The organism is Metabacillus herbersteinensis, assembly GCF_042433335.1.
GTDB classification, from domain to species: Bacteria; Bacillota; Bacilli; order Bacillales; family Bacillaceae; genus Metabacillus; species Metabacillus herbersteinensis.
The window spans coordinates 1-115,343 of sequence record NZ_JBHLVO010000001.1 but is presented as its reverse complement, the minus strand read 5'-3'; the positions used below and the strand labels follow the sequence as shown (position 1 = coordinate 115,343).

Genomic DNA, 115,343 nt, shown 5'->3' with positions numbered 1-115,343 from the left:
GAATAGAAACTATAAAAGTGTATACTTCTGGATCCAAGATTCTAAAGATCTCAAATATTTAAATACCTTAAGCAATATTCAGAATATTAATATTGTTCCTCCAACAGTAGATGAGTATGAAAAAATCTTAAATACAGATATTGACTATATTGGAACTCGCCTACATGGTGGGATATTTGCAATGCGGCATAAAAAGCGTTCAATTATTATATCAATAGATGAAAGAGCTAGTGGAATGAATGAAACGTATAATCTTAATATTATAAATAGAAGCGAACTTAGCAAGCTTGAAAAAATGATCAATTCAGAAATTATAACAGATGTAAATGTTAATTTTGATTTGGTAGATAAATGGTTAAATCAATTCAAAATCTAAAATATGCAACGAAATTTGGAGGGTAAAATGAACAGTATTATTCTTGATCAAGTCGTCGTAAATAATAACAGAGTTGACTATTTTTTTAGTATTAAAGGTAACTTGCAAAAATACTTTAAAAAAGAAAACCATATGTTTCTTGAGTATAACTATAATATTTCAGGTATTCCCAAAAGTGTATTATCTATTCCGTTTGTTTCGAATGTAATTCCACTTATTTGGATTACAGACTCAACAATACAAATTGACCAATTGGATAAATCGTTTCATGATTGCCTAAATAATATAAAAATGGCATACCAAGATATGTTCTCTAAAATTGAGTTTAAAGGTTCGATAGTTGTAAATAAAATAGTTACAAATACCTTTATACCTGAACGTGAGGCAGCATCTTTATTTAGTGGGGGACTTGATGCACTTACTACTTTTATAAGAATAAAAGATAAAAATCCATTGTTAATAACGGAGTATGGTTGGCATGAGAACGACATTAAATATAGTGATGTTTGGGAAGCAGATAAAGAAAACGCAGTTATCTTTGGTAAAATTTATGGGTTAGAAAACAGTTTAATACAATCAAATTATGGCACTTTTATAATTGCTACGGAAATTAATCGTGAATATAGTAATAAATTAGGAGATTCATGGTGGCATGGGTTACATCATGGCTTAGCTATTATTTCAGCTGCAATACCAATAGCTTACATGTTAAAAGTAAAGTGTATTTATATAGCAAGTTCAAACTCCCCTTTATATAAAGTCACTTGTGCATCCGATCCTACAGTAGATAACGAAATAAAGTTTGCCTCTGGGATGATATTTCACGATGCATACGAACTTACTAGACAAGACAAGGTCAAGGTTGTAGTTGACTATTATTCTGGTAGTAAGGAATCTGTAGATATTAGAGTTTGCTTTAAAAATGAAGAAAACTGTTGCAAATGCGAGAAGTGCTTAAGAACGATCTTTGGCATTGTTGCAGAAGGAGAGAATCCTAATGATTACGGTTTTGCTCTCCCTAATAATATTTCAGAACATATTAAAACAAGTTTAAATGATGAAGTAAAATTTTTTACTGATACATTTATTATTATGTATTGGATTAGAATTCAACATAGAATGAAAGAGAATTATAATAATGTAATGTATAGAGATATTCTCGACTGGTTTATAGATTATGATTTCGCAACAGAGCGTAAAAAGGCATTACTAAAATATAGAGTTACAAATTTATTTCCAATTCTTAAAAGAAAAATTACCAATAAAGTGAATAGAATGTTTGCTTAAAAATAAGTAAAAATAGAAGGTAATTGTGATGAGAATACAAAATTCGTTGAAAAATATTTTATTTGGTGTGTCTGTGCAAGTTGTCAGTGCATTTATGGGTTTCATTGTTAGGACAGTTTTTATTTATACTCTTGGCATAGAATACCTTGGTTTAGAGGGGCTATTTACAAGCATATTAATTATGCTATCACTTGCAAATCTTGGTTTTGACACTGCTATGATTTACAGTTTATATAAACCCATAGCCGAAAAGGATACTTATAAAATACAGGCACTTATGAATTTATACCAAAAGGCTTATAAACTTATAGGTATAATTATTTTATTGATTGGATTATCGTTATTCCCCTTTCTCCCATACCTAATGAATGGTAAAACTACAATTGAAAATATAAATATTATTTATATTTTGTTTTTACTTAACTCAGTAGCATCATATTATTTTGTCTATAAACACTCTATTATTATTGCAGATCAGCGTAATCATATTATATCTAAAATACACTGTGTTTTTATCATTATATCTAACTTGATTCAAATTATTTTACTATTGAGTATAGGGAATTATATTGTAGTACTCATAACCCAAATAATATTTAGAATTATTGAAAATGGATATATTGCAAATAAAGCAAACATTTTATACCCGTACATAAAAGAAAAAAATAATGCGAAGTTAACTAATAAAGAGAGGAAATTATTTTTTGAAAATTTATATGCACTAATGTTATACAAAATTAGTGGTGTCGTAATTAATGGAACTGACAATATAATAATTTCCATATTTGTTGGGATAACTTCTGTAGGAATTTACTCAAATTATTTTTTAATCTTAGCAACACTATCTACTTTTTTAGGCTATATGTTCTATTCAATTACAGCTAGCGTTGGAAACTTAATTGTAAAAGAGGATAATGAAAAGAAATATTTCATCTTTCGTGTGCTGAACTTTGCGAATTTTTGGATATATGGTTTTTGCGCAGTCTGTCTCTGGAATTTAATTAATCCTTTTATAACAATATGGCTAGGAGAGCAGTATGTATTTAATAAGTATATAGTATTTGCAATAATATTGAATTTCTTTACTGCTGGAATGCAAGATGCTTCTACCACATTTAGAGAGACGACTGGTTTATTTAAAAGAGGAAAATATAGACCAATTTTTGCAGCTGTAATCAATATAGGAGCCTCTATAATTCTTGCAATAGAAATAGGAATAGCGGGTGTATTTTTAGGAACTGTTGTTAGTAGGTTGTGTATATATTTTTGGTATGACCCTTATGTTATATATAAATTTGTTTTTAATAAGTCGGTTAAAACATATTTCTATAGATATATGTGGTATGGAGTGCTAGTTTTCCTTTCTATTATAATAACTGATAGTCTTGGTAATGTACTTTACGCGGATTCATTTATTAACATAGTGATACGAGGAATTTTATGTTTGCTAATTCCTAATATGATTTTCTTATTTACGTTCAGAAATACAGAAGAATTCAAATATTTATTGAGTATTGTAAGTTCATTAACTAAAAAATTGACTTCTAAGAAGTTCGCTAATAATGATTAATAAAATTCTCCACAATATCTATTTTCGGAAGATTAATGTCAAAAACTATAGAAATTGCGCAAAAAAATCCTTTAATGGAATTAATATGGATATTAAATAGTAAATCCTAATACGAAGGACTCTACTATGGACTTAATCCATGATTATCTTCATTTGACAATGTGTTAGCCAAATGAATTTTGAAAAAGTTATGAGCATTAATGGACTGATATAAAAGGGCCTATAGATGATAGCATTATAGTATTATTAATAGGATAGACATTATACATTTCTTTCATAATCAATGAAAATGAAACCACCATCAATACAATATAAATTCATGCAGAAAATTTTCCGCTATAATTAAACCACAAAATGATTAGGATTCTGAAATCCATGTTCGTTTTGTGGTTTTGCTTTTTCATTTTCCCCGGATTAAAATGGTGCTAATTTAAGGTTTTCCTTGCCCTGTTTTTGCTTTTCAGCTGATTGATAGATTCCATCTGTACTCAAGTATTGAATTGAACTTAACCAATTCTCGGTGAGATATTGCTTCACCTTTTCTAAAGTAGAATCGTTAGTTTTTAAATAAAAAGGGGTTAGAACTTAAGTTTGTATCATTCCAAATTTATTAAATAATGATAATAATCCTATTTCTCTCCAAGTTACAGTGTTATCATTTACTGTTTGTCCGGAAGAAGTCGGAAATGAAGGGGGTGTTGGATTTGAAGAACCACTGTTTTGTGCTTGATAAACGTGGTCACCGAAGTAAATTATAGTTCCCTTTGTATAAGGCGTAGATGGTGTCCAAGTTCTATTATTAGCGTAGCCAGTGGTTGTACATATCCATCCTATAAATCCTCCTGGAGTAGGGTTAGTATTATATATTAAATCGCCTATAACATAATATCCAGATATAGGTTCAGTATTCATGTGGTAATATGGATCGAGTACACCATTTATAAAATTATTCATAAATGTTTCTTTATTACGTATGACATTAATTTTAGTCATAATATTATTTACAATTAAGACCTGGGGATTATTAGTTGTCTCATTAGAAAAAAGCTGTTTGTCTAAAGATGAATTTAATATATTATTTTCAATTGCAATTAAAGTGCCTGTAAAAGGTGATTTTATATCAAATAAGACCCTATTACTAAATACAGCATTAGGATATCTGAAAGTATTATTTCTGATGATCACTTGATCTGTGATGTTTTGGATGACTAAAAAGGAACTATCTTTTTTTTCAATAAAACAGCTCTCCATTTTAAAACTTTTTATATTATTAAGTGTGATTAACGGATTGTTTTGATCTGTATTTTTTATCCAACAATTAATAAATTCAACATCTGCATCAATAATGGATGGTGAACTATTAATTCCAAGTGTTGCAATATCTATAAACTTGCAATCGCGAATGGTAGATGGAGGAAAGCTAAAATGTTTACTGATATTTTTAAATATTAAATTATCAAAAAGCCACCCACTTTTAGGGTTGTTTAAATTATATATTGTATAATTACTATCATTTCCATCAAATGAGCAATTCATTATTATTTGCGGTTCAGATTTCAATACTAAAGTACTACTGAGAGAGCTAAATGTACTTAGTTTTACATGATCATTTAAAAATTTACAGCCATCTATTCTGACCGTGTATGGAACAATTTGATCTATAGTTAAGACAGAATTATGAAAAATAGAATCTTTTACTTCTATATTTCGACCATACCTTTTTATATTGTCGTTGTTTCCGAAAAAACAAGCTGTTCCATAGAAATGATTTTCTGAAATGATGACCTCACCTGAAATGGTAACGTTACATTGATGAAGGATATTGTTAATGAAAAATGACTTATCTGTAGGGGCATTTATCGCGACTGAAACATATTTAGCTACCTTATTGAAACGATTACCCGCGATATACATATACTTACCATTCGTAATTACAAGATCGTAACCCCAATTATCATGAAAGTTATTACGTTCTATATAAAAATGTTGGTTAAGATCATATCCATCTTCAATATCAATTCCGCCTTGTGGATCTGTTCCAGTATAAAATGTATCCCCACCAATGTGATGAATTTCATTATCTCTAATATAAATATGTTTTCCTCCAAGACTCATACCTTGTCTTCGACAATGATGGACATTTAATTTTTCAAAAAATATTTTTTCAGGATGTCTGTTAACTCTTACCAATAAATTATTCTTACTATCTGTAGGAATAGTATTTTGATACAGAACTACTTTAGCGTAACTAGCATCTTTTGGTTTAGGAACTTCATCAAAGAATTGAACTTTTTCAATTGAAGAATGAAAGGAATCATCTGAATTATAAAAAATAACATCATAAAATTCTGCAAAAATGTCAGAACCTAAATCACCATAACCACCACCATATATCCCCCAATGGCCTGCCTCAACAATATATGGATTGTTCATTAAAACTTTTGTTGTAAATCTAATTTTTTTTGAATCTGTTATTGAAGAGCCATCTCCTAAACTAAATGCACCCTGTTGTGCACTTGATTGTCTCAAGTAATAGGGGAGAGATGGAAATGTGCCTCCAGCAATAATAGCATCTCCTGTGAAGTTATAAATATCTAAATTGTCTACAGATATAAACCTACAATCTCTGTATACATTAATTCCTACTCCACCTTCATGAGTATCTGAGTCTACACCATCTATTACATATATATGTGTATCTCTATCACCTTTAATTACACCATTAGTAATGCGAGAGAAAATTACATTATCAAATTTAACAACCTGGTATTTTTCTAAACTATTGTCTTGTATTTTTAGAATAGCACCATTTAAATTTAATGTCATAAAGCTTTTAAGTGTGATGGAACTAGTTTCATCGATTAAATACGTTCCTTTAGGAAGCATAACTTCACCATAACCATTTGTTGATGCCCAATCTAATGCATTGTTGATTCCAAGAGTTGAATGAAACGCATCTGTCCCATCATTTTTTATTCCCCATCTTTCTAACTCAATCAGATAAGAAGAAAAGTTTATATTTTCTGGAATCCATTTTGCATTATTACTATTATAACTTAGAACATTACCACTTAAAGGAGGGCTAGTCGTTAAATCTACATCTTCCAAATCGTCAAGATTCATTTACTATTCTCACCGCTTTCTTGTATATACTTTATATTATGTTGGATAAAAAGTTTTGATAAAGCGAATGAACTATTATATAGAAACAATTATTTATAAATTAAGTTTGTCTATGAGATACACTTTATAGCTAAAATGCTGAGCTTTGTTATTCAAAGACTTTTAAGATTATTAGCATAATCATATTTGAATGCATTATTTAGCATCTATTCCGTATTCCCCAACGATGAGAACAATCTCTAAAGACATAGTAAAGCATTAGATCTTTCGATATTATTTTTCCAACCTACTATATAGATTTCGATCTAAAAAATCTGACTATATAAAGTAGTGAAAATAGGAATGTATATCTTTCACCTAGAATAGCCCGTTTTTTGATTAAATTAGTTGATAAAAAATCATCTGGAGTGTAAAATAAAATTAGTTCTTTATAAAGAACAAAAATAACTTTGATCTGAAAGTATATTTTATTCTTTAGGGTAAAAATAGTAGATCTCAATATTTAAATTCTAGTCAGTAAAAATGCTATGCGACGTTGAAACTAATCGTTCTTTATTAAGAATTTATATTTTAGATTTTTCCCAAAATGGGTTATAAAGATTGATTTAAAACTGAGCTTATGGAGGTTGAAATTTATGACAATCTTAATCACAGGTGGGGCTGGTTATATTGGCTCTCACACTTGCGTAGAATTATTGAACGCAGGATATGAAATTGTAGTACTTGATAATTTATCAAATAGTAAGATAGATTCGCTTGATCGCATAAGAGAGATTACCAAAAAGAATCTTAAATTTTATCAAACAGATTTGCTGAACAAAGGGCAACTAAAAACCATTTTTTCTGAAAACGATATAGAAGCTGTCATCCATTTCGCGGGATTAAAAGCAGTGGGTGAGTCAGTTTTGATACCTCTACATTATTATCACAACAATATCACTGGAACCCTAATCCTTTGTGAAGTTATGGAGGAATTCGGAGTCAATAAAATGGTTTTTAGTTCATCAGCAACAGTTTATGGTATACAAGAACAGGTGCCACTCTCTGAAAATTTACCTCTACAAGCAACAAACCCATATGGAAGAACAAAACTAATGATTGAAGAAATATTACATGATGTATATATTTCCAATAAAAATTGGTGTATAGCTATGTTACGTTATTTTAATCCAGTAGGAGCTCATTCTAGTGGACGGATCGGTGAAGATCCTAATGGTATTCCAAATAACCTTGTCCCCTATATCACTCAAGTCGCAGTAGGGAAATTATCTGAACTTAACGTTTTTGGTAATGACTATACCACTCATGATGGAACAGGGGTAAGGGATTATATTCATGTCTTAGATCTTGCTGCTGGCCATTTAAAAGCCCTTGAAAAGGTCATGACAACATCAGGTGTTAGTGCGTATAATCTTGGGACTGGTAGAGGATACAGTGTAATGGACATGATTCATGCATTTGAAAAGGTGACAGATCGAAAAATCCCCTATCGAATAATTGATAGGAGACCTGGAGATATTGGTATAAGCTATGCTGATCCGACAAAAGCCCAAAGAGAATTAAATTGGATTGCACAAAAGGGACTCGAAGAAATGTGTTCAGATTCTTGGCGATGGCAGTCTAACTATCCAAACGGATATGAGATAGATAATAAAGAACAAAAGGAACAAAAGGAACTAAATGTTATAAGATAATAAGAAATAAACATCGAAATTTAATTATTATTTGGTGTTCATGATCTCTTATTGCTTATTAGTTATGTTTTATTCATTAGGAATTTCATACAGTCCTTAAAAGGAATCTAGAGGCTAATTAAAGAAAAAAATTTTTGTGAAATATTCTCAAAAAACATTGTGTTCGTTAAAAAAATATAGTAATGTTCTTTATATAGAATTTAAATAGTGATAAAGTATTACATAAAAAGAAGATAAAATAGATGTCTGCCTAAATTAAAGGTGTTAATTAAGAGAAGAACATATATGTTGAAGTGATACTTTAAGGATTTCTCATAACCAATAGTTCTTTAATGAGAACAACGGTAGATTGTAAGTTTGAGAACATATCTAATCTTATAACACTTATTCATGCGCGGGAGAGGGAAATATGAGTGCAATAGCCGGAATTTATCATTTAAACGATGAACCAATAGATATACAGCAAGGAAGAAATGTAATGAATGCTTTGCAGAAGTTTCCCGCTGATGATGTTCAAGCATGGCATAAAGAGAATATTTTTCTTGGCTGCCATGCACAATGGATTACCCCAGAATCAGTGGGTGAACAATTGCCTTTTTATGATAATGAAAGACAAATGGCGATAACTGCTGATGCGATCATTGACAACCGTAATGAACTATTTGAGAGACTACAAGTAGAACGGTCAATTAGAAATAACATGTCTGATAGCATGTTAATTTTACTTGCTTATCAAAAATGGGGAGAGGAAGCACCAAAGTACCTAGTAGGTGATTTTGCCTTTATGATTTGGGATGAAAGACAGCGTCACTTTTTTGGTGCAAGGGACTTTTCGGGAACTAGAACGCTATATTTTTATAAAAATGAATCCAAATTTGCTTTTAGTACAATTATCGAACCACTTTTTACCTTACCTTATATTGAAAGAACACTAAATCAGCAGTGGCTTGCCGAGTTCATAGTTATACCAGTAACATCTGACTCTGTCTCGACAGATGCAACAGTATATAAATATATTAAGCAGATTCCTCCTTCTCATACAATTAAGGTCTCAAATGGTAGAGTTGAGTTTTCTAGGTATTCTAACTTGGTTACAGGAGAGAAGTTAAAGTTAAAATCAAATCTAGAATATGAAGAGGCATTCCAGGAAGTATTTCAAAAAGCGGTAAATTCAAGGTTGCGTACCCATCGACAAGTTGGGGCTCATTTAAGCGGAGGTTTGGATTCAGGTTCAGTGGTTAGTTTTGCCGCAAAAGCTCTAAAAGAGAAGAATAAAAAATTACATACATACAGCTATGTCCCTGTTGATGATTTTGTTGATTGGACACACCGGTATAGGGTTGCTAATGAGAGACCGTTAATCGAATCAACTGTTAAATACGTTGGGAATATTTCTGAACAGTATTTAAGTTTTCCAGAAAAAAGTCCATTTTCAGAAGTAGACGATTGGCTAGAAACGATGGAAATGCCATATAAATTTTTTGAAAATTCTTTCTGGGTCAAAGGAATTTATGAGCAAGCTAATCAACAGGGAGTTGGAATACTTTTAAATGGGCAAAGAGGTAATTGGACTGTATCTTGGGGACATGCACTAGATTATTATGCGGTACTTTTGAAAAGGTTAAATTTCATTCGCTTATATAAAGAGGTAAATTTATACAGTCAGAATATAGGTGTCAAAAAATCACGAATTATGAAATTCATTGGAAAAAAAGCATTTCCAACTACTTCAGGTATGCTTTCATCTCAAAAACAAGCCCAATTTCCAGAATGGATTAATCCTGATTTTGCCATAAGAACAAATGTTTACACGAAGCTTGAAAAACATGAGATAGATATAAAAGGTACATCTGTTTCTGATGTCTATAAAATTAGAAATAATCAGTTTAATCAACTACATTTCTACGGTCTAAGCGGTACGATGGGGACAAAATTATCTCTTCGTCATTCCTTATGGGAACGTGATCCAACAAACGATATAAGAGTGATTAAATTTTGTTTATCTGTTCCAGAAAATCAATATGTTCAAAAGGGTATAGACCGTTCTCTTATACGGCGTTCGACGAAAGGGTATTTACCCGATAACATTAGACTTAACCAACGATCTAGAGGAATTCAAGGTGCAGATGGTGTTCATCGTATGAAGCATTCTTGGTACTCATTTATTGAGGAGCTTCAACAGCTTTCAACTGACTCTATGATGACGGATCTTGTAAACAGAAAGGTTATTGAAGTTGCAATAGAAAAGATTAAGCATGAACCAAATCCTAACCTTGTTTATGAGTTCGAATTTAAGATCTTAATGCGCTCTTTAATTCTTTATCGATTTTTTAAAAAAATTGAAGGGAGGTGATTTTATGAAAAAGAAATGGGAAACTCCAGAATTAGAAGTACTTAATATCAATATGACAATGGCAGGACCAGGAATTAAAACTCCAGATCTAGTACAGGATGACATTGATGAAATGGTACATTATAGTTAATTATTAAAATTTAAAGATGTATTTCGAACGCCCTTATACATTTTTTGTGTAGGGGCTTTAAAGTTAATAACTACTATTGCGAAAAGTGTTTGCGGAATACTCCCTTTGTAAAGACTGTCTTAATAAATGATAACTAGATGCTCTAATTAAATTATAAATTGGTCCATAAATTATTACATCCACTTACAAAAACTATTTCTTCATTTCTTCTTCTACTTATAGTCCACTAAAAATGGTTGGAATAATAAAAAAGTTATGTTACTTATTCTAAGTCGTCAGCATTTTTTTATAGATTGACACTATTTCAGAAAGATGGTATTTTTGTCTTACGGGTGTTCTTTATAAAGAATAAAATGTCACATATAGTTGTTCTTTATAAAGAATAGTCAGTATGGACTGTTTATCATTTATACTACCATCAGTAAGTAGCTTGAGGCTCAGGGGAATTGGGTTTTAAATTTATTTTAAAAATGATTTGTATAATATGGGGGAACTTTGATTGACGACAGATCTTACAAATAAGATGTTCTACAAAGCTTTTGGATTGAATGTTTCGAGCGAAATTTCTCTACCGGAATTACCTCAGATTATAGAACAAGGTTTAGTTGAAGTTGTTATTAAGAAGGCAGATCTTACTTTGTTATGGGAAGAATTAGCTGGTGAAAGCAAATATTTTGTTATTAAAGAAGATTTAATTCTGTTTCATCTTCCTGACAACGCTATTTATATGATTCAAAAGGGAAAAGAAATTTATTATTCTCCTATGGATAATGCACATGAAGATCAAATCCGACTCTATCTCCTTGGAACTTGCATGGGTGCTCTGTTGATGCAGAGAAAGATACTTCCATTACACGGAAGTGCAATAGAAATAGACGGTAAAGCATATGCAATTGTAGGTGATTCGGGTGCAGGCAAATCAACTTTAGCTTCTGCATTCTTAAAGTTAGGGTATCAACTCATTAGTGATGATGTGATACCGGTTACTCTTAGTGAACAAAATATTCCGATGGTGACACCAGCTTATCCACAACAAAAATTATGGTTAGAGAGCCTTAATCAATTTGGGATGGAATCGAATCACTATCGTCCAATCATTGAAAGAGAAACCAAGTATGCCATTCCCGTCTCTGAGCAATTTGCTTCAAGGTCACTGCCACTCGCAGGTGTATTTGAATTAATTAAATCAGAGTGTGATGAGATTGAACTTAATCCTATTCAAAACCTCTCCCGATTACACACATTATTCAATCATACATATCGTAACTTTTTCATTGCCCCTTCAGGCTTAATGGACTGGCACTTCAGCACAACTGCAAAAATGTGTGAACATATCGATGTCTATCAATTACGACGTCCGACATCTCGATTTACTGTAAGTGATTTAACAAGTTTAATCTTAAATTCATTAACTAAGGAGGAAAAAGTATATGGTTAAAACTCAACCACTTTCAACCACTCATATTGTTAGCCAAGGGGAAGGGAATATTGTAAGCGATATGGATGGTGAAAAAGTAATGTTAAGCATTCAGAATGGAAGGTATTACAACTTAGGTGAAATAGGTGGAGTGATATGGGACCAAATTAAAACACCAACCTCAATTGATCAATTGGTGAATTCTTTACTCACACAATATGAAGTAGATCAAAGTGGATGTGAGGAACAGGTTACGTCCTTTATAAAATTACTAAATGACGAAGGTTTAATTAAGGTAGAAGAAGCAACCACTTGATAGATTGCTAGTTTGATTTTTTCTAGAAAGGGACAATGAGATCTTGAATAAATTAAAGATTTTTATATCAATGGATTGGAAAACAAAGGGATTTCTATTAGAATCTCTTTTCTATTTAGGGCTGGGGCGATATCTTAAAAGTATTCCTTTTTCAAAAGTTGCCCCTTCGTTAGGCCAGCACATGGAAGAAACGACTTTTGATCCATTTGTGTCGAATAAAAAGGTTTTATCTCGTGTATCTCAAGCCATTCATATTATGAGTCGTTATACGATCTGGGAAAGCCAATGTCTTGTTAAAGCAATCGCAGCAATGAAAATGCTTGAGAAACGTCAAATCGAAAGCACGCTTTATCTAGGAACTGCTCGAGATGAGTCTGGTGAATTAATAGCACATGCATGGTTGCGCAGTGGTCCTTATTATATTACTGGCTCTGAAGAAATGGAGAAATTTACAGTTGTGGGTAAATTCGCCAAAAAAGTTGGAGGCAACCGAAATGTCTAACCTGTTCAATCTCAATACAGCAAATGTACCTAAGGAATTAAAGTTAATTCTTGAGTTACTAAAGAACAGCAATCATGACCATCTTAGAGAAAATCGTTTAGAGCTATTTTCAGGTATTGATTGGGACCTCTTTATTAAACAGTCCATGCACCACCGTTTATTCCCAGTCCTATATTCAAAGTTAAAAAAAGTGGACGAACATTTAATTCCAACTTATGTTATTCAACACCTATCCCAAGAATACAAACGAAATACATTCAAGATGCTCCACTTAAGTGCAGAAATGGAGAAGGTTAGTAGAATTTTCACGGAGAATACGATCCGTCTGCTTTTCTTAAAAGGACCAGTGATTGCTCATGACTTATATGGTGACATTTCTCTACGTACATCAAGTGATTTAGATTTTTTGATTCCAATTGGAGAACTGGAGAAAGCGGAGTCGATCTTAGTAAATCTTGGTTATGAAAAAGATGATTATATTAAAACAGTCTTAAATGATTGGACTTGGCGACATCATCATACTACCTATTTTCACCCTCAAAAACGAATGAAACTTGAGATTCATTGGAGGTTAAATCCAGGTCCAGGACTTGAACCAAGTTTCAATGACTTGTGGAAACGAAAAAGGAAAAGTAAGCTTACAACCTATCCAGTTTATTTGCTAGGGAAAGAAGACTTATTCTTATTCCTCGTCTCACACGGTGCTCGTCATGGTTGGTCAAGACTTCGTTGGTTGTTAGATATTCACCAAATGACAGAACAAGACATCAATTGGAAAAAGATGAACAGGTTATTAAAAACCTTTCATTTTCACAATGTAGGGGCGCAGGCACTAGTTTTAACTACAGAACTTTTAAGTTCTAAAAAAGTAGATGCTATGAAGCCTTTACTAGAAAATAAGCGTTCTTGCAATTTGGCACAAGAGGCGATATTTTACCTTGAAAGAATGGTTAATTTACATACTGATCCCGTTCCTGAACCTGTATCTAGGTATCATACACGCCATCTATTTTCATTAATGACCGCAAGACAAAAGGTATTGTTTGTTTTGAGCTTTCTGCATCCATATCCTGAGGATGCGGAGACTTTGCCATTGCCAAAGCAGCTGCACTTTTTATACTTTCCTTTACGTCCCTTTATTTGGGCATGGGGAAGACGAGGAAGAAGGCATTACCCTAGGGGGAACTAATCTTGACACATGTTTTTTACTTTTTAAAGCAGATCCATTCATATGCAGGAAAAATTCTTTATATAAATTTACTAGCAATGGTGTTTATTAGTTTGCTAGATGGCATTGGGATTTTATTATTAATTCCTATGATTAGTATGAGTGGGATTGTGAACCTAGATGCAGGTAATACGCAGGTTTCTGAAATATTTACATTTTTGCAAGACATTCCAATTACATTAGGTTTGCCTACCATACTAGCAATTTATGTATTAATAGTTATTGGACAAAATTTATTACAACGCCATATTACAATTCAAAATACAAAAATTCAACATGGCTTTTCTCGTCACTTACGTGTAGAAACGTATGGATCTTTGTTACATGCTAATTGGGATTTTTTCATTAGAAATCGAAAATCGGATCTTATTAATTTACTAACAGCAGAAATTGCTCGTTCGAGTGCAGGAACACACTCATTTTTGCAATTTATAGCCTCACTTATTTTTACATTCATTCAAATTGGTCTTGCTTTTTTGCTTTCTCCGAATTTAACGATTTTTGTATTATTGTGTGGTTTAGTCCTAGTTTTTTTAAATCGTAAATTCCTAAAAAGTTCCCTAGCGTTAGGGAACAGAAATTACATATTAGGTAAAGATTATCTTGCAGGTATAACCGATCAGATTAACGGAATAAAAGATATAAAAAGTAATACTTTAGAAAAGTCAAGGATGGACTGGTTTCGTACGATTACCAGTGGGATGCAGGATGAACAAATTGAATATTCCAAGATGAAAACAACTTCACAAATGTACTATAAGATTGCTTCGGCAGTGTTAATTGCTACGTTTATTTTAATTGCCGTAAACATGTTTAATGCTCAGGCTGGTCAGTTAATGCTAATCATCATCATTTTTTCAAGATTATGGCCGAGAGTTGCTGGTATCCAAGGTTCGCTGGAGCAAATTGCAACAACAATTCCCGCATTTAAAGCTGTTAAGGCTTTGCAAGACGAATGTAAAAATGCGAAAGAATTCACTCCTAAAGAAACCAAAGATATTAAGCCAATTCAAATTAACCAGAAAATTGAATGCCGCAATGTGTGGTTCTGTTATCATCAAAACGGTTCAACTTCATATGCTCTGGAGGACATTAATGTGGTGATACCTACTAATAAAATGACTGCCTTTGTTGGTCGATCTGGAGCTGGAAAAAGCACGTTGATTGATTTACTAATGGGTCTAAACCAACCAGAAAAAGGGCAAGTATTAATAGATGGTAAACCTTTAACAAGTGAAAATCTGCTATCACTAAGACGGGCAATCAGTTATGTCCCACAAGATCCTTTTCTCTTTAATGCAAGTATAAGGGAGAATTTGCAAATGGTCGTTCCAGATGCAACTGAAGAACAGATGTGGGATGCTTTGGATTTTTCTTCTGCTGCTGAATTTGTTAGTACGCTTCCACAAGGTCTAAATACTCTTATTGGAGATAGAGGGATACGACTTTCAGGAGGAGAAAGACAGCGCATTGTTTTAGCTAGAGCAATCTTACGAAACCCTTCAATACTTGTGTTAGATGAGGCAACAAGCGCACTTGATACAGAAAATGAGGAGAAAATTCAACAAGCGTTAGATAGGCTAAAGGGAAGGATGACAATTGTTGTTATTGCCCATCGCTTATCAACGATCCGTAACGCTGATCAAGTTGTAGTATTGGATCGGGGCTCCATTATTCAAAAAGGGGAATTTGGTCAGCTTGCAAAAGATAAGAGAAGTGTGTTTGGCCATTTATTAAGTAACCAAATGGAAGCAAGTTTATAACACTCACTAAGGTACTAGTGGGTATTTTCTTTTAAAACTTTATTAAATAAGTTGTTTGGTACTAAATTACTGGAGAGATGTGAATGAGAAAGTCAGGAGTAAAGGTTTTGTTATTTATTTTGTTAGTATTTGTTGTTCTAGCTATATATACCGTTTGGGACAATAACCGCATAAAAGTATTAGAACAAGAAATTGTAATCGATGATCTAACAGAAGAGTTAGAGGGTTTTACTATTCTTCAAGTAACAGATTTACATGAAAAGGAATTTGGTAAAAACCAAGAAAAACTGATAAAGGAAATTAACAGCCTTAGATATGATGCAATCGTTTTTACTGGAGATATGTTGGTGAGTGGTTTAAGTGAGAATTATCACCCTTATTATACACTAATAGAAGGCATTAATAATAAGGAAAATGCCTTGTATATTCCGGGTAATTCAGATCCTAACAATTACGAAATGCCCTCTGAACAGACTTTTCAAAATCATGATTTCATAAAAGGAATGGAAAAGCGAGGTGTGAACCTTTTAGAGTCTATTCATAGTATTAAGGTTGGTTCAGCAAACGTCCATTTTGTTGATTTTGAACTATCCATAATAAATCCTAAAAGGGGTTTTGTCATCAGAGGTGCAAATGCTAACAATGCATCATTTGCGAAGCACCAACAGAATTTGCTCAATGAAATTTCATTCTTAAATCCCTCAGAAGATTCAAATGCCTTAATAGCACTAAACCACTATCCAATTGTTGATGCACGAATCAATACAATTAAAAATGATCCGCTATATGTTTTTCGCGATTACGATTTAATTATGGCAGGTCATTATCACGGGGGACAATATCGTTTACCTTTTATAGGAGCTTTCTTCGTTCCTGAACCGTATTACGAAAATAGCGGGTTATTTCCGCCAAAAGATCGAGTAAAGGGACTGTGGGAGTATGAAGGAACTAAACAATATGTAAGTGCAGGATTGGGGAGCAGTAAGACGATTTCCTTTTTGAAGTTTCGATTATTTAATACTCCTGAAATTAACGTTTTGACACTAAAAAAAGCTTCAGAATGAAGCACAAGTTTAACAATACTAGGAGTTATCCATAAAGGGATTTTTAAATTTGCACGAAAGTATTAAGAAGAAAAAAATGTTTGTTTCTTCCTCATTCATTCTTTCATAGATTTAACAACTCCTAGGAATCTTCTTTTATATAACCTACTATACTCAATGAGTAGGTTCTTTGATTTAATTTCAAAACCTAATTCTGTCATTAAGTCATTTCTAGTAGGGGATATCCATTGACTAAACGCAAGAAACCGATGCCTTACTGTATCAAAACTAAAAAACTGATAATCAAAAAAATCAGCGTATACCTTTACATTTCTATAGGTAGAAGATTTAATTGCTTCGTACTGCCACCACAAACCCGTTCTTTTATTTATTGGTAGCTTCTTGATTTCCTCTAAATGTGGAAATACATGATAAACAATTGATAGGGTACGTTCCATTCTTTTTAGGGTTTTATGAGATGTTGCATCCCTGAATAGTGAATCAAGATCCAGACTATCCCCTAACACATGTACCATTTGGACAATATCTATAAAATGCTTCATCGAATCTAAGTTATGTCTCCAGGCATGAAGACAGATAAAATAGAAAGTATGATAATCTGATAGTTCTTTAATATGTGAATACTGACTCATAGGTATTGCTTCGTTCCAAAATTCCTCTATGTTAAGATTCGAAGTATCTTCTTTTAGTATATTCCAGTGAATTTCAACTGAAAGGGGAATGGCTGACCCCGGTAATTCTTTACTAAAGCTACAATGAAAATGATTAGGAGAACATTCTTCTTCCACTATATACCCCAACTTCTTTACACTCTCAATGGCATTTCTTAAATCGCTTGGCATGATTAAAAGATCAATATCCGATGTTCCTCTAGCAGCTAAATCCCCAAAGTATTTTTCAGAAAAAAAGACACCCTTTAGTGGAATTGCTTCTATGGCTAAGTCATCAAAAGCATTGAGTATTTCTTTTGTCTGATTTTTAATAAAAAGATTTTGTAAGAGAACTTGGTTGTATGATTCCTTTAATTGATTCTGAAAGAGTAGAGGAGTTTTATCAAGTTGATTTTGTTGTTTTAATTGTGAATATACTTGAGGGGATATGGAGAAGTACTCTATATCCCCTTTTAACTGATGATAAATTTCAGTATCACTAGGTAATGGGGTATTGTTATCATAGATGGCTTGTAGAAAGTTTATAAGCATATTACCTTCTCCTTTTAGTTGGATATAACGGATAAGTGTGATTCTGAGTTAGTTTGATTGGTTAAAAACTGTGTTTGAGTAAGCTTGCGGTATAGTCCATCTTGAGACATTAGTTCTTCATGCGCTCCTTGTTGAACAATCCTTCCTTCATCCATAACAATAATCAAATCAGCATGCTGGATCGTTGACAGCCGGTGGGCAATCACGAGTGTTGTCTTGTTTTTCATTAGTCGATTCAAGGCTTCTTTTACTTGAAATTCTGACTCACTGTCTAGGGCAGAAGTGGCCTCATCAAGTAAAAGGATAGGTGCATCCTTTAATATTGCCCTGGCAATAGCGATACGCTGCTTTTGTCCACCTGATAAACGAACACCTCGTTCACCTATTTCTGTGTCATATTGGTTCGGAAGAGACATGATAAAGTTGTGAATGTTGGCATTGATTGCAGCGTTAGTTATTTCTAAATCTGTTAGATTAGGACGGGCTAATAGGAGGTTTTCTTTTATTGTTCCACTGAATAAGAAGGTTTCTTGTGCAACATAAGCAAAGGAGCTTCTTAATACGGATGGCGATATTTCGTTTATTGAGACATCATCCATTAAAATTTGACCGGATTGTGGTTTGTAAAAGCCTTGAATCAAATTAAAAAGCGTTGTTTTTCCGGCTCCACTAGGACCTACAAAGGCAACTAATTTTCCTATCGGGATATTTAGATTAAAATTACTAAATATTGCTTTTTGATCATCATAGCTAAAATGAATATTATATATATCAATGGTTTTGGGTAGAGTCTGCGCTTTATAGTATGATGGCAATTCATTTGTTTCTATGTTTTGATCTAACACCTTTGATATTCTTTCGACAGCAGATGCAGAACTTTGAAAACTTCCCCATTGGCTTGCAATTCCAGTTAATGGCCCCGTCGTATATTGCATTAGTGTCACAAATGATAACAAAGAACCTACTGAGATAGTTTCATTCAATACAAAATAGGCACCTAAGCATAGACTGAGAATATATGTAAATGAATTGATTCCTTGTGCACCAAAATTGAAAAAACCGTGAAGTTTTGCATTTTTTATTTCTAAATCGTATTGATCTTTTGTTTGCCTGTGGAACTTTTTTAATAATATTTTTTCAAGTAGAAATGAACGTAACAACGATATACCGTGAAACACTTCATTTAAATTACTATTTATATTTCCTACTTGATCGAAAAGAGCACGGCTATTATTTCGGATTAAGATACCAAAAAATGCACCTCCTAATATTCCAATAGGGGTAACTAGAAGGGTCAAAATTGATAATTGCCAATTAATATTTACCATATAAATAAATGCAGCAATCAAAGTTAAAGGGATATGAATTAACCCAAGCAAATTACTTCCGATAACTCCATTGATACAATTTATATCATTAGTGAAATGTGTTAATAGGTCGCCAGTTCGTGTGTTTGAAATGTTTTTCATAGGTAATAACATAATATGTTTAAGTAGTGTATTTTTTAGTTCTAGTTTTATTTTGTTTGTTACCATAGATTCTATGTATGTATCAAAATAGCTTACGATCAAATTTACGATTATAATTGAAAATCCAATTGGGACTAACCATCTCATTTGATTAAAATCACCTTGAACAGCTGCATCGGTTATTTTCCCTATGAACCAAGCGAAAGCTACTGTCATAGAAACACTAAATAGTAAAAGTAAGAGTAGCACTGAATAAAGCTTCCGATTTTTAACAATATATGGGCCTAGTAATGAGAAAGTTCGTTCAATATCTTTAAAATTAAAAAGATGTTTTATTCTACTATGCATCATGAGGAAACTCCATACTTAATTTTTTTAATACTTTATTAGTTAGAAAACGTCTTAAAACTTTCGTTAATATTGGGAATTTAATAATTACCCAACCCCAATAGGTTACGGAAAAGTCAGTAAGATAAAGTTTCGATGTTTTTTTCTGAATCATTACAAGCTTTCCAATAATTTGTTCATGGAATATGGGGTCGTCTAAATGTAAATTTGTGTCGCCTTTTAAAATGTAATGTACTTTATCATTTGTTTTTAGTTCCTTATAAAAACGATGAGCAACTAATTGTCCAGATGAGGAGTGGTATAAGATAATATCTCCACGTTTTAATGAATCTATTTCAAATGAGACAAATCTACAAATTTCCCCTTTCTTTATTAATGGAAACATACTAGTGCCATGTGCTGGTAAATCAATCCATCCATATTTTTTCATTGTATTTATTAAAAGAAGGATGGTTTCGTTATTAAACTTCACGCTGAATCAACCCACAATCAATCAATTCTAATAAGAATGCATTTACATATTTAGAAGCTTCCTTATCATCAATATCATACTTTTCATGTATAGATGCCAAAAGAGAGTTAATTGTTTGAGGCTTTTCAAGTAAAGACCAGCAAAAACCTCCAGCTTCATTTAGCTTTGTAACTGTGTATTCATTAGTATTTAAAATAATCCATTCTCCTTCCATTTGAACGGTCTCATAAGAGTTCTTTTGAACATAAGTATTCATTAGGAATCATCTCCCAGAAGGTATTGTTTTTTTGAAAGTAAAATTCATATACTGGTATGTTGTCAACTAAATTCTTTAAAAGGTAAAAGATACTTTTTGCTTCTTCTGAATCATGGGTCCAGAAAAAAACCTTATCCATTAAATTGAGAATCCCGTTCGATTTCTTCATTTCAATTTTTTCATTTATTAGTGACTGATGTAAAAGGTGTACACTTGAAAGCGGAATAGGTTTCTCAATTTCAATTCCCTCTATTTCACTACGAAATGGTGAATGAAATACTGTTACTTTTTCCTGTGTTATTTTCACTATGGTTGCTTCGTCTGAAAGTAATGGTCTAGGATAGGATAATTTTGCAACAGTTGATTTGCCTGCACCTGACTGACCAGAAAAAATGTAAGCCTTCTGTTGTTCAATAACACATGATGAATGAATTAAAAGACCCCAGTTCATATGTACAATATAAGAGCTATATAAATTCATTAAAGCATGCTTCAATGCAAGTTCATTATGAATAAACATTTTGGCCTTGGTATAATCAGAATTCACTTCGATAAAATAATCCGCACGGAAAAAAGAAATATTATTCTCTTTCTTTTCTATCTTTACTTCATAATCAACAAAAGGAACCCCGAATCCGAATTCAATTGTTACTTCCATATTCTGTTTAGCAACTAAATTCGTATTATTAATCAAAATGAAACTTTTTCTGAAGAATGCTTTAACTTCTGTTGACTCACTAATAATCTGAAAAATATGTTCGCCAATTTTTATATCTTGTTTATGCATTTATTCGACTCCTAGAAATATTAAGAAATCTAACTCTAATTAAGGTCAATAGTGTTAAAACTATTGACCCCTGAATTAAATAGTAGCTACATCAACCTTGCCCGGTTGCTTTACCACAACCTGGTGATTTTCCGTTGTTGGTTTGATGATTATTAGGTGGGATTATCCCTTTGCCAGGATTACAACTCTGAGCCGTCTCAAATCGAATCGGCTGATGACTTAACACCATAGGCCGTGCATAATTTTCTTCAACATATAATTTCACATTTTCACCTCCTTAATTCATAGCAAAGTAACTATACTTTATAAAGAACAAAGAGATCAAAAAAAAGACTATGTACTTCAAGGTTTACTGCTAAATAAGAATTTATCGTTCTTTATAACATTATAAATATAATTTCTGTTTATTAAAAGAGTTAAATTTCGACAAATTTATATTATCGAATAGACGTAGGTCGATACTGTCAGAAGGGGGATAGAATAAACGGATTATTTGCTAGTGTTCAAAAACAAAAAACTAAGAAAATCAAAGGATAAGAGAGAAAAATAAAGAAAAGTACTTATTTTAAAGGAAAAGTAAGGGATTTTAGTGTTCTCAATAAATGGATAACTATTATATACTGAAACTAGGTCGTTCATTAAAAAGAACGTAAAGTAAAAAGGAAACCAATTGAGGAAAAGGAATTCGCTCATCCTCTATAGTCAAATACAAAAATTAAATTTTTTTGCTCTAGATGTTCTTTATTGAGAATTGATAGTGCTCTATTTGAAAGAAGTGAAATGATGAAAAAACTACTTAAAGGTCTATCTACAATTCTCCTTGGTTTATTGGTCCTAACAGCTGGACTTTTATTGTTCTTAGAACTCCAACCAAGAGGTGAAGGAGAAAAGGGTCAGGGAGATCAAGCTCTCGAAAATACAAAAGTTGATCCACAGGAAGAAATAGAAACATACGGTAAAACCTATATAAGTATAAACAATGCACAAAGATCGCTCATAACAGTGGTTGTCTAAAAGGAGATCCCATGAAATACTCTTTTCTCTCATTAGCACTACTCAACATCATCGACCTAGACCTTACATTCATAGGCTTACATTTCGACCTTATTGAAGAAAATAACCCACTTATGAAATTCCTTTATCATCAAAGTCCATCTTTATTTCTAGGTGTGAAATTATCCTTTTCAATTTTTTTATTACTTCTTGTGATGACGCAAAGATTGCCGAGTACCTTTCTACTTAAATCGCTGACTTTAATTGCAATAAGCATTTATCTAGTTGTTTTATCCTTACATAGTATCTGGATTTATTCTTTCCTTTTTTTAACAGGGGGTCTTTTCAGTAGGTAGTTATGAATAGGCTTTCATAACGTGATTGTTCAATGATGGTAGGGGAGTGGATGAGGTATGTATAAAAAACACTGTAACCGATGTTTTCAGCCTTCTTTCAGTAGCTATGCTGGAGGAGAGTGGATTTGTCCTATCTGTACTAATGATCTCACAACTAGAAAAGCAGTAATTGCAAGCAATCGTACAGATTTGACTAGTAACTATGCAAAGTATCAAGATCAGAAGGAAGTATCTTGTAAAAAGAATTCATCTGTCTCTTACCAAGCATAATAAAAAGTGAGTCGGATCGGATCCAACTCACTTTGTTTTGTTTTCTTGGTTAACTTTCCATTTGTTGAATTCTAAGAATTCCTTAAATTGATCTTTTGTCACTCCGGAATTCATTGCTTCTCGTACAAGTGAAGACCATTCGTTGTCGAGGTTACTTTCATATGTTGTTTCATATTCTTCGTTTAATAATGTGTTTACCGAAATGCCTAGAACAGAAGAAATCTTTTCTAAAAATTGAACAGAAGGGTTTGATTGTAGATTACGTTCGATTGAACTTAAGTAAGATTTTGCGACTCCTGCTCGTTCTGCTAGTTCAGATAGAGATAGATTTTTTTGATTGCGGTATTTTTTTATGTGCTGTCCAATCATTTGATCACCTTCCTATTATCGCCATTCTATTATAGCATATAACGAAGGGAGTGTATGATATTTAGAACACTTTTTCATATTATTTTGTAAGCTCCGGAAATTTTGTTGAGACGTTTGGATAATTTGATAGAAATTGACGTATTTCTTCTGGATTAATACCTAGTTCTAAAGCAGACAGAATTAATTCTTTCCACTCTTGATCTAACGTGCCGTAATCGATTGTGCTACTCTCCATGTTTCCCCCCCCTAAAATACCTTCCCTGTATTTCAGGCAGCCCAGCCGTCATGGTTACTATGTAACGGAAGACCTGTGACTTTGCGTCCCTATTTTTCAATAGGTTTGCCTTTAACTGATCAAGCAGTTAATGCCTATTAAACAACGTATTACGAAAGTCCTTACTTTATGTATCACTTACTTCCTAAATCTATTATAAAAAGGAATTTCTAGGAAGTGTGTTGAAACCTGTCGACACACAATATTTTTTGAATTGTAAGAATATTTTACAATACTGTAACACTACAAAGGTTATAATACCTATGTTACATATAGTTATATTGGTTTAGTAAATATAGTTCAGTAAGTAAAGGGTACTTTTACCTATTTTTTATACAGTTTTACAAAATTTAATTTTGTCGAATAGAAGAAGAAAATAATGTAAATTTAAGCATTAAAAGACTTTGGAGTTAAATAAAAGATGCCACCGTTTTGAACAGACACATTAATTTGTGGTTCATAGAGATCTTTTAGTGCTTCCTTTTCGATATGATAGCAGTCTGGTTTTTCTTCAATGTCTTCGTAGAAGTGGTTTAATAGCATTAGATCCTCGTTCTGGCGTTGTCTCGCATCGTCAGCCCAGTTGTGATTATCTTGCTCAATAATTTGCTGAATATATTGCTGGATTCGTATTAAGCCACTTTGAGGTTTGATGAGTGGGGACATCGTAAAGCTATAATCAGGGATTCTTGGTGTTAGTTCTAGCTGTTCAAGTTTTTCTTGAAAGTTCTCCACTAAACTCCCGCTAATTAGGTGAAGGCCAATCGAGAATAATTGATCTTTTTTCATATCGCATTGATAAGAAACCATTAAATTGACTGCTAGCCACGGGTGTAGGGGAATACTCCCGCCTGATGATTGGGCGTTTTCATAGAGTCGAATATAGCTGCCTAAATTTTTAGTCGAACGAAAAATTTGGTGCAGACGAGGAGCACCAAAATGCATGACTTCCCCTTTTAAATCTTCTGGTGCTTTTAACCGGTCCGTAATTAGTGTTAATTTCATTGGATTTGGTACACCGTTGGTTTTTTCTAGGTAATGCCAATAGAAGGGACGGTTCATTAGTTCTTTATCAAGATCAATCGTTAATTGAACAGTTAGATGACTTTGTTCGTTTTCAACGATTTCACATGAATTAGCTGTGAAAAAATTTTCTAAGTATGTGTGGATTTGCTGCTGTTGCATTTAAACCGCTCCTATCTATTAGTTGTGACAGATACTTAAGTCTATTAATCGCCACTTGCCGCTTTGCGATTGTCTTGGGCTTGTTCAGCATAATGAAGAATTGATGTTAAGTTTTCCATCTTTATTTTCATTTCACCGTCTGATCTTGAATGGAACATAATATCTTGTAGATGTTCTTCGAAATTGTTGATTTCTAAACGTGTTAGAATTTCGTCCAGTTCACCGATTACTTTTTCAAATAAATTTATTTTTTCATATAGTAGTTTTAAAATATGTTCTTCGATTGTATTCCTTGTTGCCATGTTGTAAATGTGAACGTCTCGTTCTTGGCCGAGACGGTGAATTCGACCGATTCGTTGTTCGAGCTTCATTGGGTTCCAAGGTAAATCATAGTTAATAATGTGGTTGCAGAATTGCAAATTGATTCCTTCGCCACCAGCTTCTGTTGCAATTAATACTTGAACTCGATTTTTAAATAGTTCTTTCATCCAGTCTTTTTTACCTCGTTTAAAGCCTCCACGAAATGGGACGGAAGTAATACCTGCCTGTTTCAAATACCATTGTAAACAAAACTGTGTTGCCCGATATTCAGTAAAAATGATGACCTTATCGTTAATAGATTGAATGAGTTCAACGACTTTTTTAGCTTTTGTATTTTGTGTAACCTGATCGATGAGTGTCATTAATCCTTTGATTACATGTTCAGGCAGTGGTTGTCCTTCTTCTTCAGGACGATCGGACATTTTCTTTAACGTCATGTAGACAGCTTCACGGCTACTACAAGCTTCTCGTTGTAGGGTCATAATTGAAAATGAGTTGGCCGTATAATCAGATGCGGATTTTAGTTCGGAAATTCCATCATATAAAGCTTGTTCAGTTTCGGAAAAATCAATTGCGACCGTTTCAACATGACGTTTTGGCCAGTCAATTCCGGTGTCACCACGACGATTACGAATCATCACTTTATTAATGAGTTCACGTAATTGCTCATGATCGTCTAATGATCGATCTTTTGCAGAGAAAACTTCAGTAAAGTAGGCTTCATTGCCAAGATGCCCTGGCTTTAACAATGACACCAAGTTGAAAATTTCTTCAACTCGGTTTTGAACCGGTGTTGCTGTGAGTAGTAAACAATATTTTTTCTTTAAATTTTGAACAAATTCATAGTTTTTCGTTTTGTTGTTTTTAAGTTTATGAGCTTCGTCGATAATCACTAAATCATAGGATTGATTATAGACAATCTCGCGGTGGGGACTTCTTTTTGCCGTATCAATAGAAGAAACGACGATATCATAAGCTTCCCACACATAGCTTTTCTTCTGCTCGATTGCTGGAATATGAAATTTTTCGTTTAGTTCTTTTGCCCACTGAGAAACTAGCGAGGCAGGGACTAAAATTAACACTTTCTTCACGAGACCACGAATCATGTATTCTTTTAAAACTAGTCCAGCTTCGATCGTTTTACCTAAACCAACCTCGTCAGCTAATATTGCTTTTCCGTTCATTTTTTCGACTACATTTTTTGCAACTTCTAGTTGATGGGGCAGTGGAGTAAAGTTGGGCAGGTGCTTAGGAGCTTGCAAGCCTTCAAAGTCAGGGATCGCCAAGTAATTTTGTACCTCTGAGGCCAGTTTATACAATTCCCAATTTGCCCAAGGACCATCTGTTTCCATTCTTTCAAAAAAACCTTCCTGCCAGGACGAATCAAAATTTATTTTCACATTCATTAGTGATGACAGCCCTTTCATACTTTCAAATTCTTAACTTCTATTGTTCACTTTCTAGGATTGTAAGAAAGTATTTTCGTTTGTTAATGGTTGTTTACTTGCAAAAGACGAACGATTAGTTGTATGTAAACTATAATTATTAAGATAAAATAGCATTGCCGAAATAGTCGGTTAATGGTAGGATGTAATAAGTAATCATGTTTAAAGTAGTTTCAATTCGAACTTTTTTTCTTCTGGTTTTCTAAAAAGAGTCGAATGTCTTGGTAACTGTTGTACTAGTATGTCCAACAAAAAATTAAATATGAGCGGATGAGAATAAGGGGAGAGACTACAGGTTCTAGGACTATGTAGCGCCGAAGGAGCAAACTGCTGTGAATCTCTCAGGCAAAAAGACTCTTATTTGACGCAACTCTGGAGAGTGTTTGCTTAACGGGTGATTTTTTTTACCCAATAGGACAAACTACCAAAGGGGAAAGCCTTATTTGTGAACGTTCATGTGACGAATACATAGGGTAAACTTTCAGGTCCAAGGACAGAGACTTCTATATTGTGTATAGGAGTACTCTGTCCTTTTTTGTGTGCTTATCTGTGGTTGCCAAATCAAGAGGAGGAGATAGGATGTCAGGTTTAAAGAGAACGCCTTTATTTGATGTGTACAAGGAATATGGTGGCAAAACCATTGATTTTGGTGGATGGGAGCTTCCGGTTCAATTTTCTTCTATTAAAGAAGAGCATGAAGCTGTTCGAACAAAAGCTGGTCTTTTTGATGTTTCACATATGGGTGAAGTTGATGTGAAGGGACCTGATAGCTTAGCATACCTTCAAAAACTAATGACAAATGATGTTTCAACACTTAAGGATGGGGCTGCACAGTACACCGCGATGTGTTATGAAGATGGCGGTACTGTTGATGATCTTCTTGTTTACAAAAAATCTGACAATCACTATTTGCTCGTCATAAACGCTGGGAATATTGACAAGGATTTTGATTGGCTTCAGTCTCATTTAGAAGGGAACGTTGAAATCACTAATATATCTGAGAAGACGGGGCAACTAGCTCTTCAAGGTCCTTTAGCTGAACAGATTCTACAACAACTAACTTCTACTGATTTACAAGAAATTAAGTTTTTTAAATTTAAAGATGAAGTCGATGTGGCTGGTTACAAAGCACTTGTGTCAAGAACTGGTTATACAGGGGAAGACGGTTTTGAAGTTTATTGCAATTCTGAAGATGCATCTGCACTTTGGAAGGCGATGTTAGATGCTGGTAAGGAATTCGGTGCAGTGCCTTGTGGCTTAGGGGCACGTGATACATTACGTTTTGAAGCCAATCTGGCCTTATATGGTCAGGAGCTGTCAAAAAATATCACACCGATTGAAGCTGGCATTGGTTTTGCCGTTAAAACGAATAAAGAAGCTGATTTCTTCGGAAAAGCAGTTCTTAAAGAGCAAAAAGAAAAGGGCGCGTCTCGTAAGCTCGTTGGAATTGAAATGATTGATAAAGGCATTCCTCGACATGGCTATGAAGTTTTTAATGGAGAAGATCTGATTGGTGAGGTTACGACTGGAACACAATCTCCGACTCTTAAGAAAAACATCGGATTGGCTCTAGTGAAAGCAGAATTTGCTGAGCTTGGAACGGAAGTAAATGTTCAAATTCGTAAAAAACGCTTAAAAGCGGTTGTCGTTGCTACACCTTTTTATAAACGTCCTAAAAAATAAGCAAGCTTTTAATACGAAAGGGGTTAAGAGGATGAAACATCGTTATTTACCAATGACAGATCAAGATAAACAAGAAATGCTAGATACAATTGGTGTTAGTGCGGTTGATGAACTGTTTGAGGATATTCCTGAGAGTGTACGTTTTCAAGGGGAATACAACATTAAAAAGGCAAAATCTGAAACAGAGTTAATGAAGGAACTTTCTGCAATTGCTGCGAAAAATAAGGATTTACGCAGTCATGCTTCCTTTTTAGGTGCCGGTGTTTATGATCATTACATGCCGATCATTGTTGATCACGTGATTTCGCGTTCAGAGTTTTATACAGCTTACACTCCCTATCAACCGGAAATTTCGCAAGGGGAATTACAAGCGATCTTTGAATTCCAGACGATGATTTGCGAGTTAACGGGTATGGATGTTGCGAATTCGTCAATGTATGACGGTGGTACGTCACTTGCTGAAGCAGCGATGCTTGCGGCAGGTCAGACGAAAAAGAAAAAGGTGTTAGTGTCAAAATCAGTTCATCCAGAGTCACGTGATGTGCTTAGAACGTATGCTACCGGGCAGTATATTGAAGTCGTTGAAATCCCGGTGAAAGACGGAGTAACTGATTTAGATGCACTTGCAAGTGAAATGTCAGATGAGGTTGCAGCAGTTGTTGTACAATACCCAAACTTTTTTGGTATAGTGGAGCCTTTAAAAGACATTGAACCAATTGCACATACAGGTAAAAGCATGTTCATCGTATCATCTAATCCACTTGCACTAGGTGCTTTAACACCTCCAGGAGAGTTTGGGGCCGATATCGTTGCAGGTGATGCACAGCCATTTGGTATTCCAACTGCATTTGGTGGGCCGCACTGTGGGTATTTTGCTGTAACAACGAAATTATTGCGCAAAGTTCCAGGACGTCTGGTTGGTCAAACAAAAGATGAAGACGGCAAACGTGGTTTTGTGTTAACTCTGCAAGCTCGTGAACAACATATCCGTCGTGACAAAGCGACATCTAATATTTGCTCAAATCAAGCGTTAAATGCTCTAGCAGCAAGTGTTGCGATGACTGCTCTAGGTAAAAAGGGTGTCAGAGAAATGGCCACTCAAAACATTCAAAAAGCAAATTATGCGAAAAAAATGGTAACAGCAGCTGGTGTGGAAGTTCCTTTTGAGGGACCAATTTTCAACGAGTTTGTTGTAAAGCTTCCTAAATCAGTTAAAGAAGTGAATGAAAACTTGCTTAAAAAGGGAATTATTGGCGGTTTTGATCTGGGACGAGTGGATTCTGAGCTAGAAAATCATATGCTCATTGCTGTCACTGAGCTTCGTACAAAAGAAGAAATTGATACTCTTGTGAGAGAATTGGGGGAAGTTCAATGATAAATCAAGATCAAGCCTTAATTTTTGAACTTAGCAAGCCTGGCCGCATCGGTTATAGCTTACCAGAACTTGAAATTGAGGAAACACCAATTGATGAGCTAATCCCAAGTGAATATATTCGTACCGACGAACCTAAGCTTCCAGAAGTTTCAGAGCTAGATATTATGAGACATTATACGGCTCTTTCAAAACGAAATCATGGTGTTGATTCAGGATTCTATCCACTTGGTTCTTGTACAATGAAATACAACCCAAAAATCAACGAAAATGTTGCGAGAATTGCAGGTTTTGCACATGTTCATCCGCTTCAAGATGAAAGTACTGTACAAGGTGCAATGGAATTATTATTTGATCTTCAGGAACATTTAAAGGAAATTACCGGAATGGATGAAGTAACCCTTCAGCCTGCAGCTGGTGCACATGGTGAATGGACTGGGCTAATGATGATTCGTGCCTATCATGAAGCAAATAAGGATACGAAACGTACAAAAGTAATCGTCCCTGACTCTGCACACGGTACAAATCCTGCTTCAGCAACTGTGGCTGGTTTTGAAACAGTAACGGTTAAGTCGAACGAACATGGATTAGTAGATTTAGAAGATTTACGACGTGTAGTTGGAGAAGATACGGCTGCATTAATGTTAACAAACCCTAACACACTTGGTCTTTTTGAAGAGAATATTCTAGAAATGGCGGCAATTGTCCATGAAGCTGGTGGTAAGCTTTATTATGATGGTGCCAACTTAAACGCTGTTCTAAGCAAAGCACGTCCTGGGGATATGGGCTTTGATGTTGTTCATTTAAATTTGCATAAAACATTTACAGGTCCACACGGTGGAGGCGGCCCAGGTTCAGGTCCTGTGGGAGTAAAAGCAGATCTGATCCAATACCTGCCTAAACCAGTCCTAGAAAAACGTGAAGATGGCTACCACTTCAACTATGATCGCCCACAATCAATTGGCCGTGTTAAACCTTATTACGGAAACTTTGGGATCAACGTTCGTGCTTATACGTACATTCGTTCAATGGGTCCTGATGGATTAAAAGCTGTCACGGAATATGCTGTACTGAATGCAAACTACATGATGCGTCGTTTAGAACCGCATTTTGATCTTCCGTTTGATCGTCATTGTAAGCATGAATTCGTTCTATCAGGAAAACGCCAAAAGAAGCTTGGTGTGAGAACACTAGATATCGCCAAACGCTTGCTTGACTTTGGCTATCACCCACCGACAATTTACTTCCCACTCAATGTGGAAGAGTGTATTATGATCGAACCAACCGAAACAGAATCAAAAGAAACACTAGATTCTTTCATCGAGGCAATGATCCAAATTGCCAAAGAAGCAGAAGAGACACCAGAAGTTGTTCAAGAGGCACCACATACAACGGTTGTAAAACGTCTTGACGAAACAACCGCTGCTCGTAAACCGATATTAAGATATCAAGCATAAACCAAGAGGATTCGCTTTTAAGCGGATCCTTTTTAGTTGAACTTATCAGGTTCTTAGTGTTAGTCCGACCGAAGGGAGCTACTGACATTTAGGAACGTGATTTGTAGATTGCTGTCATTCCATCGTTGCTACTCTAATATTCTGCCGAAATAACCGCCATTTCTAAAGATTATGACTAGTTTTTAGAACCTTTGTCGACATGCAGGAATAATGCGTCCGCCTTAACGAATACAACAGATACAAAAAAATAATAAAGGATGGTGTCATAAATGGCGAATGGCTTGCATAGCTCAAAGGTTGCTTCGTTACTTGGTGAATCTACTTATATGATCAAATCGTGGGAATCGGAATTTCCCGAATTTCTAAGCATTCAAAGAGATTCTAAAAATTCCCGAAAATACAGTCCTGAAAATATTGAAACCCTGCGTAAAATTAAAGCAATGAAAAACAACGGCTTTGACACAGTAACGATTACCCAATTACTGCATTCACAAAGTGGAAACCAAGTTATCCCTAGATCACCTAATATTGAAACATCAGAGGAACTCAAGGCATCATTGGAAAAACTAGTATCGTTCATTGAATCAGATGAGGTGAAAAATCTTTTAAAAGTAGATACACGCTTAACTAAACTTGAGGATGATTTAGTAGAAAAGATAGAGGGGAGCTTCCAAAGTCATATAGCCTCTTCAACACAAACTCATATCAAAATAAATCAAGCGGAATTTGCAAGCATCAAGGAAAAAATTTCCTCTCTCTCTATTGTATCTCACCAAGAACGTGAATTGTATCAAGACGAAATCAAACAGGAGCGTGAACTAGCCAAAAAACACATTGATTCCCGCGAACAGAGATTTTTAGCTTTTGTAAAGGAACATCAACGAAAACAAGGAGAACAACCAATTGAGCCAAAATCGGGCATTGGGTTGTTAAAGCAGTTCATGGGATTTGCGAGGTAGGTAGATGTTGAGGACAAAAAACAGACTCTATTTCATTTTCGGAAATAGAGTCTGTTTTTATATTATTTCTTTGTCTTAATCTTACCTGACCACTGTTTAAAGCCACCCTTTAGACAACTTAGGTCACCATAGCCTTTTCTCTTCAACATCTGAGCAGCACGACCACTTCGAACTGTGTTTTGACAATAAAGATAAACAGGCTGATCTGTACGAATTTCTTTATGACGCTGACGCATTTGAGAAAGAGGAATGTTTCGAGCACCAAGGATGTGTCCGCCTTCATATTCATTTGGTTCGCGAACGTCAATCAGTTGCGCTTTGCGGTACCCAGCACGAAATTCATCTTCTTTTAGCGTTTTCATGATCCGACGTTGATAAATAAATGAAAAAGCAGAGTAAGCAATGATTGCCGATAGTACAATTAGTAGAAAAATCCAAGACAACGTAATCCGACTCCTTTTATGATATCTATAATTGGTCAGTTCATTTGAACTTATAATTCGACATCTATAATTATATAAGAGCTTGTTCTAAATGTCATTAGCTCTCATGCAAAATTATTTTCTTCTTGTCTTTCTTTTGATAGACTAAGTAGGGATTAAATACGGAAGAAGAGGGTCACATAATGACGAAAGATGTATGGCGTTTTATTGATTCAGGCAATTGTTCTCCAGCCTTTAACATGGCAATGGACGAAGCTTTATTAGAGTGGCATAGTGCCGGGAAAATTCCTCCAACGATTCGATTTTATGGATGGGATCCACCAACACTTTCTGTTGGTTACTTTCAAAAGGTTGAAAAAGAAATAAATATGGATGCAGTAAAAAGATATGGCCTTGGATTTGTTAGAAGGCCGACTGGTGGAAGAGGAGTTCTTCATGACAAAGAACTTACATATAGTGTGATCGTTTCAGAAGACCACCCAGAAATGCCGAAAACAGTAACCGAAGCCTATCGAGTTATTTCTGAAGGTGTTTTGGAAGGATTTAAAAACTTAGGTTTGGATGCTTATTTTTCAATTCCGCGATCAGAGGAAGAAAAGCAAGGTCTAAAAGATCCTCGTTCAGCAGTTTGTTTTGACGCACCATCTTGGTATGAATTGGTTGTAGAAGGCCGAAAAGTCGCGGGAAGTGCGCAAACACGCCAAAAAGGAGTGATTCTCCAACACGGTTCAATTCTTCTCGATATCAATGAGGATATGTTGTTTGATCTATTTAACTATTCAAACGATCGAGTCCGGGAAAGAATGCAACGTGCCTTTAAAAATAAAGCAGTTGCAACAAATGCACTTCGGGAAATTCCTGTAACTATAGAAGAAGCAAGAATTGCTTTTAAAAAAGGTTTTGAAAAGGGTTTAAATATTGAATTAGAAGCTTACACACTTAACGAAGAAGAATTTCAATATGTAGAGAGAATTGCAAAAGAAAAATACAGTTCTGATGAATGGAATTACAAAAGATAAGACGGCATACTGTGTCGTCTTTTTTCTATTAAATGATTTGTCAAAAAACGCAATATAAAAATATTTTTTTTAATAATTTAATAAACCTACATTTAACAACGTTTTCCGGCAAATTATTGGATGCAAGTAACAAATTCCTTCAAAAATCTACATTTTTACAATGAAATCTTATTTATCCTCTTGAATTCGTTTATTATTGGTAAGTTTCACATTTGACAAAAAGATAAAAAATAGATCGAAAATCTATATGTGGTATTGAAGTATTTAGTCTAGGCCTATATATTGTATTGATTTGCGTAATATGATAAATTAAATCAAGTGAATAAAGTAATACTAGAGAGATTAGGAGTTGTTTTAATGTCAGTTGCGTTAGAGAAAAAAATGATGATTAACGTAGAAAAACTCAACAAGGATATATCTGCTTTCCCACAAGTCCATCCTGTGACTGCGGACATGAAGCTTACCCATAAGGGTGTATCTAGACTTGTTATGCTTGATCGATACACATTTAAGGATACAGAGAAAATTACCTTGTCAGCAGGGGATTTTGTTGTCTTAACCATAAAAGAAGATCCTAAATTCCCAGCACGAGGACTTGGGTATATTCAAGAAATTGACTGGCAAGAAAAAACAGCAAAAGTATTAATAGATCAGGACTATCGTCATTCTTTAGACAAGCCTGAGGAGATTGAAACAGGGATTGTCAAACGTTCGCTTGATGTAATTGAAAAGCCACTTGAAGTTTTCTACGAACAAATCGCAAAACGAAATGCAACAGGCTTAGCCTCGGTTGAAAAAACAGAAGAAAAACGTCAAGAATGGTTTCAAAAGTTTTACGAGGAGCTTGTGAATCTTAATTTTGTACCAGCTGGTCGTGTACTATACGGTGCTGGAGCAGGGACAGACGTCACTTATTTCAACTGTTACGTAATGCCTTATGTTCAAGATTCACGCGAAGGCATCTCAGAACACCGCAAACAAGTCATGGAAATCATGAGCCGAGGCGGTGGAGTCGGAACAAACGGCTCAACACTCCGACCACGCAACACACTAGCTCGAGGTGTTAATGGAAAATCATCCGGATCGGTGTCTTGGTTGGATGATATTGCTAAGTTGACCCATCTTGTTGAGCAAGGTGGTTCAAGACGAGGTAGATCATAATTATGTGCTTCGTCTTAAAATAACCTCGTGAATTGCTGGGAACTCTTTTGGTACATCATGTGTATAACTGCCTAGATGGAAAATATCTTGGAGGAGTATCACTATGAAACCATATGATGCAAAATGTATTCAATTATGTTTAATTTGTGGTTTTAGAGCATCTCATAATAAAAATGGTCAGTTCTCATCTCATTTACTAAACAATCACAACATTAAAATCAATGACTACCTATACAAATATTACTATTCAACCAAAGATTTAAAGTGTAGTTACGAATTATGTCAAAAGAGTGTGGATCTTAGAAGAGGCAAACCAAAGAAACATTGTAGTAGATCCTGTGCAAACAAGCATGATCCATTAAAATGTATTCATTGTGGTAAAAAGTTTTATGCGATGAACAGAAGCACAAAAACCTGTGGACCTTCTTGTGCAAAGTCGATTAAATCGAGGAAAATTAAAGAATGGCACGCTAATATGCCAAAAATAGAAAAAGAATTGCACTTTAAAAGAATAATCGCCAAAACTGCCTCAACTAGAATTAAAAATAAGACACCTTCTTGGAATAGTGGTAAAACAGGTATCTATACCCAAGAAACGATAGAAAAAATTCGTTCTGCTACTTTAAAACAAATGGAACATCAAACATTTAGAAAAACCAATATAGAAAAATTAGTAGAGTCATACTTGATAATGATTGATGTTAACTATAGGTATTCTTATATTTTAGAGAAAAGACAATATGATTTTCTGTTGGTTGATTATAAAATATTGATTGAGTGTGATGGAGACTATTGGCATGCTAATCCAAAATTTTATCCTAAACCTGCTGAGTGGCAGTTGGAAAGGATAATTATTGACCAAGAAAAAAATGAGATTGCTACTAAGAATGGATATATCATCATTAGATTTTGGGAAGATGATATTCTAAACAACTTTAAATATGTTGAAAGTAAGATTGCATCATATATGACCTATTAGCTAAAACATGGCTGGAAACGGCGAGTGTGAATGCTTAAAAATAATAGGTGGAAAAAGACAATCAGCAGCCAAGCTCCTAAACTGGAGAAGGTTCAACGACCATCGAAAGCGCACCGATAAGGTGAAAGCGAGTAGAGTAGGAATCAAGCGATTTCGAAGTGCGAGGGCACCTAATTGAATTGGTGTAAGATATGGTCTGAACTCTAAGGTGACTTAGAGAGTTGATCTAGCGAATCAACGTAACAAAATGGCACAAATGATCATGCTTTCCGACTGGCACCCTGACATCATTGAATTCATCATCTCAAAAATGCAAAACCCAAGAATTCTTAGATATTTAATTGAAAATACAAATGATGAAAGCATAAAAAAATATGCTGAAGAAAAATTGAAATTTACACCACTTACAGAACAAGAAGTGGCAATGTATCAAGGAATTATTAACTATAAAACGATTCCAGGTTTAGGCGGCTTTAGTGAGAGAATTATTAAAGATGCAGAGTTAAAGCTGAGTATCGGTGGAACCTATAGTGTTCATAATTCTGAGTTTTTAACAGGTGCAAACATCTCTGTCTGCTTAACAAAAGACTTTATGGATGCTGTTGAAAACGATGCAGAGTATGAACTTCGATTCCCAGATGTTGAAAGCTATGATGCTGATAAGATGGCAACATACAATGAAGAGTGGCATAAAGTTGGGGATGTACGTGAGTGGGAGAAAATGGGCTACAAAGTTCGCACTTATCGTAAAATCAAAGCGAAAGAGCTTTGGAATCTTATCAACGTTTGCGCAACGTATTCAGCAGAGCCAGGTATCTTCTTCATTGACAATGCAAACGACATGACAAATGCAAAAGCCTATGGTCAAAAGGTTGTTGCAACGAATCCGTGTGGAGAACAACCACTCGCACCATACTCTGTCTGTAACTTAGCTGCAGTAAACCTAGCAGAAATGGCAGACAAAGAAACGAAAACAGTTAATTTCGAAAAGCTTAGAAAAACGGTAGAAGTTGGCGTGAGAATGCAGGACAACGTGATCGACGCTACTCCTTACTTCTTAGCAGAAAACAAAAAACAAGCTCTTGGTGAGCGCCGCGTAGGTCTCGGTGTAATGGGTTTACACGATCTACTGATCTACTGTGAAACAGAGTACGGCTCTGAAGAAGGAAATATACTTGTAGATAAGGTGTTTGAAACGATTGCTACAACAGCGTATCGTGCGTCAGTAGGTCTTGCGAAAGAAAAGGGTAGCTTTCCTTTCTTAACAGGAGAAAATGCTGAGCAAACAAATTCTTTAAGAGAAGCCTTTACTAAAACAGGTTTTATGGAAAAAATGCCTGCTGATATAAACGACGATATTAAGAAGTACGGAATTCGAAATTCACATTTACTAACTGTTGCACCGACAGGCAGCACAGGGACAATGGTTGGAGTTTCAACAGGCCTAGAGCCTTACTTCTCTTTCTCCTATTTCCGCAGCGGAAGATTAGGGAAATTCATTGAAGTAAAAGCGGATATTGTTCAAGAGTATCTTGACGGACATCCTGAAGCCGATGCAAATAATTTACCTTCATGGTTTATTTCATCAATGGAATTATCACCACAAGCTCATGTAGATGTTCAATGCATGATTCAACGTTGGATTGATAGCTCAATTAGTAAAACAGTTAACGCACCAAAGGGTTATACGGTTGATCAGGTACAAAAAGTATATGAGCGTCTATACAAAGGTGGGGCAAAAGGTGGCACTGTCTATGTAGATGGAAGCCGTGACACTCAAGTATTAACGTTAAAAGCAGAAGAAAATTCATTCGATGAGTCGGAAGAAAAAAGTGTTGATACAAGAGAAAAAGGAAGAGTTGTTCTTGTTGATACCATTAATGCTTTACGTTCAACAGACGTAACGGTTGGAAATGAAGTAGGTAATAAGTGCCCAGTATGTCGCGAAGGTACTGTAGAAGATCTGGGTGGATGTAACACATGTACAAGCTGTGGAGCACAATTAAAGTGCGGTTTGTAAATTCATAAAAGAGTGAGGCGTGGGACCGACTACAAGGTCCTGCGCTTTTTTCTAGTTGAACATTAATATCATGTGTTAGATTTATATTAAGCTCTAACCAAATTTTCTCGTTGAATCCCTTCATTGCTTGTCATCCACTTTAAACTAATGTAAACTTATAATGATTTCCATATTTCATATAAAAGCACCGGCAGCACTATTGGAGGGGACTACATGCCAACACCTAGCATGGAAGACTACATAGAACAAATTTACATACTCATTGATGAAAAAGGATATGCACGAGTTTCAGATATAGCAGAAGCACTCGCCGTCCATCCCTCCTCAGTAACGAAGATGGTTCAGAAGTTGGACAAAGATGAATACTTAATATATGAAAAATATAGAGGACTAATTTTAACACCAAAAGGTAAGAAGATCGGTAAACGACTTGTGTACCGCCACGAACTCCTTGAACAATTTATGAGAATCATTGGGGTAGATGAAGATAAGGTTTACAATGATGTCGAAGGAATTGAACATCATCTAAGCTGGAATGCCATCGATCGCATTGGAGATTTAGTTCAATTTTTTGAAGAAAATAAAGAACGCGTAGAATCGTTAAGAGGTATTCAAAAGCAAAATGAAGAACAACAATAACAGGGAAGGCGTCCGCTTGCGGGCGTCTTTTTCTTCTAGAAATACTTGCTAAGAGATCGCAAATGCCCAAAACAATCACTGAAGACGAACTAACTATAACATTTTTAATGTAAACAGCCTTAGAATCGGCCACTTCGCCCGGTATATCGGCCACTCAGCCGGGAACCTCCACTCTAATCTCGCAAAAATTCACCTTCCATCTCAACCCGTCCAAAAAAACTCCTCCCTCACAAAAAGGTCTATTTTCCACACCTCCCTCTTAAACTATAATGATGACGCAAGGGGGGAGCATTGTGCGAATTGATGGTGTTTTTTCTGGAGGAGGCATTAAGGGATTTGCTTTAATAGGAGCTTACCAGGCTATAGAGCAAAGGGGATATGAATTTGAACGTTTAGCTGGTACGAGTGCAGGGTCAATTCTTTCTGCATTTATAGCGGCTGGGTATACAAGTGCGGAAATTCTCAAAATGATGGAAGATGTAAATTTGAAGAGACTGCTTGATGAAAGACCTTCATTTCTTCCTTTTAAATTCATGAAGTGGATTGCAATTTATTGGCGTCTGGGCTTGTACAAGGGGGCTAATTTAGAGCTGTGGCTTGAAAAAAAACTGAGTGCAAAAGGTGTAACAACTTTTGGTGATTTAAAAAAGGGCGCATTAAGAGTCATTGCATCAGATCTTACTAATGGAAGAATGATCGTCATTCCAGATGACCTGCCTAAGTATGGCTTGAATCCAGAGGGCTTTTCAGTTGCCCGCGCGGTTCGAATGAGCTGTAGCTTACCTTACTTTTTTGAGCCAGTGAAGTTGACGAGTTCAACTGGAGTTAGTGTCGTAGTGGATGGTGGAGTATTAAGTAATTTTCCGATTTGGTTATTTCAACAAAAAGATCCCAATCAAAATAAACGACCTGTCCTCGGAGTGAAACTGAGTCCAAAAGATGAGGAGAGACCAAAAAATAGAATTGGGAATGCGTTTGAAATGTATGAGGCCTTATTCGAAACGATGAAAGACGCGCATGATGCCAGACATATTTCGTCTCGACATGAAAAAAGTATCATCTTCATTCCTGTTGAAAACATCATAACGACGGAATTTAAGTTAACAGAACAAAAAAAACTAGCCCTTATTGAGCTAGGTCGTGAACGAGCAGATTCTTTTTTGAAAAATTGGCCCCATTAACTTAAAAAGAAGCACGATTTTTCTTTTTACCTTTTTTACCCTCAATCACAGTTAAATGTGTTTGTTTTGTTTTCTTTAGAGCCGAAGCCTTTTTGCTTTTTCTCGCTTGAGATATACTTTTTACCTGTGGATTACTTTTCAAAGGTGAGGGAGCACGGTCATCGAAACGTCTTTTGGATTGTTTTGCAGCCTTCTTATAGCTAGAGTATTCTTGACCCATTCTCTTTTTCATATAAACACGATAAATAAGATAGATGATCGTGGCAATTCCACCATAAATGGCAACTTGCTTCACTAACCACAATGGATCTTTACCTATATTAGAAAGCAATCCTACCACACCTAAGGCTAAAACAATAAAAATGACACTTTGTATAATACGACGATTCATATGATCACCTCACGACTATTCTATTGAATCTTAAGAATACTTTATTGTGGATATGCTATTATATCCAGTTCTAGAGTAATTGATTCTAGACAATTTGCTCAAATGTTGTTGCCGTTTCTGTTTCTTTCTCCATACGTACTAACTCATTAAAGCTTGCGATAGCAACTTCGACTTGATCATTAGCAGGCTCTTTTGTTGTGAGCAACTGCAACCATAATCCTGGGTAGCCAAGTGCACGTAACACCGGAATATCACGAAGCTTATTAGAGAATTGTAATACTTCAAATGAGATTCCTAGAACAACAGGTATAAGTGCGAGTCGGTTCAAGATACGTGCCCATAGTGGATCTGTTGGGACAAGTGTGTAGACAAAAACACCTACGATTACGGTGAAAATAATAAAACTACTTCCACAACGGTAATGAAGTCTTGATTGATTTTGAACATTTTCTACGGTTAGAGGTAAATTGTTTTCATAGGCATTAATGACCTTATGTTCGGCACCATGATATTGAAAAACTCGTCTAATCAAAGGTGTAAATGATATAGCATATATATATGCAATAAGCAGGATAAGTTTGAAAGCACCTTCAATCAATATTTGCGAAAAATCTGATTGAAAAATAAATCGCAAAGATTCAGCTAGGAAAACGGGTATTAATGTAAAAATAACTTTTCCAAAAAAGAAAGAAATAATACCCACAGCTGCAACACCTAGCCACATCGAAAGCTTGGATTCACTTTTACTTTTTTCCTTTTGAACACTTTCATCGTCCTCAGGATTAACCTCATATCGATCAGTAGAGAAGTTTAAATGTTTCGACCCGTTTGCACTTGCCTCAATAATCGCGACAATGCCACGTAGGAAAGGAATTTTCTTTAATTTTGTTAAAAATGAATTCTTTTTTCTAGGTAATCGATAATAATCAATGGATTCGTCTGTTCTGCGGATTGCAGTAACATAATGGTGCTTTCCACCGAACATTACACCTTCAATAACTGCTTGCCCACCATATGCGGGCTTTGTTTGATTTGACATGTGACACCAACCTACCTATCTATTTACGTTTCAGTATACTTATCTTGACAGTAAACAAGGGAAAAAACAATGTTTAGCCATTAATTTTGTGTCCAATTTTATGAACAATATATAAGTATATTCTACAAAAATATGTGAGAAACCTCTAGGTCGATGTGACAGATTCTTAATAATTAAATTGGAAATAATTCCTTAATTATAGTATACCCAAGCTTTTTATCGCTAGACATGTATTTTTCTATGTAACATGCAAAACACTAACCATAATAAAAAATCATATTCAGAACAATAATTACATATGGAGGTGCTTTTGAAATGTCTGAAGAAAAAGATGAAAAAGACGATAAAGATGAAAAAGATACGGGTAAGGACGATCCAAACCTAGAGCAGAATAAAACCGAACCACCTGTATCATTAATGGGGAAAGTGGTTGTTACTGGATTTGTAGGTGGGGTGTTTTGGAGCTTACTTGCTTATTTGGCCTATATTTTTAATTTTACAGAAGTAAGTCCGAACATGGTTTTACAGCCCTTTGCAGTTGGTGAGTGGAAAAATAGTACACTTGGAAACATAATTGGAATTGTCGTAATCGGAGTGTTGTCAATTGGTGTCGCATTAGTCTATTATGCAGTCCTAAAAAGATTTAAGCCGATGTGGGTAGGGATGATTTATGGTATAGCTTTATGGGGTCTTGTGTTTTTTTTATTAAATCCGATTTTTCCTAATCTAAAAACAGTGTTTGAATTACAACGAGATACGATCATAACGACGGTTTGTTTTTATATACTATATGGTACCTTTGTCGGGTATTCGATCTCTTTTGAATACAATGAGTTAAATGTAAAAACAGAAAGCTAATAATGAATGAGGGAATTTATAAATTGTGATAGAATGTTCTGTAAATGAACATTCTTTTTTTAGTGACAGTTCGACCGAAGGAGTTACTGCCACTTAAGAACGTGATTAGAGAAACTTCTATAAGTGGTCATCTGATGGTTAGTAGAACTTATCAGGTTTTTAGAGACAGTTCGACCGAAGGAGTTACTGCCACTTAAGAACGTGATTAGAGAAACTTCTATAAGTGGTCATCTGATGGTTAGTAGAACTTATCAGGTTTTTAGAGACAGTTCGACCGAAGGAGTTACTGCCACTTAAGAACGTGATTAGTGAAACTTCCATAAGTGGTCATCTGATGGTTAGTAGAACTTATCAGGTTTTTAGAGACAGTTCGACCAAGGGGAGTTACTGCCACTTAAGAACGTGATAGTTAGGGGAGAAAAAAATGAAAATTCTTGTAATAAATGGCCCGAATTTAAATCGATTAGGCTTACGTGAACCTGAAGTTTATGGCACGAAGTCATTAACAGAGTTGGAACAAGAGCTAATAAATTTTGCGGAAACACAAAAAGTAGAACTGACATGTTTTCAGTCAAATCATGAAGGAGACATTATCGATGCGATTCATGAATCTGAGAACCAATTTCATGGAATTGTAATGAATCCAGGGGCTTTTACTCATTATAGCTATGCGATTCGAGATGCAATTGTTAGCGTTACCACTCCAGTCATTGAAGTACATATTTCAAATGTTCATAAAAGAGAAAGCTTTCGAAGTGAATCCGTAACAGCGGCTGCAACGGTTGGGCAAATTGTTGGATTAGGATTTCAAGGCTATAGATTGGCCATTCTAGCACTAAAGGAACTAAGAGGGGGAACTCAAAAATGAAATTAGATAAAATGCGCGACAGATTTAAAGAGTTAGATATTGATGGGATTTTAATTACAAGCGAGTACAATCGTCGTTACATAACAGGATTCACTGGCTCAGCAGGTGTTGTGGTTATTTCAGAATCGCAAGCAGTTTTTATTACAGATTTCCGTTACATGGAACAGGCTGCAAAACAGGTAGATGGATTTGAAATTGTTCAGCATACTGGTCCGATCGTCGAAGAAGTTGCAAATCAAGTTTCAAAATTAGGTATTAAAAAGTTAGGGTTTGAACAAGACCACCTTACATATGGCACGTACTCAAGCTATCAGAATGTGTTGAAAGACGCTGAATTCGTTCCCGTATCTGGTGCGGTGGAAAAGTTACGCTTGATTAAGTCACCTTCAGAGATTAAGATATTAAAGGAAGCAACGGAGATTGCTGACGCTGCATTTAAGCACATCTTAACCTATGTAAAGCCGGGATTAAAAGAAATCGAAGTTGCTAATGAGCTTGAGTTTTTCATGCGTAAAAATGGTGCTGCATCTTCATCATTCGATATCATCGTTGCATCAGGCTATCGTTCTGCATTGCCTCATGGTGTGGCAAGTGACAAGGAAATTGAAAAAGGCGACTTTGTAACGCTCGATTTTGGCGCATACTATAAAGGATATTGTTCAGATATAACCAGAACATTTGCTGTTGGAGAACCAAAGGATGAATTAAAGAATATTTATTCAATTGTTCTTGAAGCACAGCTTCGTGGTATGGCTGGGATTAGACCTGGCATGACTGGTAAAGAAGCAGACGCACTAACCAGAGACTACATTTCTGAACACGGATATGGTGAACAGTTTGGACACTCAACAGGGCATGGCTTAGGAATGGAAGTTCATGAGGGGCCAGCTTTATCCTTCAAATCGGATACCATTTTGCAGCCAGGTATGGTTGTTACAGTTGAACCTGGTATTTACGTTGCAGGACTGGGTGGTGTGAGAATTGAAGATGACACAGTCATTACATCTGATGGAAATGAATCCCTTTCTCACTCATCGAAAGAACTCATTATCTTATGAGAGTGAGTCTCTAAAGCGTACTACATAAAATTCATGAAATGCTTAAAGATTGTAGGGGGATTTAAGTCCTGCAATCATCTATAGGAGGAAATTTTAAATGGTTTCAGTAAATGATTTTCGCACAGGACTTACAATTGAAGTAGATAACGGCATTTGGCGTGTAATGGATTTCCAACATGTTAAGCCTGGAAAAGGAGCAGCTTTCGTTCGCTCTAAATTGCGTAACCTTCGTACAGGAGCTATTCAAGAAAAAACATTTCGTGCTGGAGAAAAAGTAGGAAAAGCACAAATCGAAACGCGCAAAATGCAATATTTATATGCAAGCGGCGATCAGCATGTATTTATGGATACATCTTCTTACGATCAAATCGAGCTTAACGAAAATTCAATTGAATACGAATTGAAATTTTTAAAAGAAAATATGGAAGTAACGATCATGATGTATCAAACCGAAACATTAGGAGTAGAACTACCTAACTCCGTTGTTTTAGAAGTTGCTGAAACAGAGCCTGGTATTAAAGGTGACACTTCTTCAGGTGGAACAAAAACAGCTAAATTAGAGACTGGATTAATTGTCAATGTTCCATTCTTTATTAACCAAGGTGATAAATTAATCATTAACACGACGGACTCTAGTTATGTTTCTCGCGCATAATACGTTTTAAAAACCTCTCATAATTGGGAGGTTTTTTTTCGGAAAGTGAGAGTGGGTTAGTCTAAATTTGTCGTTAAATGTCGATTGGCTTATAGAAAGGCCGAATTGGCTTATAGAACCAGTAAACTGACTTATAGAACTTGAGTTTTCGCTTATAGAAAAGTTTAACTGTATCCTAAGTTTAACTTGCAGGCTTCGTTTTAAGAATTTGATGAAGTAATTTTTTAAAAAGTCGGCAATATCATCCTAAAATCCTCGCAATATTACAAAACGATCAAAAAAACTACTTTATAATTTGCAGCAAGTCGAGCAATTAGCCTTTTTTCGACCAGCAAAGATCCTCTTCTTTTTATTGATAGAGAAAAGACTTGTCCCTAACTAAAGACAAGTCTTTTCTCTATTTTTCTGACTAAATCCCTACTCTCCCGCATAAAGTGTACAAACCCACTTCACGAGGAGAGAGCAAAATGAGACGATTTTTTTCTGGTATTGATTCTACAGTTATGACAATGGCAGGTTTGCGTTTTTTTTCGGCATCAATTGAGCTGACAGCGGCAATCTTAATGCTTGTTTTTAATGATGTCAAAAAGGCTGTGATGATTAATTCACTGCTAGCCATTGTTGGGCCGATTATTTTTATTTTGACGATGACGATTGGCATTTTTCAGATTGCTGATCAATTATCGTATGCCAAGTTACTCTTTATTGGACTCGGAGTGTTTTTTATTTTGTTGGGTATTTACAAATAGCTCTCTATTTCTTAAGGAAGATCCTCTGAATACGGCATATTTTTAAGTCATAATGTGTCCAAGCATGCATACACTTCTAGAGTAACCAAAGAGCTAAATAGGAGGAAGCGAATGTGAATGAAATTATTGATATGCTTCCGGAATCTATTAAAGAGCACCTTATGAATCTTCATCCTGCCAGCATTGAACGAATTGAGGAAATTCGGATTCGTATTTTAAAAAGGGTCGAAGTGATCATCATGGGAAAACCAATATTTCTTCCATATATTACGACGTATGAAGATAGCATGACTTTGCTTAACGAGGTGAGTCATTACTCCATTTATACAATGGAAGAAGAGTTGAAAAGAGGATTTATCACGATAAATGGAGGACATCGCGTCGGCTTATCCGGTCGAGTTATTACCGAAAATGGACAAGTGAAGGCAATTCGTGATGTTACGTCCTTTAATATTCGGGTGGCAAGAGAAAAAATTGGAATTGCCGAAGCTTATGTACCATATTTATACAACAAAAAGTGGTTGAACACGTTACTTGTTGGCCCACCACAAACAGGTAAAACGACATTACTTCGTGATTTTGCTAGATTAATTAGCACGGGTTATCGAACAATTGAATCAAAAAAGGTAGGGATTGTGGACGAGCGCTCAGAGATTGCTGGATGTGTGAGAGGAGTGGCTCAGCATCAGCTTGGAGAGCGAGTGGATGTATTAGATGCCTGTCCGAAAGCAGAGGGTATGATGATGATGATTCGTTCGATGAGTCCGGATGTACTTATCGTGGATGAGATCGGTAGGATAGATGATACGGAAGCAATTCTTGAGGCTGTTCATGCGGGAGTTCAGCTATTTGTTACCGTACACGGCTATACCGCTGAAGAATTAATAAAAAGGCCGTCCTTACAACCCTTAATAAAACTAAAGGTTTTTGATCGGTTTATTGAGCTTTCTAGAAAAAATGGCCCAGGTACTGTTCACCAAATCATCGATCGTGAGGGCAACACTTTACTAAATGAAAGAAGCGTGACCACATGATTAAATTATTTGGTGCGGTATTTATTTTAGTTGCCACAACATGGGCAGGCTTTGAAGCCGCGAAGCATTTGAGTGAACGAACGCGACAGCTTCGGCAGCTTAAGGTTGCATTGCAATCACTAGAAGCAGAAATTATGTATGCACATACTCCTCTTACTCTAGCAGCGGAGAATATTGCAAAACAAATGCCAAAGCCACTATCTTGTTTTTTCGATTCGTTTGCCAAAAGACTTGTTAAAGGACATACAAGTGTCAAAGTTGCTTGGGATGAAAGTTTACAAGAGGTCTGGAAGTTAACTGCGTTTAAACAAGGCGAACTCGAAGTGCTCAAGCAGTTTGGTGAAACATTGGGTCAGCATGATCGCGTTTCACAACAAAAACATATCAAACTAACACTCACACATCTAGAAAGAGAAGAAACAGATGCAGTTGATCGCCAAAATCGATATGAACGAATGGTTAAAAGCCTTGGATTTCTATCTGGATTATTACTAGTCATTTTATTGATGTAGCGGGCAGGGGGAGTAAGAGCAATGGGTGTTGATATAAACACGATATTCCAAATTGCTGGAATTGGAATTGTGGTTGCATTTCTTCATACAATTTTAGATCAAATGGGAAAAAAAGAATACGCACAATGGGTGACACTGCTTGGGTTTATTTATATTTTGTTTATGGTCGCTTCAATTGTCGATGATTTGTTCAAGAAAATAAAGGCCGTTTTCCTTTTCCAAGGTTAACGAAGTAAATTTTACAAACCCGCCAATAGGTATAGTAGATCTCGTATTTAAAAAGGGGGTGGGCTAAAAGCGATGGAAATCATTCAAATTGTCGGTCTCGGACTTATCGCAACGTTTCTAGCACTCATCGTTAAAGAGCAAAAGCCAACCTTTGCCTTTATGTTAGTCGTGTTTGTAGGTTGCGTGATCTTTCTATTTTTAGTTGATCAAGTTTATGAAATTATCCATATGGTAGAAAAAATCGCCTTGAATGCCAATGTTAATGCGATTTACGTCGAAACCATTTTAAAGATTATTGGAATTGCTTACATTGCAGAGTTTGGCGCACAAATTACCAAAGATGCTGGTCAAGGAGCAATTGCTTCTAAAATTGAATTGGGTGGGAAAATCCTTATTTTGACCATGGCTATTCCGATCTTAACTGTCATTATTGAAACGGTTCTCGGAATGATACCAGGATCCTAAACGAAAGTAGCTCATAAAGGGGTGAGTGAATGCGGACGCTACTGATTACACTATTTCTCGTCCTATTTTTTTCTTTTCCAAGCATTGTACAAGCTACTCCACCTCCCGCTCCTCCTGATCAAAGCGAGTTTGCCAGCGAACAAGTTGAACGGTTGGGAGTCGAAGAAATTAAACAATATTGGGAAAATTTAACGACTGAATACGGCGGTTTTTTGCCAGAAAGTCAAAAAGGAAGCCTAGTCGAATTTTTAAACGGTGAAAAAGAGCTCTCTTTTAGCGAATGGATGAAGGCGTTGCTTAAATTTTTGTTTCATGAATTGCTTGCAAACGGTAAATTACTTGGAACACTTATTTTATTGACTATTTTTAGTATGTTGTTGCAGACATTACAAAATGCATTTAGTCAAAGTACCGTAAGTAAAGTGGCGTATGCACTCGTTTATATGGTGTTGATTATTATTGCATTGAATAGCTTTCATGTCGCGATCCAATATACAAATGAAGCGATCCATAACATGACCAATTTCATCCTTGCGTTAGTTCCTCTTCTTTTGGCTTTAATGGCATCCTCAGGTGGACTCGTTTCAGCAGCATTTTTCCATCCAGTGATACTCTTCTTAATGAACACAAGTGGATTACTAATTCAAAATATCGTCTTGCCTCTACTCTTTTTAGCGGCTCTCTTAAACATTGTCAGCACGTTAACAGATCAATACAAGGTGACGCAGCTTGCTCAGTTGCTAAGAAACATTAGCATCGGACTGCTTGGAGCATTCTTAACAATCTTTTTAGGCGTTATTTCAGTACAAGGTGCTGCAGCTGCTGTCTCGGATGGAATAGCAATTCGAACTGCAAAGTTTGTGACTGGAAACTTTATTCCCGTGCTAGGAAGAATGTTTACAGATGCCGCTGACACCGTGATCAGCGCATCAATGCTTTTGAAAAACACGGTTGGTGTACTAGGAGTTGCCATACTCCTTGTCATCGCAGCTTTTCCGGCTATTAAGATATTATCGATAGCGCTCATCTATAAATTAGCGGCCGCGATTCTCCAACCACTAGGCGGCGGTCCAGTCATCACATGTTTAGATATTATCAGTAAAAGTGTGATATACATCTTTGCCGCGCTAGCAATCGTCTCACTGATGTTCTTTCTAAGCTTGACGGTCATTATCGCAGCAGGAAATCTGACCATGATGGTGCGTTAAGGGGGAGTCACAATGTCTATTTTGACCGATTGGATCACCAATATCATCTTGTTTATTTTACTAGCAGTTGTCATCGATTTATTATTGCCTAACTCTACAATGCAAAAATACGCAAAAGTGGTGATTAGCTTACTACTCATTGTTGTCATCATCAATCCAATCTTTAAACTTTTTTCAACAGATATGGATCAATTGCTAGCAGAAATCCAGCTAGAATCCTCTTACAATGAAGATGAAGGAAAAAATTTAATCGATTTGCAAAAAAAAGAAATACAAGCCTCACAGCGTGCATATATTTTAAACTACATGGCTGTCCAAATGGAAAAGCAAGCAGAAAAGGAGCTGGTGCAAAACTACGATGTAACAATAAGTCAAATCCTCCCAACATTTTCAGAGCAGGATACTCAAATTAACTCTCAAAGTCAACCAGATCACATAGAAGTTACCCTGCAGCATAAACCAGAGGAAGCAGCATTGGAAACGGTTCAAATGGTAGAAATCGACGCATCAAAGAACCCTGTACCAAAAAAAGATACACAAAAAACAGAAGCAGAAGAGATTGCGGCCTATCTAGCAAACATTTGGGAGGTAGAGGCAGAAACAATTACTGTTCATTTGGAAGGGGGGAGGGAGTGATTAGATGAGTAATAAACAATCTCTCATTCAAAAACTAAAAGACTTGTTGAGCCAAGGAGATTCCAAGAAACCATCAAAATATCATTATTTTCTCATTGTGCTTGTCCTAGGAGTTGCTTTTATGTTGATTAGCAATCTCTTTTACCCTGAGGAGGGTGCGAATTCGGTACTTCCTACAACAGCAACCACAGAAGCTGAAAAGGAAACAGAGGTATTCAAGTCAACAGCCGCAGACGGTGAAAAAGGCTCAATCTCTGATTACGAAGCCGAATACGAGAAGCAGCTTAAAGAAGCTTTAGAGGCCATCCTTGGAGTAGATGATGTAACCGTCGTTGTAAATGTTGACGCGACTTCGCTTAAGGTACTTGAAAAGAATCGTGTCTCCCAAACTCAAGGCACAGAAGAAACGGACCGTGAAGGTGGTAAACGGAAAGTGGACGATACATCAACAGACGAACAAGTTGTCGTCATCCGTGAAGGTGAAAAAGAAACACCAATTATTCTTCAGGTGAAAAAACCGGAAGTAAGAGGAGTTTTAGTAGTAGCCAAGGGTGCAGACAACATTCATATAAAGAAAACCATTGTGGAATCAGTTACAAGAGTACTAGGTGTTGCGAGTCATAGAGTGCAAGTTGCACCTAAAAAATAAGGAGGATTATAGATGATGTTAAAAAAACAAACGGTTTGGTTATTAACGATGTTAAGTTTAGTTGTTGTATTATCGGTCTACTATGTTACATCCCCAGACGGTGGATCTAGTAATGGAATTGTGATGACAGAAAATGAGGAAGCAACAAATGAAGAAAATGTAGATACAACGCCAACAGGTGAGGGTGGCGAGGAGAAACCTGTTGAAGAAGAAAAACCTGTAGAGGACGATAAAGCAGTAGAAGATGAGAAAGACGCAAAGCAGCCTGAAGAAGACGCAAAAGAAGGCGAAGAAAAAGCTAAGGAATTTGAAGATGGCAGCACGGTAATCTCTAGTGTATCAAGCGATGAGCTTTTTGCAACACTTCGTATGGAATTAGAGGATGCACGTAGTGAAAGAACAGATCAATTAGAGACAATTGTCGCAAATAGTGAAATTGCTGCAACTGAAAAAAATGAAGCATACGATGAGATGAAAGATTTATCTATAGCAGCAAAAAGAGAGAGAATACTAGAAACCTTGATTAAGGCTGAAGGCTATGATGATGCGCTAGTTCGTGCAGACGGTGATAATGTAAAAATTACTGTGAAATCTTCACAGGAACATACCGCAGAATCTGCAAACAAAATCATTTCCATCGTAAGAAACGAGATCAACACAATGGAAGACATTGCAGTATCATTTCAACCAGCAGAATAATACAAACAAAAAACTTCGCTGACATTGCTCAGCGGAGTTTTTTTGTTTGTTTAGTAAATAATAAAATTCTTGTAATGTGGATAACGTTTCTGCATCCGGCTCCAGCGCTTTTGTTCTTAGAACAGATTTGAAAGCGTTTTATTATTCTTCGTATTTATTCTATAATGGACGTAACTAGAATTTTACTAAAAGAACTCAAACGTATACCAATTAAGATTAATGTTGAATTCAACCTAACAAATGTCGTAAGATATAAGAATAGGACTAAGTTTTAGTACTAGATTATAAAGATTTCTTATTCAATTAGAAGCAATGACTAAGGGGTGCGAAGTAGATGTTGAAGATACAAGAAATTAGAGAAATCATTAAATTAGTTGACCAATCAAGTATTGATGAATTTTCCTTCGAGCACGATGGCTCGAAAATAAAAATGAAAAAACACTCAGGTGAATCTGAAACAGTGGTGAGAAATGTTGGATCATCATCTGTGCCAGTTGCACCCGTTTTACAGCAGGCAGTTTCTGGGGCCCCACAAGCACCAGCTGCAATAGAAACAGATCAGGCTGTAAAAGAAGAAGTGAAATCAGAACTAAATACAGACAATTTACATAAAATCACCTCCCCAATGGTTGGTACATTTTATTCAGCATCATCACCTGAAGCTGAAGCATTTGTAAAAGAAGGAACAAAGGTTAATGATGATTCGGTTGTGTGCATCGTAGAAGCGATGAAGCTTTTCAACGAAATTGAAGCCGAAATAAAAGGCGAAATCGTTGAGGTTTTAGCTCAAGATGGACAGTTAGTTGAATATGGTCAGCCATTATTCCTTGTAAAAGCTTAGGTTAGGAGCAAAAACATGATAAAGAAATTACTAATCGCAAATCGCGGAGAAATCGCGGTACGTATTATTCGTGCTTGTAAAGAGCTTAACATTGAAACAGTTGCGGTTTTTTCAGAAGCCGATCGTGACGCACTCCATGTACAACTTGCTGATGAAGCGCTATGTATCGGACCAACTGCTTCAAAAGACAGTTATTTAAACATGACGAATATTATTAGTGTCGCTAAATTAACTGGCAGTGAAGCAATTCATCCAGGTTATGGATTTTTAGCTGAAAACGCTGATTTCGCTGAACTATGTAAAGAATGCAACATCATATTCGTAGGTCCAAGTCCGGAAGCGATCTCGAAGATGGGAACAAAGGATGTTGCTCGTGAAACAATGAGACTAGCTGGAGTTCCTATTGTACCGGGATCTAGAGGGATTATCGCTGATACAGAAGAAGGAAGAACCCTTGCTAATGAAATGGGCTATCCGGTCATCATAAAAGCGACTGCTGGCGGTGGTGGAAAAGGGATTCGAGTTGCAAAAGATGAGCAAGAACTCATCAAAGGCATTCAAATTACCCAACAAGAAGCGGCTACAGCATTTGGAAATCCAGGTGTGTATATTGAAAAATACATTGAAGATTTCCGCCACGTTGAAATTCAAGTCATGGCAGATTCACACGGCAATGTTATCCATTTGGGCGAGCGTGACTGTACAATCCAACGTCGTCTTCAAAAGTTACTTGAAGAAACACCTTCACCTGCTCTTGACGAAAAAATTCGTGAGCAAATGGGTGATGCAGCCGTGAAAGCGGCTCAAGCTGTCAACTACACGGGTGCAGGAACGGTTGAGTTCATCTATGATTATCGACAGAAGAAATTCTACTTTATGGAAATGAATACACGGATTCAAGTTGAGCATCCAGTAACGGAAATGGTCACAGGGATTGATTTAATCAAAGAACAGATCAAAGTAGCTTCAGGCGAAAAGTTATCCGTTAGTCAAGATGATGTCGTTTTTAATGGCTGGGCGATTGAATGTCGTATTAATGCGGAAAATCCTGAGAAGAATTTTATGCCTTCACCTGGTAAGATCCAAATGTACTTGCCGCCTGGTGGTCTAGGTGTTAGAGTAGACTCAGCGGTATATCCCGGTTACTCGATCCCACCATATTATGATTCAATGATCGCAAAGCTCATTACATACGGAGCGACAAGAGAAGAAGCGATCGCTAGAATGAAACGTGCTTTAAGTGAATTTGTTATTGAAGGAATTTCAACAACGATTCCATTCCATCTTAAACTTTTGAACCACGAACAATTCGTAAGCGGTGAGTTTAACACGAAGTTTTTAGAATTGTATAAGGTTATGGAATAAGTACGTTTAACTAATAATTGGAGGTGCTAAAACCTTGAAAGATATTAAAGTATTAGAAATGAATCACGATGAAAACGGTCTAGGTAAAGTTGAAATTGCACCAGAAGTAATTGAAGTGATTGCAGGTATTGCAGCTTCTGAAATCGAAGGTGTTTCGTCCATGCGTGGTAACTTCGCAGCAGGTGTTGTTGAGCGTCTTGGAAAGAAAAATCACGGAAAAGGCGTTAAAGTCGAATTATCAGAAGACGGAATCATTATTGACGTTTACTGTGTGATGATTTTTGGAGTTTCTATTCCGAAAGTTGCCCATAAAATTCAAGACAACATCCGTCAAGCACTACTGAACATGACTGCCTTGGATATTAATGAAGTAAATATCCACGTTGTTGGCATTCAATTCGATACAAAAACGAACGAAGTAGAAATTGACCAAGAAATGTAAGGTTTAGAAGATAGTTGACCAGAGGGAACTCCCTTTGGTTTTTTTCTTTTATTCGAATAAACCTATTATTCACTCCACCTTTGTATAGCAAATCAGCGAATAGCTACACTAGTAAAAGGAACTAAATTGAAAATTGTATTAAATACGAATGTTCCTCAATGTTTGTTATTCTTTATTCGGTAATTACGAAAAAAACTACATTTTCAGCATGAATCTACTATTAGTTTATGATATGATCTTTTTAAGACATTCGACAATAATATTTTCGTACCTCCATAGATAATTGGTACAAGAAGGAGTAAGAAAGAATGAAACGAAGAACAGCGAGAGAAACAGCATTACAGGCACTATTTCAAGTGGATGTGAGTGAAATCGAACCGAATGAGGCAATCCAGCATGCACTAGATGGGAAGGACTCAGATGAGTTCATGGAAAAGCTTGTTTACGGTACCATACAATATCAAGAAGAGCTAGATATGTTGATTATTCCACATCTAGTAAATTGGACCATAGATCGACTTGCAAATGTTGACCGAGGAATTTTACGTATGTCAGCATATGAACTGAAATATGAACAAGAAATTCCATCAAGTGTGACATTAGATGAAGCAATTGAATTGGCAAAAAAATTCGGAGACGACCAATCTAGCAAATTTGTTAATGGTGTCCTATCCAACATAAAAAATGATTTAGAAAAATAACCACGCCCCCGAGGAGGAGTCTTAAATGACAGCTACGATTATCGATGGAAAACAGATTGCAAAACAAAAAAGAGAGGCACTTGCTAAAGAAGTGGAACAATTAAAACTTGAAGGGTTGACTCCAAAGCTAGTTGTCATTTTAGTTGGGGATAGTCCTGCATCACTTTCTTATATTAAAGGGAAGCGAAAAGCTGCTGAGGAAATAGGGATTGGATTTAAACTAGAACACTTTTCAGGAGATTATTCTGAAAAGGAACTTCTCCAACTAATTAATTCCTATAACAACAATTCTGAATTTCATGGAATACTCGTTCAACTTCCTTTACCTAAACATATCAGTGAAAAAGCTGTCATTGAAGAAATCTCTCCACTTAAAGATGTAGACGGATTTCACCCGTTAAATGTTGGGAAAATGATGATAGGGCAAGAAAGCTTCTTACCTTGCACACCTGCAGGAATTGTAGAAATGATTAAATCTGTTGGTGCTGAAATAAAGGGCAAACACGTTGTTGTTGTTGGAAGAAGTAATATTGTAGGTAAGCCGGTTGGACAACTACTTTTAAATGAAGATGCAACCGTTACTTACTGTCATTCTAAAACAGCTAATTTGTCTGAGTTTACAAAGGTAGCGGATATTTTGATTGCTGCTGTTGGACGAGCTGATTTCATTAAAGCCGACGACATTAAGAATGGCGCCGTTGTTATTGATGTGGGAGTTAACCGCCTCGATAACGGTAAGCTATGTGGTGACGTTGAATTTGAAAAAGCGAAAGAAGTAGCTAGCTTCATAACACCTGTTCCAGGTGGAGTAGGACCTATGACGATAACTATGCTAGCACATAATACCGTTCAATCAGCTAAAAATCAGTTGAAAAATTTGCAAGGGTCTAAGTAATTATTACGGAAGATTACGTCCCGAATTTTCTCCGAAAGGAGCCTTAAAGATGAGCGCTAACGAAATTAAGCATGTAACGGTCACTGCATTAACAAAATATATTAAACGAAAATTTGATGTTGATCCCCATTTATCAGATATTTGGGTAAAAGGTGAACTTTCGAATTTCAATATGCATAGCCGTGGACATATGTATTTTACCTTAAAGGATGAAAACGCAAGAATTCAAGGAGTTATGTTTGCTGGAGCAAATAAAGCTCTTAAGTTTAGGCCGGAAAACGGAATGAAGGTTCTTTTGCGTGGAGAGATTTCAGTTTACGAACAAAATGGTGGCTATCAAATCTATGCAAAAGAAATGCAACCCGACGGAATCGGAAGCCTATATTTAGCTTATGAAGAATTGAAGAAAAAGCTTGAAAAGGAAGGGCTCTTTAACTCTGTCCATAAAAAGGAAATTCCAAAATTCCCTCAAACTGTAGGAGTGATTACGTCTCCTACTGGTGCGGCAATCCGAGATATAATAACGACAATTAACCGTAGGTATCCAATAGTAAAAGTCATTCTATTTCCAGCTCTTGTTCAAGGTATTCAAGCGGGTGCTTCTGTTGCAAGTGCGATTAAAACAGCGAATAATCTTGGCTATTTAGACGTCCTAATTGTCGGTCGTGGTGGTGGCTCAATTGAAGAACTGTGGGCTTTTAATGAAGAAATCGTTGCAAGAGAAATTTTTGCTTCAAAAGTACCGATTATCTCTGCGGTTGGACATGAAACAGACTTTACTATTGCCGATTTTGTAGCAGATCTTCGAGCCCCAACGCCGACTGCTGCAGCTGAATTGTCAGTTCCACATTTTACCGAATTAATCGAAAGAATTTCATCGCGAAAAACTCGTCTAATACGCGCAATGCAAGAAAAAACAACAAGTGAAAGAGAACGGTTAACACACTACCAGAAATCCTATGCATTTCGTTATCCCAAGCAGTTGTATGAACAAAAAGAACAGCAACTTGATTTTTTAGTTGATTCCTTAAACAAGTTGGGTAAGCGTACACTTTCTTCACAAAATGATCGCTTTACTCACCTGAAAAGTCGATTGCTTCAAGTGCATCCGAAAGATCAGCTTAAAAGATCAAGACAATTACAGGAGCAGCTTCAAAGCAAAATGAATCGAGAAATGAGTGTACTTTTAGCACACAAACACTCGCACTTTAAGGAGATAGTTGCTAAACTAAATGCATTAAGTCCATTAAAGGTGATGGATCGGGGCTATAGCCTCGTTTATCAGGATGAAAAATTAATTAAAAGTATTAAGCAAGTTGAGCCAGGAGGTTCACTAAAGGTTCAACTGCAGGATGGACATCTAGACTGCCAAGTACGGGGAATAGAGGAGCGAGTAAAATGAGTAAGGAAAAACAAGTAACTTTTGAAGAAGCCATGCAAAACTTAGAAGAAATTGTTGCAAAGCTTGAAGAAGGGGATGTACCTCTTGAAAAAGCAATTGATTACTTTCAAGAAGGCATGAAACTCTCAAAATTATGTCATGATAAATTACAAAATGTAGAAAAGCAAATGGATTATATCTTGCGTGAAGACGGAGTGTTAAAGCCGTTTACCATTCAAGAGGAAGAAAAATCGTGAAAGATATGTTGATCGATTTTTTACTTTCTAGAAAAAAAATTATTGAAGAACAATTGCTTTCGTACATACATGAACTAAAAGCACCTGAGACCTTAAAAAAATCGATGTTGTATTCCCTTGAAGCGGGTGGAAAAAGGTTACGTCCAATTTTAGTGCTTGCTACAATGAATGATTATAATAAAAACGAAAACATCGGGGTTGCAGTTGCCTGTGCAATTGAGATGGTACATACATATTCCTTAATTCACGATGATCTTCCTTGTATGGATGATGATGATTTAAGACGGGGGAAGCCGACAAATCACAAGGTCTACGGAGAAGCAACGGCCGTTTTAGCAGGGGATGGCTTGCTTACCCAAAGTTTTCAACTAATTGCAAATACACCTACCATTGATTCAAATACTAAGGTCAGATTAATGACTGAGCTAGTAAAAGCGGCAGGACCAGAAGGCATGGTTGGCGGCCAAGTCGCCGACATGGAGGGAGAAGCTAAGCAACTATCCCTTAAAGAGCTAGAATATATTCATGAAAACAAAACGGCTAAGCTTCTTGGATATAGCGTTGTTTCGGGTGCAATTTTAGCAAACGCCCCTGAAGATGATCTTGAGAAACTTCAACTATTTTCTTATCATCTTGGGATTGCTTTTCAAATTCGTGATGATATTTTAGATATTGAAGGCAACGAAGAGGTCATTGGCAAGCCAGTGGGCTCAGATACGTACAATGAAAAAACAACCTACCCTGCAATTTTGTCACTGGATGGTGCAAAGCAAAAGCTAGTCCAACATATTGAAGCTGCGAAATCAGAACTTCATAACCTCTCAATTAAGGCACATTTATTAGAGGAATTATGTGACTTAGTTGCCCAAAGAGACCACTAAAGCCCCGTTATCTACTGATAGCGGTTTTTTAGTTTGAATTCTATTTTTTCAGGGTTACGAGCAACTCATTGTTATCTGAAATAATTAAGAATCCCCTAAAACATTGTAAAACATCTGCGTTTATGTTAAATTTTTGCATGACTAATCTGTCGTAAACAAGTATAGAAAAGGCTGTAGCCTAATAAAAGTTTTCAAAAATAGTAATTTTACGTTAAAATAGAAAGAACAAATTAAAAAGGGAATATATAGTGAATTAAACTGAATTGAAAGTGAGTGATCCATTTGGATCTTCTATCCATTAAAGACCCAGCGTTTTTAAAAACTTTATCTAATAATGAACTAGAAAAATTAAGTGTCGATATCCGTGAATTTTTAATTGAAAAGCTATCTGTGACGGGTGGTCATATTGGGCCAAACTTAGGTGTTGTTGAGTTAACAGTTGCACTTCACAAAGTATTTGACAGTCCAAAAGACAAATTAATTTGGGATGTAGGGCATCAATCGTATGTTCATAAAATATTAACTGGCAGAGCATGTGAATTTGATACACTTAGACAATATCAAGGCCTTTGCGGGTTTCCTAAAAGAAATGAAAGTGAGCATGATGTTTGGGAAACAGGTCATAGCTCAACATCATTATCAGCTGCAATGGGAATGGTCGTTGCGCGCGACCTCAAAAAAACAAAAGAACACATCCTTCCGATCATTGGTGATGGTGCACTAACAGGCGGTATGGCTCTTGAAGCATTAAATCATATTGGTCACGAACAAAAAGATATGATTATCATTTTAAATGATAACGAGATGTCTATTGCCCCGAATGTTGGAGCTCTTCATAATGTATTAGGTCGTTTACGAACAGCTGGTAAGTATCATTGGGTTAAAGACGAGCTTGAGTACTTACTTAAAAAAGTTCCAGCAGTCGGTGGTAAACTAGCGGCTACTGCTGAACGATTAAAAGATAGCTTAAAGTATATGCTTGTTTCAGGTATTTTCTTTGAAGAGCTAGGCTTTACGTATTTAGGACCTGTTGATGGTCACAACTATGACGACCTTTTTGAAAATTTACAATACGCTAAGAAAACAAAAGGCCCTGTTCTTCTGCACGTGATTACGAAAAAAGGAAAAGGTTATTCCCCTGCAGAAACAGATACAATTGGCACATGGCATGGAACAGGACCTTATAAAATTGAAACAGGTGACTTTTTCAAACCATCTGAAGTTGCTCCAGCTTGGAGTAAGTTGGTAAGTGAAACGGTTCGACGATTAGCACGTACCGATGAACGGATTGTAGCGATTACACCGGCAATGCCAGTTGGTTCAAAGCTAGAGGGCTTTGCAAGTGAGTTTCCAGAGCGGATGTATGATGTTGGAATTGCTGAACAGCATGCGACAACAATGGCGGCAGGTCTAGCAACTCAAGATATGAAGCCATTTTTAGCGATCTATTCAACATTCCTACAAAGAGCATATGATCAAGTCGTACATGACGTTTGTCGTCAAAACCTGAATGTGTTTTTTGGGATTGATCGTGCTGGCTTAGTTGGAGCTGACGGTGAAACACATCAAGGTGTATTCGATATCGCTTTCTTACGCAATCTTCCAAACATGGTCTTAATGATGCCGAAAGATGAAAACGAAGGACAACATATGGTGAACACGGCGATTTCTTATGATGATGGGCCAATCGCGATGCGTTATCCACGAGGCAATGGTTTAGGTGTGGCGATGGATAAGGAGTTAAAAATCATTCCAATTGGCACATGGGAAGTATTAAAAGAAGGAAAAGATGCAGTAATCCTCACATTTGGTACAACGATTGAAATGGCACTAGAAGCGGCTGAACAATTGGCTAGTAAAGGTTTAACAATAAGAGTTGTAAACGCTCGATTTATTAAGCCATTAGACGAAGTGATGCTTGCAGAGATTTTCGAGCATAACCTCCCTGTATTAACAATAGAAGAAGCAGTGCTACAAGGTGGTTTCGGAAGTGCAGTGATTGAATATGCACATGACCATCGTTACCATCACGCGACCGTTGAGAGAATGGGTATTCCTGATCGATTCATTGAGCATGGTAGCGTATCAAAACTACTTAATGAGATTGAACTAACAACAGAACATGTATGCGGACGTATTTTATCAATGCTTCCTGCGAAAAAGAAAAAGGTTCTAGGTTCATGAGTGGAAAAAAAGAAAGATTAGATGTATTACTTGTTGAGCATGGTTTGTTTGAAACAAGAGAAAAAGCAAAACGTGCAATCATGGCAGGTTTAGTTTATTCAAACGAAATGAGATTAGACAAGCCAGGTGAAAAGATAGTCCGAGATAGTGTTTTAACTGTAAAGGGCAAAGTGCTTCCATATGTAAGTCGAGGTGGATTAAAGCTTGAAAAGGCTTTAAAAAGCTTTGATCTAGATGTAAAAAACAAATTAATGATTGACATCGGATCCTCTACAGGTGGTTTTACAGATTGCGCTCTACAAAATGGCGCAAAACTTTCCTATGCAGTTGATGTTGGCTATAATCAACTTGCTTGGAAATTGCGTCAAGATGAGCGTGTAGTCGTGATGGAACGAACAAACTTTAGATATTCAACACCTGCGGACTTCCATGAAGGTATGCCAGAATTTGCTTCCATTGATGTATCCTTTATATCATTAAAGTTAATTCTCCCTGTTCTTAAAACTTTATTAGTTCCTAACAGTCACTGTGTTGCACTTGTTAAACCACAGTTTGAAGCGGGAAAAGGATTGGTTGGGAAAAAGGGGATTGTTCGAGAATCAAAAGTCCATCAAATGGTATTAGATGAAATGCTTACATTTGCCTTAAAAGAAGGATACGACTGCAAAAATCTTTCATATTCTCCAATCACAGGTGGGGATGGAAACATAGAGTTTCTTCTTCATCTCTTTTGGGAGGGACCAAAAGAATCCGGTGAAAACCAGTTACCTAAAACAGTAAAGCAAATTGTAGATGAAGCACACAGTCAATTAAAAGAAAACAAGCTAAAAGAGAATGGGATTTGACACGTTACAGCGTGTTAAGTCTCTATTTTTTTGTTCAACTATCAGAATTTATATAATTCTAAGACACAGTAAGCATTTCGCAAGTCCACCTCCAGCGCCTAGCCCCGACGCACAGGACGTGCTAGTGCAGTCAATGCGACAGGACGTCGCGTTCTTGACTGCCTCGAGGTCATAAGTCAATTCTAAATTGAAGGCAAAGACCACCTTCTATTTAGAATCGCCTTATGCTATGCCTAAGGCTGACCAAGGCGCTTGCGCTTTTTTTATATAGTTGAGACTGTCACAAACTCTAGAAAATCTGTACATTTTATTGCTTTTCATTTAACATGTAAGGTGTATGGGAAATCAATTAGATCTAGCTTGGTGAGGGCTTATCATTTGATATGAACGGTGTATTTATTTTTCTCCTTAAGGGGGTAAAGATACATATAGATCATGCAGTTTCAAATTCTGAGGGGTGCGAAATGAACAAAGGGCAAAGACATATAAAAATTCGTGAAATGATTACGAATAATGAAATTGAAACACAGGACGAGCTTGTCGATCTATTAAAAGACATTGGTTATAATGTTACACAAGCGACAGTTTCTAGAGATATTAAAGAACTACATCTTGTCAAAGTCCCTATGATGGACGGACGTTATAAATATAGCTTACCAGCCGATCAGCGCTTTAATCCTCTTCAAAAATTAAAACGTTCATTGATGGATGCATTCGTGAAAATTGATTCAGCAGGGAATATGTTAGTCATGAAAACATTACCTGGAAATGCCAATGCCATTGGTGCTCTGATCGACAATTTAGATTGGGATGAAATTTTAGGAACGATTTGTGGAGATGACACAATCCTTATTATTTGTCGGACCCCAGAAGAAACAGGTACGATTACCGATCGATTTTTAAACATGCTTTAACACAAAAAGCGCGGGGCGCCCCGTTGAGCGACGTATGGACTGGAGGAGGAAGAAAGGCTAAGTTCGCGACGTCCTGTCGCAACGCTTTTCTGACCTACTTCCTGTAGGCCGGAGATAAAGGAAACACGAAGAGCGATAGCGATTCGATGTTGACTTATCGTAGGGAAGTCCACTAGTCGTTGGGGCGCGGGAGCTGGATTCAGAAACGCAAACGAAGTTAAGAAAATATATAAATTCTGGTTGTATAAAAAAACGAAAACAAGTAGAGGTGGTTCTGTTTGTTAGCGGAATTATCAATTAAAAATTTTGCAATTATTGAAGCTCTAACGGTTTCTTTTGAAAAAGGGTTAACGGTTTTAACTGGAGAGACAGGAGCAGGAAAATCAATTATTATTGATGCGATTCATCTTTTAGCAGGTGGAAGAGGTTCTTCAGAATTTGTTCGTTATGGAGAAAAACGCGCTGAACTTGAAGGGCTTTTTTTACTGGATGATTCAAAGCATCCTGTTTATAGAAAGTGCACAGAGTTTGGGATTGATATAAGTGATGGAATGATCGTGTTAAGAAGAGATATTTCGATGAATGGCAAGAGTATATGCCGTATTAATGGCAAGCTTGTCACAATCGCAATTCTCCGCGAAGTGGGTCAAAGCATTGTTGACATTCATGGACAGCATGATAATCAAGAATTAATGAACGAAGAAAACCACATAACATTACTTGATCAATATGGTGGGCAAAAGGTGCAAGCTGCACACCATGCGTATAAGGAAATTTATCATCAATATGAAATCAAAAAAAAGAAGATTAAGCAGCTTTCTGAAAATGAACAAGAAATGGCGCATCGCTTAGATCTTATCCAATTTCAACTTGACGAAATTGAGTCGGCAAATCTTCAACCAAAAGAAGATGAAATCCTTCAAGAAGAAAAGAATCAAATCTCTAATTATGAAAAGGTGTATGAGGCTCTTCAAAATGGGTACAATTCATTACATGGTGAACAAAAAGGATTAGACTGGGTTGCACATGCGATGAATGCTTTAGAAGATGTATCGCAGATTAATGACACGTTAAAAGGAATGTCTGAAGGCATTTCAAATTGTTATTATCTGCTTGAGGACTTATCTTATCAGCTACGAAATGAATTGGATTCATTAGAATTTGATCCGGAACGACTAAACTTTATTGAAAGTCGTTTGAATGAAATGAATCAATTAAAACGAAAATATGGGCACACCGTAGAAGACATAATAACGTATTCTGCAAAAATCGAAGAAGAAATTGATACGATTCAAAACCGTGATAGTCATTTAGACAAAATGAAAAGCGAGCTTGATTCCATCACAAAAGACCTTGCACTTGAAGCTAAGAACTTATCAAGTGTTAGAAAAAATAGCTCAAAACAGCTGATCAAAGAAATACACCGCGAATTAAAAGAACTTTATATGGAAAAAACCACATTTGATGTGAATTTTTCTGTTAAACAGCAACAATCATTCAATGGACAAGACATTAAATATCAACTAAATGGTATTGATACGGTTGAATTTTTCTTATCAACTAATCCTGGAGAGCCGTTAAAATCACTTTCCAAGACCGCTTCTGGTGGGGAATTATCCAGAATAATGTTAGCGATGAAAAGTATCTTTTCCCAACACCAGGGCATCACATCGATCATTTTTGATGAGGTCGATACAGGTGTAAGTGGACGAGTCGCACAAGCGATCGCAGAGAAAATTTACCGAGTTTCGATGGGATCACAAGTTTTATGTATTACTCATCTTCCTCAAGTAGCAGCAATGGCTGACACCCATTTGTACATTGCTAAAGATACGAGAGCTGACCGAACGACAACAGCTGTACGTGTACTAAAGGAAGAAGAAAAAATTAAAGAAATCGGTCGTATGATAGCCGGAGTAGAAGTTACTGAATTATCAAAAGAACATGCAAAAGAGTTGCTCTCTCTTGCACACAGTGCAAAATAATAACGAAAGCTGCCAATCCTGGCGGCTTTTTGTTTTTTATTTAGGCAATACTAGGATAGTTACTACTTTACCCTAGAGAAGAAGAGAATTACCTAAATCAACTCACAAATTTGTCCAAAAGAAGGAGAAATTTTGGTTTATACCTCATTCTTCAAGATATCCTAAACTTTTTCTAATTATTCAAGTTATAAATGAGCTCGGTAAAGGCAAAATTAAAGAATGTAGCCATATATATGGTGTGGGTTAGGAGCGAGGAGAGTGTAAACTTTTGACTATAGACAAAATGAGAAAAATTTTAGGTGGTATTCTCCTTGTTTCATTATTGAGTTTAGGATTTGTTGATCAACTAAAAGACTACGTTTCGATTCCAAGATCAATTACAGTTTTTGAAACACAACAAACGAGTATAACAGAAACAATTCCTACAAACACGTTTACAACAAATACAAAAGAAGCATTTAGCGTCCAAAAGGACGAGCAACAATTAAACATTCAAGGGGAAAACGCTGGAGATGGAGAAGTTGTTTTCGATCTAGCTGGATTTCCCGTTAAAAAAGTAGATGTAAAAGTATTACCTGACTTTAAAGTGATTCCCGGCGGACAATCAATTGGGGTAAAACTGAATACTCTTGGCGTACTGGTGGTTGGACACCATCAAATTAATACAGTTGAAGGAAAACAATCCCCAGGTGAAATAGCAAATGTTCAAATTGGTGATATTATTACAAGAATTAATGGAACGAAAATTGAAAAAATGAGTGATGTTACACCTTTTATTCAAAACGCTGGTAAAACAGGTGATCCTCTTGACTTAGTTTTAACAAGAGATGAAAAAGAAATAAAAACAAAATTAATTCCTCTTAAAGATGAAAACGACCGTGCGTATAGAATTGGCCTTTATATACGTGACTCAGCTGCAGGAATTGGAACAATGACTTTTTATGATCCTGTCTCCAAAAAATACGGCGCACTAGGTCATGTAATTTCAGATATGGATACAAAGAAACCAATCGTTGTTGAAGATGGACAAATTGTTCGTTCCACCGTAACATCAATTGAAAAGGGAAGCAACGGAAATCCCGGTGAAAAGTTGGCACGATTCTCTGGAGACAAAGAGATTATTGGAAACATCACGAGAAATAGTCCTTTTGGAATTTTCGGTAAGCTAAATCAAGGAATGGATAATGGGATAAGTAACCAAGCTGTTCCAATTGCATTATCAAATGAAGTAAAAGAAGGACCTGCAAAGATTCTAACAGTTGTTGATAACGATAAGGTGGAGGAATTTGATGTTGAGGTAATCAGCACCATACCTCAGAAATTCCCTGCTACAAAGGGTATGGTTATCAAAATTACCGATGATCGTTTACTAGAAAAAACTGGTGGGATTATCCAAGGAATGAGTGGTAGCCCGATTTTGCAAAATGGCAAAATGATTGGTGCGGTTACACATGTGTTTGTAAACGATCCGACTTCAGGTTATGGTGTTCATATTGAGTGGATGTTAAGTGAAGCGGGTATTGATATCTATGAAAGCAAAAAACAACAAAAAGCAAGTTAAAATAATAAACTGTCGAGAAGAATCAATTTCTTGACAGTTTTTCTTTTTTCTCTTTGCATTTAATTTAAAATTTTGTAAAATAGAGAGAGCAAGATTTTTCGACAAATCCAAATGGAGTATTATCTTTTATATCGTATTTAGTCGAAAATAAGAGTATAGTGGAGAATTAAAAAGATATACTAATTTTTTGAAGTTTTTTTAGAAGGAATTAAAGGAATTATCTTTACCTTGTCGAATTGTAAAGTTAGTATAAAAGTATATAAAAATGGGATGGGTAGAAGCCTTAAGGAGGAAACCTGATTGAAAAAGATAAAAGTATGTGTGGTTGACGATAATAGAGAGCTAGTTGGTCTTTTAGAGGAATATATTTCAACTCAAGATGACATGGAAATTCTTGGGGTTGCTTACAACGGTCAAGAGTGCTTAAACATGTTGAAAGATAAAGATCCGGATGTATTAGTATTAGATATTATTATGCCGCATTTAGATGGCTTAGGAGTCTTGGAGAAGTTAAGAGCGATGGATAAAGCTAAACAACCCAACGTGATTATGCTAACAGCATTTGGGCAAGAAGATGTGACAAAAAAGGCAGTTGACTTAGGAGCAGCTTATTTCATCTTAAAGCCATTTGATATGGAAGGCCTTGCAAGCCATATCCGTCAAGTAAGTGGAAATGCAGCGCCTATTTTAAACCGTTCAAGTAACTATAGATCCTCTGAAAATGGAGGGAAATCAAGAAATTTAGACACTAACATCACAAGCATCATCCATGAAATTGGCGTTCCAGCTCATATAAAAGGTTACTTATATCTGCGTGAAGCGATTTCTATGGTTTATAACGACATTGAACTACTTGGTTCCATTACCGAAGTGCTATATCCAGACATCGCTAAAAAATTCAATACAACAGCAAGCCGAGTTGAACGTGCAATTCGTCACGCGATCGAAGTAGCTTGGTCACGCGGGAATATCGACAGCATTTCATCGTTATTTGGTTACACTGTAAGTATGTCAAAGGCTAAACCTACAAATTCAGAGTTTATCGCGATGGTCGCTGATAAGCTGCGTTTAGAGCATAGAGCTTCTTGATAGGGTTAGAATTAAGGGATTCGGCTAGTTTGTAAGCGAACTAGTACTTAGAACTTATACTAAAGGTCAATTTCAAAACCTATAAAATTTTTCTTAAATGATCAATGAATTAAAAAATTCGTTGGTCTTTTTATTTTGTCTTGAGTGTGAAGAGTTTATTTTTAGATATTGATTAAATGGTGTAACTCTACTTGGAAGAATGTTACCATAAAATTAGAATTAAAGTTGGGGGATTTGCATCGAGGAAAATTATGCTGGTGAAGCAACATGTACGTAACTCCCGAAGAAATTTTATAAATAGAACTTATAAAGTGAAAAATTTTATTAATAAATCGGGGGTATTGACTATGAAAAAGTTTTTGGTTATTTTAGGTATTTCTGTTATTGCTATTGGTGCCACTGGATTTGGAGCGTTTAAATTTATGGAAAATGCTGAACAACAACTTGAAAAGGATAATAAACTAAAAGAACAAGCTGATCATGTTCAAGTTGCAAAAGAAAAAGAAGAAAAAGAAATCAAAGAACAAACTGCAAAGATTGGCGGAGTTGAATATGACACTGGTCTTACTTTTGAATCAACTCAAAATGTTGTTATTGATGTAATGCATAAGATGACTCATCAGAAAGTAAAAGCTGAAGATAAATGGGGAGCAATTCCTATGATTTCAGACACAATCAATACCGTATATGACATCATATCTTCAAGCAACTTTGAGCTAAAAGATGATTTGCTAGAGATTGCAACAAGATGGAAGGATTCAAATTTTAACAATGTAGTAGAAGACCATAATTTTTTCTGGGAATACCAAGGTGGAACAATTGGTAAAGCGTATGGCCAATTATCTTCCATTGAAGAAGAAACTTTCGTATTGAACAATTTTGGTGAAGAAATAGCTCGAGAATGAAAAGCCTCCACTCTTGGGGGCTTTTATTAAAAATAAAGTGTGGATTATACTTTACAATTTGGTATGAACAGCTAAAGTTTAAAACATACTAGAAATGGGGCTTGTAGCTCAATGGGTTAGAGCAGCTTGATGTTTACCATCAGTGCAATTTGCAGGTTCGAGTCCTGCCAAGCTCATGATTAGAAAAAAAAGCGCGGGGCGCCTTGTTGAGCCTTAGTATCAAATTTTATGCTTTCTTATATGTCAAAAAAAGACTGACTCCTTTATATTGAATTCCCTCAGGCATCATGTTGTAATAAGAGGGAATTCAATATTTATAGAGTCAGTCTTTTTCTGCTTTGGAAGCTTCTTCTTTTTGAACCTCAGCTAGTTTTGCAATTAAGATATGCTGTGGCATATGCATGATTTGTTCTAAGGGTAGGTTGAGTGATTTTGCAAATTTTTGTGCAGTTTCTGCAGATATTTGTAAAGGTTTCATTGATCATTCCTCCTCTCTTTTATTTTACACGAAATGAGGGTGTGCACAAGATGACAAATATTTTTGGCCACAGAGGGGCTGCAGGTACATATCCAGAGAATACAATGGTCTCCTTTGAAGCGGCCTATAAAGCAGGTGCCGATGGGATTGAGCTAGACGTGCAAATGACAAAGGATGGAACACTTGTCGTCATACATGATGAAAAAGTCAATCGGACAACGAATGGTACTGGTTTTGTGAAAGATTTTACATATAATGAACTTCAACATTTAGACGCTAGTTATAAATTTAAAAAGTTATGGAAGAAAATTCGAATTCCAACTCTGGAAGAGGTGTTAGCGTGGGGTGAAAATAAAAAGGGATTCTTAATTAATATTGAATTAAAGAATGGAATCATTGACTATCCAGAAATTGAAAAGAGTACGATTAAGGCAATAGAACAACATGGATTAAAGGAGAATGTGATTATTTCTTCCTTCAACCACAATAGCTTAGTCAAATGTAAAAATATTGCTCCGGAAATAGTGACCGCTGCACTTTACATGGAGGGGCTCTATAAACCGTGGAATTATGCGAAAGAGATCCGTGCAGAAGGGATTCATCCACAATTTAGAGCTACACCAAAAGAAGTGATTGACTCTGCTCAAGCAGAAGGAATAGCGGTTCGTCCTTTTACTGTAAACAAAGAGGATCTCATGGGAAAGCTCATCAGCTGGAATTGTTCAGGTTTTTTCACAGATTACCCTGAAAAAGCAGTTGAAATTAGAAAGAAGAAAATGAACAGAGACTAACTCATTCTCTTCAAACCCTCCAACTGAGCGAAATATTGGAGGGTTTAGCTTGTATAGTAATTCTTAAGCAATGGTGCACCTTTTTCATTTTTTTCTAAACCGTTGCTGAACATTGTTTCGTTTTCGATCACGATAGAAAACGAAACCTGCAATAAAACCAAGACCCCCTATAAATAAGAAAAGCCCTAGTACAAATTGAAGCGATAGAAATGGTATTGGGTACTGTAGAATGCCAAAAGTCATATCGCGCATTAGCTTTATTCCTAAAGCGGCAAGTATACCTGGTATTAACATAATCATAAGTGCAACTATTCTTGACATCGAAAAATCCTTCCTAATATGTTTCTTCATTTATTTTCAATCGACAACACCGATTTGTCAAGATTGTGCAAAATAGGATATGATAAATAAAAGGTATATGCAATTTTTTGCATTTTTTATAATATCCAGAATTTATATAATTCTAGGATTCAGTTTGCGTTTCTGAATCCAGCTCCGACGCACAGGACGTGTTAGTGCAGTCAATGCGACAGGACGTCGCGTTCTCGACTGCCTCGAGGTCATAAGTCAATTCTAAATTGAAGGCAAAGAACGCCTTCTACCCTAGAATCGTCTTATGCTATGCCTAAGGCTGAACAAGGCGCTTGCGCTTTTTTTATAATTGAGTGCTTTTAGATTACAAAAGGGGAATTGCTATGCAACGTGTTATGTTAGTTGGAGCAGGTAAAGGCGGTACTGCGCTTCTAAATATGATCCTTGAGATGAAAAGCATGGATGTTATTGCAGTTGTGGATGTTAATAGTAACGCAACTGGCATGATTCTCGCGAGAAAACTAGGAATACCTACTAGTACAGATTATAAGCCACTTCTGTCAGAGCAGGTTCAAATTGTCATTGAAGCAACTGGCAATAAACAAGTATTGGAAAACCTACTCGAAATGAGGAGCTCTAAAACTGTTATTATACCTGGCTCTGTGGCACACATTATTTCAGATCTGATCGATGAAAAAGAAACATTAATCACGAGATTAAAAGAAGAAACATACAAGCAGGACACAATATTTAACTCTACCAATGATGGCATGATTGTAATTAGTATAGAAGAAAAAATTATATTATTTAACAAAGCCGCTGAACGAATCACTGGTATTTCAAGAAAGAAAGCTCTTGGAAAGAAAATAGAAAGTGTCATATCATCGAGCTTACTTCCGAGGATTCTTCAAACACTTGAAGTAGAAGTGAATCAAGAGCAGTTGTTAGAAAATGGACTTAAAATTATTACAACAAGGATTCCGATTATAGATGATTCGAACAATCTTTTAGGCGCTCTATCGATTTTCAATGACATAACAGAAGTAGTCAATTTAGCTGAAGAAATGACAAATTTACGCGAAATTCAAACAATGCTTCAAGCAATCATTCAATCTTCAGAGGAAGCAATCTCGGTTGTTGATGAAAAAGGGCGAGGTTTAATAATAAACCCTGCCTACACAAGGATGACAGGTTTAACAATGGATCAAGTTATTGGAAAGCCAGCAACAGCTGACATCTCTGAAGGTGAAAGTATGCATATGAAAGTGCTGCAAACGAGAAGACCTGTAAGAGGGGTAAGGATGAAGGTTGGTCCGAGTAAGAAAGATGTTATTGTAAATGTTGCACCCGTTATTGTCGATGGAAAGCTAAAAGGTAGTGTTGGAGTCATTCAAGACATGTCAGAAATACAGACGCTAACCACCGAACTTAATCGAGCAAGACAAATCATCCGTACACTTGAAGCAAAATATTCCTTTGACGATATTATCGGTTCAAGCGAGGAAATGAAGGTTGCCATCGAACAAGCAAAGTTAGGGGCTAAAACGCCTGCAACTGTTTTGCTTAGAGGGGAATCTGGTACGGGTAAAGAGTTGTTCGCGCATGCTATACATAACGCAAGTGATCGGAAATACAACAAATTTATCAGGGTGAATTGTGCTGCGATTTCAGAGAGTCTGTTAGAAAGTGAACTTTTTGGCTATGAAGAAGGGGCATTTTCAGGTGCAAAACGCGGAGGAAAACGAGGGTTTTTTGAAGAAGCGAATAACGGAAGTATTTTTCTTGATGAAATCGGAGAGTTACCAGGGAATATGCAGGCGAAATTATTGCGTGTGTTGCAAGAACGTGAATTTGTTAGAGTGGGCGGAACAAAATCGATACAAGTTAATGTCAGAGTCATCGCAGCTACAAATGTAAATATTGAAAAGGCGATGGCAGAAGGTAAGTTTAGAGAAGATCTCTACTATCGTCTAAACCGTTATCCTATTTCAATTTCACCACTTAGAGATCGAAAAGAGGATATTAAAGCATTATCCGAGCACTTAATTAGAAAGTTGAATCAAGATTATGGAAGAAATATCGTTGATCTCACATCAAATGCGCTAAAAACGTTAATGAATTATCAATGGCCGGGTAATGTTCGGGAGCTTGAAAACATTCTAGGTAGAGCCATTATCTTTATGGATCATCACGAAATGTTAATTGACGGTAAGCATTTACCACCTCTTGAACATACTAAAGAGAATAAAGGTGCACAAAGAAACAACTCATCCGATCATACTAAGGAAGAAACGTTGGCGGAAATTGTTGAAGTACTTGAGGCAGAGGTAATCGAAAATGCACTTACAAAGCATCAGTTTAACCGAACAAAAACGGCTCAAGCCTTGGGTATATCATTAAGAAACCTGTATTATAAGATGGAAAAGTATGACCTTGCAAAAAATAGCATGCAATAAAATGCACAGCACGCAACATTTTGCATGGTTATTTTTTATAAAGTGAAGCGTTTTCATAAATAGGTGTTGGCACGCTTTTTGCATATATACTACATGGGCGAGAGAGGAAAACATCTTGGAAGGATTGTGACATGATGAAACTTGCAGATCTACTTAACAAAGCCTCGAGCTTAACCGGTAAAACCGTAGCAGTAGCTGCTGCTGAAGATGAAGAAGTAATTGAAGCAGTGGCTGAAGCGTTAAAAAGAAACCTTGCCCGCTTTCTTTTATTTGGGAACAAGGAAGAAATAGCGGAGCTTCTACTAGAAAAAGGGATACATTCTGGTGACTATGTCATTACACAAGCTAGATCGATCGAAAAAGCTTCAGAATTAGCTGTGAAAGCTGTTCATCAAAAAGAAGCAGATGTTTTAATGAAAGGAAATGTGCCAACTGCGACAATATTAAAAGCTGTTCTTCACAAAGAATATGGATTAAGAACAGGGTGTATGTTGTCACATGTAGCTGTTTTTGAAGTGCCTGGCTTTGATCGTTTCACTATTGTCACGGATGCTGCGATGTCGATTACACCTGATTTGCAACAAAAGCAGCAGATTATTGAAAATGCTGTTGAGATTGCAAGATCAATTGGAATTGAAACCCCAAAGGTTGCAGCTTTAGCAGCGGTTGAAGTTGTCAATCCGGCTATGCAAGCAACCTTAGATGCAGCAGCTCTTACCCAGATGAACAGAAGGGGTCAGATTAAAAACTGTATCGTTGATGGACCGTTAGCTCTTGATAACGCTGTTTCGTTTGAAGCAGCCGAACATAAAGGAATACAAAGTGAAGTAGCAGGACAAGCTGACATTTTATTTGTGCCAAGCATTGAAGTTGGAAATGTTTTATATAAATCGTTAATTTATTTTGCAAAAGCAAAGGTTGGTGCGGTTATTGCAGGTGCCAAAGCGCCAATCGTATTAACAAGTCGCGCAGATTCAAGTGAAAGCAAATTGTATTCATTAGCATTGGCAATTTGTGCATCCGAAAAATAGGCATATTTTACACATACTTAGGAGGAATTATCATGGAAATCTTTAAATATATGGAGCAATACGATTACGAGCAGTTAGTTTTTTGTCAGGATAAGCAACCAGGATTAAAAGCAATTATTGCCATTCATGATACGACATTAGGACCTGCTCTAGGTGGAACACGTATGTGGACCTATGAATCAGAAGCTGCAGCAATTGAAGATGCACTCAGACTAGCAAAAGGAATGACTTATAAAAATGCTGCTGCTGGATTAAACCTAGGCGGTGGTAAAACAGTTATCATTGGAGACCCACGTAAAGACAAAAATGAAGAAATGTTCCGTGCCTTTGGTCGTTACATTCAAGGGTTAAACGGCCGCTACATTACAGCAGAAGATGTTGGTACAACTGTTGCTGATATGGATTTAATTCATGAAGAAACTGACTATGTTACAGGCATTTCTCCTGCTTTTGGATCTTCTGGCAACCCTTCACCAGTTACTGCATACGGAGTTTACCGTGGTATGAAGGCAGCTGCTAAAGAAGCATTTGGTACGGACTCACTTGAAGGAAAAGTAGTTGCAATACAAGGCGTTGGAAACGTTGCGTACAATCTCTGTAAACATTTACATGAAGAAGGCGCACAGCTTATCGTGACAGATATTAATAAAGAAGCTGTCATGCGTGCTGTTGAAGACTTTGGAGCAAAAGCTGTTGAAATCAACGAGATTTACAGTGTTGATTGTGACATATACGCACCATGTGCTTTAGGAGCAACAATTAACGATGATACGATTCCACAGCTAAAAGCAAAAGTGATTGCTGGAGCTGCAAACAACCAGCTTAAAGAAACGCGTCACGGAGATACAATTCACGAAATGGGTATCGTTTACGCACCTGATTATGTAATCAATGCAGGTGGAGTAATCAATGTTGCAGATGAGTTATACGGGTACAATAGTGAGCGTGCACTTAAGAAAGTAGAAGGAATTTATAGCAACATCGAACGCGTTATTGAGATTGCAAAACGTGACCGTATTCCAACGTATGTTGCAGCAGACAGATTAGCAGAAGAGCGTATTGAAAGAATGAGAAATTCTCGTAGTCAATTTTTGCAAAATGGTCAGCACATTTTAAGCCGTCGCAAATAATTAAAATATACAATAATACGGAGTTAAGAGTACAATTCTCTTAACTCCAGTTTAACTTTTAAATTAAAATAAATTTAATGAGATTATGAGGAATTTCAGATCTCACACCTCTCACTTCTCAAATCTAAACTGGAGGTCTCAACGTTGCAGGAGAATGAATATAGAATCCTTGTCATAAATCCAGGATCAACATCGACGAAAATAGGTGTTTTTGATAATGAACGTTCCATTTTCGAAAAAACACTACGCCATGATACAGACAAGATCAATACTTTTCCTAGCATTATTGATCAATATGAATTCAGAAAACAAACAATACTAGAAACCCTTGATCAAGAAGGGATGAACATTTCAAAGCTAAGCGCTGTGTGTGGCCGCGGTGGACTTCTTCGCCCTATAGAAGGCGGTACGTATTCTGTTAATGATCAAATGCTTACCGACTTAAGAAATGGCTTCGCAGGTCAACACGCATCCAACCTAGGTGGAATTATAGCTTATGAAATTGCAATTGGCTTAAATATCCCTGCTTATATTGTGGATCCAGTTGTTGTAGATGAGATGGAGTCAATTGCCAAAGTATCAGGTGTTCCTTCTATCGAGCGAAAGAGTATTTTTCACGCCTTAAATCAAAAAGCAGTTGCTAGACGTGTTGCTGCTTCTTTGAACAAAAAATATGAAGACTTAAATCTAATCATTACCCATATGGGTGGTGGAATTACAGTCGGTGTACACAAAGAAGGCCGCGTTATCGATGTGAATAATGGATTACATGGTGATGGCCCGTTTAGTCCTGAACGTGCAGGTACTGTTCCAGCAGGTGATCTTGTATCCATGTGCTATTCCGGTGATTTTTACCGAGAAGAAGTGATGAAGAAGTTAGTTGGACAAGGTGGACTTGTTGGCTATTTAGGAACGAATGATGCCGTGAAGGTTGAAAAAATGATAGATGCTGGCGACGAAAAAGCAGTGCTTGTTTATTCAGCTATGGCCTATCAAATAGGTAAAGAGATAGGCTCAGCAAGTGCCGTGTTAAAGGGAAAAGTAGATGCAATTGTTTTAACAGGTGGACTTGCCTACGGAAAACAATTTGTAAAAGATATTTCATCTTATATTGACTGGATTGCAGATGTAATTATTTATCCTGGTGAAAATGAACTTCAGGCATTAGCTGAAGGTGCTCTGCGTGTGTTAAGAAATGAAGAAAGTGCTAAAAGCTATCCAAATCAACAAGTGAATGCTAGAGTGTTCAACTAAGAGAAAGGAGCGATCATGATGGCAACAGAATACGATCTCGTTATCCTTGGTGGAGGAACAGGTGGCTATGTAGCAGCTATCCGAGCTTCTCAATTGGGATTAAAAACAGCAATTGTCGAAAAAGGTAAGCTAGGAGGGACTTGTTTGCACGCTGGGTGTATCCCGAGTAAAGCGTTACTTAGAAGTGCTGAGGTCTACGCAACAACGAAACGCAGTGAAGAATTTGGTGTTGTTACTTCTGGAGTAGAACTGAACTTTTTGAAGGTACAAGAAAGAAAGCAAGGAATCATTGATCAGCTTCATAAAGGTGTGCAACATCTTATGAAACAAGGGAAAATTGACGTGTATGCAGGACTTGGCCGAATTCTAGGACCTTCTATTTTTTCTCCTATGTGTGGAACGATTTCTGTTGAAATGAACAATGGTGAAGAAAATGAAATGCTTCTTCCTAAAAATGTAATTGTTGCAACTGGATCAAGGCCTCGTAGTCTACCCGGGTTAGATATTGATGGTCAACTCGTTTTAACTTCTGATGAAGCACTAGAATTAGAGAGCCTACCAAAGTCCATTATCATCGTGGGTGGAGGAGTAATCGGGATTGAATGGGCATCGATGCTTTCTGACTTTGGTGTTGAAGTGACAGTACTTGAATATGCTGACCGAATTCTACCAACTGAAGACCGTGAAATATCAAAAGAAATGCAACGTGTAATGAAGAAAAAGGGTGTAAACATTGTAACGAACGCAAAAGTATTACCTGAAACTCTTGAAAAAGCGGAGACGGTAACAATTAAAGCTGAATACAAGAATGAAGAAAAAACTTTCACAGCTGATAAACTACTTGTTTCTGTTGGACGACAAGCAAATGTTGAGGGTATTGGACTCGAAAATACAGACATCAAAGTGGTTAAAGGTTATATTGAGACAAATGATGTTTTTCAAACGAAAGAATCACATATTTATGCGATTGGCGATGTAATTGGTGGACTTCAATTAGCACACGTTGCTTCACACGAGGGAATTGTTGCGGTTGAGCATATTGCCAATGAAAATCCTGATCCAATTGACTATTCACTTGTTTCAAAATGTGTCTACAGCACACCTGAAGTCGCAAGTGTTGGCTATACTGAAGATGAAGCGAAAGAGAAAGGCTTAGATGTGAAGATTGGAAAATTTCCATTCAAGGCAATTGGAAAAGCGCTTGTATTTGGTGAGTCAGATGGGTTTGTCAAACTTGTTGTTGATTCAAAAACTGATGATCTTCTAGGCGTTCATATGATCGGACCACATGTCACAGATATGATTTCAGAAGCTGGACTTGCTCGTGTCTTAGATGCTACCCCATGGGAAATATCACATACAATCCACCCACACCCAACATTGTCTGAAGCAATCGGAGAAGCTGCATTAGCGGTTTATGGAAAATCGATTCATTCTTAAAAACGGAATATAGCAAACTGAGGAGGTTTTTATATGGCTGAAAATCGTCATGAAGTCTTAGGTTTATCAGATCAAGATGTATTGGAAATGTACGAAACGATGGTTTTAGCTCGTAAAATTGACGAGCGTATGTGGTTACTTAACCGTTCAGGTAAAATTCCATTTGTTATTTCATGTCAAGGACAAGAAGCATCACAAGTTGGAGCAGCTTTTGCTTTAGATAGAGAAAAAGATTACGCACTTCCGTATTATCGTGATATGGGGGTTGTACTCGCGTTTGGTATGACTGCAAAAGACCTCATGCTATCAGCTTTTGCAAAATCAGAAGATCCTAACTCAGGTGGACGTCAAATGCCTGGTCACTTTGGACAAAGCAAAAACCGCATTGTAACTGGATCATCGCCTGTAACAACACAAGTTCCACATGCGGTTGGTGTTGCACTTGCAGGTCGAATGGACGGAAAAGATCTCGTAACTTTTGTTACCTTCGGTGAAGGTTCTTCCAATCAAGGAGATTTCCATGAGGGTGCAAACTTTGCAGCTGTACATAAACTACCTGTTGTTTTTATGTGTGAAAACAACAGGTATGCAATCTCAGTACCATACGAAAAACAAGTAGCTTGTGAAAAAATTTCCGATCGTGCAATCGGCTATGGCATGCCTGGGGTAACGGTGGATGGTAACGATCCACTTGAAGTATATAAAGCGGTAAAAGAAGCTACAGACCGTGGACGTCGTGGCGAGGGTCCAACATTAGTTGAATCGATCTCCTACCGCTTAACACCTCATTCAAGTGATGATGATGATCGTAGCTATCGCGAACAAGATGAAGTGGCAGAAGCGAAGAAAAATGACCCGAATCTTAAGTTTGCTACGTACTTAAGAGAACTTGGTATTTTAACAGAAGATATAGAAAAAGAAATACTAGATAAAATTATGAACCTTGTTAATGAAGCAACTGATTATGCAGAAAATGCTCCATATGCAGATCCACAAGAAGCACTAAAATACGTTTATGCAGAGTAAGGGGGAAAAAACATGGCAGTTATTTCATATATAGATGCAATTACGATGGCAATGCGTGAAGAAATGGAACGCGACCCTAAAGTCTTTATACTTGGGGAAGATGTAGGGAAAAAAGGTGGAGTTTTCAAAGCAACTGTAGGACTTTACGATCAGTTTGGTGAAGATCGTGTAATTGATACACCTCTTGCTGAATCTGCAATTGCTGGTGTTGGAATTGGTGCGGCAATGTATGGAATGAGACCGATTGCTGAAATGCAATTTGCTGATTTTATTATGCCAGCTATAAATCAAATTATTTCTGAAGCTGCAAAAATTCGTTATCGTTCAAATAATGACTGGAGCTGTCCGATCACGATCCGTGCACCATTTGGTGGTGGCGTACACGGTGCGTTATATCATTCACAATCTGTTGAAGCGATTTTTGCCAACCAACCTGGTTTGAAAATTGTCATTCCTTCAACCCCATATGATGCAAAAGGTCTTTTAAAGGCTGCTATTCGTGATGAAGATCCCGTCTTATTTTTTGAACACAAGCGTGCATACCGCTTAATCAAAGGAGAAGTCCCCGTAGATGATTATGTGTTACCAATTGGAAAAGCGGATGTTAAACGTGAAGGTGAAGATATCACTGTGATTACATATGGATTGTGTGTTCACTTCGCACTTCAAGCTGCAGAACGCCTTGCAAAGGACGGAATTTCAGCACATATTCTTGACCTTAGAACAGTTTATCCACTTGATAAAGAAGCAATCATTGAAGCTGCCTCTAAGACAGGCAAGGTTCTTCTTGTTACTGAGGACACAAAAGAAGGTAGCGTAATTAGTGAGGTTTCAGCAATTATCTCTGAAAACTGCCTATTCGAATTAGATGCACCAATCATGCGTTTAGCTGGACCAGATGTGCCAGCAATGCCATATGCTCCAACAATGGAAAAATTCTTCATGGTCAACCCAGATAAAGTAGAAGAAGCAATGCGAAAGTTAGCAGAATTTTAGGAGGAGGTTACGTCTCATGGTAATTGAACAGATTAAAATGCCTCAGCTGGGAGAAAGCGTAACAGAAGGTACAATCAGTAAATGGATCGTATCTGTTGGTGACAAAGTGAATAAATATGACCCACTTGCAGAAGTGATGACAGATAAAGTAAACGCAGAGGTTCCATCATCGTTCACTGGAGTAATTAAGGAACTAATTGCTGAAGATGGCGATACTCTAGCGGTTGGTGAAGTCATTTGTACGATAGAAATTGAAGGTGGCACTTCAGCAGCACCATCAGAAGAGAAAAAGGAAACACCACAGCAAGAACAACAAACAACAGAGGCAGTGAACATTGATCAGCCCAATAAAAAGCGCTACTCACCAGCTGTTCTTCGCTTAGCGCAAGATAACGACATTGATCTTGAGAAGGTGTCAGGTACTGGTGCGGGTGGACGTATTACTCGAAAAGATTTGTTACAGCTTATTGAAAGTGGAAACATTCCGAAAGCCGGAGATGCAAAGCCACAAACACAACCACAAACTGTAACGAACGAAGCTCCTAAACAAGAAGCGCCAATAAAACAAGCAACACCAAAACAAGCTGCTGTAGCTCCATCTGTTCCTGTATTGCCAGGTGATATCGAGATCCCTGTTACAGGTATTCGAAAAGCAATCGCTGCCAATATGCTAAGAAGTAAGCACGAAGCACCGCATGCTTGGACAATGATTGAAGTTGACGTAACCAATCTAGTTGACTATCGTAACACGTTGAAAAATGACTTTAAGAAAAAAGAAGGATTTAACTTAACGTTCTTCGCATTTTTTGTCAAAGCAGTCGCGCAAGCACTTAAAGAATATCCACAAATCAACTCAATGTGGGCAGGAGATAAAATTATTCAAAAGAAAGACATTAATATCTCAATTGCCGTAGCAACGGAAGATGCCCTATTTGTTCCTGTCATCAAAGCAGCAGATGAAAAGACAATTAAAGGAATTGCACGTGAAATTACTGATTTAGCAAACAAGGTTCGCGCAGGTAAATTGACTTCTGAAGAAATGAAAGGTGGAACTTTTACTGTCAACAACACAGGTTCCTTCGGTTCAGTGCAGTCAATGGGAATTATCAACTACCCACAAGCAGCGATTTTACAAGTTGAATCAATCGTGAAACGTCCAGTAGTCGTGAACAATGGAATGATTGCTGTTCGCGATATGGTCAACCTCTGTATGTCCCTTGACCACCGTGTATTAGATGGACTAGTTTGTGGTCGATTCCTAGCTCGTGTTAAGGAAATTTTAGAAAACACATCAAAAGAAAATACTTCGATTTATTAATAGAAAAAAGGTGGCGTACAGAAGTGTGCAGCTACCTTTTTTTGATAGTTGGGCGGTTCGGACTGAAAGTTGGGTGTTCCAGGCGAAGTTGGGCGGTCAGGACAAAAAGTAGGGCGATCAGATCGAAGTTGGGCGGTTGTCGCAAAAAGTTGGGCGTACCGATCGAAAAGATTGGCGGTCAGCCTGAAAAGTTGGGCGCTCCAGACAAAAAGTTGGGCGATCAGATCAAAGTTGGGCGGTTGTCGCAAAAAGATGGGCGCTCCGGACAAATAGTTGGGCGGTCGTCGCAAAAAAGTTGGACACTCCAGCCGCAGCACAAAAGATCTTCTAAGCCTATGGAACAAGCACTTCAAAATGTCCAGGTAGCATCTCAATTGTAGATGGAGTTGACAAATACACTTCTCCATCCAAGTCTATATCCATTGACTCATCTGTCTCAATCATTATTTTTTTTCCTTGAAAGAGCTGTAATTGTGAACTGAGGTTTTCGTCAGAATTTGATGTTGTAAGCGTTAGAACGTCCTTTAGTAAGGAAATGTTTGTGTTTTTAATTAAATATATTTCTGCAAGTCCGTCTTGTAAACTCGATTTTTCATACGGGAGCTCATTGGTAGCAATGTAACGTCCGTTGCCTACCAAAATCATTACAGCTTTGTCTTGAATAACCGTACCATCTATTGTAAGTTTGAACGAAAAAGGCTCCATTTTCTGCATCGTACGAAATGCGCTTAAAAAATAACTAACCTTGCCTAGCATGGCCTTTTCACTGTCATCAATGTTATAAGAAAATGCGATAACTTTCACTTCCGTTGATGCATTCCTAATTATGTACTAAAATATAGGTAGATTGATAGTTATTAAAAGAAAGAATTGAAAACGCATTCTTTAATCTGTAGGGGGTGGGCTTCCTTTAGGAAGCACGGACATGGGTAATGAAAATCGCACACAAGTAGATAGTAGTTCAAACAGCCGTGAAAAAGAATGGGAAGAGGAAGCAATGTCCACAATTAAGGGGAAATCGCTTGAGACTCTTCGAAAGAATACGTATGAAAATATTAAATTACAACCCCTTTATACCGCCAAGGATGCTCATCCTTCTGGAAAACCTGGACAAGCGCCTTATCTAAGAGGGAATTATCCAAGTGGCTATCAAGAACAGGAATGGTATATTAGCCAGAGAGACACTTGTAGTCTTCAACCCGAGCAACTTAAGCAAAAAATAAAACTAGCGATTGAAAGAGGTCAGAACTCTATTTATTTAGATAGTGTCTCTTCTTTTGTAAGAAAAGAGGATTTTGAAATAGCGTTTTCAAGCCTTAATGAAAAGCCATTTCATTTACTCATCAATATCAAAGAAAATCTATCCTTTTTACCTATGTTTATTTCCTTTTTAAACGAAGTTAAACATCTAAAAGGGACGGTTGGCTTCGACCCTTTTGAGCAGTTGCTTTTAACAGGTGAGACTTCAATCTCTTTATCTAGTCAATATGATTATTTATCAGAAGCTTTATTATGGGGAGAAAAAAATGAAAGCGCTCTACGTTTTATATTTATAAAGAGCCAGATTTATCACAATGCTGGTGGAAATGCTGAACAAGAACTAGCCTATGCTTTTTCAAATGCACTTGATGTGATCAATGAGTTAGTAAACAGAGGACATTCCATTGATGCAATTTCAAAAAGAATCTCGTTTTCATTTTCAATTGGATCTAATTTCTTTATGGAAGTTGCGAAATTAAGAGCTGCAAAACAGATTTGGGCATCAATTGTCGCTGCATTTGGAGGTAGTGAAGAAGCGCAGAAAATGGATTTGCATGCAAGTACCTCTTCCTTCAATAAATCCGCCTATGATGTTCATGTGAACCTACTACGCACAACGAACGAAGCATTCGCCGGTGTAGTAGGAGGCGTAAATAGTTTAACAGTCGACTCTTTTGATGCTGTACTAGGAGAAAGTAGTGAATTAGCAGATCGAATTGCACGCAATACCCACTTCATTTTAAAAGAAGAAAGTTTACTAGAAAAAGTGATAGACCCTGCTGGGGGTTCCTGGTATATTGAATCACTTACAAAACAACTCGCAGAAAATACATGGTTAACGATTAAAGAAATCGATCGAGAGGGTGGCTTTCATCAGGCACTAGTTAGAGGAGAAGTTCAAAAAGATCTTGAAAAGTCATTAGTAAAGCGTCTAGATGATGTAAATCAAAGATCTACACAACTTATTGGAACGAATGTTTTTGCAAACTTATCTGACCAAGTCGTGATGAAGGATAACCGAGTAGAAGCAATGAATGGTGTTGCTGTCCAAGATCTGAAGATCGAGTCCTTTAATACCCTGTTATCTAAAGCGGGAGCAGGTAATTCAATACAGCAAGTAAAGCAACAACTCACAAATGTAAAAACAGTATCTGAACAGATTCAACCGTTAAGACAGCAACGCCTTGTTGAACATTTTGAACAACTACGTCAACAAGCAGAGCGCTATCGTACTAAAAAAGGTCATCTTCCTCAAGTAGGGGTTGTTTTACTTGGGGAGATAAAAGACTTCAAACCGAGACTCGACTTTTTAAGTAGTTTTTTTGCTGCTGGTGGCTTTGAGCTTAAGACCGCTACTGAAGAAAAAATTGACCATTTAAATAGTATGAATACGATTGTGTTGTGTGGAAATGATCAAGAGTATCAAAATATATCACAGTCTATGTTAGACAAAATGAAAGCTAATGTTTTGTATATTGCGGGTCGTCAAAAGGAAGATCTGCTAGAAAGCTTAGCCATTACTGAATGTATTTACAATGGAATTGATGTGTATCGCTTTTTGAAAAATCTGCACGAGAAAATGGAGGGTGATAAAGTATGAAACGACAAGACATTTCTAACGCCGCTCTCCTAAACCCAACCAACTATACTCAGTCAACAAAGGTAGAGGTCAATGAAGATTGGTTATATGAAACAAATGAAAAGATAACTACAAAACCTGTTTATACAGAAAACGATACATCAGGTCTTGAACATCTTGATTCATACCCAGGATTGCCACCATTTTTAAGAGGGCCATATGCAACCATGTATGTAAACCGTCCATGGACAATTCGACAGTACGCTGGCTTTTCTACTGCTGAAGAGAGCAACGCCTTTTATCGCCGGAATTTAGCGATGGGACAGAAGGGCCTGAGTGTTGCATTTGATTTGGCAACACATCGTGGCTATGATTCTGATCATCCCCGTGTTGAAGGGGATGTTGGTAAAGCTGGCGTTGCAATCGACTCAATTTTAGATATGAAAATACTATTTGATTCCATCCCACTAGATGAAATGTCAGTGTCGATGACAATGAATGGTGCAGTTTTGCCGATCATGGCCTTTTATATTGTTACAGCCGAAGAACAAGGTGTTGCAAAAGAGAAGCTATCAGGCACGATTCAAAATGATATTTTAAAAGAATACATGGTACGCAATACGTATATTTACCCGCCTGAAACATCGATGAAAATTATTGGGGACATTTTTGAGTATACAGCTAAGTACATGCCGAAATTCAATAGCATCAGCATCTCTGGCTATCATATGCAAGAAGCGGGAGCACCTGCTGACATTGAGCTTGCCTACACTTTAGCAGATGGTCTAGAGTATATTCGAACCGGTTTAAAAGCAGGACTGGATATTGATAAATTCGCACCAAGATTGTCATTTTTCTGGGCAATTGGCATGAACTATTTTATGGAAGTAGCAAAAATGCGTGCAGCGCGGTTCATGTGGTCATCAATTGTAAAAGAATTTAATCCGAAAAATCCAAAATCATTAGCACTTAGAACCCATTCCCAAACGTCAGGATGGAGCTTAACTGAGCAAGATCCCTTTAATAACGTAATCCGAACTGCGATTGAAGCGCATGCTGCAGCAATGGGACACACCCAATCTCTTCACACGAACGCACTTGATGAAGCGATTGCGTTGCCTACTGACTTTTCGGCAAGAATCGCACGTAATACACAGTTATTTTTACAAGAAGAGACGGGAATTTGCGACGTTATTGATCCATGGGGTGGCTCCTATTATGTAGAAACTCTTACCAAACAGCTGATGGACCGAGCTTGGATGCATATAGAGGAAATTGAAGAACTAGGTGGTATGGCCAAAGCAATTGAAACTGGGTTGCCTAAGATGAAAATTGAAGAAGCAGCTGCAAGAAGACAAGCTCGAATTGATTCAGGAAAAGAAACCATCATTGGTGTAAATAAATTTAAGCTTGAGCAAGAAGATTCACTCGATATTCTAAACATCGACAATTCCGAAGTACGTAAAAAGCAAATTGAACGGATCCAAAAATTAAAAGCTAATCGTAATGAGGAAGACGTAGCGCGTACACTAGAGGCGATAACCGAAGCTGCTACAAGTGGTAATGGAAATTTATTAGAGCTTTCTGTAGAAGCAGCTAGAGCACGGGCAACCTTAGGAGAAATTTCTTATGCAATTGAAAAGGTGTCAAAACGTCACCAAGCGATTATTCGATCAATTAGCGGAGTATATAGCTCCGAATATTCTAATGTAGAAGAAATAAAAGCTGTACGAGATAAAACAGATCAATTTGCTGAATTAGAGGGAAGGCGTCCTCGAATTTTGATCGCCAAGATGGGACAAGACGGCCATGACCGCGGTGCAAAAGTAATCGCAACCGCATTTGCAGATTTAGGATTTGATGTTGATATTGGTCCTCTTTTTCAAACACCAGAAGAAACAGCTGCACAAGCGATCGAAAATGATGTTCATGTCATTGGAATGAGTTCACTTGCTGCAGGTCACAAAACGTTGTTGCCAAAACTCATTGGGGAACTAAGAAAAGTAGGCAGAGAAGACATCTTAGTGATAATTGGTGGCGTCATACCTTTTCAGGATTATGAGTACTTAAAGGAAAATGGTGCAGCAGAAATTTTCGGTCCAGGTACTGTTATCCCAGTTGCAGCAATGAAAGTCATTGAAAAAATCTATGCTCGAATCGGGTATGAGGAAATAGAAGAATGACGAAGTATTACCGTAAAAAGCAAGAAAAAACGGTTGCTGAGATTGTTTCAGGTATCAAGGAAAGTGACCGTGTCGTTTTGGCGCAGGCGATTACTTTAGTCGAAAGCAATGCACATCGGCATTTTAAACAAGCTCAAGAAGTCATTGAGGCGGTCATGCCCTTTCAAAAGCCGTCGATACGGATTGGAATTACCGGTGTTCCTGGTGCGGGAAAAAGTACATTTATTGATACATTTGGAACCTATCTTTGTGATTTAGGTCACCGCGTTGCTGTGTTGGCAGTTGATCCAAGTAGTCAAGTCTCAAAAGGGAGTATACTTGGTGATAAAACAAGAATGGAACGTCTTTCAATAAATCCACGCGCATTTATTCGTCCTTCACCAGCAAGCGGAACACTTGGTGGAGTGAATCGTAAAACGAGGGAATCAATTATTTTATGTGAAGCAGCTGGCTTTGACATTATTTTAGTCGAGACTGTCGGTGTTGGCCAAGGAGAATTTGTTGTTCGAAGTATGGTGGATTTTTTTCTACTATTAGTTCTTACAGGAGCTGGTGACGAATTACAAACAATGAAAAAAGGGATCATGGAGCTACCTGATCTTGTTGTTGTAAACAAAGCAGACGGTGACAATTTAAGCAAAGCAAAAAAAGCGATGCAAGAGTACAATACAATCCTTCATTTTCTAAAACCATATACGGATGGGTGGACAACAAAAGCGGTAACAGCATCATCACTAAAGGAAATAGGAATAAAAGAGATCTCTCACGAAATTGACGACTTTATCAGAGTTACACAAGAAACTAAACAATTCGAGCAAAGAAGAATGGCGCAACAAAAAGATTGGCATGAGTCTTTACTCAAAGAAATGATTTACGATATGTTTTACCAGCATCCGATCATAAAAGAAAAAATTCCTCAATACGAATCAGATGTATTAAATGGAAAAAAATCAGTGTCAGGAAGTGCAATGGAGCTCGTTCAGCTATTTAAGGACAAACATTTGTAAGCAAGCCATTTGCCGAAAGTATACATTACTTGCTAAAATAGCAGTACTGACAGTTAAGGGAGAGATTATCGTTGAATATGGATTTTAATTTATTTATGAATGACGTAGTTAGACAAGCACGTAGTGAAATCGTTGCTGCTGGATATACAGAACTAACAACACCTGAGGATGTAGAGGGTGCATTAACAAGTGAGGGTACTACACTTGTAATGGTTAATTCAGTTTGTGGCTGTGCGGGCGGAATTGCAAGACCTGCTGCTGCACACGCCGTACATTATGACAAGCGCCCAACCCGTCTTGTGACTGTTTTTGCAGGACAGGATAAAGAAGCAACAGCTCGTGCACGTGAATTGTTTGTAGGATACCCACCATCATCACCGTCTTTTGCACTTTTAAAAGACGGTAAACTTATCACGATGGTTGAACGCCATGAGATTGAGGGACATGATCCTATGTCTGTTGTTTCAAAGCTACAACATGCATTTGATGAGAATTGTGAAGAATATTAATAGTATGGGGAAAAGCCAAGTTCAACGAATCAGTTGAGCTTGGCTTTTTTATTAGTTTCTTTTACCTAGAAAGTATAGTAGTACAATAATGAATTTTTCGAAATAATAACATTAATCAATTTTTTATATTTTTATTGCATAATTATAAACCTGTGTTAAAATACATTATACCGAATAAATATACAGGAAAAATCACTTGATAAGCTTGAGTTTATAGGTAATAATATTAATATCTTCAGAATTTTTAAATTTCACAGAAATTATAGGAGGAAACTGAAATGAAAAAAGGGTTACTATTGTTAATTAGTATATTGGTAGTAGGAATGCTGGCTGCTTGTGGCACTGGTACTGGTAGTGAAGGTGAAGGTACGTCTGGCGAAGGTGAATCAGAAGAAAAGAAAGTTTTAAAAATGGCTACATCTGCTGATTATCCTCCTTTCGAGTACAAAGATACAACTAAAGGCGACGAAATCATTGGATTTGATATCGATCTAGTCAATGCACTAGCTGAAAAATTAGGGTATGAAATTGAAGTTCAAGACTTGGATTTCAATAGTTTAGTACCAGCTCTTCAATCAAAGCAAGTGGATCTTGTACTTGCAGGGATGACACCAACAGAAGAACGTAAAGAAAGTGTCGACTTCACAGATGTTTACTACACTGCTAAACATATGATCGTTTCATTAAAAGACAATAAAATTACAACTGTTGAAGATTTAGAAGGTAAAACATTAGGTGTTCAACTTGGATCAATCCAAGAAGGAAAAGCAGAAGAAATTGCTGAAGAAGTAAACATTTCAATTGAAGATCGTAACCGTATTCCTGATCTTTTACAAGAATTAAAGGCTGGCCGTATTGATGCTGCAATCATTGAGGATACTGTTGCTAAAGGATATTTTGAAAAAGATAAAGAGCTTGAAGGCTTTACTCTTTCTGAAGAAGAAGCAGATGAAGCTGGTTCAGCAATCGCTTTTCCAAAGGATAGCGAGTACACAGACGAGTTCAATAAAGCTCTAAATGAAATGATTGAAAACGGTGAGCTGGAAGAACTAATTGTAAAATGGTTTGGTGGCAAAGAGTAATACTTTTCTCTTAAGCTAAATGGTTTAGCTAACGATCGATAAGCATTCTCGAACAAGAGGGACTGACTCCGTGAAAGTTGTTTACGAACCTTCCTTCGTCAGTCTCTTTTTGTTTCTTGCTGAAAAGGAGTGTTCTCAGTGTTAGAGTTGAATTTTCCAGGAATTGCTCCGTCAATTCCATATATATTAGGCGGGATTTTGGTCACACTTCAGATTGTAGCACTTTCTGTATTACTCGGTTTTTCGTGGGGTGTAATCTTAGCCCTTTTTAAAATTAGCAGAGTAAGACCTCTGATGTGGTTTGCAGATTTTTATACATCTGTTTTTCGAGGAACGCCGCTCGTTTTGCAATTATTAATCATCTATTTTGGTTTACCTCAAATTATTGGATTTACAATTGATCCATATTGGGCTGCGGTTGCAGCATTTACCCTAAACTCCGGAGCATATATTTCAGAGGTTATCCGAGCGGGAATTATGGCGGTTGATAAAGGTCAAAGAGAGGCTGCACTGGCCCTTGGAGTTCCTTATCGTCAAATGATGAAGGACATTATTTTGCCTCAAGCGTTTAAAAATATCTTACCAGCACTTATGAATGAATTTATTACACTAACAAAAGAATCAGCAATTGTTACGGTTATTGGTGTAGGAGATGTAATGAGGCGTGCTTATCAAGTCGGAGCAAATACGTTTCTCTATTTTGAGCCACTTCTATTTGCTGGCTTAATTTATTATGTAATGATTATGATTTTGACGCTCCTTGGCAAACTGGTCGAAAGGAGAATGAGACGCAGTGATTAAAGTAGAAAATCTTCATAAGTCATTCGGGAAGCTGGATGTATTAAAAGGGATTACAACTTCAATAAATGCAGGTGACGTTGTAGCAATCATCGGTCCTTCTGGATCTGGAAAGTCAACCTTTCTAAGGTGTTTAAACTTACTTGAAACGCCAACAAGTGGACAAGTTTGGATTGATGACCAGGACATTACAAACAAATCAACAGATATTTTAAAAGTGCGCCAAAATGTAGGGATGGTTTTTCAACATTTTCACTTATTTCCACATAAAACAGCTCTCGAAAATTTAACCTATGCACCTTTAACGGTAAAAGGGTTAACGAAAATAGAAGCTGAGGAAAAAGCGCATGCACTATTGAAAAAAGTTGGTTTGGCTGAAAAGGCAAATGAATATCCAAACAGACTCTCAGGTGGACAAAAACAACGTGTTGCGATTGCACGTGCACTTGCAATGGACCCTGACGTGATGCTATTTGACGAGCCGACCTCAGCTCTAGACCCAGAGATGGTAAAAGAAGTGCTAGACGTAATGAAGAGCCTTGCTCATACTGGGATGACGATGGCGATTGTAACGCATGAAATGGGCTTCGCTAAAGAAGTAGCGGACCGAGTCCTTTTCTTGGATGATGGAAAGCTAGTTGAGGAAGCACCACCTAGCGAATTTTTCTCAAATCCAAAAACGAAGCGGGCACAAGACTTTTTAGAAAAAATGTTATAAAATGAACAAGTTCAAGATGATCTTTTAAAGATCGTCTTTTCTTTTGGTTATTTTATCTCGGAAAATACGGGAACACGTAAAATAGAAGGAGCAGTAACTATGTTTAAAATTGGTTATCGCACGGTGAAGACGGCGTTAGGGGCAGCAATTGCGATCATGCTAGCACAGTTTTTCCAACTAGAGAATTTTGCGTCAGCAGGTATACTGACTATTCTTTGCATCCAAGTAACAAAGAAAAAGTCCTTACAAACATCATGGTCACGTTTCCTAGCATGTTCAATTGCAATTGTATTTTCATACATATTTTTCGAAGGGATTACCTACCATCCCATTGTGATAGGGCTAGTTCTTCTGTTCTTTATCCCTACTACGGTGATGGTAAAGACAACGGAAGGAATCGTGACAAGCTCAGTTATTATTTTGCATCTCTACACCTCAGAACATATCACTTGGAGTCTTGTTTTGAACGAGTTAGCCCTTGTTGCTACTGGTATTGGGGTTGCTTTAGTGATGAACTTGTATATGCCAAGTGTTGATAAAAAGCTGAAGGAGTATCAATGTAAAATTGAAGAAAACTTTGCTGCGATTTTTCAAGAAATTGAATCCTATCTCCTTTCTAGTGGCAGTAACTGGGATGGAAAGGAAATAACAAAAACGGCCGACCTACTAAGTGAAGCGAAAACACTTGCTTTTCGAGACGTAGAAAATCATTTTTTGAGGCATGAAAATTCTTATTATCACTATTTTAAAATGAGAGAAAAACAGTTTGAAATTATTGAAAGAGTTCTTCCAATTGTCACCTCGGTAGAAATTACAATTGAACAAAGCCAAATGATCGCTGAGTTTGTTCATGATTTAAGTCAGGGTATTCATCCTGGAAACACGGCTCATAAATTTTTAGTAAAGCTACTAGAGATGAAAAAGGAATTTCAAGAGATGGATTTGCCGCAAACAAGGGAAGAATTTGAAGCAAGAGCAGCGCTACTTCACTTTGTAAAGGAAATGGAACAATATCTTATTATAAAAAGCCAATTCAAAGGGATTAAACAGTAGCATGTTAATACTCCATCTGGTCATACTAAGGAAAAAAGGAAGTTGACCTGAGATGAAGCTACTACTGCTTACAATCTTTTTAATTTCATCGCCTATATGGCCACTAGGCCAAAACCCGTTGGTAGGAGACCCCTATGTGATCATAAATAAGCAAACAAATAGACTTGCTTATATTGACAATGGGGAAATTATAAGAGAATACCCCGTCGCAACAGGTCAGACCGAGACACTTACACCAGAAGGAGAATTTTCAATCACTGTAAAAGCAATAGACCCCTACTATCGGAAAAAAGATATCCCAGGTGGAGATCCGAAAAATCCACTTGGGACTCGGTGGATCGGCTTTAATGCTTTGGATACAGATGGACGAACCTATGGTATTCATGGCACAAATAATGAAAATTCAATTGGATACTATATGACGCAAGGATGCGTTAGAATGCATAATGAGGAAGTAGAAGAGTTATTCGAACATCTACCAGTCGGGACAAAAATCCGAATTTTGAAATCTGAAAAACCGCTTGAAGATATCGCGATAGAAGAAGGAGTAGTAAAAAAAGGTGATTCCAACTAACGGAATCACCTTTTCTATTTTATTACTATTAAAACCACATTGAAGCTCCTGCGAGCAATGTTGTAATGAGCATAACGCCGATCATTAAATAAACAACAGCCTTTTGCACTTTGCGTGACATTTTGTTCACTCCTATTAAAGGATGCTCGAAAATTCCTGCATCTCATTTTAGTGATTATCAATGACTCATTTCTATTTTAACTGTATTTTGATAGAGTGACAAGAAGAAAAAGAATTCATATTTCGAGAAAATTGTTGAAAAAGCAGGAATCCGAGAAGGTAATATAGAAATTATGCATGTTGGTGATACCGCTTACAAAAAAAGCGCAAGCGCCTTGGTCAGCCTTAGGCATAGCATAAGGCAGTTACAACCGCGACGTCCTGTCGCTGTAACTGCACTTGCACGTCCTGTGCGTCGGAGCTGGACTTGCGAAACGCAAACTGATTCCTAGAATTATATAAATTCTGATACAACAAGAGAGGGAGATGATGATGGTTAAAAAGGTAGATCACATTGGAATCGCTGTTCGTTCAATTGAAAAGGCTTTACCATTTTATATTGAAACCTTAAATCTAACTTTAGAAGGCATAGAAGAAGTTTCGTCACAGCATGTGAGAGTCGCATTTATAAAGGTGGGAGACACTAAAATTGAACTTCTAGAGCCTACTTCAGAGGAAAGTTCTGTCGCGAAATTTATCGATAAAAGAGGAGAAGGTCTCCATCATGTCGCTCTCGCCGTAAATAATATTGAAGAACGCTTAGAAGAGTTGAAGAACAAAGGAATCGCTTTAATAGATGAAAAACCAAGAGTTGGAGCCGCACAAGCAAATATCGCATTTTTACATCCAAAATCAACGAGTGGTGTTTTATATGAATTTTGTGAAAAACAAAGAGGTGAGAAAAGTGACTGATATCTATCAAAAAATAGACGAATTATATGATCGTAAACGTGAAGTAGAACTTGGTGGTGGAGACGAAAAAATCGAAAAACAACACGAAAAAGGAAAGCTAACTGCCAGAGAACGAATCTCGCTACTGGTGGATGAAGGAACATTTGTTGAGTTGAATCCATTTATCGAGCATAGATGTACAGATTTTGGACTTGATGGAAAAGAAGGACCAGGAGAAGGTGTTGTTACAGGCTACGGAAAAGTGAATGGGAGACCGATTTACTTATTTTCTCAAGACTTTACAGTTTTTGGCGGTGCGTTAGGTGAAATGCATGCTCGGAAAATTGCAGCAGTGATGGATTTAGCAGCGAAAAACGGTACTCCTTTCATTGGCTTAAACGACTCAGGAGGTGCGAGGATTCAAGAGGGTGTGCTATCATTAGATGGATACGGTCAAATTTTCTACCGAAATTCCATCTATTCAGGGGTCATTCCACAGATTTCTGTTATTCTCGGTCCTTGTGCTGGTGGAGCAGTCTATTCACCTGCGATCACAGATTTTGTATTCATGGTTGAAAAAACAAGTCAAATGTTTATTACAGGACCAAAAGTGATTGAGACGGTAACAGGAGAAAAAATTAGCTCCGAAGATTTAGGTGGGGCAGCTGTACATAATTCAATAAGTGGTAATGCTCATTTTTCGGGCTCAACCGAACAAGAAGTTCTCACCTCGGTTCGAGAACTATTAAGCTATTTACCACAAAATAATGAGGAGAAAGCTCCTATAATAGAATATCCAGAATCTGATGATTACCGTCCTGACTTAACAGATCTTATTCCATTTGATGCGATTCGCCCATATGATGTGAGAGTTGTTATTGAACAAGTTGTTGATTCCGATTCTTTTTATGAAGTACAAAAAGACTTTGCAAAAAATATCGTAATCGGACTGGCTCGTATAAAAGGGGAAGTTGTTGGATTGATCTGCAATCAACCAAAATATATGGCAGGTGGACTTGATATAGATTCATCAGATAAAGCCGCACGTTTCATACGCTTCTGTGATTCCTTTCAAATTCCATTAATCACATTTGAAGATGTTACAGGCTTTTTCCCTGGAGTAAAACAAGAGCATGGTGGAATCATCCGTCATGGCGCGAAAATCCTTTATGCATATTCAGAAGCGACCGTGCCAAAACTGACAGTGATTCTAAGAAAAGCATATGGTGGGGCCTATGTTGCCTTAAACAGTAAATCAATTGGTGCAGATCTCGTTTTTGCTTGGCCAAATGCTGAAATCGCTGTTATGGGTCCACAGGGAGCCGCAAATATTATCTTTGCCAAGGAAATTCAAAACAGTCCAAATCCAGAAGAAACAAGAGCAAACAAAATTGAGGAATACCGTAAAAAATTCGCAAATCCTTATGTTGCTGCTAGTCAAGGTATGGTAGATGATGTCATCGACCCCAGGGAGACACGTATTAAATTAATTCAAGCTCTCGAAATGCTTAGAACGAAAAAAGAACATCGACCTAAGAAAAGACACGGAAATATTCCTCTATAATTTTAAAAATCAGATTACTACAGGAGGCATACAATGATCAATCAAGAACGTATACTTGCAGAATTTTTAGAGTTAGTACAAGTTGATTCAGAAACGAGATTCGAGGCTGAAATTGCAAAGGTCTTAAAAGAAAAGTTCTCTTCATTAGGTGTTTCAGTAGTAGAAGATGATACAACAAATGTTACCGGACATGGCGCTGGAAACCTAGTTTGTACATTGGAAGCAACGAAAGATAGCATTGATACCATTTACTTTACTTCGCATATGGACACAGTTGTTCCTGCAAACGGAGTGAAACCAACAGTAGAAAATGGCTATGTAATCACTGATGGCACGACGATTTTAGGAGCGGATGACAAAACAGGTTTAGCTGCAATGCTAGAAGCGATAAAAGTATTAAAAGAGAACAACATCGCACATGGTAAAGTTGAATTTGTTATCACGGTAGGTGAGGAATCAGGACTTGTAGGTGCAAAAGCTCTCGATCCTAAGTTAATATCAGCAAAATTTGGCTATGCACTGGATAGTGACGGTAAAGTCGGCAATATTATTCTTGCAGCCCCAACTCAAGCAAAAGTGAAAACAACGATTTATGGAAAAACGGCTCATGCCGGTGTTGCTCCAGAAAAAGGAGTATCTGCCATCACTATTGCTGCAAAAGCAGTCGCAAAAATGCCTCTAGGACGTATAGATCACGAAACGACAGCGAATATTGGTCGCTTCGAAGGTGGATCACAAACAAATATCGTATGTGACCGTGTAGATATTTTAGCGGAAGCTCGCTCATTGATTCCTGAAAAAATGGAGCAGCAAGTTCAAAAAATGAAAGATGCTTTTGAAACAGTTGCTGCTGAAATGGGTGGACGTGCTGAAGTTGTAGTTGATGTGATGTATCCCGGATTTAAATTCACTGCAGAAGATCATGTTGTACAAATCGCGAAACGCGCAGCATCAAAAATCGGACGCGATAGCGAGCTTCTCACAAGTGGAGGCGGAAGTGACGCAAACGTTATAGCCGGCTTTGGAATTCCAACTGTAAATTTAGCAGTTGGCTATGAAGAGATTCATACCACAAACGAAAGAATGCCAGTAGAAGAGCTTGTGAAAACCGCTGAGCTAGTGGTTTCGATCGTTAAAGAAGTGGCAGGAGAATAGAGCATTGGACGAGGGGCATTGTATTGCTTCTCGTTCTTTTTATTTAAGGAGAACCGCTATAATTGCAGGAGAACCGAGATAAATGCACGAGAATTCGAGTAATTGCACGAGAACCCCTTTTCGTTCTCTACCGAATACTTTTTTTCTTTTCCATCTTTAATTTTAATAGTATGATAGTCTTAGATCGTACAGACTAGGAGGGATATAGATGAACGCATCAAAAGTCGTTGTTTTCAGAGCTGGTACTGAAGAATATGGGTTGCCAATTCAGCATGTGATTTCAATTGAAAAAATGATAGACGTTAAACCTATTCCTACTATGCCTATCTATATGAGAGGCGTTGTAAAAGTTAGAGGAGAGCTAATTCCCGTTGTAGATGTAGGTTATGTCTTTTACCAGCAAAACACAGAAATAATGAACGAGACAAAACTTATTGTTATTCAAACAGATCTGTTATCTATCGCACTCATTGTACAAGAAGCAAAAGAAATTCTGGACATTCAGAAAGATCAATTAAAATCAATTTCCTTTGGTGCATTTCAAACTGTAAAGTATTTTGCAGGAGTAGCTAGTGTCAATGAACGCTTAATTACTATTTTGAATCCGACACTATTAATTGAGAGCTTGGATCTAACTCTAGTAAAAGAAGAAATCGGCAGTCACTAATTAAACTAGTGACTGTTGTTTTTTTACGTTAAAGTTTATAGTTCAAAACAATTTCTGTTGTTAACTTTTAGATTTATAGCGATCAATGGTAAACTAGTATAAAGAAATCAAATGTGGTGGTCGGATAATGAATGAAAATCGTGGTGGACGGATTATTCTTCATGTTGATATGAACAGTTTTTATGCATCAGTCGAAATGGCGTACGATCCAAAACTTCGGGGGAAACCGCTTGCGATTGCTGGGAACGTTGAAGAACGAAAGGGCATTATTGTAACTTGTAGCTATGAGGCACGAGCGATGGGTGTGAAAACGACAATGCCTCTTTGGCAAGCTCGAAAGTTATGTCCGCAATTGATCGTGATGAGGCCCACTTTTGATCGATACCGAAAAGCATCTATGGCGATGTTTGATATTCTTCGCGAATACACTCCACTAGTAGAACCGGTGTCAATCGATGAGGGTTATATGGACTTAACTGAATATAAGTACTCTCAACCTTTGGAAATCTCTAAATCGATTCAAACAAGACTATTAGAAGAGTTAACTCTCCCATGTAGCATCGGAGTTGCCCCCAATAAATTTTTAGCAAAGATGGCCTCGAACATGAAGAAACCTCTAGGTATCACGGTTTTAAGATTACGTGAGCTATCTACTACGTTATGGCCGCTTCCAGTAGGAGAAATGCATGGTGTTGGGGAAAAAACAGCTGAAAAATTAAACACAATTAACATTCATACGATTCAAGACTTAGCTCAAGGAAATCATGTTCAATTAAAAAAGCTATTAGGAATTAATGGAGAACGACTAAAAAAACGAGCAAATGGATTAGACGATCGGCCAGTAAATCCCGATTCAATTTATGACTTTAAAAGTATTGGGAATTCTTCAACATTACCTAAAGATACGACAGATGAAAAGCAGTTAAATGATGTGTTGAATAAGCTCGCACACTCCGTAAGCACGCGCCTGAAACGGAAAGATGTAGTGGCGACAAAATTGTTTGTAACGATTCGTTACGCAGATTTACGAACGATTACGCGAAGTAAAAAGCTCGCAAACCCTGTGGGTGAGAAAGAAGATATTTATGAGTACGCGAAGCAACTTTTTTACTCACACTGGAATGAAGAACCCATACGATTATTAGGAATTACTGGTCAAGACTTAGTTGAAAAAGAAGAAGCAGTCAAACAACTCGATTTATTTTCGTTTGAAACAGAAGCAAAACACGAACCAATCTTAAAATTAATCGATAAGCTTAATGAAAAGTACGGAAGTAAGGTCATCAAGCGCGGAATGAAAGGGGGAAGTAAAGACGATAATACAGCTGGTACGAGCTTTAATAAAGACTTTTTACAAGAGTAAGCGGTTGCAATGAGTAAGTTACTTGAAAAGTAGCAGAAAAGTATGGTATTTTCAAGGTTGTAATCATTAGAAGACTAACTAGTTTGTTAAACCAAAGATTGTTATGTGTTTATTAAGCTTAAAGCGAAATGCTTAATACATAAGGCACTAGAAGGGACGTAGAAAGATGTCAAAACAACAAATAGGTGTAATTGGGTTAGCCGTTATAGGGAAAAATTTAGCACTTAATATTGAAAGTCGTGGGTTTAGCATTTCTGTTTTTAATCGCTCATCTGATAAAACAGAAGAATTTATAACAGAAGCAAAAGAGAAAAATGTTGTAGGTACATATAGTGTTGAAGAATTCGTTCAATCGTTAGAAACACCAAGAAAAATTTTGTTAATGGTGAAAGCTGGTTCACCTACTGACGCTACAATTGAACAATTACTTCCACACCTTGATAAGGGTGATATTTTAATTGATGGTGGAAACACATTGTTTACTGACACACAACGACGTAACAAAGATCTTGCTGAAAGTGGCATACACTTTATCGGAACAGGTGTCTCTGGTGGGGAAGAAGGGGCTTTAAAAGGACCTTCAATTATGCCTGGTGGTCAAAAAGAAGCATTCGAACTTGTTCGTCCAATTTTAGAAGCCATTTCTGCAAAAGTTGATGGTGATCCATGTTGTACGTACATCGGTCCAAATGGAGCAGGTCACTACGTGAAAATGGTTCATAACGGTATTGAATACGGAGACATGCAATTAATTTCCGAGGCATACTTTATCATGAAAAATGTTCTGGGTCTTAGTGCCGATGAACTTCATCAAGTATTCGCCGAATGGAATAAAGGTGAGCTTGATAGCTACTTGATCGAAATCACTGCTGATATTTTTAAGAAGAAAGACGATGAAACAGGTAAACCGCTTGTTGATTTAATCCTAGATACTGCTGGACAAAAAGGAACTGGGAAATGGACAAGTCAAAGTGCATTAGACTTAGGTGTACCACTCCCAATTATTACGGAGTCCGTTTTTGCACGTTTTATTTCTGCAATGAAAGAAGAACGTCAAAATGCAAGCAAAATTCTAAAAGGCCCAAGTGTGAAAGCCTACGAAGGAAATAAAGACGAGCTTATTGAAGCGATTCGAAAAGCTTTATACATGAGTAAAATTTGTTCATACGCACAAGGGTTTGCTCAAATGAGAGCGGCCTCTGATGAATATAATTGGGATCTTAAATACGGAGATATTGCTATGATTTTCCGTGGCGGATGTATTATCCGTGCTGCATTCCTTCAAAAAATCAAAGAAGCTTATGACCGCGATGGAAAGCTAAATAACTTGTTACTTGATCCTTATTTCAAAGAAATAGTTGAAGGCTATCAAGGGGCACTTCGCCAAATCCTTTCCGTTGCAATTGAACGAGGAGTTCCAGTGCCATGCTTCTCAAGCGCACTAGCATATTTCGATAGCTACCGATCAGAAACGCTTCCTGCGAACCTCTTACAAGCTCAACGAGATTACTTTGGTGCACATACGTACCAACGTATTGATAAAGAAGGTATTTTCCATACGGAATGGATGGAAAAATAATTCTAATATACTTCAAAACTTAAGGACTAAACCTCTTATAACCTGAGGTTTAGTCCTTTTTTTTATGCATAAAAAACCATGAAACAAAGTAAAAATTCAGTTTTGCAGACTTTGTTATAGGTGGTTAATTATAGCTGAAAAAAAATGTATAGACGAATGACCTAGAATCTTATACAATAATTTCAGAATATTATATTTTGTTAAAAAATTAATAATATTCAATCATTAGAGTGGACAAGGGGAAATTTCTTCAAAAGTTGAAAATGGGGGTCGTACAATGAAAAAGAAAAAGTTATCGGGTGTATTATTGTCTCTTATGCTATCAACCACTTTAATTGTAGGTTGTAGCGGTGGGGAAAAAAGTAGTGGGTCAGGTAGTAGCGGGGATACAATTAAGGTTGGAGCAAATCTTGAGCTATCAGGAGGGGTTGCATCCTATGGGCAATCTATTGCTGAAGGCCTTGAATTAGCTTTAGAGGAAATTAATAAAGAGGGTATTGACGGTAAGAAGATTGAACTTGTTAAGGTAGATAATAAATCCGACGCAGCTGAAGCAACGAGTGGTGCCATTAAACTAATTAACCAAGACAAAGTTGTGGCAGTGATCGGTGCTGCTACAAGTACGAATACAATTGCACAGGTTCAAGTTGCGCAAGACAGCAAAATCCCTTTAATAACACCAACGGGTACAAACCCAGCGATTACAAATCAAGATGGTAAGCTTAACGATTTTATTTTTAGAACATGTTTCATCGATCCTTTCCAAGGGACTGTAGCTGCGAACTTTGCGTCTGATGATTTAAAAGTAAAAAATGCAGCTGTCCTAATTGATAGTTCAAGTGACTATGCGAAAGGTCTAGCAGCTTCATTTAAAGAAGCGTTCGAAGCAAAGGGTGGTGCAATTGTTGCTGAAGAAGCATATGTAGCAAAGGATACCGACTTTAGAGCGACGCTTACTCGAATTAAATCAGCGAATCCAGACTTTGTATTTCTTCCAGGATATTATGAAGAAGTTGGCTTGATCCTGAAGCAAGCACGTGAAGTAGGCATTGATGTTGCGTTTATGGGTGGAGACGGTTGGGACTCTCCAAAACTTGCAGAAATTGCTGGTGCTGACCCATTAAACAATACATTCATTACAAATCATTATTCTTCTGGCGACACAGATCCAAAAATTCAAGATTTCGTAAAAGCTTTTAAAGCGAAGTATGATGATAAATCTCCTGACGCGTTTAATGCATTAGGTTATGATACTGCTTATTTCCTTGCTGATGCAATCGAACGTGCGGGTAGTGCAGATCCAGAAAAAATTCAAGAAGCACTTGCAGCAACCGAAGATCTTGCGCTTGTATCAGGTAATTTAACTCTTGATGAAAATCATGATCCAATTAAATCAGCTTCAATCCTAGAGTATATAAATGGAACCCAAGAGTTTAAATCTACAGTTGCTCCTTAAACAAACATAGGAAAATTTCTACCTAAAGGGGGCAATGCCCCCTTTTATAAAATTCACCATAAAATATAAACGTTAAGATAAGTATGTGCTCGACATCCAGCTCCAGCGCCTAGCCCGCCTGAGGTCATAAGACGATTATAAATTGAAGGCAAAAAACCGCCTTCTATTTATTAATCGTCTTATGCTATGCCTGAGGCTGATCAAGGCTCCCTGAGCTTTTGAGACTAAAATAGCACTTTCAAAGGGGTCTTTGAAAATGGAAATTATTCAACAATTGATTAATGGAATTTCTTTAGGAAGTATTTATGCATTGATTGCACTTGGATACACGATGGTATATGGAATAGTAAAATTGATTAACTTTGCACATGGTGACGTTTTTATGGTAGGAGCATTTATTGGGTTCTATTCGATTACAATTCTTGAATTAGGTTTCTTCCCAGCCTTACTTATATCCATGGCCGTTTGTGCGATATTCGGTGTCTTAATTGAGAGAATTGCCTATAAACCTTTAAGAAATGCGACTAGGATCGCAGCTCTAATTACGGCGATCGGTGTTTCATTTTTTATTGAGTACGGAACAATCTACATTCGTGGTGCACAACCTGAGGCATATCCTTCTAATGTATTGCCATCTGAAACCATTAATATCTTTGGACTATCGATTGGGAGTCAGTCATTATTGATATTAGCAGTTTCTCTAATTCTAATGATGCTATTACAGATTATCGTTCATAAAACAAAGATCGGAAAAGCAATGAGAGCGGTTTCATATGACACGGAAGCAGCAAAGTTAATGGGTATAAATGTTGATAATACAATCTCAGCAACGTTCGCGATTGGATCGGCATTAGCTGGAGCAGCTGGAGTAATCTTTGGTACATATTATACCAAAATTGAGCCATTGATGGGGATCATTCCTGGCTTAAAGGCTTTTGTTGCAGCTGTCCTTGGTGGAATTGGAATTATTCCTGGTGCAATGGTGGGTGGTCTTTTGCTTGGGGTCATTGAAGGTCTTGTTAGTGGTTTTGGCTTTTCTTTATGGCGTGACGGAGTGGTGTTTATCGTACTTATACTTATTCTTATTTTTAAACCGTCAGGACTATTTGGCAAAAACGTGAAAGAAAAAGTATAGTGGGGGATTCAATGATGACAACCATTAAAAAAGCTAAAGGATTTTGGATTTCTATTTTAGGTGCACTAGCTATATTTATCGGGTTTCAAGTAGCTATTTCCTCGGGGATGCTTAATCCATTTTATACAAATACCCTTTATACAATCGCTATTAATATTATTTTGGCTGTGAGTCTTCATCTCATAATAGGAATCACAGGCCAGTTTTCAATAGGTCATGCCGGATTTCTTGCAGTAGGTGCCTATGCCTCGGCAATTATTACGATGAAATTGCAGATGCCTTTTGGCCTGGCACTTGTAGTTGCGGGAGTTGCAGCTGCTGTTACTGGATTATTGATCGGTATTCCCAGTTTACGACTTAGAGGCGATTACTTAGCAATTGCTACCCTAGGTTTTGGTGAAATTGTTCGAATCGTATTCTTAAACTTTGAGTACGTCGGTGGTGCAAGTGGGATGCAGGTATCTAATTTAACGTCATGGCCATGGGTATTTGCTTGTCTTCTTATCACGATCCTTGTAATTGTGAATTTCACTAATTCAACACATGGACGAGCTTGTTTGTCAATAAGGGAAAATGAGATTGCCTCAGATGCAATGGGTATTAATACAACCTATTATAAAGTTGCTGCATTCGCCATCGGTTCTTTTTTTGCAGGAGTTGCAGGTGGACTGTATGCACATAACTTTTATATTATTCAGCCAACAAACTTTGGGTTTTTAAAATCTTTTGATATTTTAATTTATGTTGTTCTTGGTGGACTGGGCAGTCTTTCAGGTGCTGTCCTTGCTGCTATCTTATTAACCGTCATATCTACGTTCTTACAAGATTATCCTGAGACGAGGATGATTATTTATAGCCTCGTGCTTATCATTGTCATGCTGTATCGTCCAAAAGGCTTAATGGGTACAAGAGAATCGAGCTCGTTTTTTGGAAAGGGAAAGGGTTTTGGAGGAGGTAAAGGGAATGACAACAAAAACACCGTTGCTTAAAGTAGATTCAATCGGAATTCAGTTCGGTGGTTTGAAGGCTGTATCTGATGTTAATATCGAGCTAAACTCTGGTGAACTTGTGGGACTTATTGGTCCAAATGGAGCAGGGAAAACAACTTTTTTTAACTTGTTAACAGGAGTATATGAACCTACCGAAGGAGTCATCGCACTAGGTGGCGAGAAGCTAAATGGTCTTGCACCTTATAGAATTACTCGAAAAGGGATAAGTCGGACGTTTCAAAATATCAGGCTATTTAATGAACTTTCGGTACTCGATAATGTAAAGGTGGCTTATCACTCTCTTGCTAAACACTCGATGGTTAGTTCAATTCTTCGTTTACCCTCTTTTTTCTCTGGTGAAAGAGAGATGGAAGAAAAGGCGATTGAATTTTTGGAAATATTTAAGCTAGAACCTTATCTTCATGAAAAAGCTAAAAACTTACCATACGGACAACAGCGTCGCTTAGAGATTGCACGTGCGCTTGCTTCAAACCCAAAACTACTGTTGCTTGATGAGCCAGCAGCCGGAATGAATCCTCAAGAAACACATGACCTGATGAATCTCATAGGATTTATTCGGAAGAAGTTTAATTTAACTGTTTTGCTAATTGAACATGATATGCCTCTTGTAATGGGCGTTTGTGAACGCATCTATGTACTCGATCATGGACAACTAATAGCTCAAGGTTCGCCAGAAGAGATTCGAAACAACCCGAAAGTGATTGAAGCTTATCTTGGCGAGGAGGTTTCGTAATGTTAGAGGTTAAGAATATTGATGTATACTATGGAAATATACAAGCACTTAAGAGTGTTTCAATTGAAATTAAACAAGGTGAAATTGTTACTCTAATTGGTGCGAATGGGGCAGGGAAGAGTACTTTACTAAAATCTATTTCAGGTCTCCTCAAACCAAAAAAAGGTGACATTTTATATGAAAATCAGTCCATTTCTGGCAAAGCTGCTCAGACAATCGTAAAACAAGGAATCTCTCATGTTCCAGAGGGAAGAAGAGTTTTTGCCAATATGTCGGTAGAAGAGAATCTTGAATTAGGAGCATTTATAAGAACCGATAAGGCCGGAATTCGTGATGATTTTGAAAAAGTATTTCAACTGTTTCCGCGTCTTAAGGAAAGAGCAAAGCAGCAATCAGGAACTCTTTCTGGTGGAGAGCAGCAGATGCTAGCGATGGGGCGTGCGTTAATGGCGCGTCCGCGCCTACTTATTTTGGATGAGCCATCAATGGGTTTGGCACCACTTTTAGTTAAGACCATTTTTAAGATTATTCAGGAGATTAATCAGTCAGGTACAACGATCTTACTGGTGGAACAAAATGCAAATATGGCACTATCTATAGCAGATAGAGCTTATGTTATCGAGACTGGTCAAATTGTCTTATCAGGATCTTCCGACGAGTTAACAGCAAGTGATCAGTTGAAAAATGCGTATTTGGGTGGACACTAATCATTTAATGAACTTAAATGGTTGTCATATAGTCTTATTGTCTGCTAATTTACACTTTATAAAATTTAATAGTAAATCCTCATCGCTATCTTGGTGAGGTAGTGGTTGCAACAATTAAGAGTAGCTCTTATGAGATCTGTGGGGATTATTGAAGATGAGAATAAAGGAATTTGTTGCCGAAGTTTGGGAGGATTCACACAGCCAACCATACTGGGTCTACATCGAATAGGTGTAGGACTGTCACAGATTTTGTTCTGTGGAGAACTATTGCGTCGAGATAGGTTGCGGGTTTTAATTGAAGGGAAACGCGTGGGTAGTATACCATTGCGTTTTTTTGTTGTTTTTTGTAAAGAATAGTAAGGATTTGTTGATTTAGAACTTAAGTTTCATACTCCAGCGTAAGCAATTTAACATTCATAGTAGCAGCATTTGTTTGTATTCCAGTACTCCAATTTAGGAGACTTGTATACACCAATAGTTGATTCAGAAGGAAAAATACAAAATCTTCCGAGTCAAATAAACTTAGCGATGATCTCGACTCTATGGGCATTTGTTGGAATTGAATCTGCTGTTATCCTATCTGGACGTGCTAAATCTCAACGTGATGTTAGTCGTGCAACTATTCTAGGATTATTTATCGCATTAACCATTTACATGGGTATAACCTTACTTATCATGGGAGTGTTACCTCAAGAGGTTCTAAGAGCATCTGATAAGCCATTTGTTGATGCACTTTCTGTTATGATAGGTGACGCTGGCGCAACTATCATGGCTCTACTAGCTGTAATTTCACTTTTTGGAGCTACCCATTGGCTGGATTTTACTTAGCTCTGAAGTACCATACCAAGCAGCCAAAACAGGAGTATTCCCTACGTACTTTGCTAAAGTTAACAAGAAAGGAAGCCCTGTTCGAGCATTAACTGTCACTAACGCGATGTCACAAATCTTTATCTTATCTGTGATATCAGGGACTATCAGTGAGGCATATACATTTTTGACAACATCGGCCACACTTGCTTATCTGATCCCATACTTAGTTTCTGCCATATTCTTCTTAAAGCTCGTAATTAAAGGTGAGACATACGATCTTAAAAAGGGACCGCGAGTCTCGGACGGTATCATTGCCTCACTTGCATTGATTTACTCAATTTGGGTGATTATATCTGGAACTGCAGATATCCAAACATTTTCTTTAGGAATCGGACTTTTCCTTGCAGGGTTTTTAATTTACCCGCTTATTAAACGAAGTAAATTTAAGAATCAATCAGCCATTGAAAATTAAAAACATCTTAAGCATACTTGAAATGTTATATTCTAAGCCCTGCTTTTTAGGGCTTTTTTTTAGTAAAAGATAATTTTACAGACTCAAAATATTTTGTGATCTTACTCTATTTCTTTTAATGGCATACCCAATCGCGAAAAACCATCCGAATATTAAGATGCTATAGAGGACTGGAGTAAATGCTTCGTCAATTGACCAGGTTGTCAATAATGTCCTGGTATTGGTTAAAATAATAAATCCTCCTACCAATACCCCAAGAAGATAGGCTGGTAACTTTCTAACTAGCCATGCAGCTATTGGAGCTGCAATAACTCCCCCTATGATAAGGGCGATCACCCAATACCAATTGACTTGCTCCCAACCAAGTGACACTAAAAAGCCTAATGTTGCTGAAACTGCAATTGCAAATTCACTCGTGTCAACCGTGCCCACAACCTTCCTTGCAGAAGATCCCTTTTTTGATAATAGTACAGGGGTTGCTATTGGTCCCCATCCTCCACCGCCCGTTGCATCTGCAAATCCTGCTAGTAATCCAAGTGGAATTGCCTGCTTGCGTGTTAGCTCGATGGACTGGTTTTGATTTTCTACATCAAATTTAAATAAGAAGCGTAATAGTACATAAAAACCCAAAACCAAGAGGAAAACCGCAATGAATGGTTTAGCTAAATCTCCTGGTAAATTACTTAAAAAGCAAGCACCGGCAAACGCCCCAATAGATCCTGGTATGATTAATTTGTATACTGCCTGTTTATCAACGTTCCCAAATTTAATATGAGAAGCACCAGAAGCAGCAGTTGTAAAAACTTCTGCAAAATGGACGGAAGCAGAGGCCACAGCAGGTGCGATCCCAAACGTTAAAAGTAACGTGGTTGATGTAACTCCGTAAGCCATACCTAAAGATCCATCAATAAGCTGTGCAAAAAACCCAATTAACGAAAAGATAATTAATTTTCTCATTTCGACGCTCCCCTAATAAATAATAAAAGGCCCTTAACATAAGTTAAGGACCTTTGGTTTTCCAATCAGTCAATTATTTATACAATCAATTTATATTTATTATACATAATTCCTATGTGTTTACAAGGATTAATAATAAAATAAATAATTATTTTTTCTAGTTGCCTATTCATGTAGTATGAATGGTGAGAATCGTACGAAAAAAAATAAATTTGATGAAAGTAAATAAAACGAGTGAAGCGCTCTGCGGCCTCACTCGTTTTTGGATTAGTGCTGACTTGTTTATACTACTCAAAATTGGATTTATTCAATAACTCCAGTCTCGAGTATTTTAACGCTTGTCTTTACATTAACCTCAATAGTTGGATATATCTCTTGCCACTTTTTTTGATCCCAGTTTCTCGTTCGAGTCCTTACTTGTTCGCCAATCCCCAAAGGATCTATGTTTAATTCTTGAAACTCTTTAATGAGTTCGGACCCTTGCTTTTCAATTGCCTCTTTCATTTTGCTTTCTATCATTGAAATGCTTTTCTTGTCAACTTTTTTTCCGGTAAACTCTCTTAGAACACCTTTAATTTTCATATGTATTGTGATGTCTGAATCAGTCATAGGCTTCTGAATATCGTAAGATCTCTTAGAGTTAATATTAAAAACAGAAGCATATTCACCATCCTTACCATCCTCACCAAGTTCAATAGGCATTGAACCCTCACTCGATTTATTTTCATACAGTATTTTAAATAGAAATTGTTTCTCCTCTTCAGCAATTTGATGTACATATTGATCACTCTTAAAAAAGGCAATCCCTTTTATATCTACTCTACTATTTTCTGATCCTAATAATGGTAAAAAAGGGTCCATTCCTTCAGCATAGTATGCATAAATAAATTCATGAAGATTTGTTTTAGGAATCGTACCAGTTTCAATATTTTGTTCAATTAAACTCGATAAATAGTTTCCATTATCTGCGTTTCCATATTGTTTTTCCAATAATTCTTTTGCGCTTCCTTCTACAATCCCCAAATAAACATTCGATCCGACACTTGGATCGCGCTGCAAGGTATCAATTGTGTCTATCATTCCTTCTTCAGCTAATCGACGACTATAGAGAGCCACTTGGATTTTTCCGCTAACAAAGGGTTTATCCGATTGTTCATTTATCTTACTACGAACCTCTTTATTTAATTTAGAAGAAGCCGTATAGGTCTCATTAATAACAGATTTATCGGGTTGATAATTAGGTGTAACAGCTGTAGTTTGAAGCATATCTGCTTCTAAATAATCATATCCTCCAGCTGTAATCAGCTGAACATCATCTAGTATCTTTTGATCAATATTCATACATCCGGACATCGTTAATAGGATTAATAGGGTGACTAAAGTGGTTTTTATTGTCGTTTCCCCCTTACTTTTGACATAAGTTTAGAAAATAGAAGAAGAAGTGGAATATAGCCAAACACTAAAATGATTCCTGTCATTGATAGCCATTTATTTAAATTTTCAACATATTCAGTTCCTTCTACTAACACGCACCCGATGAACATAACTAAAACCATAAAAATAAGGATCTTACTTTCTTTAAATTTAAAAAGGCCAGAAGCCCCTTTTGTAGCTGACCACAGAGATAAGCAAATGTTCGGCAGGATAACGAGAACCCATGAAGTGATACCAATATATTCAAAACGTTCAACAAATGGCATCTCGACGATTTTCCACAAAGAAAGGGTTGCCCATATATGTCTGCTTAATTGATCCTCACTAAAATAACCAATCGTAATGATAATTAAAGATAAATACAAGATCATGGAAAGAATGTTTCCCATGTGGGCCCATTTTTGTGATTTTTCCGGGTGCTTTATGTAAGGATAATACATTAGCAATGTGGAAATACCTAGGTAACTTAATGCCATATCCTTTGTTGCAACAGCTAATTCTTTAATCGAGTGATTCCAAATTGGTAATAGATTACGAAATTCAATATATTCAATAGGAAAGATAAAAGTGAAAACTAAATAGAAAGGAATAACTACCCCTAAAAAACAAATCCCAGCGACAACTCGAAAACCAGCGGAAGTTCCATAGTACACAAGCAAGATTAATATGAAACTAAAAACAAAAACATTAATATGTGGAAACATCCAAGAGATGACGACCTCGATATAGGTTCTAATAATCGTAAGACCTAAAAGCAGCCAATACAGGATCCAAATGATACTTAACATCCCACCAAACCATTTTCCAAAGAGGTTACGGTGAATGCCAATGAGATCTTTGTTTTCATTTTTCAACAAAGAATACATCATCCAAATTAAGATATTAAAAGCAATTCCAGCAATAATGACCACCATCCATGCATCATTTCCTGCCGATTTCACTATTTGTCTTTGAAAACCTAATATTCCGATACCAATTTGGACTGAATGAATTAAAAAAAACACAAGAAATGGAGAAATAGAGGAGGAATTTTTTTCTTCCACTGTGAATTTCACCTACCCTTTTTTCTCGTTTGCCTTTTCTGTACTGAATCGCATTGTGTCTTCTGTTTGTAGCTCGATCGGACGTTTTGACTGACGTGACAAAGGTAAGCGAATGAAAGCATCCTTTAAATCTGAAATTCTTGGTGGATATAAAGGCTCTAGAAAGGGTCTACCCAAGGATGTTAACCTCAATAAATGGATGAGGAGGAAACAAAAGCAAATGGCAACGCCTATTAAGCCAATATAATGTGCGAGTAACAGAAATGGAAAACGAAGCAATCTTATTGTGTTACCCATTTGATAAACAGGAGTTGTGAATGAAGCTAGTGCTGCTAATGCAACAATAATGAGCAATACATTACTTGTTAATCCTGCTTCAACAGATGCCGTCCCGATAACAATCCCGCCCACGATACCAATTGTCTGACCTACCTTCGTAGGAAGTCTGGCTCCTGCCTCTCGTAGTAATTCAATCGCCAACTCCAGTATGATTGCTTCTAAAATAGGAGGCAATGGTATAGCGCTTCTAGACGTAACCAATGTATTTACCAAGTCTTTAGGAATTAATTCATAATGATAAGTAAGAACAGCTACATAAATAGGGGTAACGAGTACAGAAAAAAGGACAGCAAATAGTCGTACTAAGCGAAAGAAAGAGGCTACTATCCAATTTAAGAAGTAATCCTCGAATGCGGAGAAGAATTCGACTAAGGTTGTAGGACCAATTAATCCATGGGGAGCCCCTTCAGTTAATATGACAACTTTTCCTTCACCCAACACTGCAGCTAAACGATCAGGTCTTTCAGTATCAATAAATTGTGGAAAGGGAGAATTTTGATTATCCTGAATTAATTGAGTAATATATGAACTATCAATAACCTGATCAATATCAAGGTCAGAAATTCGTTGAATGACTGTATTGACATTCTCTTCATTTGCAATTCCTTCTATATAAAGTACTGCTATTCTCGTTTTTGATAGCTTTCCAACGATTACTTCCTTCACCATTAATTCAGGAAGAGGTAACCTTTTTCTGATCAGGTTAAGATTCGTATTTAGTGATTCTACTAATGATTCCTTTGGACCAACGACACTAAATTCCACTTCTGGTAATGATACTTGTCTTGTCCTTTCAACACCTGCTTTAATCAATATCGCTTTTGTAGGATCATGTGAAAGGAACATTACGATAGACCCGGACAATAGTTGATCTTGAATATCACTAGCTTTACTAGTAATCGTGAGATTTTCTATTGGAAGTACATTTACTAATTGAGTGATAGACGTTCCATCTATTCTCTTTATATAAGGAAAAACATCTCTATGTAAAATTTCTACATCGATAAGTGATGTAAAGTAACCAATTTTTATAAATTCATCGAGAGTCGCAATAGGAAATAGTGTAAAATCTTTAGACTTTTGAAATTGCTTTAGAAGTGATTCAAAGGACTGATATTTTTCGGAATTTAAAGTCTTTTTATCGTCCATTTTATGAATCCCACCCTTAAGCATAATAATTTTCATTATTGACTAATGAGAAAAGGTTTAAACCTTTGCGTTGCTTGCCGTTTAAATTATGACCACTCCTTCACTACTGGTTGTGATGGATAAGATAGCGGATAAGCGGTGGAGAAGCAGGCAAAGCTCATGTCAAAATAAAAAAACGAGTAAAGCGCTAATCCGCTTTACTCGTTTTTGCATTTATATAACTTACTCAAAATGATCAGAAATTGGCCACCATTGAGCTCCATCTTTTTCAAGTAGTTGGTCTGCTTCTTTTGGGCCCATTGAGCCAGAAGGGTATTTTGCAAGCTCTGCCTTTTCATGTTCCCACGCTTTAGAAATTGGATCCACATAGCTCCATGAAAGAGCTACTTCATCCCAGTGTGTAAAGTTTGTTGCATCACCGCGCATGCAGTCATAGATCAGCTTTTCATAAGCTTCTGGTGTATTGATTCCGTCAATGCTATTGTTACAATGATTAAGTGGGATTGGTTTGCCGTACGTGCCATCACCTAGTTTTTGTGCATTCAATTGAAGTGTTACCCCTTCATCTGGTTGAATGTGTATCACCAATAAGTTAGGGTGCATTGTTTCTTTTCGATTGTAGTAAAGGTTCATAGGTATGTCTTTAAATTGAACGACGATCTTTGTGGATTTTACGCTCATGCGCTTACCTGTACGTATGTAGATTGGTACTCCTGCCCAGCGGAAGTTATCAATGAGCAGTTTACCTGCTACATAGGTTTCAGTCATTGACAACTCATCCACATTGTTTTCGTCACGATAAGAAGGAAGCGTTTTTTCAGAAACAGTCCCCAGGTCATACTGGCCGCGAATAAAGTTTTCAGCGACCTCGTCTTCAGCAAGTGGTCTTAAAGCCCGTAATACTTTCACTTTTTCACTACGAATTTCGTCTGTTGTCAATTTAATTGGGGGCTCCATCGCTAAAAGAGCGACCATTTGGAGCATGTGATTTTGAACCATATCTCTAAGAGCACCTGAATTTTCATAATAACGTCCGCGATCTTCAACACCGAGAACTTCGCTCGACGTAATCTGAATGTTAGAGATATAACGGTTATTCCAAAGTGGCTCAAAGATGGCGTTAGCAAATCGAATAACCTCAATGTTTTGAACCATTTCTTTACCAAGGTAATGATCAATACGGTAAATTTGATCTTCAGTGAAAGCTTCACGAATTTCATGATTTAGTTTCCTGGCAGACGGTAGGTCGTGTCCAAATGGCTTTTCAATCACAAGGCGACTCCAGCCATCTGTTGCGGTTAATCCCTCTTTTTTTAAGTTTAGAGCAATTGTGCCAAAAAATTCGGGTGCCATCGCCAAGTAAAAAATTCGGTTTCCAGATGTATGATAGATGCCGTCAAGATCTGTTAGCATTCCATTTAGCTCCAAGTAGGAGGATGGATTGGTCACATCAAATGGGTGATAGTGAAAGTGAGATGCGAATTCATCTAACTCGGGATGTGTTTTCATTGATGCTTGAATGGACTCTTTTACATTGGATCGAAATTCCTCGTTAGTCCATGATCTTCTCGCTACACCAACAACGGCAAAGTCTTTCGCAATTTTATTGTTTTGAACTAAACGATAAATCGAAGGAAACAGTTTGCGTTTTGCCAAATCGCCTGTTGCACCAAAGATGACAATGATTGCTTTTGGATGTTCTTTTGTATTCACTACTCTTACCTCACTTTATCGATGCATTTTATGTAAAATTAGTTGTTCCCTTTTATTAGGAAAATGTATGAAGAACCAACGAACATAGCTCATCAACCATCTATTTTTCATCCCTGTGAAATAATACCCTATACAAATACTTAATTTTAAAGGTTATCAGATCGTAAATCAAACATTTGAGACTAAAATTTTCTCTTTCTTTTGTATTCGATTATTAAATTGATAAATGTAGGCTCTACTGCTTCTGTCACTATTCAATTCAATTTGATTATACGGTATGCTTAGGAAAAGAATATTTGAGGAGGAAACCCTATGAATGTCATGTTTCTTGGCACAGGAGCGGGAATGCCGGCGAAATCTCGTAATGTTACATCGATTGCGCTTCAATTGTTAGAAGAACGCAAAGCCGTTTGGTTATTTGATTGTGGGGAAGCAACTCAACATCAAATTTTACATACTAGCATAAAACCACGACGTATTGAAAAAATTTTTATTACACATATGCATGGAGATCACATTTATGGCTTGCCTGGATTGTTAGGAAGCCGATCCTTCCAAGGTGGAGAGACGCTGTTAACAATTTATGGTCCCAAGGGAATCAAAGAATTCGTTGAAAAAACACTCTTACTGAGCTACACACATATTAAGTATCCTCTTGAGATAATTGAAGTAGCGGATGGAATTGCTTTTGAAGACTCTCAATTTAGAGTAGCTGTGAAAAAACTAGAACACGGTGTTCCTTGTTTAGGGTACCGAGTTGTAGAAAAGGATACACCAGGGACACTCCAGGTTGATAAGTTAAGAGCTTTGGATGTACCCCCTGGACCAATTTATCAAAAGTTAAAACAGGGAAACACCGTTAAACTAGAGGATGGTAGAGAATTAAATGGTGAAGATTTTTTAGGACCTCATCAAGAAGGAAGAATTGTTACGATATTAGGTGATACACGGATATGTGAACAAAGTGTCGAGCTCGCTTTAAATGCAGATCTTTTAATTCATGAAGCAACCTTCGGACATGCTGACGATCAACTTGCATTTGATTACTTTCATTCTACAACAAGTCAAGCAGCAAAAATCGCACTTGAGGCCAATGTTAAGCAATTAGTGATAACACATATTAGCTCGCGCTATCAAGGGGAGGATAGTGAATCACTATTGAATGAAGCAAGAGAAATTTTTATAAATACAGATCTTGCCAATGATTTTGAAAAGTATGAGGTACATAAGCAGAAATAGAAGAGAGGGACAAAAACCCTTTCTTTCTATTGACAAGACGATAAAAAACGAATAATATAACATTTAAATCGTAACAATTACGCTTTATATAAGAGGGGGAATTAAACATGAGAGTAAATATTACACTACAATGTACCGAGTCAGGCGATCGGAACTACATTACGACAAAAAATAAACGTAACAATCCTGATCGTCTAGAGCTAAAAAAATATTCACCTCGATTGAAACGTAGTACCATTCATCGGGAAACGAAATGAAGTCAAATGACCGCTGTTCCTTTAGGAGGGATAGTAGTCATTTTTTTATTCAATCCCAAATTCTTGTTATAACACTAGCTAAAAAATTATAGAATGAATAGAAGCAGGAGGTGGGAATTATGGCAGTAGTGAAAGCAACTGAAGCACATATTGACCTTTTAGCAAGGTTGCTTAGGGCCGAAGGTGAAGGTGAGGGAGTTCAGGGCATGTTGCTCATCGGGAACGTAGGAATTAATCGAATAAGAGCAAATTGTTCGGATTTTAAAGGACTTCGTACCATTCCCAATATGATTTATCAACCACATGCATTTGAGGCTGTTACACATGGTTATTTCTATCAAAGAGCAAGGGAAAGTGAAAAACGTTTAGCTCGTCGGGTGATCAATGGAGAAAGATTTTGGCCAGCACGTTTTAGTTTGTGGTATTTTAGGCCGCCTGGTGAATGTCCCCCTACATGGTACAATCAACCGTTTGTAGCACGATATAAGCTGCATTGTTTTTACGAACCAACAGCTGAGGAATGCGAAAATGTATATAATACGTTTTAATGTTGGTAGGCAGGTGGGCGGATCGTAGGGATACGTATGAAAGGGCTTGTTTTCAGGCTCTTTTTTGTGTTCTGTTTTTAAAAAATGGTCTTTCTGCAGTTTTTATAAGGAGATATCTCGGAATTTCCGATCCTTACTCTTGTAGCAGCGTCTTTTCATCTCAATTATGAAGCTTTTTATCAAGTTCTGAGGTTATATCAACGAGTTGGGTACTTATATCATCAAGTTTGGCAATATATCGATTTCTCGACAAACATCGACGAAAAATAGATATTTGGCTCGTCACCACACAGACTATCATCTTATTTGTATTTTTCTCCTCAAAAAAAGTCACCACCACTGATCTTCAATTCCAGTGGTGGTGACGACCTATTGCTGATGATTTAAATATCCCTGATTTTCGTCAAAAAAACCAAATTACCATCCGCGATCATACTGCTTCGGTGCCTCAATTTCTACACCAAGCTGAGCCGCTGCAGTACGAGGCCAATAGGGATCGCGAAGGAGTTCCCGAGCTAGAAATACGAGGTCCGCACGTTCATTTTGTAAGATCTCTTCTGCTTGAATCCCATGTGTGATTAATCCAACAGCACCAGTGGCAATTTCGGCACGACGACGAATGTCTTCTGCAAATCGTATTTGATAACCAGGATAGACATTAATTCGTGCTGGAACGATTGCTCCAGAGCTTACATCAATTAAGTCAACACCTTGATTTTTCATTTTCTTAGCAAATTCGATATAATCCTCAACATTTAATCCTTCTTCATGATAATCCGATGCAGAAACTCTCACAAAAAGTGGACCTGCCCAAACTTCTTTTACCGCTTCAATCACTTCTTCTAAAAAGCGGTAGCGATTTTCACTACTACCTCCGTATTCATCTTCACGTTTATTCGATAATGGGGAGAGAAACTCATTAATTAAATAACCGTGCGCTCCATGAAGCTCAATAATATCAAAGCCTGCTTCTTTTGCGCGCTCAGCACCAGCTTTGAATGCTTCAATCGTTTCATCTATTGTAGCCTTTGTCATCGCTATCGGAGTTTTTGATTTCTCGTTAAACGCTAGAGGTGAAGGTGCAATGATTTCTCCCTCAACGGTAGCTTTTCTACCAGCGTGGGCAATTTGGATGCCCGCTTTTGCTCCATATTGCTTAATCCCTTTTACTAATTCTGCAAGTGGCTCAACATGGTCATCGCTCCATATTCCGAGATCTTGATCAGAAATCCTCCCCCCCGCGGTAACGGCTGTTGCTTCAACCATCACTAGCCCAACTTGACCAACCGCACGACTTACGTAATGTGTCATATGAAAATTTTCAACCATTCCATTTTTATTATGTGAAGAATACATACACATCGGTGACATGACAATTCGGTTTTTTAACTCTACATCTTTTACTGTATAAGGTTTAAAAAGCATATGTGTCATTGTTTTCCTCCTGTTTAGTGTTTTTTTTTCTAGGGAAATTATAACAAGCAACAGAATCTGCGTCATTTTTTCTGCTTACAAAATAGTCGAACTTTGTATACAATATAGGAAATCATGTGGGGAGGACTTCTAAGTGAACAAAAAATGGCAGACAAAAGAACAGTTGACCCAGCTACTTACAGCACTAGTTGAACATGCAAGTGTTACCGGTACATCTGGTGAAGTTGCACTTGCAGAATATATGTATTATTTGTTAAAAGACAGAGATTATTTCACAGCAAATCCTGATTATCTAAACTTGCATCCTGTTCATGATGGACGGACCTTTTTAAGTGCCCTTGTTAAACAAGAGGGTGCCACCGAAACAATTATTTTACTAAGTCATTTTGATGTAGTAAATGTGATGGATTATGGTGATCTTACACATTTAGCTTTTCGACCTCATGAATTAACAAAAGAATTAAAAACAAGACTGGATACCATGCCTGCAAATGTTGCAGAGGATCTAGAAAGTGGAGAGTGGCTTTTCGGACGAGGAACCATGGATATGAAAGCAGGTCTAGCTGTTCAATTTGGAATGTTAGAGAGAGCGATGAATGGTGAATTTAAAGGCAACCTTTTATTAGTAACTGTTCCAGATGAAGAGGCAAACTCTGCAGGGATGCTGAGTGCTGTTCCGGTCTTAAATGATCTAAAGAAAAAATGGGATCTCAATTTTTCAGCTTGTATTAATTCAGAACCAATGTTTGCACGCTATCCAAATGATCCGAGTTATTATGTGTATACCGGCTCGATTGGTAAAATCCTCGCCGGCTTTTATTGTAGCGGAATTGAAAGCCATGTGGGAGAGCCATTTTCTGGTTTAAATGCGAATTTAATGGTGTCAGAGATTAATCGCTTGATGGAATTGAACGATTCTTTTTGTGAAAAAGTAGGCGATGAAATGACGCCACCTCCAACCAACTTAATGCAAAAGGATTTAAAGGAAGAGTATTCTGTGCAAATTCCGCATACTGCTGTGTCACTCTTTAACTTGCTAACAATGAAGCAATCAATAACAGATGTGCAGAATCAGCTTATTAAAGTTGCCGAGCTAGCCGCTTCACAAATTGAAGACTTTTATCAAAAAAGATCGAAAAGCTATCAACAATATGTTTCGTTCGACCCTCTTGATGTAAAGGTAAATGTGTTAACGTATAAACAGCTGTTGAAGAAAGCGATTGAAAAAGTAGGGGAGAGCGAAGTAGGACGCAGAATAAACTATCTATCAGCTAACCGCGGAGACGAAGGGGATCGAGACTTCTCAACAAAACTTGTTGATGATTTAGCAAGTTTGTGTAAGGAATATTCTCCGATGATTGTTGTTTTTTATAGTCCACCGTTTTATCCGGCGGTTTCTTCGGAGCACGATGCAATTGTTCAAGATACAATTCAGCAATTAATCCACTATGCGGACAAAAACTATTCAATTCCGTTAAAGTCTTTAAATTATTTCACAGGATTATCGGACTTAAGCTTCATGCAGTTGAATGAAAAAGGAGAGTCACTTGTAGAATTAACGTCGAATATGCCACTCTACGGCAATCATTTTTATCTGCCATTAAATGATATGCAAAGCTTGAATGTGCCTGTTTTAAACGTAGGCCCTGTGGGCAGAGATCCTCATAAATGGACGGAAAGACTGCATCTTCCTTATACGTTCGAGGTGTTACCTGATTTATTGGATTATACGATTACTAGAATTTTTGAGAAGGCCAGTGAGTGGAGTATGAAAGAAAAAGCATAGATAGTAAAAAGCAGTGTGTAAACTACACTGCTTCAGACTGTAGACAAACTCGATTTTATCGAGTTTGCCTACAGTCTTTTTTGTATTAAAATAGAAGTAATAAAAATCTTGAGGTGATGAATGATGCTC

109 protein-coding genes, 1 tRNA gene, 3 pseudogenes and 3 riboswitches (1 of these 116 running past the window's edge) are annotated in these 115,343 nt (G+C 36.9%); of the genes and pseudogenes, 88 read left to right on the top strand and 25 right to left on the bottom strand.

Annotated features, from left to right (window positions below; genetic code table 11):
- The 3 genes in view from ACFFIX_RS00565 to ACFFIX_RS00555 are tightly spaced (at most 28 nt apart) and all read left to right on the top strand, a layout consistent with a single transcriptional unit that may run on beyond the window.
- Positions 1–376, top strand: the 3' portion of a protein-coding gene (locus ACFFIX_RS00565) for a polysaccharide pyruvyl transferase family protein (RefSeq protein ID WP_378929373.1). 593 nt of this gene lie to the left of the window's left edge; 376 of the gene's 969 nt are visible here — the last part of the coding sequence; its start codon lies beyond the left edge, outside the window; it ends in the stop codon at positions 374–376.
- Positions 377–403: 27 nt separating this feature from the next.
- Entirely contained in the window at positions 404–1,663 is a 1,260-nt protein-coding gene (locus tag ACFFIX_RS00560) for a peptidase (protein ID WP_378929370.1), read from the top strand.
- Between the two features lie 28 nt (positions 1,664–1,691).
- Complete coding sequence (locus ACFFIX_RS00555) at positions 1,692–3,233, top strand: lipopolysaccharide biosynthesis protein (RefSeq protein ID WP_378929367.1); 1,542 nt, start codon at positions 1,692–1,694, stop codon at positions 3,231–3,233.
- A 414-nt stretch (positions 3,234–3,647) separates the two neighbouring features.
- Here the strand turns inward: ACFFIX_RS00555 and ACFFIX_RS00550 are convergent, their stop codons facing one another.
- Together ACFFIX_RS00550 and ACFFIX_RS00545 are read right to left on the bottom strand one after the other, a co-directional pair.
- Positions 3,648–3,770, bottom strand: coding sequence for a hypothetical protein (locus tag ACFFIX_RS00550; protein ID WP_378929364.1), 123 nt, complete (start codon positions 3,768–3,770; stop codon positions 3,648–3,650).
- A 48-nt stretch (positions 3,771–3,818) separates the two neighbouring features.
- Positions 3,819–6,356 (bottom strand): right-handed parallel beta-helix repeat-containing protein, encoded by a 2,538-nt coding sequence (locus ACFFIX_RS00545; protein WP_378929361.1) that lies wholly within the window; start codon positions 6,354–6,356, stop codon positions 3,819–3,821.
- A 635-nt stretch (positions 6,357–6,991) separates the two neighbouring features.
- Here ACFFIX_RS00545 and galE point away from each other — a divergent pair.
- The 9 genes from galE (at position 6,992) to ACFFIX_RS00500 (ending at position 16,823) form a co-directional block, all read left to right on the top strand.
- A complete protein-coding gene (gene galE, locus ACFFIX_RS00540) occupies positions 6,992–8,050 on the top strand; it encodes a UDP-glucose 4-epimerase GalE (protein ID WP_378929358.1) in 1,059 nt (352 codons plus the stop codon).
- 409 nt (positions 8,051–8,459) lie between these two features.
- Positions 8,460–10,403, top strand: a complete 1,944-nt coding sequence (locus ACFFIX_RS00535) for an asparagine synthase-related protein (protein ID WP_378929355.1) — start codon at positions 8,460–8,462, stop codon at positions 10,401–10,403.
- A 4-nt stretch (positions 10,404–10,407) separates the two neighbouring features.
- Positions 10,408–10,533 (top strand): paeninodin family lasso peptide, encoded by a 126-nt coding sequence (locus ACFFIX_RS00530; RefSeq protein WP_378929352.1) that lies wholly within the window; start codon positions 10,408–10,410, stop codon positions 10,531–10,533.
- Between the two features lie 523 nt (positions 10,534–11,056).
- Complete coding sequence (locus tag ACFFIX_RS00525) at positions 11,057–11,971, top strand: HPr kinase/phosphorylase (protein WP_378930332.1); 915 nt, start codon at positions 11,057–11,059, stop codon at positions 11,969–11,971.
- The gene (locus tag ACFFIX_RS00520) at positions 11,964–12,266 is read left to right on the top strand and encodes a lasso peptide biosynthesis PqqD family chaperone (RefSeq protein WP_378929349.1); all 303 of its coding nucleotides are present in this window, start codon (positions 11,964–11,966) and stop codon (positions 12,264–12,266) included. Before ACFFIX_RS00525 ends, ACFFIX_RS00520 begins: the two co-directional genes overlap by 8 nt.
- Positions 12,267–12,336: 70 nt before the next feature.
- Positions 12,337–12,768 carry a lasso peptide biosynthesis B2 protein gene (locus ACFFIX_RS00515; protein ID WP_378930330.1) on the top strand — a complete coding sequence of 144 codons (432 nt, stop codon included), beginning with the start codon at positions 12,337–12,339 and terminating at the stop codon, positions 12,766–12,768.
- Positions 12,761–13,957, top strand: a complete 1,197-nt coding sequence (locus ACFFIX_RS00510) for a nucleotidyltransferase domain-containing protein (protein WP_378929347.1) — start codon at positions 12,761–12,763, stop codon at positions 13,955–13,957. Before ACFFIX_RS00515 ends, ACFFIX_RS00510 begins: the two co-directional genes overlap by 8 nt.
- Positions 13,958–13,959: 2 nt before the next feature.
- Complete coding sequence (locus tag ACFFIX_RS00505) at positions 13,960–15,759, top strand: ABC transporter ATP-binding protein (protein ID WP_378929345.1); 1,800 nt, start codon at positions 13,960–13,962, stop codon at positions 15,757–15,759.
- A gap of 83 nt (positions 15,760–15,842) precedes the next feature.
- Entirely contained in the window at positions 15,843–16,823 is a 981-nt protein-coding gene (locus ACFFIX_RS00500; protein ID WP_378929343.1) for a metallophosphoesterase, read from the top strand.
- Positions 16,824–16,918: 95 nt separating this feature from the next.
- Here ACFFIX_RS00500 and ACFFIX_RS00495 read toward each other — a convergent pair whose 3' ends face one another.
- The 6 genes from ACFFIX_RS00495 to ACFFIX_RS00470 form a co-directional block, all read right to left on the bottom strand.
- Positions 16,919–18,025 carry a nucleotidyltransferase domain-containing protein gene (locus ACFFIX_RS00495; protein ID WP_378929341.1) on the bottom strand — a complete coding sequence of 369 codons (1,107 nt, stop codon included), beginning with the start codon at positions 18,023–18,025 and terminating at the stop codon, positions 16,919–16,921.
- Positions 18,026–18,039: 14 nt separating this feature from the next.
- Positions 18,040–19,842, bottom strand: coding sequence for an ABC transporter ATP-binding protein (locus tag ACFFIX_RS00490; RefSeq protein WP_378929339.1), 1,803 nt, complete (start codon positions 19,840–19,842; stop codon positions 18,040–18,042).
- Positions 19,835–20,314 carry a signal peptidase I gene (locus ACFFIX_RS00485; protein WP_378929337.1) on the bottom strand — a complete coding sequence of 160 codons (480 nt, stop codon included), beginning with the start codon at positions 20,312–20,314 and terminating at the stop codon, positions 19,835–19,837. Before ACFFIX_RS00485 ends, ACFFIX_RS00490 begins: the two co-directional genes overlap by 8 nt.
- Positions 20,304–20,570 carry a PqqD family protein gene (locus ACFFIX_RS00480; RefSeq protein WP_378929335.1) on the bottom strand — a complete coding sequence of 89 codons (267 nt, stop codon included), beginning with the start codon at positions 20,568–20,570 and terminating at the stop codon, positions 20,304–20,306. The genes ACFFIX_RS00485 and ACFFIX_RS00480 overlap by 11 nt, the downstream gene beginning before the upstream one ends.
- On the bottom strand, positions 20,539–21,357 hold the full coding sequence (locus ACFFIX_RS00475; RefSeq protein WP_378929333.1) for a hypothetical protein: 819 nt from the start codon (positions 21,355–21,357) through the stop codon (positions 20,539–20,541). The genes ACFFIX_RS00480 and ACFFIX_RS00475 overlap by 32 nt, the downstream gene beginning before the upstream one ends.
- A gap of 91 nt (positions 21,358–21,448) precedes the next feature.
- A complete protein-coding gene (locus ACFFIX_RS00470; protein WP_378929332.1) occupies positions 21,449–21,622 on the bottom strand; it encodes a hypothetical protein in 174 nt (57 codons plus the stop codon).
- A 518-nt stretch (positions 21,623–22,140) separates the two neighbouring features.
- Between ACFFIX_RS00470 and ACFFIX_RS00465 the strand changes: the two genes are divergently transcribed.
- The 3 genes from ACFFIX_RS00465 to ACFFIX_RS00455 are packed head-to-tail and all read left to right on the top strand — an operon-like array spanning position 22,141 to position 22,976.
- Positions 22,141–22,371: a hypothetical protein gene (locus ACFFIX_RS00465; protein WP_378929331.1), complete on the top strand. Its 231-nt coding sequence runs from the start codon at positions 22,141–22,143 to the stop codon at positions 22,369–22,371.
- 11 nt (positions 22,372–22,382) lie between these two features.
- Positions 22,383–22,706, top strand: coding sequence for a DUF5658 family protein (locus ACFFIX_RS00460; RefSeq protein ID WP_378929329.1), 324 nt, complete (start codon positions 22,383–22,385; stop codon positions 22,704–22,706).
- Between the two features lie 57 nt (positions 22,707–22,763).
- A complete protein-coding gene (locus ACFFIX_RS00455; RefSeq protein WP_378929327.1) occupies positions 22,764–22,976 on the top strand; it encodes a hypothetical protein in 213 nt (70 codons plus the stop codon).
- Between the two features lie 27 nt (positions 22,977–23,003).
- Here ACFFIX_RS00455 and ACFFIX_RS00450 read toward each other — a convergent pair whose 3' ends face one another.
- The 4 genes from ACFFIX_RS00450 to ACFFIX_RS00435 all read right to left on the bottom strand — a co-directional run bounded on the left by ACFFIX_RS00450 (position 23,004) and on the right by ACFFIX_RS00435 (position 26,531).
- On the bottom strand, positions 23,004–23,345 hold the full coding sequence (locus ACFFIX_RS00450) for a helix-turn-helix domain-containing protein (protein ID WP_378929325.1): 342 nt from the start codon (positions 23,343–23,345) through the stop codon (positions 23,004–23,006).
- Between the two features lie 79 nt (positions 23,346–23,424).
- A complete protein-coding gene (locus tag ACFFIX_RS00445; RefSeq protein ID WP_378929323.1) occupies positions 23,425–23,580 on the bottom strand; it encodes an anti-repressor SinI family protein in 156 nt (51 codons plus the stop codon).
- A gap of 32 nt (positions 23,581–23,612) precedes the next feature.
- Positions 23,613–23,700, bottom strand: a riboswitch (cyclic di-GMP riboswitch).
- 306 nt (positions 23,701–24,006) lie between these two features.
- The gene (locus tag ACFFIX_RS00440) at positions 24,007–24,804 is read right to left on the bottom strand and encodes a YqhG family protein (protein WP_378929321.1); all 798 of its coding nucleotides are present in this window, start codon (positions 24,802–24,804) and stop codon (positions 24,007–24,009) included.
- A 44-nt stretch (positions 24,805–24,848) separates the two neighbouring features.
- Positions 24,849–26,531, bottom strand: a complete 1,683-nt coding sequence (locus tag ACFFIX_RS00435) for a DEAD/DEAH box helicase (protein WP_378930328.1) — start codon at positions 26,529–26,531, stop codon at positions 24,849–24,851.
- Between the two features lie 309 nt (positions 26,532–26,840).
- Positions 26,841–26,937: riboswitch (glycine riboswitch) on the top strand.
- 212 nt (positions 26,938–27,149) lie between these two features.
- Here ACFFIX_RS00435 and gcvT point away from each other — a divergent pair.
- From gcvT to ACFFIX_RS00415, 4 genes are all read left to right on the top strand, one after another.
- Complete coding sequence (gene gcvT, locus ACFFIX_RS00430; protein WP_378929319.1) at positions 27,150–28,253, top strand: glycine cleavage system aminomethyltransferase GcvT; 1,104 nt, start codon at positions 27,150–27,152, stop codon at positions 28,251–28,253.
- 31 nt (positions 28,254–28,284) lie between these two features.
- Positions 28,285–29,628, top strand: a complete 1,344-nt coding sequence (gene gcvPA, locus ACFFIX_RS00425; RefSeq protein ID WP_378929317.1) for an aminomethyl-transferring glycine dehydrogenase subunit GcvPA — start codon at positions 28,285–28,287, stop codon at positions 29,626–29,628.
- Positions 29,625–31,082 carry an aminomethyl-transferring glycine dehydrogenase subunit GcvPB gene (gcvPB, locus tag ACFFIX_RS00420; protein ID WP_378929314.1) on the top strand — a complete coding sequence of 486 codons (1,458 nt, stop codon included), beginning with the start codon at positions 29,625–29,627 and terminating at the stop codon, positions 31,080–31,082. The genes gcvPA and gcvPB overlap by 4 nt, the downstream gene beginning before the upstream one ends.
- Positions 31,083–31,351: 269 nt before the next feature.
- Entirely contained in the window at positions 31,352–32,041 is a 690-nt protein-coding gene (locus ACFFIX_RS00415) for a helix-turn-helix domain-containing protein (RefSeq protein ID WP_378929312.1), read from the top strand.
- 62 nt (positions 32,042–32,103) lie between these two features.
- Here the strand turns inward: ACFFIX_RS00415 and ACFFIX_RS00410 are convergent, their stop codons facing one another.
- Positions 32,104–32,484 (bottom strand): rhodanese-like domain-containing protein, encoded by a 381-nt coding sequence (locus tag ACFFIX_RS00410; RefSeq protein WP_378929309.1) that lies wholly within the window; start codon positions 32,482–32,484, stop codon positions 32,104–32,106.
- A gap of 182 nt (positions 32,485–32,666) precedes the next feature.
- Here ACFFIX_RS00410 and lipM point away from each other — a divergent pair, with 182 nt between their 5' ends.
- From lipM to ACFFIX_RS00380, 6 genes and pseudogenes are all read left to right on the top strand, one after another.
- A complete protein-coding gene (gene lipM / locus ACFFIX_RS00405; RefSeq protein WP_378929307.1) occupies positions 32,667–33,503 on the top strand; it encodes an octanoyltransferase LipM in 837 nt (278 codons plus the stop codon).
- Between the two features lie 357 nt (positions 33,504–33,860).
- Positions 33,861–34,655, top strand: a pseudogene (locus ACFFIX_RS00400) (ribonucleotide reductase barrel domain-containing protein); the annotation flags it as partial.
- 112 nt (positions 34,656–34,767) lie between these two features.
- Positions 34,768–35,643, top strand: coding sequence for an endonuclease domain-containing protein (locus ACFFIX_RS00395; RefSeq protein ID WP_378929304.1), 876 nt, complete (start codon positions 34,768–34,770; stop codon positions 35,641–35,643).
- Between the two features lie 250 nt (positions 35,644–35,893).
- Positions 35,894–37,663 (top strand): annotated as a pseudogene (locus tag ACFFIX_RS00390) (vitamin B12-dependent ribonucleotide reductase); the annotation flags it as partial.
- A gap of 213 nt (positions 37,664–37,876) precedes the next feature.
- The gene (gene mntR / locus ACFFIX_RS00385) at positions 37,877–38,302 is read left to right on the top strand and encodes a transcriptional regulator MntR (protein ID WP_378929302.1); all 426 of its coding nucleotides are present in this window, start codon (positions 37,877–37,879) and stop codon (positions 38,300–38,302) included.
- Positions 38,303–38,595: 293 nt separating this feature from the next.
- Positions 38,596–39,483: a patatin-like phospholipase family protein gene (locus ACFFIX_RS00380; protein ID WP_378929300.1), complete on the top strand. Its 888-nt coding sequence runs from the start codon at positions 38,596–38,598 to the stop codon at positions 39,481–39,483.
- Position 39,484: 1 nt separating this feature from the next.
- On the opposite strand, the gene ACFFIX_RS00375 is transcribed toward ACFFIX_RS00380, so the two are convergent.
- Positions 39,485–39,874 (bottom strand): SA1362 family protein, encoded by a 390-nt coding sequence (locus ACFFIX_RS00375; protein WP_378929298.1) that lies wholly within the window; start codon positions 39,872–39,874, stop codon positions 39,485–39,487.
- Positions 39,875–39,959: 85 nt separating this feature from the next.
- Positions 39,960–40,913, bottom strand: a complete 954-nt coding sequence (locus tag ACFFIX_RS00370; RefSeq protein WP_378929296.1) for a DUF1385 domain-containing protein — start codon at positions 40,911–40,913, stop codon at positions 39,960–39,962.
- Between the two features lie 315 nt (positions 40,914–41,228).
- On the opposite strand from ACFFIX_RS00370, the gene ACFFIX_RS00365 reads away from it, so the two are divergent.
- The 29 genes from ACFFIX_RS00365 (at position 41,229) to ACFFIX_RS00225 (ending at position 66,954) form a co-directional block, all read left to right on the top strand.
- A complete protein-coding gene (locus tag ACFFIX_RS00365; RefSeq protein WP_378929294.1) occupies positions 41,229–41,771 on the top strand; it encodes a YqhR family membrane protein in 543 nt (180 codons plus the stop codon).
- Positions 41,772–42,195: 424 nt separating this feature from the next.
- A complete protein-coding gene (gene aroQ, locus ACFFIX_RS00360; protein WP_378929292.1) occupies positions 42,196–42,639 on the top strand; it encodes a type II 3-dehydroquinate dehydratase in 444 nt (147 codons plus the stop codon).
- A complete protein-coding gene (locus ACFFIX_RS00355) occupies positions 42,636–43,697 on the top strand; it encodes a M24 family metallopeptidase (protein ID WP_378929289.1) in 1,062 nt (353 codons plus the stop codon). Before aroQ ends, ACFFIX_RS00355 begins: the two co-directional genes overlap by 4 nt.
- A 97-nt stretch (positions 43,698–43,794) precedes the next feature.
- Positions 43,795–44,352, top strand: a complete 558-nt coding sequence (efp, locus tag ACFFIX_RS00350) for an elongation factor P (protein WP_378929287.1) — start codon at positions 43,795–43,797, stop codon at positions 44,350–44,352.
- Between the two features lie 467 nt (positions 44,353–44,819).
- Positions 44,820–45,101: a YqhV family protein gene (locus ACFFIX_RS00345; protein WP_378929284.1), complete on the top strand. Its 282-nt coding sequence runs from the start codon at positions 44,820–44,822 to the stop codon at positions 45,099–45,101.
- 113 nt (positions 45,102–45,214) lie between these two features.
- Complete coding sequence (gene spoIIIAA, locus ACFFIX_RS00340; RefSeq protein ID WP_378929281.1) at positions 45,215–46,135, top strand: stage III sporulation protein AA; 921 nt, start codon at positions 45,215–45,217, stop codon at positions 46,133–46,135.
- Positions 46,132–46,647, top strand: coding sequence for a stage III sporulation protein SpoIIIAB (gene spoIIIAB / locus ACFFIX_RS00335; RefSeq protein ID WP_378929278.1), 516 nt, complete (start codon positions 46,132–46,134; stop codon positions 46,645–46,647). Before spoIIIAA ends, spoIIIAB begins: the two co-directional genes overlap by 4 nt.
- Positions 46,648–46,668: 21 nt before the next feature.
- Positions 46,669–46,875, top strand: a complete 207-nt coding sequence (gene spoIIIAC / locus ACFFIX_RS00330; RefSeq protein ID WP_378929276.1) for a stage III sporulation protein AC — start codon at positions 46,669–46,671, stop codon at positions 46,873–46,875.
- A 72-nt stretch (positions 46,876–46,947) separates the two neighbouring features.
- The gene (gene spoIIIAD / locus ACFFIX_RS00325; RefSeq protein ID WP_378929273.1) at positions 46,948–47,340 is read left to right on the top strand and encodes a stage III sporulation protein AD; all 393 of its coding nucleotides are present in this window, start codon (positions 46,948–46,950) and stop codon (positions 47,338–47,340) included.
- Between the two features lie 29 nt (positions 47,341–47,369).
- Positions 47,370–48,548, top strand: a complete 1,179-nt coding sequence (gene spoIIIAE, locus ACFFIX_RS00320; RefSeq protein WP_378929271.1) for a stage III sporulation protein AE — start codon at positions 47,370–47,372, stop codon at positions 48,546–48,548.
- 12 nt (positions 48,549–48,560) lie between these two features.
- Positions 48,561–49,184, top strand: a complete 624-nt coding sequence (gene spoIIIAF / locus ACFFIX_RS00315) for a stage III sporulation protein AF (protein ID WP_378929268.1) — start codon at positions 48,561–48,563, stop codon at positions 49,182–49,184.
- A gap of 4 nt (positions 49,185–49,188) precedes the next feature.
- On the top strand, positions 49,189–49,833 hold the full coding sequence (gene spoIIIAG / locus ACFFIX_RS00310) for a stage III sporulation protein AG (protein ID WP_378929266.1): 645 nt from the start codon (positions 49,189–49,191) through the stop codon (positions 49,831–49,833).
- Between the two features lie 15 nt (positions 49,834–49,848).
- On the top strand, positions 49,849–50,532 hold the full coding sequence (locus tag ACFFIX_RS00305) for a SpoIIIAH-like family protein (protein WP_378929263.1): 684 nt from the start codon (positions 49,849–49,851) through the stop codon (positions 50,530–50,532).
- A gap of 334 nt (positions 50,533–50,866) precedes the next feature.
- Entirely contained in the window at positions 50,867–51,373 is a 507-nt protein-coding gene (accB, locus tag ACFFIX_RS00300) for an acetyl-CoA carboxylase biotin carboxyl carrier protein (protein WP_378929261.1), read from the top strand.
- A gap of 15 nt (positions 51,374–51,388) precedes the next feature.
- Positions 51,389–52,738, top strand: a complete 1,350-nt coding sequence (gene accC / locus ACFFIX_RS00295) for an acetyl-CoA carboxylase biotin carboxylase subunit (RefSeq protein WP_378929258.1) — start codon at positions 51,389–51,391, stop codon at positions 52,736–52,738.
- 58 nt (positions 52,739–52,796) lie between these two features.
- The gene (locus ACFFIX_RS00290; RefSeq protein WP_378930327.1) at positions 52,797–53,180 is read left to right on the top strand and encodes an Asp23/Gls24 family envelope stress response protein; all 384 of its coding nucleotides are present in this window, start codon (positions 52,797–52,799) and stop codon (positions 53,178–53,180) included.
- 308 nt (positions 53,181–53,488) lie between these two features.
- Complete coding sequence (gene nusB / locus ACFFIX_RS00285; protein ID WP_378929256.1) at positions 53,489–53,881, top strand: transcription antitermination factor NusB; 393 nt, start codon at positions 53,489–53,491, stop codon at positions 53,879–53,881.
- Between the two features lie 25 nt (positions 53,882–53,906).
- Positions 53,907–54,776: a bifunctional 5,10-methylenetetrahydrofolate dehydrogenase/5,10-methenyltetrahydrofolate cyclohydrolase gene (locus ACFFIX_RS00280; protein WP_378929254.1), complete on the top strand. Its 870-nt coding sequence runs from the start codon at positions 53,907–53,909 to the stop codon at positions 54,774–54,776.
- Positions 54,777–54,825: 49 nt separating this feature from the next.
- On the top strand, positions 54,826–56,178 hold the full coding sequence (gene xseA / locus ACFFIX_RS00275) for an exodeoxyribonuclease VII large subunit (RefSeq protein WP_378929252.1): 1,353 nt from the start codon (positions 54,826–54,828) through the stop codon (positions 56,176–56,178).
- A complete protein-coding gene (locus ACFFIX_RS00270; protein WP_378929250.1) occupies positions 56,175–56,414 on the top strand; it encodes an exodeoxyribonuclease VII small subunit in 240 nt (79 codons plus the stop codon). The genes xseA and ACFFIX_RS00270 overlap by 4 nt, the downstream gene beginning before the upstream one ends.
- Complete coding sequence (locus ACFFIX_RS00265; RefSeq protein ID WP_378929248.1) at positions 56,411–57,295, top strand: polyprenyl synthetase family protein; 885 nt, start codon at positions 56,411–56,413, stop codon at positions 57,293–57,295. The genes ACFFIX_RS00270 and ACFFIX_RS00265 overlap by 4 nt, the downstream gene beginning before the upstream one ends.
- 282 nt (positions 57,296–57,577) lie before the next feature.
- A complete protein-coding gene (gene dxs / locus ACFFIX_RS00260; RefSeq protein WP_378930324.1) occupies positions 57,578–59,479 on the top strand; it encodes a 1-deoxy-D-xylulose-5-phosphate synthase in 1,902 nt (633 codons plus the stop codon).
- Positions 59,476–60,324: a TlyA family RNA methyltransferase gene (locus ACFFIX_RS00255; protein WP_378929246.1), complete on the top strand. Its 849-nt coding sequence runs from the start codon at positions 59,476–59,478 to the stop codon at positions 60,322–60,324. The genes dxs and ACFFIX_RS00255 overlap by 4 nt, the downstream gene beginning before the upstream one ends.
- 464 nt (positions 60,325–60,788) lie before the next feature.
- Entirely contained in the window at positions 60,789–61,238 is a 450-nt protein-coding gene (gene ahrC, locus ACFFIX_RS00250; protein ID WP_378929244.1) for a transcriptional regulator AhrC/ArgR, read from the top strand.
- Positions 61,239–61,516: 278 nt separating this feature from the next.
- Entirely contained in the window at positions 61,517–63,223 is a 1,707-nt protein-coding gene (gene recN / locus ACFFIX_RS00245) for a DNA repair protein RecN (protein WP_378929243.1), read from the top strand.
- 283 nt (positions 63,224–63,506) lie between these two features.
- A complete protein-coding gene (gene spoIVB / locus ACFFIX_RS00240) occupies positions 63,507–64,784 on the top strand; it encodes a SpoIVB peptidase (RefSeq protein ID WP_378929241.1) in 1,278 nt (425 codons plus the stop codon).
- A 300-nt stretch (positions 64,785–65,084) separates the two neighbouring features.
- On the top strand, positions 65,085–65,873 hold the full coding sequence (gene spo0A, locus ACFFIX_RS00235; protein ID WP_378929239.1) for a sporulation transcription factor Spo0A: 789 nt from the start codon (positions 65,085–65,087) through the stop codon (positions 65,871–65,873).
- 347 nt (positions 65,874–66,220) lie between these two features.
- Complete coding sequence (locus ACFFIX_RS00230; protein ID WP_378929237.1) at positions 66,221–66,778, top strand: DUF6241 domain-containing protein; 558 nt, start codon at positions 66,221–66,223, stop codon at positions 66,776–66,778.
- Between the two features lie 97 nt (positions 66,779–66,875).
- Positions 66,876–66,954 (top strand) — tRNA-Lys (locus ACFFIX_RS00225).
- A gap of 146 nt (positions 66,955–67,100) precedes the next feature.
- Here the strand turns inward: ACFFIX_RS00225 and ACFFIX_RS00220 are convergent.
- Positions 67,101–67,256, bottom strand: coding sequence for a YycC family protein (locus ACFFIX_RS00220; protein WP_378929235.1), 156 nt, complete (start codon positions 67,254–67,256; stop codon positions 67,101–67,103).
- A gap of 50 nt (positions 67,257–67,306) precedes the next feature.
- On the opposite strand from ACFFIX_RS00220, the gene ACFFIX_RS00215 reads away from it, so the two are divergent.
- On the top strand, positions 67,307–68,047 hold the full coding sequence (locus ACFFIX_RS00215) for a glycerophosphodiester phosphodiesterase (RefSeq protein ID WP_378929233.1): 741 nt from the start codon (positions 67,307–67,309) through the stop codon (positions 68,045–68,047).
- 84 nt (positions 68,048–68,131) lie between these two features.
- On the opposite strand, the gene ACFFIX_RS00210 is transcribed toward ACFFIX_RS00215, so the two are convergent.
- Entirely contained in the window at positions 68,132–68,368 is a 237-nt protein-coding gene (locus ACFFIX_RS00210; RefSeq protein WP_378929231.1) for a DUF2627 domain-containing protein, read from the bottom strand.
- 374 nt (positions 68,369–68,742) lie between these two features.
- On the opposite strand from ACFFIX_RS00210, the gene ACFFIX_RS00205 reads away from it, so the two are divergent.
- From ACFFIX_RS00205 to ACFFIX_RS00170, 8 genes are all read left to right on the top strand, one after another.
- A complete protein-coding gene (locus tag ACFFIX_RS00205; RefSeq protein ID WP_378929228.1) occupies positions 68,743–70,815 on the top strand; it encodes a sigma 54-interacting transcriptional regulator in 2,073 nt (690 codons plus the stop codon).
- A gap of 134 nt (positions 70,816–70,949) precedes the next feature.
- The gene (gene yqiS, locus ACFFIX_RS00200; protein ID WP_378930322.1) at positions 70,950–71,846 is read left to right on the top strand and encodes a phosphate butyryltransferase; all 897 of its coding nucleotides are present in this window, start codon (positions 70,950–70,952) and stop codon (positions 71,844–71,846) included.
- Between the two features lie 32 nt (positions 71,847–71,878).
- The gene (bcd, locus tag ACFFIX_RS00195) at positions 71,879–72,976 is read left to right on the top strand and encodes a branched-chain amino acid dehydrogenase (protein ID WP_378929226.1); all 1,098 of its coding nucleotides are present in this window, start codon (positions 71,879–71,881) and stop codon (positions 72,974–72,976) included.
- A 144-nt stretch (positions 72,977–73,120) separates the two neighbouring features.
- Positions 73,121–74,230 carry a butyrate kinase gene (gene buk / locus ACFFIX_RS00190; RefSeq protein WP_378929224.1) on the top strand — a complete coding sequence of 370 codons (1,110 nt, stop codon included), beginning with the start codon at positions 73,121–73,123 and terminating at the stop codon, positions 74,228–74,230.
- A gap of 18 nt (positions 74,231–74,248) precedes the next feature.
- Entirely contained in the window at positions 74,249–75,670 is a 1,422-nt protein-coding gene (gene lpdA / locus ACFFIX_RS00185; protein WP_378929222.1) for a dihydrolipoyl dehydrogenase, read from the top strand.
- 33 nt (positions 75,671–75,703) lie between these two features.
- Positions 75,704–76,696, top strand: coding sequence for a thiamine pyrophosphate-dependent dehydrogenase E1 component subunit alpha (locus ACFFIX_RS00180; protein ID WP_378929219.1), 993 nt, complete (start codon positions 75,704–75,706; stop codon positions 76,694–76,696).
- 12 nt (positions 76,697–76,708) lie between these two features.
- Entirely contained in the window at positions 76,709–77,692 is a 984-nt protein-coding gene (locus ACFFIX_RS00175; RefSeq protein ID WP_378929218.1) for an alpha-ketoacid dehydrogenase subunit beta, read from the top strand.
- A gap of 16 nt (positions 77,693–77,708) precedes the next feature.
- Entirely contained in the window at positions 77,709–79,010 is a 1,302-nt protein-coding gene (locus ACFFIX_RS00170) for a dihydrolipoamide acetyltransferase family protein (RefSeq protein ID WP_378929216.1), read from the top strand.
- A gap of 333 nt (positions 79,011–79,343) precedes the next feature.
- Here the strand turns inward: ACFFIX_RS00170 and ACFFIX_RS00165 are convergent, their stop codons facing one another.
- Positions 79,344–79,814, bottom strand: coding sequence for a diacylglycerol/lipid kinase family protein (locus ACFFIX_RS00165; RefSeq protein WP_378929214.1), 471 nt, complete (start codon positions 79,812–79,814; stop codon positions 79,344–79,346).
- A 121-nt stretch (positions 79,815–79,935) separates the two neighbouring features.
- On the opposite strand from ACFFIX_RS00165, the gene ACFFIX_RS00160 reads away from it, so the two are divergent.
- From ACFFIX_RS00160 to ACFFIX_RS00120, 9 genes are all read left to right on the top strand, one after another.
- The gene (locus tag ACFFIX_RS00160) at positions 79,936–81,870 is read left to right on the top strand and encodes a methylmalonyl-CoA mutase family protein (protein WP_378929212.1); all 1,935 of its coding nucleotides are present in this window, start codon (positions 79,936–79,938) and stop codon (positions 81,868–81,870) included.
- Positions 81,867–84,032 carry a methylmalonyl-CoA mutase gene (scpA, locus tag ACFFIX_RS00155; RefSeq protein ID WP_378929209.1) on the top strand — a complete coding sequence of 722 codons (2,166 nt, stop codon included), beginning with the start codon at positions 81,867–81,869 and terminating at the stop codon, positions 84,030–84,032. Before ACFFIX_RS00160 ends, scpA begins: the two co-directional genes overlap by 4 nt.
- Positions 84,029–85,039, top strand: a complete 1,011-nt coding sequence (gene meaB, locus ACFFIX_RS00150) for a methylmalonyl Co-A mutase-associated GTPase MeaB (protein WP_378929206.1) — start codon at positions 84,029–84,031, stop codon at positions 85,037–85,039. Before scpA ends, meaB begins: the two co-directional genes overlap by 4 nt.
- A 71-nt stretch (positions 85,040–85,110) precedes the next feature.
- Positions 85,111–85,548, top strand: coding sequence for a BrxA/BrxB family bacilliredoxin (locus ACFFIX_RS00145; protein WP_378929204.1), 438 nt, complete (start codon positions 85,111–85,113; stop codon positions 85,546–85,548).
- A 278-nt stretch (positions 85,549–85,826) separates the two neighbouring features.
- Positions 85,827–86,630, top strand: coding sequence for a transporter substrate-binding domain-containing protein (locus tag ACFFIX_RS00140; protein WP_378929202.1), 804 nt, complete (start codon positions 85,827–85,829; stop codon positions 86,628–86,630).
- 147 nt (positions 86,631–86,777) lie between these two features.
- On the top strand, positions 86,778–87,431 hold the full coding sequence (locus ACFFIX_RS00135; RefSeq protein WP_378930320.1) for an amino acid ABC transporter permease: 654 nt from the start codon (positions 86,778–86,780) through the stop codon (positions 87,429–87,431).
- Complete coding sequence (locus ACFFIX_RS00130) at positions 87,424–88,146, top strand: amino acid ABC transporter ATP-binding protein (protein WP_378929200.1); 723 nt, start codon at positions 87,424–87,426, stop codon at positions 88,144–88,146. Before ACFFIX_RS00135 ends, ACFFIX_RS00130 begins: the two co-directional genes overlap by 8 nt.
- A 99-nt stretch (positions 88,147–88,245) precedes the next feature.
- Complete coding sequence (locus tag ACFFIX_RS00125; RefSeq protein WP_378929198.1) at positions 88,246–89,199, top strand: aromatic acid exporter family protein; 954 nt, start codon at positions 88,246–88,248, stop codon at positions 89,197–89,199.
- A gap of 52 nt (positions 89,200–89,251) precedes the next feature.
- On the top strand, positions 89,252–89,773 hold the full coding sequence (locus ACFFIX_RS00120; RefSeq protein ID WP_378929195.1) for a L,D-transpeptidase: 522 nt from the start codon (positions 89,252–89,254) through the stop codon (positions 89,771–89,773).
- A gap of 28 nt (positions 89,774–89,801) precedes the next feature.
- On the opposite strand, the gene prli42 is transcribed toward ACFFIX_RS00120, so the two are convergent.
- The gene (gene prli42, locus ACFFIX_RS00115; protein ID WP_378929193.1) at positions 89,802–89,894 is read right to left on the bottom strand and encodes a stressosome-associated protein Prli42; all 93 of its coding nucleotides are present in this window, start codon (positions 89,892–89,894) and stop codon (positions 89,802–89,804) included.
- Between the two features lie 368 nt (positions 89,895–90,262).
- Here prli42 and mce point away from each other — a divergent pair, with 368 nt between their 5' ends.
- From mce to ACFFIX_RS00055, 12 genes and pseudogenes are all read left to right on the top strand, one after another.
- Complete coding sequence (gene mce / locus ACFFIX_RS00110; RefSeq protein WP_378929191.1) at positions 90,263–90,685, top strand: methylmalonyl-CoA epimerase; 423 nt, start codon at positions 90,263–90,265, stop codon at positions 90,683–90,685.
- Entirely contained in the window at positions 90,678–92,228 is a 1,551-nt protein-coding gene (locus tag ACFFIX_RS00105; protein ID WP_378929189.1) for an acyl-CoA carboxylase subunit beta, read from the top strand. Before mce ends, ACFFIX_RS00105 begins: the two co-directional genes overlap by 8 nt.
- Positions 92,229–92,261: 33 nt before the next feature.
- Positions 92,262–93,383, top strand: a complete 1,122-nt coding sequence (locus tag ACFFIX_RS00100) for a M20/M25/M40 family metallo-hydrolase (protein WP_378929187.1) — start codon at positions 92,262–92,264, stop codon at positions 93,381–93,383.
- Positions 93,384–93,591: 208 nt separating this feature from the next.
- The gene (locus ACFFIX_RS00095) at positions 93,592–94,050 is read left to right on the top strand and encodes a chemotaxis protein CheW (RefSeq protein ID WP_378929185.1); all 459 of its coding nucleotides are present in this window, start codon (positions 93,592–93,594) and stop codon (positions 94,048–94,050) included.
- 127 nt (positions 94,051–94,177) lie between these two features.
- The gene (locus ACFFIX_RS00090) at positions 94,178–95,413 is read left to right on the top strand and encodes a DNA polymerase IV (RefSeq protein WP_378929183.1); all 1,236 of its coding nucleotides are present in this window, start codon (positions 94,178–94,180) and stop codon (positions 95,411–95,413) included.
- Between the two features lie 166 nt (positions 95,414–95,579).
- Positions 95,580–96,992, top strand: coding sequence for an NADP-dependent phosphogluconate dehydrogenase (gnd, locus tag ACFFIX_RS00085; RefSeq protein ID WP_378929181.1), 1,413 nt, complete (start codon positions 95,580–95,582; stop codon positions 96,990–96,992).
- Between the two features lie 277 nt (positions 96,993–97,269).
- Entirely contained in the window at positions 97,270–98,448 is a 1,179-nt protein-coding gene (locus ACFFIX_RS00080; protein WP_378929178.1) for an ABC transporter substrate-binding protein, read from the top strand.
- Between the two features lie 256 nt (positions 98,449–98,704).
- Positions 98,705–99,583: a branched-chain amino acid ABC transporter permease gene (locus ACFFIX_RS00075; RefSeq protein WP_378929176.1), complete on the top strand. Its 879-nt coding sequence runs from the start codon at positions 98,705–98,707 to the stop codon at positions 99,581–99,583.
- Positions 99,584–99,597: 14 nt separating this feature from the next.
- On the top strand, positions 99,598–100,572 hold the full coding sequence (locus ACFFIX_RS00070; RefSeq protein ID WP_378929173.1) for a branched-chain amino acid ABC transporter permease: 975 nt from the start codon (positions 99,598–99,600) through the stop codon (positions 100,570–100,572).
- Positions 100,547–101,326, top strand: a complete 780-nt coding sequence (locus tag ACFFIX_RS00065; protein WP_378929170.1) for an ABC transporter ATP-binding protein — start codon at positions 100,547–100,549, stop codon at positions 101,324–101,326. The genes ACFFIX_RS00070 and ACFFIX_RS00065 overlap by 26 nt, the downstream gene beginning before the upstream one ends.
- Entirely contained in the window at positions 101,326–102,033 is a 708-nt protein-coding gene (locus tag ACFFIX_RS00060; protein WP_378929168.1) for an ABC transporter ATP-binding protein, read from the top strand. The genes ACFFIX_RS00065 and ACFFIX_RS00060 overlap by 1 nt, the downstream gene beginning before the upstream one ends.
- A gap of 91 nt (positions 102,034–102,124) precedes the next feature.
- Positions 102,125–102,308: riboswitch (Lysine riboswitch) on the top strand.
- 154 nt (positions 102,309–102,462) lie between these two features.
- Positions 102,463–103,315, top strand: a pseudogene (locus ACFFIX_RS00055) (amino acid permease); the annotation flags it as partial.
- Positions 103,316–103,390: 75 nt separating this feature from the next.
- Here ACFFIX_RS00055 and ACFFIX_RS00050 read toward each other — a convergent pair.
- The 5 genes from ACFFIX_RS00050 to zwf all read right to left on the bottom strand — a co-directional run bounded on the left by ACFFIX_RS00050 (position 103,391) and on the right by zwf (position 109,950).
- On the bottom strand, positions 103,391–104,272 hold the full coding sequence (locus ACFFIX_RS00050) for a sulfite exporter TauE/SafE family protein (protein ID WP_378929166.1): 882 nt from the start codon (positions 104,270–104,272) through the stop codon (positions 103,391–103,393).
- Between the two features lie 303 nt (positions 104,273–104,575).
- Positions 104,576–105,613, bottom strand: coding sequence for a Ger(x)C family spore germination protein (locus tag ACFFIX_RS00045; RefSeq protein ID WP_378929164.1), 1,038 nt, complete (start codon positions 105,611–105,613; stop codon positions 104,576–104,578).
- Positions 105,614–105,660: 47 nt separating this feature from the next.
- On the bottom strand, positions 105,661–106,749 hold the full coding sequence (locus ACFFIX_RS00040; RefSeq protein WP_378929162.1) for a GerAB/ArcD/ProY family transporter: 1,089 nt from the start codon (positions 106,747–106,749) through the stop codon (positions 105,661–105,663).
- Between the two features lie 12 nt (positions 106,750–106,761).
- Entirely contained in the window at positions 106,762–108,237 is a 1,476-nt protein-coding gene (locus tag ACFFIX_RS00035; RefSeq protein ID WP_378929159.1) for a spore germination protein, read from the bottom strand.
- Positions 108,238–108,459: 222 nt separating this feature from the next.
- Positions 108,460–109,950, bottom strand: a complete 1,491-nt coding sequence (gene zwf / locus ACFFIX_RS00030) for a glucose-6-phosphate dehydrogenase (protein ID WP_378929157.1) — start codon at positions 109,948–109,950, stop codon at positions 108,460–108,462.
- A gap of 312 nt (positions 109,951–110,262) precedes the next feature.
- Here zwf and rnz point away from each other — a divergent pair, with 312 nt between their 5' ends.
- From rnz to ACFFIX_RS00015, 3 genes are all read left to right on the top strand, one after another.
- Complete coding sequence (gene rnz / locus ACFFIX_RS00025; RefSeq protein ID WP_378929155.1) at positions 110,263–111,189, top strand: ribonuclease Z; 927 nt, start codon at positions 110,263–110,265, stop codon at positions 111,187–111,189.
- 107 nt (positions 111,190–111,296) lie between these two features.
- Entirely contained in the window at positions 111,297–111,446 is a 150-nt protein-coding gene (gene rpmG, locus ACFFIX_RS00020; RefSeq protein WP_378929153.1) for a 50S ribosomal protein L33, read from the top strand.
- A 119-nt stretch (positions 111,447–111,565) separates the two neighbouring features.
- Positions 111,566–111,994, top strand: coding sequence for a cell wall hydrolase (locus tag ACFFIX_RS00015; RefSeq protein WP_378929151.1), 429 nt, complete (start codon positions 111,566–111,568; stop codon positions 111,992–111,994).
- Positions 111,995–112,411: 417 nt separating this feature from the next.
- On the opposite strand, the gene namA is transcribed toward ACFFIX_RS00015, so the two are convergent.
- Positions 112,412–113,428: an NADPH dehydrogenase NamA gene (namA, locus tag ACFFIX_RS00010; RefSeq protein ID WP_378929148.1), complete on the bottom strand. Its 1,017-nt coding sequence runs from the start codon at positions 113,426–113,428 to the stop codon at positions 112,412–112,414.
- A 133-nt stretch (positions 113,429–113,561) separates the two neighbouring features.
- Between namA and ACFFIX_RS00005 the strand changes: the two genes are divergently transcribed.
- Complete coding sequence (locus tag ACFFIX_RS00005; RefSeq protein WP_378929145.1) at positions 113,562–115,214, top strand: M20/M25/M40 family metallo-hydrolase; 1,653 nt, start codon at positions 113,562–113,564, stop codon at positions 115,212–115,214.
- Positions 115,215–115,343: the final 129 nt, after the last annotated feature.

Bases quoted from the DNA above. Each gene is read 5' to 3' on its own strand.
- ACFFIX_RS00480 (WP_378929335.1), bottom strand. From the start codon at position 20,570: ATGAATACTTATGTTCAAAAGAACTCTTATGAGACCGTTCAAATGGAA.
- spoIIIAB (WP_378929278.1), top strand. From the start codon at position 46,132: ATGATTAAATTATTTGGTGCGGTATTTATTTTAGTTGCCACAACATGG.
- spoIIIAC (WP_378929276.1), top strand. From the start codon at position 46,669: ATGGGTGTTGATATAAACACGATATTCCAAATTGCTGGAATTGGAATT.
- galE (WP_378929358.1), top strand. From the start codon at position 6,992: ATGACAATCTTAATCACAGGTGGGGCTGGTTATATTGGCTCTCACACT.
- ACFFIX_RS00170 (WP_378929216.1), top strand. From the start codon at position 77,709: ATGGTAATTGAACAGATTAAAATGCCTCAGCTGGGAGAAAGCGTAACA.
- ACFFIX_RS00095 (WP_378929185.1), top strand. From the start codon at position 93,592: ATGAACGCATCAAAAGTCGTTGTTTTCAGAGCTGGTACTGAAGAATAT.
- bcd (WP_378929226.1), top strand. From the start codon at position 71,879: ATGGAAATCTTTAAATATATGGAGCAATACGATTACGAGCAGTTAGTT.
- ACFFIX_RS00100 (WP_378929187.1), top strand. From the start codon at position 92,262: ATGATCAATCAAGAACGTATACTTGCAGAATTTTTAGAGTTAGTACAA.
- ACFFIX_RS00500 (WP_378929343.1), top strand. From the start codon at position 15,843: ATGAGAAAGTCAGGAGTAAAGGTTTTGTTATTTATTTTGTTAGTATTT.
- spoIVB (WP_378929241.1), top strand. From the start codon at position 63,507: ATGAGAAAAATTTTAGGTGGTATTCTCCTTGTTTCATTATTGAGTTTA.
- ACFFIX_RS00510 (WP_378929347.1), top strand. From the start codon at position 12,761: ATGTCTAACCTGTTCAATCTCAATACAGCAAATGTACCTAAGGAATTA.
- ACFFIX_RS00080 (WP_378929178.1), top strand. From the start codon at position 97,270: ATGAAAAAGAAAAAGTTATCGGGTGTATTATTGTCTCTTATGCTATCA.
- mce (WP_378929191.1), top strand. From the start codon at position 90,263: ATGATGGTTAAAAAGGTAGATCACATTGGAATCGCTGTTCGTTCAATT.
- ACFFIX_RS00455 (WP_378929327.1), top strand. From the start codon at position 22,764: ATGTATAAAAAACACTGTAACCGATGTTTTCAGCCTTCTTTCAGTAGC.
- lpdA (WP_378929222.1), top strand. From the start codon at position 74,249: ATGGCAACAGAATACGATCTCGTTATCCTTGGTGGAGGAACAGGTGGC.
- namA (WP_378929148.1), bottom strand. From the start codon at position 113,428: ATGACACATATGCTTTTTAAACCTTATACAGTAAAAGATGTAGAGTTA.
- ACFFIX_RS00210 (WP_378929231.1), bottom strand. From the start codon at position 68,368: ATGTCAAGAATAGTTGCACTTATGATTATGTTAATACCAGGTATACTT.
- ACFFIX_RS00205 (WP_378929228.1), top strand. From the start codon at position 68,743: ATGCAACGTGTTATGTTAGTTGGAGCAGGTAAAGGCGGTACTGCGCTT.
- accB (WP_378929261.1), top strand. From the start codon at position 50,867: ATGTTGAAGATACAAGAAATTAGAGAAATCATTAAATTAGTTGACCAA.
- ACFFIX_RS00520 (WP_378929349.1), top strand. From the start codon at position 11,964: ATGGTTAAAACTCAACCACTTTCAACCACTCATATTGTTAGCCAAGGG.
- gnd (WP_378929181.1), top strand. From the start codon at position 95,580: ATGTCAAAACAACAAATAGGTGTAATTGGGTTAGCCGTTATAGGGAAA.
- ACFFIX_RS00555 (WP_378929367.1), top strand. From the start codon at position 1,692: ATGAGAATACAAAATTCGTTGAAAAATATTTTATTTGGTGTGTCTGTG.
- ACFFIX_RS00375 (WP_378929298.1), bottom strand. From the start codon at position 39,874: ATGAATCGTCGTATTATACAAAGTGTCATTTTTATTGTTTTAGCCTTA.
- ACFFIX_RS00395 (WP_378929304.1), top strand. From the start codon at position 34,768: ATGAAACCATATGATGCAAAATGTATTCAATTATGTTTAATTTGTGGT.
- ACFFIX_RS00435 (WP_378930328.1), bottom strand. From the start codon at position 26,531: ATGAATGTGAAAATAAATTTTGATTCGTCCTGGCAGGAAGGTTTTTTT.
- ACFFIX_RS00065 (WP_378929170.1), top strand. From the start codon at position 100,547: ATGACAACAAAAACACCGTTGCTTAAAGTAGATTCAATCGGAATTCAG.
- ACFFIX_RS00230 (WP_378929237.1), top strand. From the start codon at position 66,221: ATGAAAAAGTTTTTGGTTATTTTAGGTATTTCTGTTATTGCTATTGGT.
- spoIIIAD (WP_378929273.1), top strand. From the start codon at position 46,948: ATGGAAATCATTCAAATTGTCGGTCTCGGACTTATCGCAACGTTTCTA.
- ACFFIX_RS00450 (WP_378929325.1), bottom strand. From the start codon at position 23,345: ATGATTGGACAGCACATAAAAAAATACCGCAATCAAAAAAATCTATCT.
- ACFFIX_RS00515 (WP_378930330.1), top strand. From the start codon at position 12,337: ATGGATTGGAAAACAAAGGGATTTCTATTAGAATCTCTTTTCTATTTA.
- prli42 (WP_378929193.1), bottom strand. From the start codon at position 89,894: ATGTCACGCAAAGTGCAAAAGGCTGTTGTTTATTTAATGATCGGCGTT.
- ACFFIX_RS00050 (WP_378929166.1), bottom strand. From the start codon at position 104,272: ATGAGAAAATTAATTATCTTTTCGTTAATTGGGTTTTTTGCACAGCTT.
- scpA (WP_378929209.1), top strand. From the start codon at position 81,867: ATGAAACGACAAGACATTTCTAACGCCGCTCTCCTAAACCCAACCAAC.
- ACFFIX_RS00535 (WP_378929355.1), top strand. From the start codon at position 8,460: ATGAGTGCAATAGCCGGAATTTATCATTTAAACGATGAACCAATAGAT.
- ACFFIX_RS00070 (WP_378929173.1), top strand. From the start codon at position 99,598: ATGACAACCATTAAAAAAGCTAAAGGATTTTGGATTTCTATTTTAGGT.
- ACFFIX_RS00045 (WP_378929164.1), bottom strand. From the start codon at position 105,613: ATGAATATTGATCAAAAGATACTAGATGATGTTCAGCTGATTACAGCT.
- ACFFIX_RS00220 (WP_378929235.1), bottom strand. From the start codon at position 67,256: ATGAAACCTTTACAAATATCTGCAGAAACTGCACAAAAATTTGCAAAA.
- ACFFIX_RS00175 (WP_378929218.1), top strand. From the start codon at position 76,709: ATGGCAGTTATTTCATATATAGATGCAATTACGATGGCAATGCGTGAA.
- ACFFIX_RS00495 (WP_378929341.1), bottom strand. From the start codon at position 18,025: ATGCTTATAAACTTTCTACAAGCCATCTATGATAACAATACCCCATTA.
- spoIIIAG (WP_378929266.1), top strand. From the start codon at position 49,189: ATGAGTAATAAACAATCTCTCATTCAAAAACTAAAAGACTTGTTGAGC.
- meaB (WP_378929206.1), top strand. From the start codon at position 84,029: ATGACGAAGTATTACCGTAAAAAGCAAGAAAAAACGGTTGCTGAGATT.
- ACFFIX_RS00160 (WP_378929212.1), top strand. From the start codon at position 79,936: ATGGGTAATGAAAATCGCACACAAGTAGATAGTAGTTCAAACAGCCGT.
- ACFFIX_RS00215 (WP_378929233.1), top strand. From the start codon at position 67,307: ATGACAAATATTTTTGGCCACAGAGGGGCTGCAGGTACATATCCAGAG.
- ACFFIX_RS00445 (WP_378929323.1), bottom strand. From the start codon at position 23,580: ATGGAGAGTAGCACAATCGATTACGGCACGTTAGATCAAGAGTGGAAA.
- ACFFIX_RS00180 (WP_378929219.1), top strand. From the start codon at position 75,704: ATGGCTGAAAATCGTCATGAAGTCTTAGGTTTATCAGATCAAGATGTA.
- ACFFIX_RS00355 (WP_378929289.1), top strand. From the start codon at position 42,636: ATGAAATTAGATAAAATGCGCGACAGATTTAAAGAGTTAGATATTGAT.
- ACFFIX_RS00290 (WP_378930327.1), top strand. From the start codon at position 52,797: ATGAATCACGATGAAAACGGTCTAGGTAAAGTTGAAATTGCACCAGAA.
- ACFFIX_RS00370 (WP_378929296.1), bottom strand. From the start codon at position 40,913: ATGTCAAATCAAACAAAGCCCGCATATGGTGGGCAAGCAGTTATTGAA.
- ACFFIX_RS00280 (WP_378929254.1), top strand. From the start codon at position 53,907: ATGACAGCTACGATTATCGATGGAAAACAGATTGCAAAACAAAAAAGA.
- ACFFIX_RS00475 (WP_378929333.1), bottom strand. From the start codon at position 21,357: ATGCATAAACAAGATATAAAAATTGGCGAACATATTTTTCAGATTATT.
- ACFFIX_RS00415 (WP_378929312.1), top strand. From the start codon at position 31,352: ATGGCGAATGGCTTGCATAGCTCAAAGGTTGCTTCGTTACTTGGTGAA.
- aroQ (WP_378929292.1), top strand. From the start codon at position 42,196: ATGAAAATTCTTGTAATAAATGGCCCGAATTTAAATCGATTAGGCTTA.
- ACFFIX_RS00015 (WP_378929151.1), top strand. From the start codon at position 111,566: ATGGCAGTAGTGAAAGCAACTGAAGCACATATTGACCTTTTAGCAAGG.
- spoIIIAF (WP_378929268.1), top strand. From the start codon at position 48,561: ATGTCTATTTTGACCGATTGGATCACCAATATCATCTTGTTTATTTTA.
- accC (WP_378929258.1), top strand. From the start codon at position 51,389: ATGATAAAGAAATTACTAATCGCAAATCGCGGAGAAATCGCGGTACGT.
- ACFFIX_RS00545 (WP_378929361.1), bottom strand. From the start codon at position 6,356: ATGAATCTTGACGATTTGGAAGATGTAGATTTAACGACTAGCCCTCCT.
- ACFFIX_RS00560 (WP_378929370.1), top strand. From the start codon at position 404: ATGAACAGTATTATTCTTGATCAAGTCGTCGTAAATAATAACAGAGTT.
- ACFFIX_RS00120 (WP_378929195.1), top strand. From the start codon at position 89,252: ATGAAGCTACTACTGCTTACAATCTTTTTAATTTCATCGCCTATATGG.
- ACFFIX_RS00345 (WP_378929284.1), top strand. From the start codon at position 44,820: ATGAGACGATTTTTTTCTGGTATTGATTCTACAGTTATGACAATGGCA.
- ACFFIX_RS00305 (WP_378929263.1), top strand. From the start codon at position 49,849: ATGTTAAAAAAACAAACGGTTTGGTTATTAACGATGTTAAGTTTAGTT.
- ACFFIX_RS00125 (WP_378929198.1), top strand. From the start codon at position 88,246: ATGTTTAAAATTGGTTATCGCACGGTGAAGACGGCGTTAGGGGCAGCA.
- ACFFIX_RS00530 (WP_378929352.1), top strand. From the start codon at position 10,408: ATGAAAAAGAAATGGGAAACTCCAGAATTAGAAGTACTTAATATCAAT.
- ACFFIX_RS00140 (WP_378929202.1), top strand. From the start codon at position 85,827: ATGAAAAAAGGGTTACTATTGTTAATTAGTATATTGGTAGTAGGAATG.
- ahrC (WP_378929244.1), top strand. From the start codon at position 60,789: ATGAACAAAGGGCAAAGACATATAAAAATTCGTGAAATGATTACGAAT.
- ACFFIX_RS00075 (WP_378929176.1), top strand. From the start codon at position 98,705: ATGGAAATTATTCAACAATTGATTAATGGAATTTCTTTAGGAAGTATT.
- ACFFIX_RS00090 (WP_378929183.1), top strand. From the start codon at position 94,178: ATGAATGAAAATCGTGGTGGACGGATTATTCTTCATGTTGATATGAAC.
- gcvPA (WP_378929317.1), top strand. From the start codon at position 28,285: ATGAAACATCGTTATTTACCAATGACAGATCAAGATAAACAAGAAATG.
- spoIIIAE (WP_378929271.1), top strand. From the start codon at position 47,370: ATGCGGACGCTACTGATTACACTATTTCTCGTCCTATTTTTTTCTTTT.
- lipM (WP_378929307.1), top strand. From the start codon at position 32,667: ATGACGAAAGATGTATGGCGTTTTATTGATTCAGGCAATTGTTCTCCA.
- ACFFIX_RS00460 (WP_378929329.1), top strand. From the start codon at position 22,383: ATGAAATACTCTTTTCTCTCATTAGCACTACTCAACATCATCGACCTA.
- efp (WP_378929287.1), top strand. From the start codon at position 43,795: ATGGTTTCAGTAAATGATTTTCGCACAGGACTTACAATTGAAGTAGAT.
- xseA (WP_378929252.1), top strand. From the start codon at position 54,826: ATGAGCGCTAACGAAATTAAGCATGTAACGGTCACTGCATTAACAAAA.
- rnz (WP_378929155.1), top strand. From the start codon at position 110,263: ATGAATGTCATGTTTCTTGGCACAGGAGCGGGAATGCCGGCGAAATCT.
- ACFFIX_RS00440 (WP_378929321.1), bottom strand. From the start codon at position 24,804: ATGCAACAGCAGCAAATCCACACATACTTAGAAAATTTTTTCACAGCT.
- gcvPB (WP_378929314.1), top strand. From the start codon at position 29,625: ATGATAAATCAAGATCAAGCCTTAATTTTTGAACTTAGCAAGCCTGGC.
- yqiS (WP_378930322.1), top strand. From the start codon at position 70,950: ATGAAACTTGCAGATCTACTTAACAAAGCCTCGAGCTTAACCGGTAAA.
- ACFFIX_RS00035 (WP_378929159.1), bottom strand. From the start codon at position 108,237: ATGGACGATAAAAAGACTTTAAATTCCGAAAAATATCAGTCCTTTGAA.
- gcvT (WP_378929319.1), top strand. From the start codon at position 27,150: ATGTCAGGTTTAAAGAGAACGCCTTTATTTGATGTGTACAAGGAATAT.
- mntR (WP_378929302.1), top strand. From the start codon at position 37,877: ATGCCAACACCTAGCATGGAAGACTACATAGAACAAATTTACATACTC.
- ACFFIX_RS00060 (WP_378929168.1), top strand. From the start codon at position 101,326: ATGTTAGAGGTTAAGAATATTGATGTATACTATGGAAATATACAAGCA.
- ACFFIX_RS00525 (WP_378930332.1), top strand. From the start codon at position 11,057: ATGTTCTACAAAGCTTTTGGATTGAATGTTTCGAGCGAAATTTCTCTA.
- ACFFIX_RS00465 (WP_378929331.1), top strand. From the start codon at position 22,141: ATGAAAAAACTACTTAAAGGTCTATCTACAATTCTCCTTGGTTTATTG.
- ACFFIX_RS00490 (WP_378929339.1), bottom strand. From the start codon at position 19,842: ATGCATAGTAGAATAAAACATCTTTTTAATTTTAAAGATATTGAACGA.
- ACFFIX_RS00255 (WP_378929246.1), top strand. From the start codon at position 59,476: ATGAGTGGAAAAAAAGAAAGATTAGATGTATTACTTGTTGAGCATGGT.
- ACFFIX_RS00270 (WP_378929250.1), top strand. From the start codon at position 56,175: ATGAGTAAGGAAAAACAAGTAACTTTTGAAGAAGCCATGCAAAACTTA.
- nusB (WP_378929256.1), top strand. From the start codon at position 53,489: ATGAAACGAAGAACAGCGAGAGAAACAGCATTACAGGCACTATTTCAA.
- ACFFIX_RS00365 (WP_378929294.1), top strand. From the start codon at position 41,229: ATGTCTGAAGAAAAAGATGAAAAAGACGATAAAGATGAAAAAGATACG.
- rpmG (WP_378929153.1), top strand. From the start codon at position 111,297: ATGAGAGTAAATATTACACTACAATGTACCGAGTCAGGCGATCGGAAC.